Raw genomic sequence first — 97,370 nt, forward strand, 5'->3', positions numbered from 1 at the left:
TAGGGTCTTGCGAGTGCCCACACAGATTGTCTGATTAAATTGTTAAAGAGCGGGGCAACCGGAGAGGTTCTCCGTGTTGCGAGGCTGCGTATCTTACGCTGTTTGCCTCCGGAGTCAAGCGTTTATTTTTCGCCGGTCTCCGACTGGCGTCTGCGGCGTGTCTCAGCTCGGCGTCGGTCAGTGGTGGCGCATTATAGGGAGTTTTCTGAGACTGGCAATAGTTTTTTTTGAAAAAAATCACCAACCGATGGTTATTGCAGCAAATTGCACTTAAGTTGGTAGTTTTTCCAGCGTCAGGAAGCCATATTTACGTAAAACAGGTCGAAGAGCTTCACTATTAGTCTCTTTTTTTGTGCAATAGGCCAAACTATCCGCCGTTGTCAAAAACAAATCATCCCGATTTTTAATCAACCAAGCCGTTCGACGAGCAATAGCAGCCCCAGAATCAATTAATCTTGTCCCATCAGGCAAAACTTGCAAAAGCTCTTCTGCTATCAGAGGAAAATGGGTACATCCCAATATAACTGTATCCGGAGGCTCTTCCATTCTCAGCCACGGCTTCAATATTTTCACCAGCTCTTCCCTTGGGACATCCTTTCCATGTAGTTTCTGTTCAGCTAATTCCACCAACTCAGCAGACCCTATGGAATGAACCTGACACCCCGTAGCGAATCGTGTAATTAATTCTTTGGTATAGTCGCGATTTACCGTGGCGCGTGTCGCCAATAATCCCACAACACGGTTACAAGTTAATTTCGCGGCAGGTTTGATTGCAGGCACCACACCAACGACCGGAAAGGAAAAACGTTCGCGTAAAGCAGGCAAACTGACCGTACTGGCAGTATTACAAGCAATAACGACAACAGCCAAAGGATGTTTTTTCTGGATAGTATCCACAACCTTCACGACTCTTTCGATGATCACTTCAGCAGTTTTTTCGCCATAAGGGAATGCTTCATTATCGAAAGCATATATATAGTGGAGATCCGGCAATAGTTGCCAAATCTCTTGGTAAACAGATAACCCCCCCACACCGGAATCAAAAACCAGAATCGTTGGACGGGCAGTCTTATTTAAATCAGAAGTTGTAGCTACCAGTGAGATAGTACTCTCTTCCTGGAGTGCGATAGCCATACGCTGTCTCATAATTTTTATCAAACAGATTAGCTATTCTAGCACGTATTGTTAAACGATTAGTGATTGGGTAAGAAGCTGATACATCCCAAATGCTTACTCCACCCAATTTAATCGTTTTAGAGGGATAAACATTATAATCTTTATCATATCGTTGACCGATATATTGATAGGTGATCCCCCAATCAACATTGAAAGCGTCCCAATCTAGTTGGTATTTAACTTGTTGCTTAGCTCTGCGCATCAATTGCTGATTGTTGCCATCACGTGGATCGACGTACTGTAATGTCAACTGGTGCTGAAATATGCCGGTATCCATCGCCCCTGTCCATTCGGCACCTTTTATTTTAGCTTTATCTATATTCTCATTACGGTTATTCGCGAAGTTGATCAATTGTTCAATATCATTGTGATAAAGAGACAGACGCCAATTCAGTGGCCCTGTTAATCCTTCAATTCCAGCTTCCCACTGTTTGCTTGTCTCCGCTTTCAAACTTGGATTAGCTCCCCAACCATAGAGTTGTCCAAGTGTTGGAGCTTTAAATGCAGTTCCATAGGAAGCAACCACGCGATATCCATCAATGAATTCCCAGCCCGCTCCAGTTTGCCATGTTGTATTCCAATCATATTCAGAGCGATGATCTGAACGCACAGCCCCTTCTAAGGTGAAATCATGCAATTTTTGTTGTGCAGTTAAATACAATCCGGTGTTATCAATCGCTTTTTGTACTGGAATATTATTGGAGCCTGCCGCAACGGATTCTCTGTTCCAATCTATTCCACTACTGATTGCACCATGACCAACCTGCCATACGTTTCCCCATTGAGCATTATATTGTTTGAAATCACTCAAGGTTGCGTTTCCAGCATAGCGCTTATGCTTAAAATTATAATCTTTCACATAGCTATAACTGGCGATGAATTGAGAAGAGTATATGCCTTGATTAAAGTGAAGCCCGGTTTCGTAATTGCGACTAACTAGTTTTCGGGTATCCGTAAAATCCCCATCATAATTTGTTCTATTATCATATCCATAGGTACGCGCAAATCCGCTGAATTGATCATTGAATTTATGATCGATGTCCAGCCACAACGTTTTACTCATAAACCCATCGCGATCCGGCTCATTGCTCCCGCTACCCGACACGACATCAAACCCTTTAGTATAGACATAGCCCGTTGCTACGCTTAATAAGGTCTTCTCACCGATTTTTTGTTGTGTAGAACCGTTATAGTTCTGATATCCGTTAGAACCTAACCCTGCATTCAGTGTTGTTCCTTGTTGCTCCCGCTTTGTGATGATATTAACAACGCCACCAATGGCATCAGAGCCATACACCGCAGAACGGGCACCACGGATATATTCTATTCTTTGCACCATTGATACCGGGATTTGGCTAAAATCAACCGACCCCATACTTCCTGCCTGATTTAAGCGGATTCCATCTATCAACACCAAAACATGACTGGAATTTGTGCCACGAACAAATAAGGAAGCGTTCTGCCCAATACCGCCATTCTGCGCAATATCAACACTTGGCAAGCGACGCAGTACGTCAACCAAACTATTAGATTGCCAGCGGTCTATATCTTCACGGGTCACTACCGTCATTGGAGCCAAAACAGAAGAAATCGGCTGTTTAAAGCGATTTGCGGTCACTACTAACGAATCTTGATTATCAGCAACAGCAAAATAGCTCCAGCTAGAAAACACTGCTACAGATGCAGCAGATAAAAGAATATGTTTTTTATTTATCATGGGATTTGTAATGAGAGAATGGTATCTGACTATGTATATAACTATATATCTAACTATTACGCATCTAACTGTAAAATGCCATGCTACGATGAAGGCAATAACATGTCCAGAATGCCTCCCCATCAAAAAAAGAGGCGGGTAAACCAGAACACTGGACATCCTTTGCACTTCCCCTACAATGCCGCTCGGAAATTTTTCTTAACGCGACCATACGAGAATCAGATAATGCAGAATGCTTTGCCAACGGAAAATTATGAACACCAATTGATGGAGAAGGTCCATCGTCTAAAAGGAATGATGACCCCCTTTAGCGCACCTGAGCCTGAATTTTTCCGTTCTCCTTCATCACATTACAGGATGAGAGCAGAATTCCGCATTTGGCATGAAGAAGATGACCTTTACCACATTATGTTTGATCAACAGACCAAACAGCGTATCCGTGTTGATCAATTTCCAGTTGCCAATCAGCTTATCAATAGCATGATGCAGTCCATCGTTGCTGGTGTAAAAGATAACCCAGTATTGCGTCACAAACTGTTTCAGGTGGACTATCTTTCCACACGCAGTAATAAAATCATTGTATCTTTGCTTTATCACAAAAAACTGGGTGATGAATGGCGTGATCAGGCAATCGCGCTGCGTGAACAATTAACAGTGGCAGGATTTGATGTTCAACTTATTGGGCGTGCATCAAAAACTAAGATCATGCTCGACCATGACTATATAGATGAAGAGTTGTCTGTTGCAGGTAAGACCATGATTTACCGCCAAGTAGAAAACAGCTTCACACAACCGAATGCCAGCATCAATATTCATATGTTGGAATGGGCAATTGATGCCACCCAAAATACCAAGGGTGATCTGCTTGAGCTGTATTGTGGTAATGGTAATTTTTCTCTGGCACTGGCACGAAATTTTGATCGGGTACTGGCGACCGAAATCGCTAAACCTTCGGTTGCAGCCGCACAATTTAATATTGCAGCGAATCAGATTGATAATGTGCAGATTATCCGCATGTCAGCGGAAGAGTTTACACAAGCCATGAATGGAGAGCGGGAATTCAATCGACTACAAGGCATTGATTTAAAAAGTTATCACTGCGAGACCATTTTTGTTGATCCTCCTCGCAGTGGATTGGATGAAGAAACGGTCAAAATGGTTCAAGCCTATCCACGCATTCTTTATATTTCCTGCAATCCTGAAACACTCTGCCAAAATCTGGAAACACTGACGCAAACACATAACATCAGCAAATTGGCACTTTTCGATCAATTCCCTTATACCCATCATATGGAATGTGGCGTACTGCTGGAAAAAAGACTCTAATCGTCATCAAACGCCACAAAGCTGGTCTTGTGGCGTTTTTCGTTAATCCATCGAATTCAGGAAAAAATCATCAACTTTAGCTTTCTGCAATAGTCATCGCCTGCTGCTTGCGTCCTCTGACTTTTAGGTAAAGCCAAAACACCAAAACAGTACCAATAATAACAGGCAAGAAATTGGAGCCAATTTCTGGATATTCCATCCGAATAAACGCACTGTACATGAACATTCCCAGAAAGAAACATCCCGTGGCCAATTTTGGTAACCCTTCTGCCATTGGATAATTCAAATAACGTTGATGGAGACAATACACAGAGAGTACCAATGCGATAATCGGAAAAATGGAAAAAGGCACAAACGAATTAAAAAATGCTGAGAAAGTTCCGTGAGTTGCCAATCCAACGATAAGAGCCAGCAACATTGTGCTTTTATCTTGGCGGTATTGTTCCATCGTATTATTCTCCTTTCATTATTATTTAGGGGATTTTAGGGATAGTGGTTTTTTCTTGCTCACGACGATACCAATAATAAGCACCTTTGGAAATCATGCGGAGTTGTAAAACTAAACGCTCTTCGAGACGACGCCTTTTTTCCTCATCAATATCCAGTGCTTCTGCACCTGCACTGAATACAATTGTCACCATCGCCTCGGCTTGTATTTCAGTAAAATGTCGTGGCATATGACTCGCTTGTTCAAGGTAGTCTGCCAGTTCAGCAATAAAATGTTGGATTTCCCGTGCGACCGCCGCACGAAATTCAGCCGATGTGCCAGAACGTTCACGCAGCAACAGCCGGAACGCGTTGGGATTGTTGCCAATGAACTCCATAAACGTTGAAACAGAAGTGCGGATGATACTGCCACCCTTAGCGATGCGCTGACGAGCCTGGCGCATTAACTGGCGCAACATCAGGCCACTTTCATCCACCATTGTCAGCCCCAACTCATCGACATCCCGAAAATGGCGATAGAATGAAGTCGGTGCAATACCAGCCTCCCGAGCTACTTCCCGTAAACTCAGGCTTGTGAAACTGCGTTCAGCGCTAAGTTGACTGAATGCCGCTTCAATCAGAGAGCGACGAGTTTTTTCTTTCTGTTTTGCTCTAACGCCGGTTACGTTACTCACAACAATCCTGATCTATCTCGACTCTATAATGGGGCAAATATAACAGATTCTGTTGAGTTTGCTGTGATTGTTCTCTTAAAGATTTTATTCGCTATTTTCCTATTTATTTTAAACGGTGAGATAAAAAACGCATGCTCATTGGGTTATTACATCAAGTAATGTTAAGATAGAGTTGTTATTTTGTATAAAAACAGGTCTTTCCTCTATGCAATATACTCATTTTGATGCCATTGTGATTGGTTCTGGTCCCGGAGGGGAAGGAGCCGCAATGGGGTTAGTGAAACAAGGTAAAAACGTTGCTGTTATAGAACGTTATAATAATGTCGGTGGTGGATGTACCCACTGGGGTACAATCCCGTCGAAAGCGCTTCGTCATGCTGTCAGCCGTATTATCGAATTTAATCAAAATCCTCTTTACAGTGATAACTCCCGCATTCTCCGTTCCTCATTTTCTGAAATCCTGCGTCATGCTGAAGTCGTTATTAACCAGCAAACCAAAATGCGCCAAGGGTTTTATGAACGTAATCGATGCCGAATGTTTTCGGGAGAAGCCACATTCATTGATGAACATCGAGTAAGTGTCCGTTATGCCGATGGTAGTGTTGATGTCATAAGTGCGGATAAAATAATCATTGCTACTGGCTCCCGCCCTTACTCTCCTCCCGATGTCGATTTCACTCACTCCCGTATTTACAACAGCGATACCATCCTGCAACTGGATCACGAACCCCGTCACGTTATCATTTATGGTGCTGGGGTAATTGGCTGTGAATATGCTTCTATCTTCCGAGGATTAGGCGTTAAGGTGGATTTGATCAACACACGGGATCATCTTCTCTCTTTCCTTGATCAAGAAATGTCTGATGCCCTGTCTTACCATTTCTGGAATAGTGGCGTTATCATCCGTCACAACGAAGAATATGAAAAGATTGAAGGTGTTGATAATGGCGTGATTATCCATCTGAAATCCGGCAAAAAAGTCAAAGCAGACTGCCTGTTGTATGCCAATGGCCGCACAGGTAATACAGACACGTTAGGTTTAGAGAATGTCGGGTTGGAAACAGACAGTCGTGGCTTACTTAAAGTCAATCGTGTCTACCAAACCAGTAATGAAAATATCTACGCCGTGGGCGATGTGATTGGCTATCCGAGTTTAGCTTCTGCGGCTTACGATCAAGGGCGCATCGCAGCAAAAGCAATAACAACAGGCAGTGCGACTCAGCATCTGGTGGATGACATTCCAACGGGGATTTATACCATTCCTGAAATCAGCTCAATCGGCAAAACTGAGCAGCAGTTAACCTCAATGAAAGTTCCTTATGAGGTAGGCCGCGCTCAATTCAAACATCTGGCAAGAGCACAAATTGCGGGTATGAATGTTGGCAGTATAAAAATTCTGTTCCACCGTGAAACAAAACAGATTCTGGGTATCCACTGTTTTGGCGAGCGCGCCGCAGAGATCATTCATATCGGTCAGGCCATTATGGAACAGAAAGGTGAAGGCAATAATATCGAATATTTCGTTAATACTACCTTCAACTACCCAACAATGGCGGAAGCCTACCGTGTTGCGGCCCTCAATGGGTTAAATCGGTTATTTTGATATTTTCTCGCTAACTTCGAAATAGTTACCCATTTTAGCCCGAATCGCCTCTGCCAATTGCTCATAGCGACCACGCAGAGGTGAACCAGGGCGATAAATCAAGATAACAGTGCGCTTAGGTTCTGGCTCACAACATTCCAAATAACAAATACCATCACGCTTTCTCTCTTTCGGCACTGACAAATCAGGCAATAACGTTATACCACTGCCAGCAGCTACCATATTACGAAGCGTTTCCAGACTGGTTTCCCTGAAGTGGGTATCTTCTTTGGCGCCTGCCTGAAAACAGAACCCCATCGCCTGATCACGCAAACAATGCCCATCTTCCAGCATTAATAATTTTTCGCCAGATAGCTCACTCATCCTGATCTGTGTTCGATCTGCCCACTTGTGTTCTTCATATACCGCGAGTTTCATGGGTTCTTCAAACAGTGGTACTTCAATGAATGCTTCCGTTTCTTTCACCAACGCCAGAATGGCGCAATCGAGTTTCCCGCTATCGAGCTGTGCCAGCAAGTTTTGAGTTTGCGCCTCATGTAAATACATTTCTAATTTGGGGAACAATTTATGCAGTTCAGGAATGATGAGTGGCAGGAGATAAGGGCCTATTGTTGGGATAAGGCCAATATGCAGTGGCCCCGACATACTTTCGCCTTGCAGGGAGGCCATTTCCTGCAAGACCTTCACCTCTTGCAATACGGTTTTGGCCTGTTCCACCAACAACATTCCCTGTTGGGTAAATAATACCTTGCGGCTAGTACGTTCCAGCAGCATTACCCCCAACTCATCTTCCAGTTTGCGGATTTGCCCACTTAACGTCGGTTGACTAACATGACAAGCATCAGCAGCACGACGAAAATGTCGATATTCAGCAAGTGCCACAAGGTATTCCAGATCGCGGATATTCATTCCCAACCTCTGCGTTTGATATCAATGATAGTATTGATCAATAAATCATTATATCCACTAGGGGAAAAAACTATCAACCGCTTGTGATTATTGGTCTTTTTTAACTAAATAGCTTTACCTCAATCGTTGCTTCGCCTGTTCAATCGCTTGCTTCACTTGTTTCTGTGCTACTCCCCCTTTTGCCAAACGCTTATCCAGACAGGATTGCAGCGATAAAATGGCATAAACATCCGCCGAAATAACATCACTGAATTTTTGCAACTCAAGCAAAGAAAGCTCTTCCAATGCTTTACCTTTGGCAAGGGCCGCCACGACAGCTTCACCGACAATATGATGCGCTTCACGGAATGGGACACCTTTTGCCACCAAATAGTCAGCTAACTCAGTTGCATTGGCATATCCCTGTTTGGCGGCCTCCTCACAACGTGAGTGTTTCACTTGGATACCATCCAACACCAGCGACGCCATATGCAAGCAATCCAGCCATGTATCAAGCGCATCAAATAAGCCTTCCTTATCTTCCTGCATATCTTTATTGTAGGCGAGAGGAAGCCCTTTCAGCGTCATCATCATACCCGTTAATGCACCCTGAACGCGGCCACATTTACCCCGGATAAGCTCCAGAGCATCTGGGTTTTTCTTTTGTGGCATCAGAGAAGAACCAGAAGTTACCCGATCCGACAATTCAACAAACCCGGCTTCTCCGCTATTAAAGAAAATTAGATCTTCGGCGAAACGTGACAGATGGATCATGCTAATGCTCGCATCTGACAACAGTTCCAAGACATGATCGCGATCGGAAACACTGTCCAGACTATTGCGGGTCGCCGAGGCAAAGCCAAGCCATGATGCCAATTGTTCCCGGTCAATATCATAAGCCGTTCCCGCCAAAGCACCACATCCCAACGGACTGACATCCAACCGTTTCAGTGCATCTTGCAAACGGCTCTCATCACGACCAAACATTTCCGCATAGGCAAGACACCAATGAGCAAAAGTGACAGGCTGTGCCCGCTGTAAATGGGTATAACCCGGCATCACCGCATTCTGATTATTTTCGGCCGTGATTACCAACGCTTGCTGCAACTCGACAAGCGCTTGCTGGATATAAACAATCTGATCTTTGCACCACAATTTCAGGTCAGTCGCGACCTGATCATTACGGCTGCGTCCTGTATGGAGTTTTTTGCCCAAATCCCCCACTTTCGCGATAAGCTGACTTTCGACCCAACTGTGAATATCTTCCGCATCGCTTTGCAAAATGGCCTTGGGGTTGATTCGTACTTCATCCAGTAGCTCGTTCAAAGCCAGCTCCAGCTTTTGCTGCTCTCCGGAAGTTAATACTTCGACCGTAACCAATGCCTTTGACCATGCAACCGAGCCAACAATATCCTGCTCAGCCAAACGATAATCAAAACGCAGAGAATCGTTGAATTGCTTGAACCGCTGATCGGCTTCCTGACTAAAACGTCCACCCCAAAGTGCCATAATATCCTTCCTGTTTTTTCTAACCGTTTGCTCTAACTGTTTTTTCTAATTAGTACAGCTAATTGCCAGAAATTACTTTTTGCTATTCAGCGCGCGGATGCGTGAAGAAAGCGAATAGAGGCGGATAAACCCTTCCGCATGGCTGTGATCGTAAACTTCGTCCTCTCCAAAAGTCGCGAACTCTTCAGAATAGAGGCTATTGGCCGATCTTTTCTGAACCGAAGTCACCTGTCCTTTATACAATTTCAGCACCACTTCTCCACTGACATTCTCAGCCAATGTTTCTGCGGCAACCTGAATAGACTCACGCAAAGGTGCAAACCAACGGCCATCATAGACAACATAGGACATTTCCAATCCCAATTGTTGACGCCATTTGAAACTATCACGATCCAGCACCAGTTGCTCAACCCCTCTCAACGCTTCCATCATGATGGTTCCTCCCGGTGTTTCATAACAGCCACGGGATTTCATGCCTACCAAACGGTTTTCCACAATATCTATCCGACCAATCCCATGCTTCGCCCCCAGCTCATTCAGTTGGTTAAGACATTGATATGGCGAAAATACCTGACCATTCACACCAACCACTTCACCTTTTTCAACTGTCACGGTGACATATTCCGGTTCATTGGGAGCCTCTTCAGGTTCAACTGTCCATGCCCAACAATCTTTATTCGCAGCATTCCATGTGCTTTCCAAAACTCCGCCTTCGGTTGAGATATGCCATGCATTTTCGTCACGACTATAGATTTTCTCCAGCGTGGCGGTAGTAGGAATATTACGTACTTTCAAATAATCCAATAGCGCTTCACGGGAACGCAGATCCCATTCCCGCCACGGAGCAACCACTTTCAGGTGGGGTGCCAATGCAGTATAAGTACTCTCAAACCGAACCTGATCGTTACCTTTGCCAGTTGCACCGTGGGCGACAGCATCAGCACCGACTTTCAGAGCCAATTCCACCTGAGCCTTGGCAATAATTGGGCGAGCCATTGACGTACCAAGAAGATAACTGCCTTCATATAACGCCCCCGTTTTTAACACGGGATAAACATATTCTTTGATAAATTCTTCACGCAGATCGACGATATGACATTCCGAAGCACCAGAACGCAATGCTTTCTGCTCAACCCCTTCCAGATCGTCACGACTTTGCCCGACATCGGCGACAAACGCGATCACTTCACAATTACCATAATGTTCTTTCAACCACGGAATAATGGCAGATGTGTCCAAACCACCAGAATATGCCAGTACGATTTTTTTAATGCTTTTAGTCATAGAGATAACCTTTTTAATTACGCCAAAATTCGTGTGCCGACGGGGATACCATTAAATAACGCGATCAACTGATCTGCATGCCGCCAACTCGCAATATCCACTGGGCGCCCAAGGGTTTTTACCGCTTCCAATGCCGCATTTACTTTCACTATCATGCCTGCGGTAATGATGCCCTGCTCAATAAGTTGTTCGATCTTCTCCGCTGTCGCTTCTGGAATTTTCTGGCCTTTTCCATCCAGAATACCGCTGACATCAGACAACAAAACCAAATCCGCATTTAGTACCTGTGCGATAGCGGTAGCTGCTTGATCCGCATTGACATTCATCAACTCACCCTGCTCGGTGATACCAATTGAACTGATAATCGGTATATAGCCTACATCCAGCAAAATTTTCAGAAGATCAGGCTTCCCCGGTAATGCCTTTCCTGTGTGGCCAAACGTTTCATCAAGTTGAGAAACCTCAACGGCTCCACCATCACCCAAACATAGTCCAATAGCCGGCAAACGGAATTTTGTTGCCCATGCCAGTAATTTTTTGTTGGCAGTTCCTGCCAATGTTCCCGTAATGATGTCGATTTGGTCTTCTGGCGTAATCCTCAGCCCCTGTCTCTTCAAAATAGGCAATTGCAACTTTTTCATCAGCTCATCAACCAGACAGCCACCACCGTGCACAATGATCAGTGGACGTTTATGGTTTTTTCGGTATGACTGCAATGTGGTAAATAACCGTTCCAGCGCTTCTTCACTGTCTAATAACACACCACCCAACTTGATAACTAACGGTTCCATCGGATTTATCCTCTGTCGGTATTAAAATCTGTTGGCATTACAATCTATCGCTATTACGTTTTATCGGTATTACGTCCTATTGGTATTGCATTAAAGCAATGCCAGAGTTTCCTCATATCCAAAACGAATATTCATGCACTGTACGGCTTGTGCTGCTGCACCTTTCAGCAAATTATCCTCAGCACCCACGATGATCAGATGTTGTCCCTGTACAGCAAACCCAATATCACAGAATGGCGAACCTACAACGGCTTTCAAAGCAGGTACCCCTTTACTATATAAACGCACCAGCGGCTTATCATGGTAAGCCTGCTGATAAGATTCTCTAATTTGTGCTTCTGTCACACCGGGTTTCAATTTGCAGGTGATTGTGGCAAGAATACCGCGTGAAAAATTGCCCAAATGGGGAGTGAAAATCACCTCTGTGCCTAAGTGTGTGGCGATCTCAGGTTGATGGCGATGGTTAAAAATCCCATAAGGCTGCAAACTGACTTCGCAAAAGTTGTTTGTTATCGATGCCTTCCGCCCTGCACCACTCACACCACTGACGGCATTGATGACGGGCCAGTGCTCAGTATCCAGTAAATTTTGTTCAAGCAATGGCTTCAATGAAAGTTGGGAAACAGTGGGGTAACAACCGGGCACGGCAATCAGCCGTGCTTGCTTGATTTTCTCTGCCTGCCACTCTGCCAATCCATACGCCGCTTGCTCTAACCATGCAGTATTTTTATGTTCAAATCCGTAGTATTTTGCATAAAACTGTGTATTTTGTACACGATATGCACCGGATAAATCAAACACAGTACAACCCTCTGCTAAAAATATGGGGGCAATGTCGTGGCTGACTTCATGGGCAGTGGCAAGAAAAACTACATCAATATCTTTCGCTGCCTCAGTCACATCAGTCAATGGCTGTAAAGGCAAATCAACAATACCCTTATATTGAGGATGAAGTTCTGAAAAACATTTCCCCGCATCTGAACTTTCAGAAGACACCATTAAGCCGGAGAGATGAACATGGGGATGACGTTGTAGATAAGCTGCTACCTCTGCACCGGTATAACCACTGGCACCAACTATCAGCGTATTCAGCATGGGATTTATTCACCTTGTATTATTAATCCAAAGACTCTATTAACCCAAAGATACAATTGCATTTGTATGCAATTAATTTGCATGAATATTGATACTATCATGAGTAAGGGCTGTCAACAGTGAATATTAAATTACCGTCATTTATTAAATTATATCGCCAACTTATTGCCGCTCCTTCTATCAGCGCAACCGATGCTGAACTCGATCAAAGCAACGAAATTGTCATTAATTTACTGGCGGAATGGCTAAAAGAGATTGGCTTTTCCATTGAGATTCAACCCATCCCTGAAACCCGAGGAAAATTTAATCTATTGGCAACATTGGGCAGTGGTCCGGGAGGGTTATTGTTATGTGGTCATACAGATACCGTTCCTTTTGATGCAGGGCGTTGGACACAAGATCCCTTCACTCTGACCGAACGCGACGGCAAGCTATATGGACTTGGCACGGCGGATATGAAAGGCTTTTTTGCCTTTATTGTTGATGCACTACGAGATATTGATACCAGCAAACTGTCTCACCCCCTTTATATTCTGGCGACCGCTGACGAAGAAACATCAATGGCAGGAGCGCGTTACTTTGCTGCCAATACCAACATTCGGCCTGATTTCGCTATCATCGGTGAACCAACTTCATTACAACCAATCCGTGCCCATAAAGGCCACATGGCCCAAGCTATCCGCATTGAAGGAAGATCAGGGCATTCCAGTGATCCCGAGCGAGGCGTTAATGCCATTGATCTTATGCACGAATCCATTAGCCAATTGATAAAACTGCGTCATACCTTGCAGGAACGCTATCACAATCCGGCTTTCGTCATTCCTTACCCGACCATGAACTTCGGTCATATTCACGGCGGAGACGCTGCCAACCGCATTTGTGCCTGCTGCGAACTGCATATGGATATCCGCCCATTGCCAGGATTGACCTTGCAGGATTTGAACGGCTTGCTGAATGAAGCATTGGAACCCGTGAAACAACGCTGGCCGGGACGCCTGAGCGTGACAGAGCTTCATCCCCCCATTCCGGGTTATGAGTGCCCTACAGATCATAAACGGGTTGAAGTGATTGAAAAACTGTTGGGAACCAAAGCAGATACCGTCAATTACTGTACGGAAGCCCCCTTTATTCAAGAATTATGTCCGACATTAGTCTTGGGACCGGGTTCGATTGAACAGGCACATCAGCCTGATGAGTACTTGGATATGGCGTTTATTGAACCAACGAGAAAACTGATTTCTCAGATTGTTGAGCATTTTTGTTTGGATGCCGATTAAAACAAGTCAATCAGGCGTTATAACCTCGGTGAGTGCATCGGGGTTTTCTGCTATTTAGAGCTAGGCAAAATTTTTAACCTCCACTGCTTATACCCTATTCCAGTAGTATTTCTTCCTCCCTCACAAAATAATTTTTTCTCCACAATAGCGAATGCTCAAGACACGATCCCAACATGAATTTATTTCCTGATCATTCTGAATATTCCTCATTGGGAATAAGACACTTCTCGATTGACTAATAATCCCGCTTCACCCATCCTATTTGGACATCTAAACGTATAGACATATAAATACTTAAATGGCTAAACATAGACAGATATAACAAAAAATTCTGTTTTTTCACGAGGGCACAGGGTATGAGTTTTTTTCACGCAAATCAGCGAGAGGCACTAAATCAGAATTTGGCTGAACTTGATGGTCAGATACGTGTTTCCTTTGAATTCTTTCCTCCCAGCACTGCTGAGATGGAACAAACCCTGTGGAAATCCATTGATCGTTTGAGTAAATTAAAGCCTAAATTTGTTTCCGTGACTTACGGTGCCAACTCTGGCGAACGTAACCGCACTCATAGCATCATCAAGGGCATCAAAGAAAAAACCGGCTTGGATGCAGCTCCGCATCTAACGTGCATTGACGCCAGCCGTGATGAACTACTCAATATAGCCCACGACTATTGGGAAAGCGGCATTCGTCATATCGTGGCATTACGTGGCGATTTACCTAATAGCGGCTGTAAACCAGAGATGTATGGGACTGATTTAGTTGAACTCTTAAAAAAAGAAGCGGATTTTGATATCTCAGTTGCCGCTTACCCGGAAGTACATCCTGAAGCGAAAAGTGCTCAGTCTGATCTCATTAATTTGAAACGCAAAATTGATGCAGGTGCCAATCGCGCTATTACCCAATTCTTTTTTGATGTGGAAAGTTACCTGCGTTTTCGCGATCGCTGCGTCGCAACGGGGATTGATGTGGAAATTGTGCCGGGAATTTTGCCTGTCTCGAACTTCCGCCAACTGCAACGATTTGCCACGCTAACTAACGTTCGCATTCCAAGCTGGATGACCAGAATGTTTGAAGGGTTGGATAATGACCCAGAAAGCCGAAACTTAGTCGGTGCTTCCATTGCGATGGACATGGTGAAAATCCTTAGCCGTGAAGGTGTAAAAGATTTTCATTTTTATACCCTGAATCGGGCGGAATTAAGTTATGCCATTTGCCATACGTTAGGAGTTCGTCCTTGTTAACTTGCTATTAACCACTCAACGCTGAGCTGGATTAATCCTCAGCGTTGTGATTGTTTTTTGCTTATTCTTTCCTTTTGCTCCTGACGAGTTGCCAAAAACGTTTGCCATCACCAGCCTGTAATAGAGTTTTACTAAAACTAGCCAGTATTGCGTATTCTTAAATCAATCTCATGCACTAATCGCCGTTTCATGCAAATAACGCCAGCGAGGATGACCATCACTAAACGAAATGATTACCACTGACCAACGACAATGTGAGTTTCCATTTTGAGTCTGCTTTTCTCGGTAACGTAAAACAACCTCTTCCTCGTTTGATGTGATAACTTCACACTCATCAATCTCAATTTTTAACCCAGCTCGAGTACCAATATTTTGGCTAAACATCATTTTTACTTGGCTCAACGTGACACTCTGCCCCGTCATGGTGATCATAGTAAAATCTGAAGTAAAACTATTCAGTAATTTATTCAACACCGTGGAGCCTTCTTCTGTTGATTGGCAAAAACATCTTCAATCCATTGATGAAGCTCAATAACACTTTGGCGAGCCACTGATTCTCGTTTTGCTGTCATATTTCCTCCGTATTTTTTTTCAGTTGATTCAATCCGATTAATGGCAATAGGCCAAAAGTAGCAGCAAGAATAAAAGTCAGGTGATACGCATGAATGGAAATAAATTGTTGCTGCAATAAATTAAAAATCATCGTAAATAACGCTGTACCAATGCTGAATGACATTTGACGATTAAGGTTCCAAATAACACTAGCACGGGATAACTGCTCACCGGTAAAGTCCATCAATGCCGTAGTCTGTGCCGTATTCGCACCAATGCCACCACCGATCCCCATCAGCGAGTAAGCAGCGAACAAGCCAAACAAGTCATTGGTATGATTAATCGTCGCCAAAAGAGCAATACCAATAGCATGAAGTATCAATCCACACAGAAATAAACGGTAGGCTCCTATGCGGTTATACATTCGTCCACAGACCAACATGGCACCAAATGCGCCAATGGCATATAAGAGCATCAGAGAACCGGTTTTTTCCGCCGACCAACCCAATTGCTGTTGAAGATAAAAAATGTTCAGCAGGTTAACGCCTGTAAATACACCAGGGATTGCGTGATAAATCCATATCGAAAGGCGCATACGTCTATTTTTCATCACCGCCAAATCCAGAATCGCATTTTGCACATGACGGTAATGTCGTATGTAAAGTACGACAAATACCCCACCAAAGATTAACGCGATCATGGGTAGCCACTTAGATGGAGCACCCGCATATGTAGAAAGGCCAATAAGCAGGAATAACAAGGCCAAACTCACCAACAACAACCCTTTTAGATCCGGTTTTCGTGCAAAAATTTTCTCATTGTGCAACCAAATCAGCGAAAGTATCGCTGCGAGCAGACTAAAAGGAATATTGCTAAGAAATACCCATCGCCAACCATAATGATCGACAATAGCGCCCCCTAAACCAGGAGAAATTGCCGGTGCAATTAGGGCAACAGCCATCACGAGAGTGGAAATTTTTGCTCGTTCATGTTGCTTAAACAAATCAAAGGTCAACGCTTGCCCGACTGGGATCAGTAAACCACCTCCCAATCCTTGTACAAAACGCCAAGTGACCAGACTGTAGAAATGTTCCGCCACCCCCGCAAACAGAGCCGCAATAGAAAAAAGCAGCATTGAGATTGTCATAATCTGCCGCGTACCAAAACGTTCAGCCAGCCAGTTACTGACAGGTATGATCAAGGTCAAACCCAAAATATAGCTGTTTGTGATCCAAGCAACATGAGATTCAGAAACCGACATTTGATTCGCAATATCAGGCAAAGCAATAGCGGACATAAAAATATTGATACAGTCTATAAAAAAACCAAGTATAAATATCAATGCTATACGATAGCGATAAGTCATTGTTTTTCCTCCGTTGCTGAAGTTTAAGTTCTGTTGACTCATCGCGTCTATCAATCTATTTTAAACATTGAATTTAATTAAATTTAACAATTGCTATGCAACCTCACCTTAATCGAATACAAACTTTCCTCGCTGTCGTCGAATGTGGTTCTTTTACCCGAGCAGCTGAGCACCTTTTCATCAGCAAAGCTGTCGCCAGTATTCATGTGAAAACACTTGAAGAGGCATTAAATGTGCCATTATTGATACGCAACACACGTGGAATCGCATTAACAGAAGCCGGGAAAGAGTTTTACCAAGATTTCAAAGCGATATTTGATAATATTCAAAATGCCTTTGACCATGTTACCGAACGGCACCATTCGTTAGCAGGCAGATTACGTATTACTTCCACAACCGAATTTGGTGAAAAATTTCTGCTCTCTTTAATCAGTCAATTTTGTGCACTGCATCCCCAACTTGAAGTGAGCTATTTTGCTGATTCTGCTTTGAATGACTTAATTACCGAAAGAATTGATCTGGCGATCAGGCTGGGTACACTCAATGATTCCTCTCTGAAAAGCAGGCGCCTAGCCAGTTTCGACATTAAACTAGTTGCTTCACCCAGTTGGCTTAAACAAAATCCCATTACCATCCCTATCGAATTGAATAAAGTAAATTGGATTGCCAACAGTAACTTAGAACATCCCACCCATTGGGAACTCAAGCATCCAATCCATTCATCCATAAACATACGTGGCAAAGCCAAGTACATATCCAATACATCCTCTGCAATACGCTCTCTGGCAATATCTGGTCTTGGCGTCGCTGTTTTACCTGAATGGATAGTTGATAAGGATCTGGAATCAGGCAATTTAGTCACTCTATTTCCCGAATATCGATTACCAAAGCAAGATGTCACCGTCATATTTCCCAATAACACACAAATTCTACGTAAAAGCCGTGTGTTCATTGATTTCTTGCTGGAAACGCTAACAATTTAATTGATCACAAGTGTGTTAAAACGGTCATCCCTATCAGTTTTAATCCAACAAAAAGCCGAACGATTTCTCATTCGGCTTTGATTATTCAAAAAATTTAAAACTAACCCGTATTGCGCATTCCTGCCGCAACTCCCGCAATTGTCACCATCAGTGCCAACTCCACTCGGGGATCAGGCTGTTCTTGTTGGCGGGAACGCTGTAACAATTCTGCCTGTAGTACGTTCAACGGATCGGTATACACGTTACGCAATGCAATAGATTCGGCGATCCATGGTAGATCCGCCATCAGCTGCTCATCTTGTGAGATTGTCAGCACTGTTCTGATATCTTCTGCAAGCTGGTTGCGCAATTTTACTCCCAGCGGCCATAGCTTTGGTTCGACTAACCGTTGGTCGTAATATTCCGCCAGCCACAGGTCTGCTTTGGCAAACACCATTTCCAACATGGCAATACGTGTGTTGAAGAATGGCCAATCATGGCACATGTCTGTCAGAACGGATAATTTACCCGCCTCAATGACCTGTTGTAGCGCTGCGCCCGCCCCCAACCATGCCGGAAGCATCAGGCGGTTTTGCGTCCATGCAAATATCCACGGGATTGCACGCAGACTTTCAACGCCTCCCGTCGGACGGCGTTTAGCGGGACGTGAACCCAAAGGTAGTTTCGCCAATTCCTGTTCAGGTGTTGCAGCCCGAAAGTAAGGAACAAATTCCGGTTGTTCACGCACATAATCACGATACATATCGCAGGAAACCTCCGAAAGCGTATCCATGATTTGATGCCATTCCGGTTTTGGCTCCGGTGGTGGCAACAAGTTGGCTTCCAGAATCGCACTGGCATACAACGCCAAACTGCTGATTGTCACCTGTGGCAAACCAAATTTAAAGCGGATCATTTCTCCCTGCTCTGTTACGCGCAATCCCCCTTTCAGGCTACCCGGTGGCTGGGAAAGCAAGGCGGAATATGCAGGTGCACCACCACGGCCAATCGAGCCACCGCGTCCGTGGAACAGAGTCAGAGTCACTCCTTCTTGTTCACACACTTTGATCAGCGCATCCTGTGCCCGATATTGCGCCCATGATGCGGCCATCACACCAGCATCTTTAGCAGAATCGGAGTAGCCAATCATCACCATCTGTTTGTCTTTAATCAGATCGCGATACCATGTAATTCCCAGCAATTGCCGGATAACACTTTCTGCATTGTTCAGATCATCAAGAGTTTCGAATAATGGTGCGACTGGCAATGACAATGAGCATCCCGCTTCTTTCAGCAACAATTTTACCGCCAGTACATCAGAAGGGACTTTAGCCATGGAAATGACATAAGCCGCAATCGCATCTTGTGGCGATTCTGCGATGACTTTGCAAGTTTCGAAAATCTCTTGAGTGTCTGTACTCGGTTGCCAGTCACGAGGAATAAGCGGACGCTTCGAATTTAATTCACGTAGTAAGAACGCCTGTTTCTCAGTTTCAGACCAACTCGCATAATCCCCAATTTCCAGATATTGCGTCAGTTCGGCAATCGCATCAGTATGGCGGGTGCTTTCCTGACGAATATCAATACGTACTAATGAAAGACCAAAGCAGCGAATGCGGCGCAGGATATCCAATAATTGCCCATTTGCAATAATCTCCATGCCGCAGGCTTTCAGGGATTGATAACAGGCATACAGTGGTTGCCACAACTGTTCGTTATGCAGCAACAAATCCGCAGGGGGCAGGGTTTGCTCACCTTTAAGGTGTTTCTCCAGATAGTCCAGCGTGCTGCTTAATTTCGTCCGCAATTGTTTGGCAATCTCACGGTAAGGCTCTGAAACATGTTCACCTCCCGCCATTTGGCGTAGTTCAGGAGAACACTCAGACATAGAGAGTTCAGAAACCAAAACCTGAATATCTTTCAGGAACAGATCTGCCGCTTTCCAGCGACTGAGTAACAAGACATGACGGGTGATTTCGGCGGTGACGTTAGGATTTCCATCACGATCTCCCCCCATCCAAGAAGTAAAGCGAACAGGCACGGCCTCCACAGGTAAGCTGTACCCGATAGACTCTTCTAACTGTTCATTGAATTCACGCAGAAACGCCGGCACACCTTCCCACAAGCTATTTTCGACAACGGCAAATCCCCATTTTGCTTCATCTATAGGGGTTGGGCGGATTTTGCGGATTTCATCGGTATGCCATGATTGGGCAATCAACTGACGTAAGCGACGCTTGATGTTATTGAGTTCATAATCCGCTAAATCGTCATGATCAAGCTGAGCCAGACACCCATTCACTTCGACTAATTTATGAATCAGCGTACGCCGGGCAATTTCGGTCGGATGTGCCGTCAGAACCAATTCAATCGCCAGTTCATTAACAGCTTTCACCAAGTCATCATTACTGAATTGTTTTTCTTTGAGACGATTGAAGAGTTCAGCCAGCGCTACCGGATTGCTCGCTGCCTCACCGTGTGGCGAAATGCTGTGATATTGTTCTGCAACGTTCGTCAAATTTAAAAATTGGTTAAACGCGCGGGCAACTGGCAGTAGTTCATCATTGGATAAATTTTGTAATGTCGATAAAAGCTGCTGGCGATGAGCTTCATTACCTGCCCGGGATGATTTTGACAGCTTTCTTATCGTTTCAACTTTATCGAGAATATCTTCTCCCAGAGCCTCTTTAATAGTATCGCCCAGCAACTTACCGAGCATACTGACATTACTTCGCATTGCGGAATATTGTTGATTCATATGGTTCATGGCCTTGTGTTGCTGTATATCACCCATTCCGCCAGATAAATGACGCAATAGGCATGTCCCCTGCTTCTATCAAGATGTTTTATCTCTGGCGGCAGAGTCTGTTCTTTTTTATTTCTAACGCTCTATTCATATCAGAAAACAAACAATTTGGGCGGATTTTATGAAATTTAATCCATATGTGTATTTTTTATAAAATAATTTGGGTCGCTGCTTTGCTTGTACGCAATAAAAAGAATAATAAGGCGTTTTTGGTTGATTGGATGATGATACAGGCAGGGATAAGCCATCGTATCCCTGCACAAAATTCAAACATTTAATAAAGAAATCGTTAGTCTACAGCAATTGTGACAAACGATTTAAATCTGACTGGATTGCTCCCGCAGTGACATCCCGCCCGGCACCCGGGCCACGGATCACTAACGGATTGTCGCGATACCAGCGGCTTTCTATCGCAAATACATTATCCCCCGGTAACAGTGAAGCTAACGGATGGTCACTACGTACTGCTTCTACGCCAACTTTCGCCTTGCCACTGGAATCAAAACGCGCGACATACCGCAGTACCATTCCTATCTCCCGCGCTGCTTCCAACCGCTGGAGCATCTGCGAATTAATAGAAGCACTGTTTTCAAAGAACTCTTCAATAGAGCCAATTCGCGCCTCTTCTGGCACCAGTGACTCAACGCGCACGTGATCAGGCTCTATTTCGTAACCAGCTTCACGAGCCAGAATAATCAGCTTACGCATCACATCCTGACCGGAAAGATCAATTCGCGGATCAGGCTCCGTCAATCCTTGCTGCCATGCCTGTTCTACCAAGTCACTGAAAGGCACCGAACCATCAAACTGTAAGAACAACCACGATAAGGTTCCTGAGAAAATTCCGCTGATAGATAGGATAGTATCTCCGCTTTCCCGCAAATTCCTGACAGAATAGTTTATCGGCAACCCGGCCCCAACCGTGGCATTGTATAACCAATGTCGCCCCGTTTTCGCGAAGGCATCGCGGATCATGCGATAAGTGTTGCTGTCAGAAGAACCAGCGACTTTGTTAGCACTGATAACATGAAAACCATAGCTGGCAAAATCGACATACTCTTTGGCCAATTCTTCACTTGCCGTCACATCCAACACCACCAGATCATCATAAGGATGCGCCCTCATCCATAAAAACAGAGTATCTTCTTCATGTTCAGTCGATTCATCATCAAAAAATGCCAATGCCCGACTTGCGTCAATCCCCTGATAATTCAACAAACTCCGGCGACTATCCACAATTCCCGCCAGAATAAATTCAAAATCACTGCGGGCAGAAATATTCTTTTGTTCACGGGAGAACAACTCTAACCAACGTGAACCAATATTTCCTTTGCCGAACAGCACCAAACCAATCCGTTTTTCTGCCCGGAACAGGCTCTGGTGTAATCCCTGAATCAAGTGCGAAGTCTGGTTGAGGCGCAGCACGGCAACAAGACTGATGCCATCTTCCGCATGCCAGATAAATTCAACGGGCTGATCTTTGAGTTGTTGGTAGAAACGATGACTATGCAGTGGGTTTTTGCATACCCCCGCACCGACCAGAGCCACTAACGCCAAGCCTTCTCTCAGGGAGAGTCTTCCCGGTAAGGAAGCATCCTGCAATACATCAATGGCGCTATTCACAATTTCAGAGGTATAACAAAGTTGGATCAGATTGCAGTCCGCATGCAACCCTGTCGCCAACGGCCGAACTTGGGCGCGTTTCAGCAGTGAATCAATATCTTTGTAAATTTGTTTGAAATCATGAGCTGAGGAAACGTGCAATTCAATCAGGCAAACATCATCATGGCTGGTAACGATTTTGGCTCCCATCCCGGTAGCCAACACACGTTCAATACGGGTCGAACCTTGTTCTGGCTGGTAACTGCAACGCAATTGCAAGTCAATATTGCTGATGGAAACTGGCTGCAATGTTCGGGTATGGAGTACCGGTGCCGCGAGACGTGCTAACTCACTGGCCTCATCTAAGCGCAGCAACGGCAGTAAGCACGCATCTTTGACTTTGCGCGGATCTGCACTGTAAACACCCGCTACGTCACTCCAAATTGTGACTTTTTTAGCACCGGCCAATGCACCGACTTGTGTCGCCGAATAGTCACTGCCATTGCGTCCCAACAGTACAGTTTCGCCGTTTTGGTTACTGGAAATAAATCCAGTGACGACCAAACGTTTATTGGGATTTTGGATCAATAACTGACTGAGTAAGGGTTGAGATAAATTGGTATCAACCTGCGGCTGAACCACTCGTTCTGCCCGTAGAAATTGACGTGCATCCAACCATGCACTAGGGATGCCATTATGTTCAAGCACCGCCGCCATCAAGCGGGCAGACCATATTTCACCGTGACCGACAACTTCTGCATAGGTAATATCTGTAACGGGCTTATCCAACAATGCACTCAATCTTTCCAGATCAGCGATAAATTTTGCGACCAGCTCTTCTGCAACTTCTTCAGGTAATAACCCTCTGATCAACTCTTGTTGATAGCGCCGCAACGACTGTTGTATTTGATGTGCCGATATACGGTCACTCTGGCTCAATTTCAACCAATCAATGAGCTGATTAGTTGTGCTCCCTGCCGCCGATACGACCATCAGATCACCCGGCTGGCTGTAGTTCGCCATAATATCCGCAACCCTTTGATAACACTTCACATCGGCCAAACTGCTGCCGCCAAATTTATGTAATTGGCGGCCAGATTCCGCCCCCGCTGTTGCCAGTGCACTCATGATTAATGATTACCTCGTTGCCGCTGCCTGAAACGCATTATCCAGATCAGCAATTAAATCCTGACTATCTTCAATTCCGACAGAGACCCGAAGAAGTGAATCCGTAATCCCTGCCTGAGTCCTTGCTTCTGCCGATATTCCCGCGTGTGTCATTGTTGCGGTATGGGAAATCAACGATTCCACACCACCGAGAGATTCAGCCAGAGTAAATAATTTTAACGCAGATAAAAAGCGGCGCAGGGTCTGTTCATTACCATCCAACTCAAAACTCAGCATCGCCCCAAATCCCTTTTGTTGTTTAAGGGCAATGTCATGCCCTGGATGATTTTTCAATCCAGGGTAATAGAGTTTTTTTACTTGTGGCTGCTGTTGCAGGTAATCCGCAATGACAGCCGCATTATTCTGCTGGAGCAGTACTCGCGCAGATAAAGTACGAATGCCCCGCAGTAACAGATAGCTATCAAAAGCTGCCCCGGTTACACCAATATTGTTCGCCCACCATGCCAAATCTTCGACAATCGCGGGATCTTTGGCAATAATCGCACCAGCAATCAGATCGGAATGCCCATTCAAATATTTCGTGCAGGAATGAACGACTAAATCCGCACCGAGATCCAGTGGCTTTTGCAGTACAGGGCTTAAGAACGTGTTATCTACGATCGCCAAAGCCCCTGCTTCATGAACCAAGTTACAAATATATTGGATATCGACAATCCGTAACAGAGGATTACTGGGTGTTTCAATTAACACCAGTTTGGGGTTTTGTGCCAACGCCTGTTTAAGGGCATGGTCATCTGCCTGATCAACAAAAATTACATTGTACGCACCACGTTTGCTCAGGCTATCAAACAAACGATAACTGCCACCGTAGCAATCATGGGGAGCCACCAATAAATCCCCTGGCTTCAGGAAAACAGTACACAGGAGATGAATGGCTGACATACCACTGCTGGTCATAATTGCTCCCACCCCACCTTCCAACTCGGCCAAAACCTGTTGGACGACATCACGACTCGGATTGCCTCGTCTGGAATAGTCATGGCTCCTAGGCTCGTTGAAAGCAGTAAAATTGTACGTGCTGGAAAGATAGATAGGCGGAACTACACAGCCATATTGTTCATCGATATTTGAACCGCTGTTAACCGCAATTGTCGCTTGCTTGCATCCCATAACCTGTACCCGTCATCATTATTATTGGCATCACGCAAGAATAGCGATTGGAGATATGGACGTCAACACATCTAGACATCCAAAATAATTTGAGGTTTAATATCACAATTCAACGAATGCGCCTATTCTCTTATTGCTCCTGGTTATATTTTATAAATTCGTGCGACTGGAGCGATTATACCCAATAGGGAATTATGCTAGACTACCGCATTGCTAACATGAAAACAGATCAGAAACATCCCTCCGATTTCTGATTTCAATTACTTGATTTAAAAATATTTAAGGTATCTCATGGCTGAGTGGAATGGTGAGTATGTCAGCCCTTATGCTGAACATGGCAAAAAAAGTGAACAGGTCAAAAAAATTACGGTTTCAATTCCGTTAAAGGTATTGAAGATCCTGACCGATGAACGCACTCGTCGTCAGGTGAATAATTTGCGTCATGCAACAAATAGCGAATTGTTGTGTGAGGCTTTTCTACATGCGTTCACTGGACAACCCCTGCCTAATGATGATGATTTACGCAAAGAGCGTCATGATGAAATTCCAGAAGTAGCGAAAGCTATGATGCGTGAGCTGGGTATTGACCCTGAAACATGGGAATATTGATAAAACAAAAACGCCCGATGCAAAACATCGGGCGTTTTTGTTTTAACTATCCTGCCTGTATTAATCACAGACAAGAAAAAGTCATTACTTCTTAGCGCCTGGAACGCTGAAACGTTTGTTAAAGCGATCAACACGACCACCAGTCGCAACGTCACGCTGCTTACCAGTGTAGAATGGGTGACATTCACCGCACACGTCCAGGTTCAGATCGTGTTTTACAGTAGAATTGATTTTGATAACGTTACCGCAAGAACAAGATGCAGTAATTTCTTCGTATTTAGGATGGATACCTTTTCTCATGGGAAACCTCTGTTAAGGCCGTGTCGCTATCCAGCCCTGTTGCCGCCAGACACCACACGTCGTGTTGATAGAATAATTATCGGTAATTTCTATACCAAAGGCGGCGGATCATACAGAATATCGGTTTACTGCGCAATCAAATCTACTGATTTGCTATGATATCCTTAGCACCATCGCTTTTTTACACATTTGTTTATCTGGCCATTAATTATCCGGAAATCGCCTTATGATCGTTGTTCAGGTTGCGTTACCTGTCCCTCTAACCCGCTCTTTTGATTATCTATTACCCGAAGAGTTACCCTTGCCAACCGTAGGTGTCCGAGTACTCGTGCCATTCGGCAAGCGTAACGCAATAGGGGTGGTGACTGGCCTTGCAGACAGCAGCGAGTTCCCCCTTGAACAGCTCAAGTCTATTTCAGCTACCCTAGATGACCAACCGCTTTTTCCTGACGATCTCTGGCAACTGCTCCTGTGGTCAGCCAGCTATTATCATTACCCGCTGGGTGAAGTGTTGTTCCATGCCATGCCCGTCTTACTGCGACAAGGAAAACCCGCAGAATTTTCTCCACTCTGGCAATGGCAAGTCACTGAAACAGGTCGGGAGATCCCTCTCGAACAGATTAAACGTTCAGCCAAACAACAACAGGCTTTGGCTATTCTGCGCCAGAAACCCATTTATCGTCACCAAGTTTCTGAATTGGAATTAAGTGAAAGCGCCTTGCAATCATTGAAAAAAAAGGCGCTGATTGACCTGCATCCAATACAACCGGAAGCAGGAAACTGGCATGCCAATTTTGAAATCATCGGTGAACGGCTCAAACTCAATACAGAGCAGGCCGCAGCAGTGGGTGCTATCCGAGCAGAAGACCAAATTTTCTCTCCGTGGCTGCTTGCAGGGATTACGGGTTCGGGCAAAACAGAAGTCTATCTCAGTGTACTGGAGAATATTCTGACGCAGGGAAAACAGGCGCTGATTTTGGTGCCAGAAATTGGCCTGACTCCACAAACTATCCGCCGATTCCGAGAACGTTTCGACGCTCCGGTTGATGTTCTTCATTCAGCCTTGAATGACAGTGAGCGGCTATCAGTTTGGCTGCGGGCGAAACGGGGAGACAATGCCATCGTGATCGGCACACGTTCCGCTTTGTTTACTCCCTTTGCTCATCTGGGCGTCATCATTATTGATGAAGAGCATGACAGCTCTTATAAACAACAGGAAGGCTGGCGCTATCACGCCCGTGATCTGGCCGTCTTCCGCGCCAAAAAAGAGGGAGTTCCGATCATAATGGGAACGGCGACCCCCGCACTGGAAACGTTATACAATGTACAACAAGGCAAGTATCACCAACTGACATTAACCAAACGGGCAGGTCATGCTCAACCCGCAACTCAGCATTTACTCGATTTGAAAGGCTTGCCGCTGACGGTGGGATTATCACAACCACTCATTAACCGTATTGGTGAACACCTCAAGGCTGATAATCAGGTTATTCTGTTCCTAAACCGCCGAGGCTATTCCCCCGCCCTGCTCTGCCACGAATGCGGCTGGATAGCAGAATGCCAACGCTGTGACCACTATTACACCCTGCACCAGAATCATCGACATCTGCGCTGCCATCACTGTGACAGCCAGCGGCCAATTCCTCGTCAATGCCCCGAATGCGGCTCCACTAACTTAATTCCTGTCGGGTTAGGCACTGAACAACTTGAGGATGGCATCACAAAACTATTTCCCAATATTCCGGTCACTCGTATAGACCGTGATACAACCAGCCGTAAAGGTGCACTGGAGCAGCAACTGGCTGAGGTACACCAAGGCGGAGCACGCATTTTGATTGGTACTCAAATGCTGGCGAAAGGCCACCATTTCCCCGACGTCACATTAGTAGCTTTGCTTGATGTCGATGGTGCTTTGTTTTCTGCTGATTTCCGGGCAGCAGAGCGTTTCGCCCAACTCTATACCCAGGTTTCTGGCCGGGCAGGACGCGCCGGCAAACGAGGAGAAGTTGTGCTTCAAACCCACCATCCTGAGCACCCACTGTTGCAGGTATTACTGGAGAAAGGCTACGACGCTTTTGCTCAACAAGCGATGGAAGAACGACAGCAAGTGCATCTGCCGCCCTTTGCCAGCCATATCCTGCTCCGTTCAGAAGATCACGACAATCAGCAGGCACCTGCTTTTTTACAGCAGATGCGCCAACTGTTTGAACATCTGAATGTTGACCATTTATGGATCATGGGGCCGGTGCCTGCTTTACAGGCCAAACGTAGCGGCCGTTATCGTTGGCAATTGATGATTCAACACCCTTCCCGTATTTTCCTCCAGAAAATGATGGCAAGAGTTTATCTGCAAATCACCGCTCTGCCACAAGCCCGCAAAGTGAAATGGAATATTGATGTAGATCCTACCGAGGGTTGATAACAGAAAACCGTTAACCAATAACAGAAATAGAAAATTGAACATCATCGCAAAGCGACAAAATAAGACAGAACATTTTTGCAAAAATAGAGACAATTATTTCCTCAATTTGCGAAGTATCTCTAAGAAATGATTCATATCACATTTTTTATGCAAACAAAGTAACGGATTGACTTGTTAATCAGTTTAAAATGAATTTATTAGTAATACTGTAGAAAACTATTCGCCAGCGTTTCTCTCACAGAAATAGCTGGCTTTTTTAGCAGCCGGAGAGCAATCGTTTCGCTGCCTGTAGAAAGTGAGGAATGAACTGTGGAAAAAAAGAATTGCACACTGGCAACGATGAAAGATGTTGCCAAAGTGGCTGGTGTTTCTACCGCGACTGTATCAAGAACGCTAATGAATCCTGATAAGGTTTCTTCCCTCACCCGTCAAAAAGTCGAGAATGCGGTATTAGAAGTGGGCTACTATCCCCACAATCTTGCCAAAAACTTACGGCGTAATGAATCCAGAACAATCTTGGTCATCGTGCCCAATATCAGTGATCCTTTTTTTACCGAGATCATTCGTGGTATTGAAGAAACCGCTGCGGAACAGGGGTATTTGGTGCTGATTGGCGACTGTACACATCAGCAGAAACAGGAACATGCATTTATCAATCTTCTGATCACCAAACGTATTGATGGCATGGTGCTACTAGGTTCAAGTGTTCCTTTCGATGTTTCCAAAGAAGACCAAAAAAACCTGCCGCCTATGGTCATGGCCAATGAATTTTCACCTGAACTGGAATTACCAACGGTTCACATTGACAACCTAACCGCCGCTTTTAATGCTACCCATCATTTGCAAAAACTGGGACACAAACGCATTGCCTGCATTACCGGGCCGGACAACATGCCTCTATGCCATTATCGGCTCCAGGGCTACATTCAAGCATTGCGGCGCACAGGGGAAGATATACGTGACGAGTATATTGTCCGGGGAAATTTCACCCATAAAAGCGGAGCAAACTTGGCAAAAACTCTGCTGAGTTTACCAGAGCCTCCGAGCGCGATTTTCTGCCATAGCGATGTGATGGCCATTGGTGCAATGTGGCAAGCAAAAAAAATGGGATTAAAATTACCAGAAGATTTATCTGTTGTTGGCTTCGATGATCTAGACTTAGCTCAATACAGCGAACCTGCTCTTACCACAGTGGCGCAGCCTCGTTATGAGATTGGACATCATTCCATGCTTTTGCTGCTCGAACAGCTTCAGGGTCGTTTGGTTTCCAAAGGATCAAGATTATTGGATGTAGAATTGATTATACGTGCGAGTACTTGTTCGCCTAAAAGCTAGGCAAAGGATCGTAGGTTAAGTAACATTAGTTATCCCTTAATTTTCTTAATTTTAAATAACAACTCAGCGAATTAAACAGTGGCACAACGAGATTATGTGAGTCGCGGGCGTAACGATCCCCGTCGAAAAGGTACTGGTAAGAAAAAAAATCAGGCTCAAGGATTACCCAAAACTGCATTAGCTGTTGCCGTGGCCTTGTTGGTCATATTTATTGGTGGCCTTTATTTTATCGTACACAACAAAAAAGAAAGTGTACAAAACACGCCACAATCAGCTCATCAAACCAAAGGTCATGGTCTACCGCCAAAACCGGAAGAGCGCTGGAGTTACATAAAAGAGTTGGAGAATCGACCTGTTAATGGGTCTTCAATACAGGAATCCGAAGCGGCATTGAACCAACTACCGTTCAACCACTCAACCCAACTTACATCCGAGCAAAAGCAACTACTTGAACAGATGCAGACCGACATGCGCCAGCCACCTATTTCTTTGAAAGAAGTCCCTTATAACAGTGAGCCTGTTCCGCGTTCACGGGTGGTAATCAATCCACCTGCACAGGAAACCGAACAACCCACAACATCCCCGGCCGTAACACCCCGGGCATCGAATGAAGTCAGTACCCCCAAACCTGCGGAAATTGAAGCCAGATTGATGCTACAATGCGGCTCTTTCCAAACACAGGAAAAAGCTGAATCCGTCCGTGCCAGCCTTGCATTTTCCGGCATTGAAAGCCAGGTTACCACGAAAGACAATTGGCACCGTGTCGTACTTGGCCCTTATAAAAATAAGAGTGGGGCTGAAAAAATGCGTGACCGTGTTGCTAGTGCAGGTGTATCTGGCTGTATTCTCCGCCCTGCCGGGGGTTGAAAACTTAGAAAATTCCCCCATCTTAAACCCTAATAACCTATACACGGGGCTTTTTTCTGCAATGTCATTGGCAGTTGCAGAATAACAAACCAATATCCCGTGTGTACCATCTTCTATTTTGTAACCAGGGGCTAACTCGTGACTACAATCGTAAGTATTCGCCGTAATGGCCAAGTCGTCATCGGTGGTGATGGACAAGCAACAATGGGTCATACCGTTATGAAAGGCAATGTCCGCAAAGTACGCCGCCTTTATAATGACAAAGTCATCGCGGGTTTTGCCGGTGGTACTGCTGATGCTTTCACGCTATTCGAGCTTTTTGAACGGAAACTCGAAATGCATCAGGGACACCTGACCAAAGCAGCCGTTGAACTTGCCAAAGACTGGCGAACAGACCGCATGCTGCGTAAGCTAGAAGCCCTTCTTGCAGTTGCAGATGAAAATGCTTCTCTGATTATTACAGGTAACGGAGATGTGATTCAGCCAGAGAATGACCTTATCGCAATTGGTTCTGGTGGCTCATACGCACAAGCGGCTGCCCGCGCGATGCTGGAAACCACAGAACTCAGCGCCAGAGAAATCGCAGAACGCGCACTGACCATCGCTGGCGATATCTGCATTTACACCAACCATAATCATAACTTCGAAGAACTGCCTTCGAAAGCGTAAGGATAGATAGTATGTCTGAAATGACTCCTCGCGAAATTGTCAGCGAACTGGACAATCACATCATCGGGCAGGATAAAGCAAAACGTGCCGTTGCCATTGCCCTGCGTAACCGCTGGCGCCGTATGCAGTTGGATGAATCACTTCGTCAGGAAGTGACCCCGAAAAATATTTTGATGATTGGCCCAACCGGTGTCGGTAAAACCGAAATTGCCCGTCGTCTGGCAAAACTGGCCAACGCACCTTTTATCAAAGTTGAAGCGACTAAATTCACTGAAGTTGGTTATGTCGGTAAAGAAGTTGATTCCATTATCCGTGATTTGACTGATGCCGCTGTAAAAATGGTTCGTCTGCAATCCATTGAGAAAAACCGCTATCGCGCTGAAGAGTTAGCAGAAGAGCGTATTCTGGATGTATTGCTGCCACCAGCGAAAGATAACTGGGGACAAACTGAAACTCAATCAGAGCCATCTTCAACCCGTCAGACATTCCGCAAAAAACTGCGTGAAGGTCAATTAGACGATAAAGAAATTGAAATTGAAATTGCAGCCGCTCCGGTTGGCGTTGAAATCATGGCTCCTCCGGGCATGGAAGAAATGACCAATCAGTTGCAATCCATGTTCCAGAATCTGGCTGGTCAGCGTCAAAAAAATCGTAAGATGAAAATCAAAGACGCATTCAAGCTGCTGATAGAAGAAGAAGCGGCAAAACTGGTCAATCCGGAAGAACTGAAACAACAAGCGATTGATGCGGTTGAACAGCACGGTATCGTCTTTATTGATGAAATCGATAAGATCTGTAAACGCGGTCAATCTTCCGGTCCGGATGTTTCTCGTGAAGGTGTTCAGCGCGATCTGCTGCCATTGGTAGAAGGTTGTACCGTTTCCACCAAACACGGTATGGTCAAAACTGATCACATCCTGTTCATCGCCTCTGGTGCATTTCAGGTTGCCAGCCCTTCTGACTTGATCCCAGAACTTCAGGGTCGTTTGCCAATCCGCGTTGAGCTGCAAGCACTGACAACTGAAGACTTTGAACGTATTCTGACCGAACCTAATGCTTCACTGACTGAACAATACAAGGCTCTGATGGCAACTGAAGGCATGAATATTGACTTCACGGCTGACGGTATCCGCAAACTTGCAGAAGCAGCATGGCAAGTGAATGAAACTACCGAAAACATCGGTGCTCGCCGTCTGCATACTGTACTTGAGCGCATGATGGAAGATATCTCTTTCGACGCCAGTGAATGCCCAGGACAATTCGTTGAAATCAACGCTGATTACGTCAAAGAGCATCTGGATGAACTGGTTGCGAATGAAGATCTGAGCCGCTTTATTTTGTAATCGGTAAGTTGCTCAGACTCACCGGCTCTATCCACGCGGATGTGAGAAAAATACGAAAAAGTCCGAAATAGTAAGAAATGGGAGGCCAAAGCCTCCCATTTCTCTATTTTCGATGATATAAAATTTATCACACCCCAACACGTAGTGACAAAGGCAACGTAGTGATAAACAGTAACAATATGAGTTTAACAACGTCGATTAGTCAGACACAAGCGTGGCTGGAAAGCCTGCGCCCCAAAACCCTCCCTCTGGCTGTGTCTGCTGTTGTGACTGGTTCTGCCCTGGCTGTATGGACAGGCCATTTCAAATGGCCCGTGGCGTTACTGGCTTTATTAACCGCCGCGATTCTGCAAATTCTTTCCAATCTCGCCAATGATTATGGTGATGTTGCCAAAGGCAGCGATACAGAAAAACGCATTGGCCCAATGCGTGGCATGCAAAAAGATCTGATTACTGCAAAACAGATGAAAACGGCATTGACGATCACGGTACTGTTCGCTTGCCTGTCGGGAATAGCCCTCATCACTGTGGCTTGTAATAGCCCAAACGATATTATTGGTTTTCTGGTATTGGGATTGCTGGCGATCGTTGCGGCTATCACCTATACAGTAGGAACCAGACCTTATGGTTATATAGGGTTAGGTGATATTTCCGTTCTAATCTTCTTTGGCTGGCTAAGTGTTATTGGTACCTATTACCTGCAGGCCAATACCTTTTCCCTGAGCACTGTATTGCCTGCCACCGCCTGTGGTTTACTCTCCACCGCAGTTTTGAATATTAATAACTTGCGTGATATCGAAACAGATCAGCAAAATGGCAAAAACACGCTAGCGGTCAGACTGGGAGGAAAAAAGGCTCGCTATTACCATGCAGCATTGCTGATAAGTGCCATGATTTGTCTTGTTAGCTTTACGCTCCTATACCTGAACAGTGGGTTTAGTTGGTTATTTCTACTCTCGTTTCCTCTATTACTGAAACATATGTTGCAAGTACTGCGCGATCCGACACCGGAAGGGATGCGTCCCAAGCTGGTACAAATGGTTAAAGTAGCATTATTGACCAATATCCTGTTTTCCATTGGGTTAGTACTTAATTAAGCGAGTAAACATCAATTTTGTAGCTACGTTTTAAGATTGATGATTTTGCCAACACTAGCTCTAAAAGGATATACTGTCCGTTCCTTGCATAAACCAGACGTAAATCCCATGAAATATGATACTTCCGAACTTTGTGATATCTATCAAGAAGATATAAATGTGGTAGAACCACTATTCTCCAACTTTGGTGGGCGTACTTCATTTGGTGGTCAAATCATCACGGTGAAATGCTTTGAAGACAATGGCCTGCTTTATGATTTACTTGAAGAACCAGGACATGGCCGGATTTTGCTTGTTGATGGCGGTGGTTCAGTACGCAAGGCACTAATTGACGCAGAGCTGGCTCAACTTGCCGTTAATAATGAGTGGGAAGGCATTGTCGTCTATGGTGCAGTGCGTCAGGTCGATCACCTTGCTGAGCTTGATATTGGCATTCAAGCAATGGCAGCTATTCCTGCCGGCTCTAATACCGATGGAATTGGAGAAAGTGATATCAGAGTTAATTTTGGCGGTGTGACGTTCTTCTCTGGTGACTACCTCTATGCAGATAATACAGGCATGATCTTATCTGAAGTCCCGTTGGAGATTGACGAAGATATCAACGACGATGAAATTTAATACCTGAGTAAATTTGTGACAATTTCATCCACTGCCACAAGATATACCGAATTTATTTCAAGTTGCAGTATAACAACCAGAACACAAACTCTTGGTCGTATAGATAACTATATAACTAAAGGATTATGACTAAAGAGATAATGGCTAAGGAAATGTGTCCGGCGGCATGAAATATAGCAGGATATAAAAAAGGGCGGAATTATCGCCCTTTCCAGCTAACTTGTTGGAACTCTTACTGTACATCTTCCATTTTACCCAACAGAGTACGTAAGCGCTCTTGCCATGCAGATTGTTCTTGTTTGAGCTGATCGTTCTCACTGACCAACGAATCACGGCTGTCTGTCATATTTTTGACATCCTGAGATAACGCTAAGTTCTGTTCTTTTAATTCTTCAATTTCCATTTGCAGCAAAGTGATAGTATCAATCGCCTGCTGAACTTTAGATTCTAGCTTTTCAAAAACTTCAAATGACATTCTCTGGCCCCTCTTGTAAGCAATGCCTTGATTGTATTTAGCCTATTAACGCCTGTCTAGTTTCATACCTTCAATGTGCGGTATAACGAGAAAAATAGCGACTAATCCTAAATGGATACGAGATAACATTTGTACAATAAATAAATTCGCAATCAAATGCGAATTCGCTCATTTTGTTGACGCAACACGCAGATTTCAATTTCGCTATTTCTCGTTTACGCTCATTAACGATAAATTCACAGCAACCTTTCTCAGTAAAATAAGAAAGGACTAATAATTTATCCCCCTATGTACTTTCTTTATAGGATATAGCAATGAGCCAGACCACAACTCCAACATTATCAGGTCAATGCATTTCAGAATTTCTGGGTACTGCACTGCTTGTATTCTTTGGCTTAGGCTGTGTCGCCGCCGCCCGTATTTCAGGAGCACAGCTGGGCTTATGGGAAATCAGCGTCATCTGGGGCTTCGGTGTTGCACTGGCAGTTTATCTCACGGCCGGCATTTCTGGTGCGCATCTCAATCCTGCTGTGACCATCGCCCTATGCCTATTTGCCAGTTTTGACAGAAAAAAAATACTCCCTTACATCATTGCCCAAATGCTCGGCGGTTTTGTCGCTGCAAGCCTTGTCTACATGATGTATTACAACCTTTTCCTTGATTATGAGCAAGCACACAACATTATTCGCGGCTCACAGGAAAGTCTTTTCACTGCGGGTGTATTTTCTACTTATCCTGCCTCACAGATATCCGTCTTCCAGGCGTTTATTGTCGAAGTGATCATCGCGGCTGTTTTACTGTGCTTAATTCTGTCACTGACAGACGATGGAAATGGCATTCCGCGTGGCCCTTTGGCACCTTTGCTTATCGGTATTCTAATTGCTGTTATTGGTGGCTCTTTCGGCCCGTTGACCGGATTTGCCCTGAATCCTGCTCGTGATTTTGGCCCTAAATTAGTTGCTTATTTAGCCGGGTGGGGAGATATTTCCCTGACTGGTGGCCGAGATATCCCTTATTGCCTTGTTCCACTGATTGCCCCCTTCATTGGTGCGATCCTAGGCGCATTTGGTTATCGCAAGCTGATTACCCGCCATTTACCCCGTGAAGTTTAGTGCTGACTGGCTTCAAAAAGGGTAACAAATAAAAATTACAAAAATGAATGAATAAAACCAGGTTATTGTTATGACAACAGAAAATATGACTGATAAAAAATATATTGTCGCCCTAGATCAGGGGACAACTAGTTCACGAGCTGTAGTACTTGATCACGACGCGAATATTGTCTGCATCTCACAGCGTGAATTTCCACAAATTTACCCTAAGCCGGGCTGGGTAGAACACGATCCGATGGAGATTTGGGCCAGCCAAAGCTCAACTTTAGTTGAAGTTCTGGCAAAAGCGGATATCCGCTCAGATCAAATTGCCAGCATCGGCATTACCAACCAGCGTGAAACGACGATTGTCTGGGAAAAAGAGACTGGCAAACCTGTTTATAACGCCATCGTATGGCAATGTCGCCGAACAGCAGATATTTGTACCAAGCTGAAGCAAAAAGAGGGTCTGGAGGAGTACATCCGCCAGAATACAGGCTTAGTCGTCGACCCTTATTTTTCAGGAACAAAAATAAAATGGATCCTAGATAACGTAGAAGGTGTTCGTCAACGTGCGGAAAATGGCGAACTGTTATTCGGGACAGTAGATACTTGGCTGGTTTGGAAAATGACACAAGGTCGTGTGCATGTCACCGACTACACAAACGCTTCCCGTACCATGCTGTTTAACATCCACAATCTCGACTGGGATCACAAGATTCTTGATGAATTGGGTATCCCTCACATTATGTTGCCAAAAGTGGCGACCTCTTCTGAAATTTATGGTCAGACCAACATTGGTGGTAAAGGCGGTACACGTATTCCTATTGCAGGCATTGCCGGAGATCAGCAAGCAGCACTTTATGGTCAATTGTGTGTCCATCCGGGCATGGCAAAAAATACTTATGGTACCGGCTGTTTCTTATTGATGAATACAGGAACTGATGCCGTGCGTTCCAACCACGGCCTGCTGACCACAATTGCCTGTGGGCCACGAGGTGAAGTGAATTATGCTTTGGAAGGTGCTGTATTTGTTGGCGGAGCCTCTATCCAATGGTTGCGCGATGAATTAAAACTCATCGCAGATGCAGCCGATTCCGAATATTTTGCCACTAAAGTGAAAGACAGCAATGGCGTTTATGTTGTTCCTGCTTTTACCGGCCTTGGTGCACCGTATTGGGATCCTTACTCTCGTGGTGCCATTTTCGGCCTGACTCGTGGTGCAAACAGCAACCATATTATTCGCGCTACATTAGAGTCAATTGCATACCAAACTCGCGATGTACTGGATGCGATGCAGGCTGATGCAGGAACCCGCCTGCAAGCACTGCGCGTAGATGGCGGTGCGGTTGCCAATAATTTCCTGATGCAGTTCCAAGCCGACATTTTAGGCACACGCGTGGAGCGCCCTGAAGTACGTGAAAGTACCGCGTTAGGTGCTGCCTTCCTTGCAGGTCTGGCCGTTGGTTTCTGGCAAGATCTTGATGAAGTGAAAAGTAAGGCAACAATAGAAAAAGAATTCCGTCCGGGTATTGAGACAACGGAACGCAATCATAAATACAATGGCTGGAAAAAAGCGGTCGCTCGCGCTCAAGAGTGGGAAGACCGAGCCTAATCGCAAAAATTAAGCAAATAAAAACGCTGGCTTTGTGATTCTGCACTGCCAGCGCTTTTTCTTTTTTTATCATTTAACACGATTACGAAGCAGTTTGTTCCTCACGCTGGATCCGCTGGGAAATGGGTAGCCAACAAAATAAGATCAGCAACGCCATGGAAAACATCAAAATGCCAACACTAAATTGGCTATTTTGCGGCAGCATTGCCGATAACCATGTCGCCACACCTGACCCTACATTCTGGAATCCTCCCACCAAAGCACCCGCCGCACCGGCTAAATAAGGAAATGGTTCCATCGCCCCGGTCGTTGCCAATGGGAACAACATACCTGCACCAAAAAAGAAGAGAGCAGCAGGTATCAGCAGCGTCCAGATATTCATAATGCCAAACCAACTGGGCACCCACATCAGTAACCCTGCCAACAGGCAACAGATAACAGAGTGCCACATAAGCCGATAAAATACTTTACCTTCACGCCCCGCATACCATGCACCAAAGAATGCAGCAGGAATTGGCAAAATAAATAAAATACTGACCGTTAAGCTATCCAGCCCCAAAACAACCCCCATCAATACACCGCTACTGGCCTCAAAAACGGCAACACCAGCCAAGCCCCCCACCAGCATAATCAAGTAAGAGACAAAGGAGCCATGAGAAAGTAATTGATGGAAAGAGACGAGCATCGTTCTATGCTCAGTCTGAGTGGGACGAGTCTCCGACAAATACCGGAATAGGAAGAACGCGACGGTCATCCCTAATACCAGCAGGAAAAAATAGCAGGCCCGCCAGCCAAAATAATGGGCAACAAGACCACCTATCATGGGTGCCAGCAAAGGACTGACCAACACTGCCATATTCAGTACGCTATTGGCATAACGTAATGTTGTGCCAGTATATAAATCCCGGGGCATGGTACGCACCATAACCCCAGCCACTCCTGTGCCCAATCCTTGTAATGCACTGGCAATCACCAGCACCTGCAAATTGGGCGCAAACAGCGCACATATCGTCGCCACCAGAAAAATCGATATTCCCGCCAAAATCACTGGGCGACGCCCCACCTTATCAGATAGTGGCCCATAAAAAAGCTGTGAAAGCCCATAAGAAAAAAGATATGCCGCCATTACCCGCTGAATTTCACCGGCGGGTTTATTAAGACCACTCGCCATATCTGCAATAACTGGAACATAGATCGTTTGTGTCATTTGCCCGACGGCAGCCAAAGCAATTAGCATCAACAATAAATTAAAGTGTTCTATTTTTCTCATCGTATTTATATACAATTTGTTCGTTGAAAAATGATATTTGTTTAAAACAAAGCCGCTTAAATTACGCTCAACTCAATGAATCACAAACCATAAAGAACCCTTCAAGTTCTCAATTAAGAACCTGACATACTAACCTCATTAGAATTCATTCAATCAGCAAATCTATATTTTTTCCAGGCAGTATACAATTTTATATGAGCAAAAAATGACAGTGAAATTATCCATAAACGTCAACAAAAGTGTACATATCAATCCAAAGAATTGGCAAAAATACAGTCAATCGAACTGTAACACGTAATCGATAATGCTATTTCAAACAATCACGTAGAATCATCCCGAAAATCCCCAATTCACGCAGTCTTCATTCCCACTGTATATTCTCACTGTATTATGTAGAGAGGTTAATCGTAATGGCAAACTGGGTTACAGGAAAAGTTACCGACATAACCAATTGGACAGATTCACTCTTCAGTATCAAAGTTCATGCGCCGATTGAAAAATTTACCGCAGGACAATTTGCAAAACTTTCGCTGGAAATTGATGGCCAGCGTATCCAACGCGCTTACTCTTACGTCAACTCTCCCGATGACCATAATCTGGAGTTTTATTTAGTGACTGTTCCGGAAGGCAAGCTCAGCCCCCAATTGGCAGAATTAAAAACAGGGGATGAGCTATTCGTCACAGAACACGCAGCAGGTTTTTTTGTCCTTGAGGAAATCCCTGATTGCCAGACACTCTGGATGATTGCAACCGGCACAGGTATTGGGCCTTATCTTTCCATACTCCAGCAAGGCGATGATTTGGAAAGATTTGAAAATATTGTTTTGGTGCATGCAGCAAGATGGGGGCAAGATCTGAGTTATTTACCGATGATGCAGCAATTAGAGCAAAAGTTTCAAGGAAAATTGAGAATACAGACTATCGTCAGCCGAGAAAAACAACCCAATTCGCTGATAGGAAGAGTTCCCGCATTGATTGAGAGTGGCAAATTGGAATCGGCTGTTGGTTTAACGATGCTGGCAGAAAACAGCCATATTATGCTGTGTGGAAATCCCCAAATGGTCAGGGATACCCAACAACTGCTAAAAGAACAGCGCAACATGACAAAGCACCTGCGTCGTAGACCCGGGCATATGACCTGCGAACAATACTGGTAATCACTGTATCAGTCGCCACAACACCATCAATAGCCACTGCTCCCGCAATTAATTTATCCCTTTTTTTGAGTGAACTCATTGGCAGAAATATGATCAACTGTTTCTGCCATCTCACCGAAGCGGTTAGCGCCCTCGGTACCCCGGAATACGCCACAATCAAGTATCATCATGACGAAAATCAAGGTTGGAACAAAACGACCAATTCCCCATTGCCAGATTGGAACCATAACGCTCCAGTCAAGGGCCAGTAATATCCAAGCCAATACAAACAATAACACCCAGCCACTGGATTTATTTCTGTCATGCAGGCGTTTCGAAAAAATCGCCACGGTTGGATACAATAGCAAAACAACACCAATCGCCGCATAATTCATGGAAAGGATATTCATTCCATGCAGTGTCAGAAGTATAAAAATCAAGGCGAAACAGATACCGATACCGACCCAGAACTCCTTGCGTCCAATTCGGCCTTTGAATGAGAATCCCCATTGTTGTAATGTCATGTACTCTTTTCCAATTGTGGATGCTGTTTTTCCAGTATTTAACTCGGTGAGTAATAGAATGAAAACAGGCATAAATAAACTTCTGATGACAATATTAATCGCTTTTGCCATCGGTTTACCATTATCAGCCATCGCGGGTGAGCCGTCTGTCACACCAGAGATGAACTCACCATTAATGTACCTACGGCCCGATTCTCCTACTTTCGAAGAAACCATCCCCGTCTTTAGGGAAAAATACAACAAAAGATACCCTGACATTCCGCTATATGAATATAAGGTCGTCGCAAGCCGTGATATTTCTCTGCCCTTCATCCGTGCCGCCAGTAAAATCAATGACGAAATATACTCTTCAGCGATACTGGAGCGGGGTAGTGAAAAAATTAAAAGCCTGCAAGTCACTGTGCTGCCATTACAAGATGAACAAAATTTACTTCTGGCAAAACAGTATATGGCAGCTTTTATCAGCCAATTTGAACCGACCCTTTCTCATGATCAAACCAAAGCTCATCTGGAGAAATTTTTGCTGGCAGCAGAAAAACATCCTGTTTTCAGTCAAAAAATAGGAGCGGTACGTTATATCATCGTAAACAGCAGCGAAAATATAATGACCTTCGCAATTGAACCGATTAAGCTATCGCTATCTGACACATCAGTAAATGAAAATTAGTGACTCAGCGCAGAGCTATTCGCAGCGATGATCTTTATACTATCGGGATTCCGCTTAAGGGAATGACACAAGTCGTTCCGTCAAAGAGTGTTAAATCAGTTCGCAATTTGATTATTTTCTGGTTGGAGGGAAAAACATGCGACATCCATTAGTTATGGGTAACTGGAAATTAAATGGCAGTACCCACATGGTTAACGACCTGATTGAAGGCCTTCGTAAAGAACTGAGCAACGTTGACGGCTGTGGCGTCGCTATCGCACCACCAACAGTTTATGTTTCTCTGGCAAAAAATGCATTGGCAGGCAGCCGTATCGCTCTGGGTGCACAAGATGTTGGTATTAACCTTTCTGGTGCATTCACGGGTGAAACTTCCGCAGAAATGCTGAAAGACGTGGGCGCAAAATATATCATTATCGGCCACTCTGAGCGCCGGACTTACCACAAAGAAAGTGACGAATTCATTGCCAAGAAATTTGCCATTCTAAAAGAACAAGGGTTGATCCCAGTTCTGTGCATTGGTGAAACCGAGCAAGAAAATGAAGACGGTCAGACGGAAGTAGTCTGTGCACGACAAATCGATGCTGTCCTGAATACACTGGGTGCCGAAGCATTCAAAAATACCGTCATTGCCTACGAACCTGTTTGGGCAATCGGAACAGGTAAGTCAGCGACACCTGCACAAGCACAGGCTGTGCATAAATTCATCCGCGATCATATTGCGAAGCAAGATGCCGCCATCGCTGAGCAAGTGATTATTCAATACGGTGGCTCGGTTAACGCTAGCAATGCAGCAGAGCTATTCACTCAGCCGGATATCGACGGTGCGCTGGTCGGTGGTGCATCACTGAAAGCTGATGCTTTCGCCGTGATCGTGAAAGCCGCAGCAGAAGCGAAAAAAGCGTAATCGCTCATAAAGGCAAGAACAGTCAACCGCCACGGGATAAAACTCGCGGCGGTTTTTTCTGCTCTAAATTGTTTTCTGACTAACGACGAATAATTTCATCGAAGGTCCCACCCGTGGCAAAATGTTCTTTCTGCACTTTATCCCAACCACCAAATACCTCATCAATCGTAAAGAGTTTCAGATCAGGAAAAACAGTGTAGTATTTTTCTGCGATAGTTTTATCGCGGGGACGATAATAATTTTTGGCCGCAATCTCCTGTCCAACCGGAGAATAAAGATATTGCAGATATTCCGTTGCCAACTCGCGCGTTCCGCGTTTATCAACAACCTTATCGACGACGGCAACCGTTGGCTCTGCCAGAATAGAAATATTCGGTGTAACAATTTCAAACTTCCCCTTACCCAAGGCATTTATTGCCAGCAGAGCCTCGTTTTCCCACGCAATTAACACATCACCAATTCCACGCTCCACAAAAGTATTCGTTGCACCACGTGCACCAGAATCCAACACTTCGACATTTTTATAGAGTGCTTTCACGAATTCTTTCGCCTTAGCTTGGTTCTGATTGTTATGTTCCAACCCGTATCCCCAAGCAGCCAGATAGTTCCAGCGTGCCCCGCCAGAGGTTTTAGGATTAGGTGTCACAACAGAGACATCATGACGGATCAGATCAGACCAATCCTTGATCTGCTTGGGATTGCCTTTTCTCACCAAGAAAACAATGGTTGATGTATAAGGTGCCGAGTTATCCGGTAAGCGCTTAATCCACTGCTTATCAATGCGTCCATTTGCTGCAATGGCATCCACATCATACTCCAGCGCCAGTGTCACAACATCTGCCTGAAGCCCATTGATAACAGAAGTTGCCTGTTTGCTTGAGCCACCATGTGATTGGCGGATTTTGACGTTATCCCCCGTTTTGTTATACCAATATTCACTGAATGCTTGATCATACTGTTGGTACAACTCACGAGTCGGATCATAAGATACATTCAAAAGCTGGATCTCTTTTGCCCACGCACGATTTACCAACGCACTACTTACCCATATGCTACCCGCCACCGATAGCATCAGTAATATCACCGACACTATATACTTGCTCGTCATTACCCATCTCGTTCCCAACTTCATAACACCTATATTTATAACCACGGTGACATGCTCCCTAAGTTATTTATGATTTTCACCATAAAAACTGACAGAAAGCGTTATGACGCAGAAATAATTTAAAATTTCAGCTTATGCACAAGAAGAATATGAGGGGAACAAGACAGCCACAAAATGTGGCTGTCTTTGAAAAAGGATTTGCTGGATAAAAGAGGATTAGTAGAGTTTCTTCGCTGTTTCCAGCCAATCTTTCTTAAAGATACGCTGCATATTTTGCACCGCATCAATGATATCGTGATGAACAAGTTTCTCATTCTGGATACCAACACAACGGCCGCCTTGCCCTTCCAACAGTAATTGGACTGAATACGCGCCCATGCGGGAAGCGAGAATACGGTCATATGCCACTGGTGCTCCACCGCGCTGAATATGCCCCAGCACCGTTGCACGGGTTTCATGGCGAGTTTCCGCTTCAATATATTTCGCTAACTCAGCAACATCACAAACATGTTCTGTGATAGCAACAATCGCGTGACGCTTACCTTTTTGAATTCCGGCCTGAATTTCAGCCAACAATTCTTCGCGATCGAATGGCGTTTCACTCTCAGGCAGAACAATAAACTCACATCCACCCGCAATCGCTGCCGATAAAGTCAAATCTCCGCAATAACGCCCCATCACTTCAACAATGGAGATACGCTTGTGAGAAGTCGAGGTATCACGCAGACGGTCGATGGCTTCAACCACTGTTTCCAATGCCGTGAAATAACCGATGGTGTAATCCGTGCCCGCGACATCATTGTCAATTGTTCCAGGCAAACCAATACAAGGGAAGCCCACTTCAGTCAGTTTCTTTGCCCCTAAATAAGAGCCGTCGCCACCAATCACCACCAACGCATCAATCTCATTTTTACGCATGTTTTCAATGGCGATTTCCCGCACTTTATCATCCCTGAATTCAGGGAAACGGGCTGAACCTAAAAATGTACCGCCCCGATTAATCATGTCAGAAACACTAAAGCGGTCGAGTTTCTTCATGCGGTTTTCATACAACCCCAGATAGCCATCATAAATGCCGTAGACTTCTAACCCTTCGGTTAAAGCGGCACGAACAACACCACGAATAGCGGCGTTCATACCCGGCGCATCACCGCCACTCGTTAAGACTCCGATTCTTTTAATCTTGTTGATCATGATGACCTCTGACTTGTAGATATAATATTTGCCAATTGGCTGATCACTTTCCTAAAGGGAAAAAAAGACAGCGATTTAGCGAAACCTGATTGTCACTTCATTAGCTGAATTGATTCAATAGCACCTATAATACGGAAAAACACTCAGTCTGCATTAAGATTATGTCTATTTTTTGACGATCTTTTGATTATGAATAAATTCACCATCAACCCCAACGGTTTTTATGTTCCTCGGGTACAGCAGAGCAAGGATCTTGGTGAATAATAATATCGGCACCCGGGAACCTATCCCGCAATTTATTTTCAATCCCTTCGGCTAAAGCATGAGCCTTCACCAACGGCAAATTATCATCTATCTCCAAATGGAACTGAATAAAACGAGTCGGCCCGGATTGACGCGTTCGCAAATCATGCCCACCAACGATGTCAGGATAATTCTGGATAATATCAATAATCTCTTGCCGCTCGTCATCCGGTAAGGCTCGATCCAGTAGAGATTGTACGGCATCATACCCCATCCGTAACGCACTATAGAGGATATAAACGCCAATTCCCAAGGCGAATAGCGCATCTGCACGTTTAAAGCCATACAAGCTCAAAAGCAACGCCACCAAAATGGCACCATTCATCAACAAATCAGATTTATAATGCAACATATCCGCACGAATGGCCTGACTTTGAGTTTTCTTAATCACCCATCTCTGAAACGTGACCAAACAGAGTGTTGAAATGATAGCGATTATGATCACCCAGATACCTATCACCGCATGCTCCAATGGCTTGGGAGCAAATAGATTCTGAAATCCCGTCAGAAATAGAAAAATCGCTGAACCGGAAATAAACATACTTTGAGCCAGAGCAGCCAGAGACTCGGCCTTACCATGCCCAAAAGTATGTTCTTCATCAGCAGGTTGAAGTGAATAACGCACGACAAAAAAGTTGGTCAGGGAAGCAGCCAGATCGACCAGAGAATCCACCAACGCAGCCAATAAGCTCACCGACCCCGTAAACCACCACGCAAAAATTTTCACGGCCAACAGCACACTGGCCATGACCGTTGCCGCTAACGCAGCAGAGCTAACCCATCGCCCATAATTTATACTCATTGACTTACAGCCCTTTGGTTATTCAGCTTGTCTTAGGTATAAAAATAGCGCGTTAGGTGGAAAAATATAGGAGCAGCAAAGCAAAGCGAGTCAATCCTATCCAACATTCCACCATGCCCTTCAATAATTCCGCCGAAATCTTTCACTCCACTGTCTCGTTTAATTGCCGACATGCATAACCCGCCAATGAACCCCATCAGCGTGATCACCAATGACATCAGCCCCGCTTCCCACCAGGAAAATGGCGTTACCCAGAACAGAGACATTCCCAACAACACAGAGGCTAAAATTCCCCCCACAAACCCTTCCACCGTTTTATTGGGACTCAAGTTCGGTACAATCGGACGCTTACCAAATAACTTCCCGAATACGTATTGCAAAACATCTGACATTTGCACCACGATCATCAGGAACAGCAATAACTTGATGTTTTCACTCTTATACTCTGGAATATCCAACATCAACAAAGCAGGTGCATGGCTGATGGCAAACACAGTCACCAACATACCCCACTGGATTTCGGCTGCTCGCTCCAGAAAATGCGCCGTATCCCCAGCCAAAGCCATACGGGCAGGCAGAAACAGGAATACATACACTGGAATAAATACCGAGAATAACCCATACCATTGCATACCAACCAAGACATACTGTATGGGCATAAAAATAAAGAAACACCAGAATAGGGCCTCATGATCGCTGCGCCGAGTGGGTGTCAGCGTAATAAACTCACGCAAAGCAAAAAATGACATCACCGCAAACAAAACCACTGAACCAATTGGCCCAATAATGATGGCTACCACACAGATAATGCACATCATCCACCAACCACGAATTCGGGCATTTAAGTTATCGATGGTAGCGTTGCTCCTTTCCCCCGAATACCTGAAAGCTAACAAACCACCAATGACACTGGAAATAACTAATATCCCAAATATCCCACTCAGCAACAGCATCAGATCATAATCGATATTCGTCATAGCACTAACTCCTTTAATGCAGACTGGGCACGTTGCAGAAACGCCTCTTTACTTTCACCCTCTCCCAATTTATCCAGTGGCTTGCCAAATGTGACTGAACAAATAATAGGTACTAACAGTTTCTTTCCCTTCGGCAAAGCCCGATTCAAATTTTCCAGATAAACAGGTACAACCTCAGCATCGGGATATTTACAGGCCAAATGATACAAGCCACTCTTGAACGGATTAATTTGTTCACCATCCCCCCGAGTTCCCTCCGGAAAAAAAATCAGAGACTCGTTTTCCGCCAAAATCGCTTCCAAAGGCGCAATGACAGCTTCTTTAGACGTACTTTCTCCATGACGATCAATTAATACCGCACGAAATACCTTATGGACAAGATAGCGACGTAACTTGGTTTTATCCCAATAATCACGAGCAGCGACAGGATGAACCAAAGGACGTAACATAGGCGGAAGCCCGGACCAAATCACCAATCCATCAAGATGGCTGGAATGGTTAGCATAATAAATGCGGCTACAAATTGAGGGCTGACAGCCAATCCACCTCGCCTGTACACCCGTTAAAAGACGGCATAGACCTAATAGCGTTGCGCCCATACCTTTTGCCAATAGACTGACTTTATGAGGATGAGTCATGTTGGGTATCCCTATCCCTTTTCGATGGAGTAACAATAATAAGGTTTTTTAAATTAATTGCTTGAAGAATATAAGATAATCAAGATTGGTCAAGATAACAACAGAAAGAGAAAGGATACTCACCAACCATTATCGAACCCAGCTACTGCGCCTTTATCTGTATCTGGCGACGGATGAGAACGATGAAAATTAGCAATACTTCCCTTTAATATAAATTTACAGAGTGAACCGCGACCGTCCTTGAGCTCACCGCCTAATGTTTTAATTAGTGATTCAATAGCTGACCACTTAATACCAGCAGGAACAGGTGTTTAAATATTTGTTCCAACGTACGTTGCTGCCTAATTCTGAGAGCTGAAACCTGTTTGTTCATATTCCAACACGTAACTATAAATATCAAAAGTGTCCGCACTTAGAAATTTCCAAACTGCACAAAATTTATATAAATTTGATTTTTAAAGATAATTTATTTTATGACAGATAAAAAAAAGCCCCACAAGGGGGCTGAAAGACAGGGATGGTGTCTATGGCAAGGAAAACCGTTGTTATAGCTAGTGTGCATCAACGGCACTACTAGCAAAAATCAGTTTATAACTTGAGCAGTACATGTTTCATTACGTTTCTGTAATTGCTCTTTCTGCTCTGGTGTTAACAATTGGTACATCTGGTTACGAATACGTGCGATTTCTACACCCAGATCAACATTCTCTTTTGCTATTTTTTCAAGCTGCAACCTAACTGCAACCTCATCAAAATCCCTTGCGGTCAAAAGGCTGTTCAGTTTTTGGCGTTCAACTCGCACATCCAGTGATTGTTCATGCAGATGTTGTTTTTTCACTAAATCCCACATCTGCTGACGTTGCTGTTCAGTTAACGTTATTCCATCGAAAATATTACTATAGTTAAGCTCATTACTACGGTAGCAACTGAAACCCCTCTTATTACCACATGGCATACAATATAGTGAGGAACCAGCTTCAGAAACATTATCCGTATCAGCAGTTTCAGCTAAGGCGCCTGTTGTTTCGAGAACAAACATTGACGCTAAAGCCAATATTGCTATGTTACGCATTAAATTTCCTCGCTTTCTCGAATAGCGCTATTCGATTCAGTGTGGATCACTATAACCCTGCGGCTGCAAACTAGCGTCAGAGCATGTAAAAGAACGTAAAGTCATGGAATAGCGGAGTTTGTTATCGTATTTTGCTCTCGGAGGAAGAATTAATGCATAAAATCTTATTAGTTGATGATGACCGCGAACTGACATCGCTATTAAAAGAGTTGCTCGAAATGGAAGGATTCAATACCGTAATCGCCCACGATGGCGAAGAGGCATTGGAGTATATCGATTCTTCAATTGATCTGTTACTGCTGGATATCATGATGCCGCGCAAGAATGGCATTGAGACGCTCAAAGAGCTACGGCAAAATTATCAGACCCCCGTTATCATGTTAACGGCTCGTGGAAGCGATTTAGACCGTGTTTTAGGATTAGAACTGGGGGCGGATGACTATCTTCCCAAGCCTTTTAATGATCGAGAGCTGGTTGCCCGCATACGTGCGATTTTGCGCCGCTCTAACTGGAGCGAACAACAAGCTGATACAGGAACGCCTATACTTGAGGTCGACAAATTGCAGCTCAACCCTGGTCGTCAGGAAGCCAGTTTTGACGGTAAGATTTTGGATCTCACTGGAACAGAGTTCACTTTGCTTTATTTATTAGCTCAACATTTGGGCCAAGTCGTTTCCCGTGAACATTTAAGTCAGGAAGTATTAGGGAAGCGCTTAACGCCTTTTGATCGAGCCATTGATATGCATATTTCTAACCTACGCCGTAAATTACCCAATCGAACTGACGAACTTCCTTGGTTTAAAACGTTACGTGGCCGTGGATACTTAATGGTTTCAGAAAAATGATCAATAGCCTGACAGCCCGCATATTCGCAATTTTCTGGCTAACACTCGCTCTTGTCCTGATGGTGGCCTTAATGGCCCCCAAATTGGATTCACGGCAATTGACACCACTTTTGGACAATGAATATCATCAAGGAAAAAAGCTGGCAAGACAGATAGAAGAAGAGTTAACTCGTTACCCTACAAATGACCTATTCTGGTGGCTAAGACTGGATCGTGCTCTTGTCCAACTGACACCACCCGGTCAACGTTTACTCCTCGTCACCAGTGAGGGGCGCATTATTGACATTGATACCCCCGCTCGCCAGATACAAGTTGTCCGTAACTTTATCGGACAATCCGATAATTCGGATCACCCTAAAAAGAAAAAATATGGCCGATCCGAAATACTCGGCCCTTTTTCTATCCGAGATGGTGAAGATCACTATCAACTCTATCTCGTTAGGCCAGCGAGCAGCCCACAATCCGACTTTATTAACTTGATGTTTGACCGACCATTTCTATTACCTGCAGCAACCATGTTAATCAGTGCCCCCTTACTATTATGGCTGGCGTGGAGTTTGGCAAAACCAGCACGTAAATTAAAAAATGCCGCAGATGACGTCGCGAAAGGAAACTTACGGCAGCATCCTGAGCTGGAATCCGGCCCCCAAGAATTCTTGGCAACCGGTAGTAGCTTCAACCAAATGATTAGCGCACTGGAAAGGATGGTCACAGCCCAGCAACGGCTAATTTCCGATATCTCCCATGAACTACGCACTCCGCTTACCCGATTACAGTTGGCAACAGCCTTACTCCGTCGCCGTCATGGTGAAAACAAAGAACTGGAACGCATCGAAACAGAAACCCAGCGTTTGGACGGCATGATTAACGATTTATTGATACTTTCCCGCAATCAGCATAAAAACGAACTCCTGCGTGAAAATATCAAAGCCAGCGAGCTTTGGAATGACATCCTGGAAAATGCCAAATTTGAAGTCGAGCAAATAAACAAAACACTGGATATCGTTTCACCACCAGGATCTTGGGTTATTTACTGTAACCCGGCAATGCTCGGCAGCGCATTGGAAAACATCGTCCGCAACGCCCTCCGCTACTCCAGCAGCCATATCGCAGTTGCATTTAAGGCAGATAATCAAGGCGTAACGATTACCGTTGATGATGACGGCCCAGGAGTTAACCCTGAAGACCGTGAGTACATCTTCCGACCATTTTATCGGACAGATGAAGCGAGGGATCGAGCATCAGGCGGAACAGGATTGGGACTTGCGATAGTTGAAACGGCAGTAAGTCAACACCGTGGCTGGGTGAAGGCAGAAGATAGCCCTTTGGGCGGATTAAGGCTGGTAATTTGGTTGCCATTGCATGGAAGGTAGCCCCTTGAAACGTAGTTAGTTACATAATGTAACAGTTAAAGAAAAAAGGCTATTATACTTGACCTTGGGACATCGAGGGACTAATCTCGTCGCTGCTTAACACAAATCACTGCTATGTTAATTGTTGTTAAGATAAAAAATCCTTTTATCCTAGTAGGATAAGTGAAATTATTACGTATAATGGGCACTCTGGGAGCCGTAACCTAGTGCGGTAGCTTTGAGAAAAATCAATAAAATTATCAGCAAATATATTCATCCAAAATCACATTTCTCTGAGTATAAAAATCAAAAAATAGAACTTCAGGCAACAACATAACAAATCGTCAAATTGGAAATAAAAATGAAGAATCTCATAGTTGATTTAGATAGTACTTTAACGCTGGGAGATAGCAAAGACTATAAAATTGTATCACCAAGAAAAGATATAATTAATAAATTACTACAATATAAAGAAATGGGATTCAAAATTACTATATTTACAGCAAGAAATATGAGGACCTATGAGGGTAATATAGGAAAAATAAATATCCATACATTGCCCATTATAATAAAATGGCTTGATAAACACAATGTACCATATGATGAGATATTAGTCGGAAAACCATGGTGTGGTAATGATGGTTTTTATATAGATGATAAAGCAATTAGACCATCTGAGTTTTCAAGTCTTTCTTATCCTGATATTATAGAGATCCTTAACAAGGAAAAACAATGTTTTTAATCATGTCAGCGGACTATGTTGGACAGGAGTTAGAATCCGAATTTGGAAAAATACCTCCATGCTTTCTTCCATTAGGCAATAAAAGACTATATGAATATCAAGTTAAACTCATCCCCCACAATATAAAAAAAGTAATTTCAGTTCCTGAGTCTTTCGTACTTCCTGTAAGCGATGAAAAATGGTTAAAAAATAATGAAGTAGAAATAGTTAGGATAACAGATGGCCTGTCTCTAGGAGCATCTCTAATCTCCGCTATGAATTTGATTGATGATGGTTTTGAAAGCCCAATACATATCCTTTTCGGAGATACACTAATTACAAGCCTCCCTCAAGGAGAAGATATTTTTGGAGTTTCTGAAACAGTAGATAGTTATAATTGGGCTAAGATTTCTGATTTCAGTAATAACATAAATTTAACCAATGATTTGGATAATTTAGTAATTAATGGTTACTTTAATTTTAGCACTCCAAAAGATTTACTAAAATCCATTATAAAGAATAAATGGGATTTTATTAATGGTCTTATAGAGTATAACGAAAAAATAGGCTTAGAAGCTAAAAAAATTACTGCATGGCTTGACTTTGGTCATGTCAATACTTATTACCGTTCTAAGGCCAAATTTACCACTCAGCGATCTTTTAATGAACTCAGAATAACAAATGATTGGATAGAAAAAACAAGCTCTCAAAAAAATGATAAAATATTAGCAGAGGCTAAGTGGTTTGAAAATATTCCATCAGAGATTAGGCAATATACTCCACTATACCTAGGCTCCACCATAAATGAGAATATAGTGACATATAAGCTAGAATATCTATATTACTCTGCATTAAACGAGCTATTGGTATTCTCTAATATGCCTATAACAACATGGAAAAAAATCATTAAAAAATGTATAGAATTTCTAAAGAAATGTCAAAAATACCCACCTATAACTGGTGAAACTAAAAATACCCTAGATGAATTACTAATAAAAAAGACCAAAAAAAGACTATTACAATATTGTAAGGAAATAGGCATATCTACTGATAAAAAATGGGTTTTTAATAAAGATAAAAAAAGATCTATATCCGATATATTATTAACAAGCGAAAGAAATCTACCATCACCTTTTCCTCTTTCTATATTACATGGAGATTTTTGTTTTAGTAATATATTATATGATTTTAAGACCGAAAGAATAAAAACAATAGACCCACGAGGAATAACAAATAATAAAGATTTTTCTATATACGGTGATATTGCATATGACATAGCTAAGTTAAGTCATTCTATATTAGGCCTTTACGATTTTATAATAGCAGAAAAATATAGCCTATCAATAAACGAGAATGATATAGAATTCAATATTCTTGTTGAAGATAATATTGAAAAAATTCAGACAGTATTCACTGATAACATATGTAAAGAATTTAACATAAGTATAAGTAACTTATTTGCAATGCAAATACAATTATTTATTTCCATGTTACCTTTACACAAGGACGATATAAAAAGACAACAAGCATTGTTTGCCAATGCATTCAGAATAAATAATATATTAGAAGAGTTAGAAAAATGATTATTTTACCAATGGCAGGAATGAGTTCACGATTTTTTAAATCAGGTTATGAAAAACCAAAATATATGTTAGAAATTAACGGAAAAACCTTATTTGAACACTCGATAAATAGCTTTGAAAAATACTTTTCTGAAGAAAAGTTCATTTTCGTAGTAAGAGAAATTTTTGACACCAAAAATTTCATACAAAAAATTATAGATAGAATAGGAATTACTCACTACTCAATTATAGAAATAAATTTCCAAACAAGAGGTCAGGCCGAAACAGTCTATTTAGGAGTAAAAGATGAAAATAAAAGTGATGAACTTATTATATTTAATATAGATACTTTTCGCCCTCACTTTTCCAAGCCAGATTTAAATATAGAATCTGATGGATATTTAGAGGTTTTTGAAGGTGAAGGAAATAACTGGTCATTTGTAAAACCAATAAATAAAAATAACTTTATAGTAGCCGAAACAAGCGAAAAGAATCCAATATCTAATCTTTGTTGTACAGGACTATATCAATTTAAAACAATTTCGGATTTCTGTAGTGCGTACTTAGAATATGAATCATTACCCAAAGATAATTGGACAAACAATGAAATATATATAGCTCCTTTATATAACCTTTTAATTAAAAAAAACAAAAGAATAAATTATTATAAAATAAACAATAGAGATGTTATCTTTTGTGGGACCCCAGAAGAATATAATAATCTTATATTATAGTGATTAGGCTACGAAATGAAATATGATATAATATTCTCTGTTGCAGCTCATGAATCCGAAGAGTCTTTAATAGATCTAATTGAAAATGTGAGAAAATTTGTACCAAACTCTCTTATTGTGATTCATTTAAAAAAAGGATTTAAAATAAGAAAAATTAAGGAAACATATAAAAATGTATATTTTAATCCCAACACTTATGATACTGGCTATTTAGACCAAAGCCTTACTATTGCTCATTCTAGCAATATTTATTACCTTATAGAAAAAAACATTGATGCTGATTATTTTGCTATTTTAGGAAGTAATGAACTATTCGTGAGAAAAGGCCTTTATGAATACATAAAAGATAAATATTTTATTGCTTATCAAACTGATGAAAAAGACTACCATATACAAGTAGCGAAAAAGGATAAGCACTTAAACACTCTTTTAACAAAAATAGATGGAAAAATTATAAAGTCTCCTCCGGAAGGTACATTCTATAAATTTGCCATACTTAAAGAAAAATTAAGAAATCCATATATAGAGGAATATCTCAACGAATTAACTTGTTATTTTACATCTAAAAATAAAATCACATTTAGAAAAATAAGTAATAAAATAGCAAGACTAATACTACATATTACACCTAAATTGAAAATAACTATACCTTCTAACATAATAAGATTTTCATATGCAAGTGAAGAAATATTTTTCCCAACAATAATGCAATCGCCTACATCTATTAGAGACAATTCATATTGTTATATTAAATGGCATGATAATCTTAATATCGACATAGATGATATAGTGAATGTGAATAATGGTGTACACGTCGGGAAATATTCAGTAAAACGAATAGAAAGAAATATATTAGATCCAAAAAGAATTTGGATAAAAAATGAAATCAATTAACTCTAACTCAATATATCTAGTAATAGAAAAATCACTTAGATTCTTCAACGGAATAATTGCAACAGCCCTGACTGCTCGTTATCTAGGAGCAGAAAACATTGGATATTATAATTATAATATCGCAATAATTATGTTGCTCACTCCTATAGTCATGCTAGGATTCAGAGATATTTTAATCACAAAAATAAAAGAAAAACATTTTAACCATTATTACATTGTATTATCAACTCTATCATCCTTTATCGTTTCTACTTTAATTTACATAATAATAATTATGTATGAAAAAAATAGTCATGGCATTTCAATACTTGAAATCTCACCATTAAAAATTCTTGGTTTTATATTAATTCTTTTATCTTTTGAACCTAGTTTATCATTACTTATTTCACATGAAAAATCAAAATTCATACTATTAGCCGGATTGTTACAAACAATAATTTCCATTACACTAAAGGTTCTATTAGTCTATTATAAAGGGAATATAGTTCATCTTTGCATGATATATTTAATAGAAAATTTAATTTACTATTTTATATGTACAGCCTCAGCAATTTTTTTATTTAAAAATAAAAAAACAAACATTAAAATAAAAAGACTATTTAAAGCAATTCCTAAATTTTATTCTGAAATATTTTCTAGCAGTATTAATTTGATGATCTCTGGCTTTATGATTAGTGCTTATATGAGAATAGACATCTTCATGATTGAACACTACTCAAATCTTAGTTCTGTAGGGATTTATTCTACCGCAGTAAGACTAATAGAAGCCATTTATTTTATTCCATCCATGTACGTTTTGGGATCATTTCCTAATATAATAGAAAATTTAAAAAATAAAAACTTTATAGCTTGCGCAAACATATCTAAGATTTTACTTCTATCTTCTATGGTATTTATTATTTTTTATCAAGTCGTTGGAGATGATATTATTGACACTCTTTTTGGAATTAATTTTCGAGAAGCTAGCGATATATTAAAAATTTATAGTCTTGTTGTCATTATTACATTTCAGGGTTTTCTTATAGAAAAAATAATATTATTAAAGCACGGCAGCAAAGTTATATTAATAGCTGTTTTCCTAGGATTAATATTAAATATAATAATGAATATGGTATTCATCCCTATATATGGAATAAAAGGCGCAGCATATAGTACAATTGCATGCCAATCTATAAGCTATTTTGCCTATTATTTATTTAACAAAAAAACAAGAAATACTATATTTTCCATTTATCAAAATTATAGTAAATAGAGTCATAGTAAATGCAAAAATCATCAAATATTAATAGTAAATTAGTTAGCGTAATCATTACTGTTTTTAATAGTTTCAACCATCTTAGATATTGCTTAGACAGCATTATTCAACAAACACATAAAAATTTAGAGATAATAATAATTGATGATTTCTCATCAGATAACTCTCCCGAGATTATAAACGAATATGTCAAAAAAGATAGCAGAATAAAATTCATTGCTCTAGATGAAAACCGTGGCTATTTAGAAGCAACCAACATAGGATTAAAACTAGCAACAGGTGAGTTTATTACCTTTTTAGATTCAGATGATACTTGCCCATTAAACCGTATTGAGCTACAGTTATCATATTTAAATGATAACTGTTTAGACTTAGTCGGAACAAATTGTAATATTATAGATAAACATGGTAATAAAATATCCACGATTGAATACCCTAGATATAATGGCGTGAAAGGTATAAATTCAATAAGGGCCTGTGGATCTTCAGTATTATTTAAGAGAAATATTCTACACTGTGTAGGTTTATTTAACCCTCTATTTTCAAGAATCGGTTCTGAAGATTTTGAGTGGTTATTAAGATGCACAAAAAAATACAAATTTGAAAATATGAAATACGCCCTATACAATTATCGCAAACATGAAAATTCCATTACTACGGATTTAAAAAGCGAGCACTCCTTATATAGATCCATCTCTCATATTCTAGCAGAGAAATTGGTAGCCTACTTTCATAAAAATTTATCTAATAACTACTGGAAAAAAAATGAAGTTCAGGAAAAATTTGAAATAATAAAAACTGAGTTAATAGAAAAAGAAAAAAAATATCCCATTAATGTCCTTAAGCGTGAAACTGATTCTATGATATTTAATAAATTTTATTATGAAGCAATTAAGAAAAACATTCACTTCATATGGAACCACAAAAGAAAATTATCGGCCTATATTTTATTATTAAAAACAATTATTAAATCAATTATTTTGAAATTAATAAGATAAATTAATAAGTATTAGCTCGTAACATCAGTTTATTGAATCATGTATAGTGTGCCTATTTGGAGAACATTCAGATGGCAAAGATTGGTGTTGTCTGCCCATCTCGTTGTGCGGTAAAAGGGATCCACCGTAATGGGGATCATGTATTGAATAGTTAGTTATTGTGATATGCTCTAACTTTTTAGTGGTAGATCACGGCTAAAGTTGCCACTTATTGTCGTTATTGTTACACATCAGAACATGTCAAAGGACATGGAAAAGGAAATGATGGCCATCCCCGCTATCGCTGTTGCACCTGCTGTAAGGTCTCTCAGTGGGAATACACCTATCAAGCTTGCAAACCCGATGTTAAAGAGCAGATTATCAATATAGCAATGAATACACCGTCCGTGTCTTGAAAGTGGTCACAAGCACCCGTCATGACAACGCTAAAAACTTACACCCCGAAACGTGACGACGCTTCCTCTTGACGGGGATAACATTCAGCTTATCTGTGAAATGGATGAGCAAGGGTCATTTGTGGGAAACAAGAAAAATCAACGCTGGCTCTGGTATGCCTGAGAACCCCGTCTGAAACGATAGTGGCGCCTGTTTTGGGGGATCGAAGCCGGAAAACATCAGACAAACTGCTTGCCCTTTTATCGCCCTTGACTATTCGGTTTTATTGTATGGATGACTATACTGTGTATGACAGGCTCTCAGGGGAAGAACACCTGACTGGGAAGATATTCACCCAACGTTTAGAAAGCAACAACTTAACGCATCGAACCCGGATAAAAAGACTGAATCGAAAAACGGTAGGGTATTCTAAATCGGAGGAAATGCACGATAGAGTGATTGGCACTTTCATTGAGCGTGAGAACTCTTTTAGATACGCGATCTAACTATTTAATACACAACCTGATTAAAATTACTGGGTATTATCTGAACATTCAGCATTATCAATAAATTGGTGTCATGATCCATAGATTTTATCACGGATTTAATGGCTAACCTTTTTTATTTGCTGTCGTTCATTTCAGAGCAATGATGCAATGATAAGCATAACTAAGTCAATTTGGTGATTTTTCACAATGGATCAAAATCGCAAAAATTAGGCCGATATTCTTTAAAGAGATTTATAATCTTAATAAGATTATTTTTACTAAAAAATAGAGGAATCAAAATTTTTTCTTATTTATATAAAAGTATTATCCAATAAAAAATTGAAAAAAGAAAAAACCTCACCTCAAAAAATCGCAAAATTTACACTATCACGAATAAATATTTATATAAAACCTTATTCGTTTTATTCACTATACTGCAAAAGGATTTTAGATGAAATTTTTTCCTCTAATAATCAGAATAGTTTTACTATCCCCCCTGATCTACTTTTTCTACTTTCCTTTCGAATACAATTTTGACTATATAAACTACTATCCTAACTACACTAACAGCTTATTCACTTATGATTTCCTATATGAATGGACATCATATTTTTTCAAACAATATCTAAATGCTAGTTTTGAAACATTCTGGCTCTGCTTAATGATATTTCAAATTATTCTTTTATCCATTCTTTATAATAAGATAAAGCTAATTCTGTTAGCTTATCCTGGCATTATAACAATGAGCCAATTTTTCTACGGGACACAAGTAAGATACTCTATAGCAATATTAATAAGTATCATTATTTTTTTAAGATTAAAAGAATCCAAAAAAAAAATCATCTTATTTACTCTACCATCACTATTCCATTACGGAAGTCTAATTTCAATCTTAATATTATTAATAGCCAAGAAGATAAAAAACCAATGGATTATTATAAAAACACCCAAATCCATGGCCTTTTTATTTTTATCATTAATTATATCTCAAGTATTACTATACAATTTAGAAACAATTGCATCTTATACTAGATTTTATTACTATATAGGGAGTTCTAATTATTTTTCTTCAAAGTCTTTATCATCAATAATTTACATAACAATATCATTAATACTGATTATGTATTTATATTCTCATGATACAAAGTGTAGAACAATAGAAATAAAGTCAGGTATATTTTTGTTATTATTCTGTATATTAATGAATTCAATTGCAGTACTATCTGGTAGAGTTTTTTTAGTATACTTCTTGTTTGAACCAATAATAATATACCAATGCTTGAAATTTTCTAAATTTAGAATACTTTCAATATTACTTTTTTTTATATATACCACTAAAGTATTTTTCTATCTTATTAATAATCAATATCATTTCTATTCCATCATATGACTATGAAAGTATTACATCTATACAAAAAACACTTTAAAAGTGGAGACGGTATAACAACCGTAGTTAATAACATTAGTTATTATCAGAATAAGCTCATAGATGTTGATAGCTATGAGCTACCCTTTTCATCTGATGATAAGTCAGATCTATTTTCAACATACAGGATTAGGAATTTCTACGGGTTAATAAGGAGAATACTGAAAATAAATCCTGATGTGATTTTCATTCATGGGGTTTTTATTATAAAAATAATTCCATTAATATTTATATTAAAAACAATCTTGAGAAAAAAACTAATATTAGTTCCTCACTGCTCGCTACTTTATAATTCATTAGAACATAAAAAAATAAAAAAAATAATATATTTGAAATTATTTAATTTAATTTCATTATCTAAAGTTGATGCCATACAATTCCTTAATGAGTACGAAGAAAAAAATTCAATTTCACTACGTAAAAAAATGAAAACTTATATTTTACCTAATGGCATTAGTAAAGCAATTGACAAAAGTAAAGATTTTTCGCATATAAAACCTTTTTATTTAGGCAGGTGCGATATTAATCATAAAGGTATTGATATATTAATAAAGGGATTATCCAATTATATTCACATCAATAGTGATAAAGGAAATAATTTTGTTTTTAATTTATATGGCGCGTTGCCTGAGGAAGTAAAAAAAATAAATCCTATAATTGAAGATTATAACATCCTTAAAAACATAATAATTCACCCACCAGTTTTTTCAGAAAAAAAGGAAAAATCCTTCATAGAAAATAATATTTATATAATGATGTCAAGATATGAAGGCATGCCAATGTCCGTCTTGGAAGCACTATCTTTCGGATGTATATGTATACTCTCTGAAGGCACAAATATGGCAAATATAATTGAAAAACATGAGTGTGGTTTTAAAGCAAGCAATGACCTTGAGTTAAGCCTAATATTAAGTAAACTTGAGTCATTGACAACTAGTGAATTAGAAAAAATGTCTATAAATGCCAAAGAATTAATAAAAAATAATTTTCTATGGGAGAATATAGCAATTCAATCTATTAGTGAGATAAAAAATATAATATGAACATTATAACTAATGACAATAATAAAATACCATTCTCTATTCTTATGTCTTTGTATAAAAATGAAAATACAAAATACTTATATAAATGTCTAGAAAGCCTATACGAACAAAAACTACAAGCTGAAGAGATAATCATTGTCTTTGATGGTGATATAGGAATTGAACTTGAAACTATAGTTTTCGAATGGAAATCTAAGCTCCCAATAAAAATTGTCAGAATAGAAAAAAATGTGGGTTTAGGACAAGCTCTAAATTTAGGATTATTACAATGTAACAATAATATAATTGCTCGAATGGATACGGATGATATCTGCCTTCCTGATAGATTTATAAAACAGATACCATATATATATCAACATCAAGACATAGCAGTGCTTGGCTCTAATATTTTTGAATATGATGAAGAAATATCCAGTTTAATTAGTCAAAAATCAATTCCTATATCACATGAAGATATATTAAAATTCATAAAAAAAAGAAACCCTTTTAATCATATGAGTGTTGTTTTCAGAAAGAATATGATAATTAATTCAGGAAGTTATCAGCATCATAACTTAATGGAAGACTATAACCTATGGATCCGTGTCGTATCTAATGGATATAAAGTCGAAAATCTGCCAGATCGATTATTGAAAGTAAGAGCAGGTAACTCAATGATAAAGAGAAGACGAGGTCTAGACTATATTGGAAGTGAATACAAATTAGCCAAATTAAAAATTGAAAATAATATAGATAACTTAACATCAATCTATATGATATTTTTACAACGAAGTTTAATTAGAATACTTCCAATTTCATTACTATCCACTCTATATAAAACAATGCGAAAATAAGGAAATGGTTATGCTAGCAATAATCGGAGGATCTGGTTTCATCGGCACTCGCCTTTCTAATCAGTTAAGAAGAAAAAACATCCCATTTACAATAATTGACAAAACAAAAAGTGAGTCTTTTCCAGATAACTGGAAGTATGGAGACGTTACTAAATTAGAAACATTAATTAAATCCTTAAAAGAAACAAAAATAATTATCAATTTAGCGGCCGAACATAAGGATAATGTTTCTCCAATCAGTTTATATTATGATGTAAATGTTGATGGTGCCAGAAACGTTTGTATAGCAGCCGAGAAGTTAAATATAAAACATATTATTTTCACTTCATCTGTCGCAGTCTATGGCTTCGTGGAAAAGGAAACTGGTGAAGACGGTCTTTTCAACGCTTTTAACGACTATGGGAAATCAAAATTAGAAGCTGAGCATGTATACGATGCTTGGCAAACAAAAGAATCAGATAGGGCATTAGTAACTATTCGACCTACTGTTGTTTTTGGAGAAAATAATAGGGGTAATGTTTATAATCTATTCAAGCAAATAGCCTCTGGACGTTTCTTGATGATTGGTTCAGGAAATAATAAAAAATCAATGGCATATGTTGAAAATGTCGCTGCCTTTCTAAAATTTGCAACAACCTTCAATCCAGGTAGACATATTTTCAATTACGTAGATAAACCAGACTTTACTATGAATGAATTAACGAACGTTATCTGCAATTCATTAGGAAAAACAAAATCTAATATCCGAATTCCATATCCAATTGGAATTTTAGGTGGTTATTGCTTTGATATTTTATCTAAAATAACAAAAAAAGAATTTCCTATTAGTAGTATTAGAGTGAAAAAATTCTGTGCCCGCACACAATTCAAATCTGATAACATGATTCAAACGGGATTTATCCCTCCAGTCACACTCGAGCAGGGTATTGCTAATACAGTACAATCCGAGTTTAAGCATCTGTAATTTATTTGACTTCTATTTTTTTATTTTGCAACCCAAGTCAACGATCATAACTCCCTTCACAGGGAAAAGACCATGCTAAACATCGTCCTATTCGAACCAGAAATCCCGCCTAACACTGGCAACATCATCCGTCTGTGTGCCAACACAGGCTGTCAACTTCATCTCATCCAACCTTTGGGGTTCACATGGGATGATAAACGCTTGCGTCGCGCAGGGTTGGATTACCACGAGTTTGCCAACATCAAGCAACACCACGACTACAATGCATTTTTGGACAGTGAAGGACTCAGTTCAGTCAATTCACAATCCCCTACTGGGGTCCGTCTGTTTGCCTTAACCACAAAAGGCACTCCTGCACACAGTAATGTGAGTTATCGTGATGGTGATTATCTGATGTTTGGCCCTGAAACTCGGGGGTTACCGTCTTATGTATTAGATAACATGCCTGTGGAACAAAAAATCAGAATTCCTATGCTGCCGGATAGCCGTAGCATGAATCTGTCCAATTCTGTTGCTGTAGTTGTGTTTGAAGCTTGGCGGCAACTAGGTTATTCAGGCGCGTTATTGCGGGATTAAGATTAATGGGTAACATTCAGCGCCTAACCCGCGCTGAATGTCCTATCTATAAATCATAAGAAAGGAGCAGAACTTCAAATCCCATCCCCATTCTCAAATCCGTTATTTATGCCATTAAAATGCTGGTTCATATCCAACGATGGTTTATCACTTTCCGGTTTTCCGACAATCCTCGCTGGTACGCCCGCCACAGTGGTATGAGGTGGAACAGATTTTAATACAACCGACCCCGCTCCAATTTTTGCGCCACGGCCAATCTCAATATTACCCAAGATTTTGGAACCCGCGCCAATCATTACTCCTTCACGTACTTTTGGATGGCGATCTCCCTCCGCTTTACCTGTACCACCAAGCGTTACAGATTGCAGAATAGAAACGTCATTCTCAACAACTGCGGTTTCACCAATCACAATACCGGTTGCATGGTCGAGCATAATACCGCAGCCAATTTTCGCGGCAGGATGGATATCTACAGCAAAAGAAACTGAGATCTGGTTTTGCATATAAGTCGCCAATGCCTTGCGATCTTGTTTCCACAACCAATGTGCAATGCGATAGGCCTGTAAAGCATGGAAGCCCTTGAGGTAGAGCAATGGTGTCGAGTATTTGTCTACTGCTGGATCTCGTAATCGAACAGCTTTGATATCATATGCTGCCGATTCGATCATTTTGGGGTCACTACGGTAAGCGTCTTCAACAACTTCTTTGACCTCAATCGCAGGCATAATCGGTGTTGCTAGCTTATTTGCCAACATATAGCTCAGGGCACTACCCAGGTTTTCATGCTTGAGTAGTGTCGCGTGAAAAAAACTGGCTAACATGGGTTCACAGTCTGCCAGCGCCCTTGCTTCATTTTTTATATTTTTCCAGACTTCGTTCAGTTCTTCTCGCGACATAGCAGTCATTCCTATCTTACTCAAGAGTGAGAGCCTTCTCCCTCATCTCTTGTCGCCCTTCCCAATAATGCCTGAGCAGCTTCAATCACATTTTTATTGCAGTACAGTATCTGGTAAATCTGCTCTGCGATGGGTATCTCAACACCCGTTCGTTCTGCCAGCGCCCGAACTTCTTTGGTATTACGGTAGCCTTCAACAACTTGCCCAATTTCACGCTGAGCATCATCAACACTGACACCTTGCCCCAGCATCATGCCAAAACGACGATTACGAGATTGGTTATCAGTACAGGTCAAAACTAAATCACCTAATCCTGCCATTCCCATGAATGTGGAAGGATCTGCCCCCAGAGCCACCCCAAGACGACTCATCTCCGCCAACCCGCGGGTAATCAACGCCGTGCGGGCATTAGCTCCGAATCCCATACCATCAGAGATCCCTGCACCAATTGCAATAACATTTTTTATTGCTCCGCCGAGTTGTACGCCAATGAAATCTGGGTTTTTGTATACGCGGAAACTTTTACCACAATGGAAGAATTGCTGGAGTTCTTCACAAAATTCAGATGTTGTCGCAGAGACAGCAATCGCTGTTGGCAAACCAGCAGCAAGTTCTTTTGCAAATGTCGGGCCAGAGACAACTGCCAAGGGGATTTCATTACCTAATATCTCACGGGCTACATCTTGTAATAAACGTCCAGTCTCGGCTTCAAGCCCCTTGGTCGCCCAAACAATACGACTATCATGCAGTAAGTGAGGTCTTATCTGCTGTAAGACATCACCAAAAACATAGCTAGGAACCACTATCAGGATATTGCGGCTGGCTGAAATCGCTTTCTTCAGATCAGCCTCAAGCTGTAAATTATCAGGAAAAGAAACATCCGGCAAAAACGCCTGATTACAACGTGCCTGCTGTAAAGCGCGGACGTGATCAGGATTATGCCCCCAAAGCACGACGTCATGCCCATTGCGAGCCAAAGTAATGGCTAAAGCGGTGCCGTATGAACCGGCACCGATAACTGTCATAGAAGCAGTATTCATCAGGCTTCCTGTATAGCCTCGTTAGACTCTTCAGACTGCTGTTGCAGGTAGTTCATAAACAGCGCGTCAAAGTTAACCGGAGCCAGATTCAGTTGTGGGAAAGTACCACGACCTACCAAGCTGGTGATGCATTCACGAGCATATGGGAACAGAATGTTCGGGCAATATGCACCTAAGCAGTGCGCCAGTTGGGTTCCTTCGATACCATCGATAGAGAAAATACCTGCTTGCTGAACTTCACACAGAAACGCGGTTTCTTCGCCCAATGCTGCCGTAACGGTTACACGCAGAACAACTTCATAAACTCCCTGAACCAGTTCGCTGGAAGCCGTATCCAAATCTAATTTAACTTCTGGCTGCCATTCCTGCTGGAAAATCTGAGGTGCTTTCGGTGCTTCAAAAGAAACATCTTTCGTGTAGATACGCTGGATCTGGAAAGCCATTTCTGTGTTGTTTTGTTCTGACATAATCATGTTTACCTTTTTCAGACGTCCTTATTAAACCTTGTTCGTGCAGGCATATCGCCTGCACCTGAGTTCTTTATCTTTTGCCTCGGGCCAATGGCAGATTTTCGCCCGCCCACCCAGCAATCCCGTCTTTCAGGGAATAAACGGTTTCAAAACCGAAACGAACCAGATTCTCCGCTGGTGTTCTGGATTCCAATCCATTCGCTGAAACAACAATGACGGGCTGTTTTTTATGTTTTTCCAATTCACCCAGATTATTCTCTTTAATCTCAGATGGTGTCAGATTAACGGAGCCAATGATATGCCCTCTGCGGTAATCGTCACGGGAACGTAAATCCACGACGACAGCATCTTCCTTATTGATTAAATTGATGGCTTGTGCACGGGTGATATCTTTACTCTTGGAGAACACGCTTTTTGCCGTCATGACAATGACAGCCACCAGCAATGCAATCCAGACAAGACTCAATATCGTGTTCCGGCTAATAAATTGCATGATTTCTTGCAGCATGGAGGGCAACAACTCCCGTTAGTTAATAACAAATATCAAAATCTAAGGTAGCAGAGTATACCTGTGTGCTGCATCAATTACAGCCAGTTAGCGTCAACCCAATGCAGATTTTGCGGAGAGTTTCGAGAAAAATTAAAAAATACACAGAGAGTTACTTGATTGTAATGCATCATTAAAATATTTCATGTCACACTGAACAGAGACAGGCTCTTCAGCCACAAATGAACTAAATTAACTAAAACTTATGTTAAAAAAGACAAAAAACAGGCTGTTCTCTAGTCAGGAATCATTCCTCATGAAATAATCGGACGCTATATATAGCAGCAAGGTACTCAATAAGATGGCTGAGAATAAGGATCTAAAGAGCTGTAAGTATCGGCAGAAACAAGATCAGAGGCAAAAAACAAGCAGAGCTTTACTGCTCTGTACCTTGTTATTTGCCTCTCTCAGCTTAAGTACGAATACTTTCGCCAATCCTATTTCAGAGAATAAAAACCAGCTCAAAGACATTCAGCAGGATATTGCTGAAAAAGAGGAAAGTGTAAAACAGCAACAAAAACAACGCACTGATCTTCTTAATCAATTGAAGGAACAAGAAAGTACGATCTCCGAAGTAGGACGATCGTTACACGGTACGCAATCTAGTTTGAATAAACTGGAAAACGAGGTCTCATCACTGAATATAAATATAAAACGCCTGCAAACGAAACAAAAGGAACAACGCAACTTACTTGCCAACCAATTAGATGCCGCATTTCGGCAGGGGAATCACCAAGGATTAGAATTATTGCTCAATGGTCAGGAATCTCAACGCAAGGAGAGGATCCTCGCTTATTACAGTTACTTGAACCAAACGCGTCAGGAAACCATCGGCAAACTGGAAAAAACGACAGCAGAACTTAATCAACAAAAAAAACTGCAACTCGAAAAACAAAATGAGCAGAAAGCAATACTAACCAGCCAAAAACAGCAAAAACAAAAAATGGAAGTTGCCCGTACCGCTCGGCAAAAAACGTTAACAATACTGGAATCCTCATTGAAGAAGGATCAGCAAAACCTGACGGAGCTTCGACAAAATGAAAATCGCTTGAGGAACAAGATTGCCAAAGCGGAACGAGAAGCCAAAGCACGTGCTGAACGAGAAGCTCGTGAAGCGGCCCGTGTTCGCGCACAAGTTGCCGCTAAACAGAAACAAGCTCAACAAAAAGGCTCCAGTTATAAACCAACAGAAGATGAACGTGCTCTCATGGCACGAACAGGTGGGCTTGGTCGCCCTGCCGGGCAAGCAATCTGGCCGGTACGTGGTAATGTCATCCACAGTTTTGGTGAAGCGATACAAGGTGAACTGCGCTGGAAAGGGATTGTTATCGCTGCCGCAGAAGGCACGGAAGTCAGGGCCATTTCAGATGGACGCGTGTTGTTGGCAGATTGGTTGCAAGGCTATGGCCTTGTCGTCGTGGTTGAGCACGGTAAAGGGGATATGAGTATTTATGGTTACAACCAAAGCACACTGGTGAAAGTTGGGCAACAAGTCCGAGCTGGTCAACCCATCGCGCTGGTCGGCAGCAGTGGCGGTCAACAACAACCTTCACTCTATTTTGAAATTCGCCGTCAGGGACGGGCCGTTAACCCAATATCGTGGTTAGGGAAATAGGATAAAACAATAATGATGAAAGTGACGTATCCATTAATTAAGCGTGCTAATTTGTTCACTTTGTTATCTTGGATACTCTTATTCTTCACATCATTGCTGTTTACCTTAAATGCCCAAGCTGCAAGTTTAGCAATTGTTATTGATGATGTTGGTTATCGTGTTAACGAAGAAAATAAAATATTACAAATGCCCGTTGAGGTTTCTATCGCGATACTGCCCAACTCGCCACACGGCAGGATGATGGCAGAAAAGGCATATCAGCAAGGGCGGGAAATTTTGATCCACCTGCCGATGGCTCCGCTAAGCAAGCAACCGTTGGAAAAGAATACGTTGCATCTGGCCATGAGCCGGGAAGAGATCGGTCATATTATCCAAGATGCGATACAAAAAGTCCCTCACGCCGTCGGTATGAATAATCATATGGGCAGCGCAATGACTTCAAATCTCAATAGCATGGTAAAAGTGATGCAAGTGTTATCCCTGCATCACCTCTACTTTCTGGATAGTGTGACGATTGGCAATACGCAAGCCACTAAGGCCGCGCTGGGAACCCCCGTCCCCGTGATCCGCCGAAATATCTTTTTGGATAATGTTCAGACAGAATCCGAAACCCGGCATCAGCTCAACCGTGCAATCGCCCTTGCCCGCAAGCAAGGTTATGCCATAGCGATAGGGCATCCCCATCCATCAACCGTGCGTGTCCTACAACAAACTCTTTCTACATTACCCAATGATATTGAACTGGTAACTCCCAGTATGTTACTCAGCCCCGTACCAACAAACAAAAGTGATCTCCAGACTGTCCGCAAATGCAAAAAGCCTCATAAATCAGAATCTGTACCTGAAGCTCAGTTGGATTATTTCAAGATGATAGGAAGGACATTAGTGAACAATGCCATTGTGGATGCCTTAAGCCAGCACATTCAAAATATATTGGGCAAATCCGCCAAACAAACAGAACCAAACTCTTTAGATGGGACAATCGTTAATCAAGCGACAGTCAACAAAACGGCGGGAAAAATAAAATCGCAGCAAAAAAGTACCCAAAAAGGCGCCCATAAAATCACGGACGCCTGTTCTAACCCTTAGCTATTCTTTAACTATGTTCTAGCGAATTAATTTATTAAATAGTTAATTAATCAAATAGCTAATTAGTCCCAATTAAGGATAACTTTACCTGATTTCCCTGATCGCATGATATCAAAGCCTTCTTGGTAATCATCGACCGAGAATTGGTGAGTAATAATTGGAGATAAATCTAAACCAGATTGAATCAAAGCCGCCATTTTGTACCACGTTTCGAACATTTCACGCCCGTAGATACCTTTTATAAACAATCCCTTAAAGATAACTTGGTTCCAATCTATCGCCATATCTGACGGAGGAATACCCAATAGAGCAACGCGGCCACCGTGATTCATGGTATCTAGCAAAGTACGAAACGCAGGTGGCGCTCCAGACATTTCCAGACCTACATCAAAGCCTTCTGTCATGCCCAACTCTGCCATGACGTCAGTCAATTTTTCTTTACTGACATTCACTGCACGGGTAACACCCATTTTACGAGCCAGTTCAAGGCGATATTCATTCACATCCGTAATCACGACATGACGTGCGCCAACGTGCTTACATACCGCTGCAGCCATGATACCGATAGGGCCAGCACCAGATACCAGTACATCTTCCCCCACCAGATCAAAAGAGAGCACCGTGTGAACCGCATTGCCGAATGGATCGAAAATCGCGGCCAGTTCATCAGGAATATTGTCTGGAATTTTAAAAGCATTAAATGCTGGAATAACCAGGTATTCAGCGAATGCCCCCGCACGATTCACACCAACACCAGTCGTATTACGGCATAAATGAGTACGTCCAGCACGACAGTTACGGCAGTGACCACAGGTGATATGACCTTCACCTGACACGCGATCACCTATTTTAAACCCTTTGACTTCCTGACCAATTTCAACGATTTCACCGACATATTCATGTCCTACCACCATTGGAACTGGGATCGTTTTCTGAGACCAATCATCCCAATTATAGATATGAACATCCGTACCACAGATAGCAGTTTTACGGATTTTAATCATTACATCATTATGCCCAAGTTCCGGCTCAGGCACATCAGTCATCCAAATTCCTTCTTCTGACTTTAATTTCGATAATGCTTTCATAGTGATACCTTACGCAATGACCTTCAATTCCTTACCGATACGTGTAAACGCAGCCACTGCACGTTCAATTTGTTCTTCCGTATGAGCAGCCGAGATCTGAGTTCTGATACGCGCCTGCTCTTTAGGAACAACCGGATAGAAAAACCCAATCACATAGATGCCTTCTTTTAACAATTCAGACGCGAATTGTTGTGCCAATTTAGCATCACCCAACATAACAGGAATAATGGCATGATCGGCACCTGCTAAGGTGAAACCTGCAGCAGTCATTTTTTCACGGAATAAATTCGCATTTCTCCAGAGACGATCACGCAATTCATCTCCATTTTTCAGCATATCCAACACCTTAATAGATGCCGCAACAATCGAAGGAGCCAGTGAATTGGAGAACAGATAAGGACGTGAACGCTGGCGCAACCACTCAACAACTTCTTTGCGTGCAGCGGTATACCCCCCTGAAGCGCCACCCAGAGCTTTACCTAATGTGCCAGTGATAATATCGACACGCCCCATGACATCACAATATTCATGGGTACCACGACCCTGTTTGCCGACAAAGCCAACCGCGTGAGAGTCATCAACCATGACCAGCGCCCCGAACTCATCCGCCAGATCGCAGATGGATTTCAAGTCAGCAATCACGCCGTCCATTGAAAATACGCCATCCGTTGCGATAAGAATATTTTGTGCACCTTCGGTTTTCGCCTTCTCCAACTGCGTTCTTAATTCCTGCATATCATTATTGGCATAACGGTAACGCTTTGCTTTACACAAACGAATGCCATCAATGATGGAAGCATGGTTCAAGGCATCAGAAATAATCGCATCTTCTGAACCAAACAGCGTTTCAAACAGGCCACCATTTGCGTCGTAGCATGAAGAGTACAGAATGGTATCTTCCATACCCAAAAATTCAGCTATCTTATTTTCTAATTCTTTATGGGAGTCTTGTGTGCCACAAATAAAGCGAACAGAGGCCATACCAAAACCGTGGCTATCCATTCCTGCTTTTGCAGCAGCGATCAGGTCAGGGTGATTAGCCAAACCTAAGTAGTTATTGGCACAAAAATTAATGACATTGCTACCATCAGAAACAGCGATATCGGCATTCTGGGCAGAAGTGATGATACGCTCATTTTTAAACAGCCCTTCCGCATGGGCTTGTTCCAACTGCTCATTAATTTTTTGATAAAACGACGCTGACATTTTTCTCTCCTGAGTACCGAAATAAGTGAAAGGCGAAGTATATTTTACTGATAGATCCTGCTAGTGACGATACAGCGGGAAAGATAATATCAACTTTGTAAAGCGGATCACGACTCAGAGCCTATCATGTGACAAAATTTCAGGATATTCGCCTGTTTAAGCTGCTGTCGTCAGTAGGGTTAAGTGCTATTATACGCAGCAAAGATATACCCAGACGAAGGGTATATAAAGTGAACTGACTATTTAGAGGTGAGCCAAATGATTATTGTCACTGGCGGCGCAGGGTTTATTGGCAGCAATATTGTTAAGGCACTGAATGACGGGGGTTATACAGATATCCTGGTTGTTGATAACCTGAAAGATGGCACAAAATTCGCCAACTTGGTTGATTTGGATATCACCGATTACATGGATAAGGAAGATTTCATTGCCAGTATCGTTGCCGGTGATGATTTAGGTGACATTGATGCCATTTTCCATGAAGGTGCTTGCTCATCGACCACGGAATGGGATGGTAAGTATATGATGGACAATAATTACCAATACTCAAAAGATGTTCTGCATTATTGTCTTGAGCGCCAAATCCCGTTCCTTTACGCCTCTTCTGCTGCAACTTATGGTGGCCGGAGTGATAACTTCATTGAAGAGCGTCAATACGAAAAACCTCTCAATATTTATGGTTACTCCAAGTTTCTTTTTGACCAATATGTCCGCGATATTTTTCCTCATGCGGATTCCCAAATTTGTGGTTTCCGCTATTTTAATGTGTATGGGCCGCGAGAAGGGCATAAAGGCAGCATGGCGAGTGTCGCCTATCATTTAAACAATCAGATTGTTCAAGGGCAGAATCCAAAACTGTTTGCAGGCAGTGAAAATTTCCGCCGCGACTTTATTTATGTTGGTGATGTTGCCACTGTAAACCTGTGGTTTTGGAAAAACAGTGTTTCTGGCATCTTTAACTGTGGAACAGGCCACGCCGAATCTTTCCAAGCTGTTGCTGATGCTGTTACCGAGTTTCATAAAGCAAAATCCCCAGCCGTGGAGTACATCGAGTTCCCAGAAAAACTCAAAGGTCGCTATCAAAGTTTTACTCAGGCTGACCTGACAAAACTTCGTGCGGCAGGTTATAACAAGCCTTTTAAAACCGTTGCTGAAGGTGTCACTGAATATATGCAATGGCTCAATCAGGATAATTAATCGACTTCTATGAAGATATTGGTGATCGGCCCATCATGGGTGGGCGACATGATGATGTCACAAAGCCTCTATCGTACTTTGAAGGCTTTGTATCCCAATGCAGAAATTGATGTGATGGCACCAGAATGGTGCCGTCCATTATTGGCAAAAATGCCAGAGGTAAATCAAGCGCTGGCGATGCCATTAGGACATGGAGCCCTTGCACTTGGCGAACGTCGTCGACTCGGCCTTGCGCTGCGTGAGAATAAATACGATCGCGCTTATGTGCTACCCAATTCATTCAAATCTGCACTGGTGCCTTTCTTCGCCAATATCCCTATACGCACAGGTTGGCGCGGTGAAATGCGCTACGGGCTGCTGAATGATATCCGAGTATTGAATAAAAGTGCTTTTCCACTCATGGTTCAGCGCTATGTTGCTCTCGCTTATGATGCAAAGAACGTATCCAGTGCTGACGACCTGCCACAACCACTGTTATGGCCGCAGCTAACCGTCAATGACGCTGATATTGCAGAATCAACCTCCGCATTCAACATTGCCGATCATCGCCCGATTATTGGCTTCTGCCCCGGAGCCGAGTTTGGCCCAGCCAAACGCTGGCCACATTATCACTATGCCTCCCTTGCCGATCAGTTAATCACTCAAAAAAACTATCAAATTTTGCTGTTTGGCTCGGCCAAAGATCATGAAGCCGGTGAAGATATCCGTACACTTTTAAGCCCAGATGCCCGCGAAAATTGCCTCAATCTGGCAGGGAAAACTTCGCTTGAGCAGGCAATCAATATCATCGCAGCCTGTGATGCCATCGTCACAAACGATTCTGGTCTGATGCATGTCGCGGCAGCGTTGAACCGTCCTCTGGTGGCATTATATGGCCCGAGTAGCCCAGACTTTACACCGCCACTATCAAATAAGGCCGAAATGATCCGCTTGATTACCGGATACCATAAGATCAGGAAAGGTGACAGCGAGGGCGGTTACCACCAGAGTTTAATTGATATCCAGCCAGAACAGGTTTTGGCCTCACTGGAGAAACTGTTAGAGGCGGAGAGCCAAAATTAATGCGTGTTTTACTGGTAAAAACGTCTTCGATGGGCGATGTGTTACATACTCTTCCGGCTTTAACAGATGCAAAACAGCATTTTCCTGACATTCAATTTGATTGGGTAGTGGAAGAAGGTTTTGCACAAATACCCACCTGGCACAGTGCTGTCGAAAATGTTATTCCCGTTGCTATTCGTCGCTGGCGGAAAAATTGGTTCAGAAAAGATATTCGTGCAGAACGTGCACAATTTCGGCAACAATTGCAGCAACATCAATATGACGCCGTCATTGATGCTCAAGGGTTGTTAAAAAGTGCATTTTTGGTGACTCGGTTGGCACATGGCCCAAGTCATGGATATGACAGAAAAAGCATCCGCGAGCCGCTTGCAAGTTTTTTCTACAATCATTGGCATACAGTGAGCAAGCAACAACATGCAGTGGAACGGATCCGTGAACTCTTTGCGGATAGCTTGGGTTATCAAAAACCGACAGAATCCGGTGATTACGCCATCGCCTGCCATTTTCTGAATCAGCGAATTGAAAACCAAGATAACTATCTCGTTTTCCTGCACGCAACCACACGTGATGAAAAACATTGGCCAGAAAGCTATTGGCGACAGCTGATCACAGACATCCAGCCAACCGGCTTACGCATTAAACTACCTTGGGGTGCAGAACATGAATATCAGCGAGCGTTGCGGCTGACAGAAGGCTTTCCTCATGTTGAAGTTCTGCCTAAACTGACACTGGCTGAAGTTGCACAAGTTCTCGCGGGGGCAAAAGCAGTGGTTTCTGTCGATACGGGCTTAAGCCATCTTACGGCTGCGCTTGATCGACCGAATATTACTCTGTTTGGCCCGACTGATCCGGGATTGATTGGTGGATATGGAAAAGAGCAGCACTCCTTGAAGTCGACGGATAATACTATGAAAAATATAGCCCCATCGGAAGTTATGCTACTCTTGCAGGATATATTAAAAAAGCACTTTTCCTAGTGGTAATGTTTCACACCAACGATTTTTATATTCAAACGTAGGATTACCCAACGAGTAACGCATGGATTTGTCACCTTGCTGACACAGTGCTTTTGCTTCTTGGGTATTCACCCACATTAATATGCTCCCAACACTGAGATACGCATATTCGGGATCATAACCACCATTAATGGCATCAAACGAAATCCATTTTGGACTCTCCGCCCACAAAACAAAATCGTAAGCACAAGGTTTCCTATTGATTAATAACACATTACCAAATATATGCTCACGCAGATCTGTATATATTTCAAGCAAATGCTGTTTTTGTTTTTCAGAATGGCTGTAATTCCAACGTTTCTGATACAAATCAATATAGATATTCACTAATTCTTCTGCACTGAACTCACTTGATGGACGGATCTCCCCTCCAGCCCGCTTAAATTTATTGATCTCATTACTACGATTGCGCCGGGTTTTATAAGAGAAACTATCTTTGATCAGGCAGATTTTGCGTTTACTTAATCGGGAATTATAACTAGTATTAATAAAGTTATTTTTATGGATTGGAGATAGTCTCTTTGATTTTATTGGTAAAAATAACTTAGCATCAGTTGCGATAGGGAAAATGATTTCATCACAAGGTAGTGAGTATATGTCTGAGATTTTCTCTACTAATTTTTGGTTTTTGATTAAAAAACAAGCTCCCTTGATAGAATTTCCTTTCTCTTTAACATAAAAGGAAAGTTGAACATCTTCAATATGATTATTCAAAAAAGAAACAACATTGGGATGTGTTAGGATACCACCACCAAAAAGAGCATAAGCTTCTTTATATCGTTCAATATCACACTCTTTCCATCCTGAAAAAATTTTTTTTATTTTTATCATTATTAATCCCATCAAATTGCCCCCCATTCAAACTAAAATGATAAATTCTATACTCAAAGTTTATTTTTCACAAAAATAACCCAGACAGGTAAATCATTTTCAACAAAACACAAAAATAATTAACATTAAGTCTGGCTATAAAAAATTAACACTATAGTATCTTTCAAAAGATCATTATTAAATATATCAATTATTTTTACATACAATAATTACAATTGATATATTTATTTATAGTGAAAATTTATTTAATAAAACACTATGATATAGAGTTATATTTTATTTTTTTAAACGAATTAATTGCACTGCATATTGATAAATTATAAACCATAATTCCATTTTTTTTAGCCAAATATTGAGATAATTCAAAACAAGGAATTATTATGTCATTTAAATTACTATCCAGCTCAGTACTGAGAGTATCATCTTGACTTTCATAAAATCTTGGTTTATCAAAATTATTCATATCTAATCCAGCAAAATATATTTCTTTATAATTCAAAAAAAATGCTATTTGTAAAGCGGTATATGCTACTGTACACCCATCATAAAACCCTTTATTTAAGTTAAGTGAAAAAGCAAAATTATTTTTTATAATTAACTCTTTGCTTTTTATATCAAACAGTTTTTTCTTCTTTTTATAGACTGGTTGGTCAATATGTTCAATAATTACCATCTTACAATTTATTAAAACAGAAGAATTTTCAATTAATATTTCATTCAAACAGTCCATTGTTGTTAATAATGTTAATGAGTTATCATTTAAAATATCTAACACAATAGCAAATCGATTGATAATAAATGTTCTATCAATAATCACATGATATTTGAATTTTATAAACCCCGATAACTTATACGCACCATTAACCCCTAATATATCAAACAGTTTACTATCAAAAAAAACAGGATCTATGTCTAGCACAGATGGGCCTGAAGCAATTATTATTAATGGTTTGTCTAACGAAAATTCAAAATCCTCAATATCAATATGTCTTTTATTGAAAAAGACAGAGTCTATCTTTCCATTTTCGTTTCTTGTTATTTTTATATGTGGCCAGAAATTCATGTTATGTTTCATTTCATGATTACATATATTTCTATATAGCGTTTTAGTTATTTTATACTTCCAATCAACCATAAATTTAGAATAAATTTTATTTATCAAAAGCATTCTTAAACCCACTATCAGAAAAATTAATCACCTTTATAGCAATACTATATCTAATTTCCATATCCTATAAATTATATCAAAATCCCTAGTTTTTTATAATTTCCATTGATAATACTCACTCAACATCATCCCCTGCACCAATGGCTTCAAAAACTCAAACAACCCTTCTAAATCCTGATAAAGGTGTTCAATCTGCTCTTCATTCTTAAACACAGGGCTTCCACCTGGCATAAATTCTGATGAATGAAGCATAAACTCAACATAATCACTACCGCCTGCTAAGGTTTGTTGGACTACACTTTTCATTTGCTCCAAATTACCACCTTTTGGACGCAACCAATTAACCGACGGCGAACGTTGCTTGCCTCTCAAACGATCATACTGCTGCTTAACGAAATTCATAACTGGTGAATGTTTATACTGAATGCTCATTGGCACTTGCAGTAACGGAGAATCACCTTCTTTAGAGATATCCTGTAAATCCATAAAGTAAGCGTGAGCTGGAAAACGGCTGTAATCCGTTCCACCATTTCCATTAGGGTCACCCTTAGTAAAACTCCAATTAACTTTTGGAGTAACAGAACAATCTACCTGATAACCATATTCAACCAATAACTGGGCATAATATTCGTTAAATGCCCAACGACCAGCCCGATGACTCAGCATCTTTGTCTGAAACTTGTCTTCAAGAAGATTTGTCATCAAATCAACTTTTGCTTTGATTTGATCTTTCGGGTACTCAATCAAATAGGGCTTATAGTGCATGTCATCATCAGTCAGAGACACAATAGGAGGATTATTCCAAGCATGCAGGTGCATACCAATTTCACCTGTGTTCCTGGCAATAACATCTTTAGCGAATTCAATATAACTATCATCCATCGCCATTTCATAGTTGGTTAGCCAAACAGGTTTAAATCCAAAACGCTCACAAAGATCCTGAAATCTTGGTAAGTAACCCGTATTTTTTGTTGAGATCTGCTCTCGATTTTGCCATAGATCATCACCTTCAGTGTCGATCGTGATAATAAAAGCAGGTAAAGGCATCAATATACACCAAAATATGATAATAATAGTTACCACAATAGTACGCATAGCGACTACATAGCGCAATTCGAGAATCAAAAAATCCCTGATTACTGTATAAACTGAGTATACCTATTTTATTAGTACGCCTGAAATATGGCTAGGCTGTGATTCTTTCATTAAAACCACCATATCAGATTGATATTCTATAGAACTCGACACATGACAAAAAAAACCAATGAAATCAAACATATTTTGGTGATTAAATTACAGCATCATGGTGACACATTACTGATCACTCCCGTTATCAGTACGTTAAGGTATCACTACCCAGATGCAAAAATTGATGTCCTTCTTTATCAAGAAACCTCCCCCATGCTGGAAAATTCACCAGAAATTTCCAACATTTTTCTCATAGACCGACAGTGGAAAAAATTAGGAATAAAAGAACATTTATTACATGAGTGGAATTTGTTAAAAACATTACGACAACAACGCTATGATTTGGCCATCAATCTCGCTGACCAATGGCGCAGTGCCTTTATTACTCGTTTTACAGGTGCTCCAATCCGCCTCGCACTAGATTATCCTAAACGCCAAAACTGGAAGTGGCGTTTATGCCACACTAACATTACATCTACAGATAACCATGATTCTTTGCATACAGTAGAACAAAACCTTTCTATTCTTAAACCATTGCAACTAACGTCGCTCATAACTAAAGTGACAATGAACTATAGTGATAAGGATTTACTGTGGATAAAAGAAACACTTGCCGAATACACATGCTTCGACCGATACATTGTGATCCAACCTACATCTCGATGGTTTTTTAAATGTTGGAATGAAAAGAAAATGGCGGAAGTGATTACGACGCTACAGAAAAACAAATACCGAATTATCATAACTTCTGGGCCAGATAAGCGTGAACTCGAAATGGTCGATACTATCCTGTCATACTGCCCTGACCAAAAGAGTATCCTATCTCTTGCCGGACAATTAACTTTACCCAAATTAGCGGCTTTAATTGACCATGCAAAATTATTCATTGGTGTAGATTCAGTCCCAATGCACATGGCTGCTGCGTTAAAAACACCTTGTATAGCGTTATTCGGCCCATCCAAACTCACATTCTGGAAACCTTGGGAACCTATTGGTGAGGTGATCTGGGCGGGTGATTATGGCAGAATCCCATATCCAGACGATATCAAAACTCATACAGATGAACGTTATTTAGATCTGATCCCAGTAAGTGCAGTTATTTCAGCAGCCAGGAAATATATTTCATGAAACCACTACGTTTAGCTATTGTTCGCCAAAAATACCGCCTAGATGGAGGGGCAGAACGTTTCATTTCGAGAGCGCTGGAAGCTCTGGATCAGCAACAACTTGAGCTGAACGTGATTACACGATCTTGGCAGGGAGAAAGTAATACTAATTGGCATATCCACCTATGTAATCCGATTAAGTATGGAAGAATCAGTCGAGAAAGTGGTTTTGCAAAATCTGCACGCCATTTATGGCAAAAAGAACAATTTGATTTGGTCCAAAGCCACGAAAGAATCGCTGGCTGTGATATTTATAGAGCCGGAGATGGCGTTCATATAAGCTGGTTACATCAACGTGCCCGTATTTTATCAAATTGGAAAGCTAAGTGGCTATTCAATGATCGTTACCATCGTTATGTAATGAAAGCAGAGAAAGAAATGTATTCGGATCCTGCTTTAAAGCAAGTTATCTGTAACGCAGAAATGGTAAAAAAGGAAATCATTGAACAGTTTGGGGTTTCTGAAAATAAAATATCCGTTATATACAATGCCATTGATAGCAATAAATTTTTTCCTGCTGATGAGCAAACTCGCTTAGCATGGCGAAAGCAATATGAAGTTCCCCCAACAGTAAAATGTCTGATTTATGTAGGATCTGGTTTTGAACGAAAAGGCTTATCCGCTGCCATCAAAACTGTTGCAAGAACAGGGGATCATTTATTAGTCGTCGGTAAGGATAAAGAACAGAAAAAATATCAAGATATTGCGGATTCTTTAGGGTGTCGTCATCGTATCCATTTCATGGGATTACAAAAAAATACATTACCTTTTTATCAAATGTCTGATGCTTTGTTACTACCAACACTATACGATCCATTTCCTAACGTGGTTCTTGAAGCTATGGCGTGTGGCTTACCCGTAATTACGAGTACAACATGCGGAGGCGCAGAATTCATCACCGAAGGAAAAAATGGTTTCGTCTGTGATGCGCTAGACCTCAGAAAATTAGAGGAGGCAACATATAGCATCCCTGATAATATATCAGATACAAACATGTCTATCGCAGCAAGAAATCAAATAATGACAGCAACCCCTGAAAACTTATCTAAACAATTAATCCAGCTTTATCAACGGGTCTTAGCATAGTGAATGATCATATCCTTTTTATTATTGATGGGTTACCCGGCGGGGGAGCTGAAAATGTCACTCTTCGCCTTGCTACTGGTTTGCACCAATCGGGTTATCAGATTTCATTGCTTTCATTGAATACCCAATTGTCTTATACCATACCAGAAGGTATTCATTACATTGTTAGCCCTGATAATTACCAAGGTCCATTAAGAAAAATTAATGAAATCAGGCGCCGTACTAAAGCTATGGATAACGTTTTATCAACGCTTTTCCAACAAAAAGGCAAGCCTGTTCTTGTTCTTTCTAATCTTCATAAGACTGATCGTATAGTCGTTAAATCCACAGCATTGAGAGATAGCAATGTATGGCATTGTATTCACGGAATATATTCTCAGTCATACCTAAGCAATAAAAGTGGACTTTTTCATTGGATAAAAAAAGAAAAGATAAAAAATGTTTATAAAAACAGACAAATTATCTGTGTTTCTAACGCGGTTAGCCATGACCTGATTACGAATATTTCGATACAACCTAAACAGATTAAAACTATCTATAACCCATTCAATTTTGATGAACTAAAAAGCAAATCATCACAAGCCAATCCTTATCATGGCCTAAATTACTTTCTACATATCGGGCGTTTCCATGAAGTCAAACGCCAAGACAGGCTGATTGATGCCTTAGCAAAAGCAAATCTACCATGCAAACTCATTATTGTTGGTCAAGGTAACAAGGAAATCGAAAACAAGCTTAAATTGCAAATCAGTAATCTTGGCCTAAACAATGAGGTCATTTTGGCCGGGTTTCACTCAAATCCACTGCCTATTATTCGTGACGCCAGAGCTGTCATTATCAGTTCCGACAGTGAAGGACTGCCGACAGTGTTAATCGAATCATTGATTTGTCATACACCTATCGTTAGCACTGATTGCCCTGGTGGGGTAAGAGAAATAATGACAGGCAATCTCAAAAACTATCTGGCTGAACTAACAATTGATGCTTTAGCGGAAAAAATGCAACTTGTTTATGATAATCCGCCTCTCATCACCGATGAGATGTATGAAAAATTTGAGTCAAACAATATACAGAAACAATATATTGAATTAATAGAAAAATAGCGCATGGCTCCTAGTCAGGAGATTCAAGAGAACTGCATTTTACACACTTTCTTCAAGCCAATGTGGTACTATAGCCACAGTCTATGTCAGTGAATTTGATAGAATGTTGCTTCGCTTATATCAGGTACTTCTCTACCTTATCCAACCTATTATATGGTTACGCCTACTATTGCGCAGCCGTCAATCTCCTGCGTATCGCAAACGCTGGGGCGAACGCTATGGCTTTTGTGCCAAAAAAGTAGCCTCTGGTGGGATTCTACTTCATTCCGTGTCTGTCGGAGAGACATTGACAGCCATTCCGTTAGTGCGGATCTTGCGGCATCAGTATCCTCATTTACCCATTACTATAACCACGATGACACCGACTGGCTCTGAAAGAGTCCTCTCTGCGTTGGGTGCTGATGTTAACCATGTATACCTTCCCTACGACTTGCCAGGTTCAATGAACCGATTCCTTGATCACGTCAATCCAAAACTCGTGATCATAATGGAAACCGAACTGTGGCCAAATCTGATCACTCAATTGCATCAACGCGAAATCCCGCTGGTCATTGCCAACGCTAGATTATCGGCTCGCTCTGCCGCGGGATATCAGAAAATCAGCAGTTTCATCAAAATCGTTTTAAATAAGATCACATTGATTGCCGCACAAAATCAGGAAGATGGTGAACGGTTTATCGAATTGGGATTAAGACGTTCTCAGCTTGCTGTGACGGGTAGCCTTAAATTCGATATTTCCGTTACACCAGAATTGGCGGCAAGAGCAATAACCTTGCGCCGCCAATGGGCACCTCATCGCCCTGTTTGGATCGCAACCAGCACCCATGATGGTGAAGAAAGCGTTATTCTAGATACACATTGCAAGCTGCTTAAACAATTTCCTGATCTCTTGTTAATTCTGGTCCCCCGTCATCCTGAGCGTTTCGGCAAGGCCCTAGAACTAACACAAAAAGCGGGGCTAAACGCGATATTACGAAGTACTGATACGATCCCAAGCGCTAATGTACAAGTAGTTATTGGAGATACTATGGGTGAATTGATGCTCCTGTACGGTATTGCTGACATGGCGTTTGTCGGGGGAAGCCTGATAGAACGCGGTGGACATAACCCATTGGAAGCGGCAGCACACGCTATTCCCGTTATTATGGGTCCGCATACATTCAATTTTAAGGATATCTGTGCCAAGCTGGATAAAGCTGATGGGTTGATTACTGTCACCGATAGCCAATCATTAAGTTCAGCAATCAGCAGCCTGCTGACAGACGAAGACTACCGCCGCTATTACGGTCACCATGCCGCAGAAGTTCTGCACGAAAATCAAGGTGCCCTTCAGCGCTTGCTAAAATTACTGGAACCTTATCTCCCCCCACGGAGCCATTAATGAGTGAGAAGAAACGCCTATCCGTTGTGATGATTGCCAAAAATTCTGCGGACTTGATTGCAGATTGCTTGCAATCCGTCAGTTGGGCTGATGAAATCATCGTCTTGGATTCCGGCAGTACAGATGCAACCTGCCGCATAGCCAATGAAATGGGCGCAAAAGTCTACACGAATACACAGTGGCCGGGTTTCGGTCGTCAACGGCAGCTCGCACAATCCTATGCCAGTGGCGATTACGTTTTCATGATTGATACGGACGAGCGTGTCACACCTGAACTAAAATCCTCAATTGAACACGTCCTTAATAACCCTGACGACAATAAAGTCTATAGCTGTACGCGCCTCAACCTGTTTATGGGACGGTTCATGAAACACAGTGGCTGGTATCCCGATAAAGTCATCCGCCTCTATTGTCGTGAACGTTATCAATACAATGATAATCAGGTTCATGAATCCCTTGATATGCAAGGCGCGTCCATCGTGACACTAAAAGGTGACTTACGTCATTTAACCTGCCGTAATTTGATGGAGTTCCAGCAAAAGCAATTGAATTACGCGAGAGATTGGGCCAAGTATCGCCACGAACAAGGTAAAAAAGCCCATTATTTATCTATCTTCAGTCATACGTTAGGCGCATTTTTCAAAACATGGCTGCTAAGAGCGGGTTTTCTTGATGGCAAGCAAGGGTTGGTGTTAGCGATGGTGAATGCCCAATATACATTCAATAAATATGCTGCGCTTTGGGAGTTGACTCAAATGAAGAGTAAAAAACGATGAAAAGAAAAGCGATCTATCCCGGCACTTTTGACCCTATCACTTATGGTCATCTTGATATCGTGACCCGTGCTGCAAATATGTTTGACCAGGTTTTACTGGCTATCGCCAATAGTGACAGAAAAAATCCCATGTTCAGTTTGGAAGAGCGTGTCTCAATGGCAAAAGCGGTTACTGCTCATCTGGAAAATGTCACTGTGATCGGATTTAGTGAGCTGATGGTCAGTTTTGCCCAAAAACAGCAGGCTAGCATCCTAATACGCGGAGTACGCTCTGTTTCAGATTTTGAATATGAATGCCAACTTGCCAACATGAACCGACATTTTATGCCAGAACTGGAAAGTGTGTTTTTATTACCTTCTCAGGGTATGTCTTTCGTATCATCATCCTTGATCAAAGATGTTGCTCGTCATGACGGAGATATTTCATCATTCGTGTCCGATCCAGTTGTACGGGCCATGCTACAGAAATTAGGCAAGTAATATCAGCACGCAGGGGGCCATTCTTCTCCGCCCCCAAATGCACTTAATGCTGGCACTGACGACAAAAAAATGTACTGCGTTGTCCTAATTTTACACTCTCAATTTTTTCACCGCATATTGAGCAACATTCGCCTTTCTTTCCATAGACAAACAACTCTTGGGCAAAATATCCCGGTTTACCATCAGATTGCAGAAAATCTTTCAGTGTCGTTCCACCTTGTTCGATAGAGCGACGTAAGATCTGTTTGATGGTATCCGCTAATAAATGAGCTTCTTGTTCTGTCAATGAATGCACAGGGCGTTCGGGTAATATATGCGCAACGAATAACGCTTCGTTAGCATAGATATTCCCAACACCAACAACAACTTTGTTATCCATCAACCAAGGTTTAATGGCAGTTTTTTTATTGCGGGAAAGCGTGTAAAGGTATTTACCATCAAACAAGTCAGAAAGTGGCTCAGGACCTAAATGAGCCAGCACAGAGCACTCATCAAGAGTGTCACTCCATAACCATGCACCAAAACGCCGGGGATCGGTATAGCGGAGAATTTTACCATCAGCCATAATCAAATCGACATGATCATGCTTTTCTGGAGGAAGCTCCTCCAACAAGATACGTAAGCTACCAGACATACCCAGATGAATAATAATCCAACCGTCGGCTAGCTCAAGCAGCAAATACTTTGCTCTTCGCTGAACACTAATCACCCGACAATCTGATAATTGCATGATTTTCCCAGAAACAGGCCAACGCAAACGCGAATTTCTGACTTCGGCATATTGGATCACATTCCCCACCAAATGGGGTTCAATACCCCGACGACTGGTTTCCACCTCTGGTAGCTCTGGCATACCGACTCCTTGAATAAATTATCTGCAATAATTGCTTTTCAGCAGATTACAATACCGTTTTAATGTATTATTTGCAGCCAGATTCGGTTGGGATAGTTGAGAAAATAGATTAATCACTATGTTTGATATAAAAAATAGATTTAATATAAGTAACGACAATAAATCATTATGGAACTTATCCATTGTTGGACTATACATTATCCTGGTTTATCTACCTGATATTACTAGATACAAAAATCTTGTTATGATCCTAATATGTATAACTGCACTGTATTATCTGATAAAGGATTTTCGCCAAGTAGTCCATTCACTACGTAATCACCTCTTTTTATCCATTTTACTGTTTGTCTTGACCATATTCTATTCTGTTGGCATCTCCATTGACCCGGCTTTAAGTCTCAAAGAGATGAACAAACCGATTTTAAATGGGCTGCTGCTATTCAGTTTCACCCTTCCGATTGTACTCTACCAAGAAAGCAAACAACATATTGCGAAGATGATCCTAATTGCATTTATTATCGGCATAGTTGTCATTGCGCTGACAGATATTGCGAAATATATCATCAAATACCATGCAATCGGTGAAATGCCATTTACAAATTACAATCATCGTGAATTTTCCTACGGATTTATTTTCTATTTCCCAGTAATACTATGCAGTTGGGCGTTATGGAAAAAACACTCTCTGCTTAGCTGGTCACTACTGGTAATTACCTCAGCCATTAGTCTGTTTTTACTGCTTGGAACACTTTCCCGGGGTGCTTGGGTTGCTATTGTAGTAGCTACTGTATTGATCATTTTGATTAACAGAGAGTGGAAACTCACTGTTGCCGCTGCTATATGCTTGGGATTATTAGCCGGGGCCACCCACTGGTCCGCAACATCTAACCCCACCACCCGATTACTGCTCCATAAGCTGACCCAAACAGACAGTAGTTACCGCTATAGTAACGGCACACAAGGTTCTGCTTGGTCGCTAATCATGGAAAATCCTATCAAAGGCTACGGTTTTGGCAATAAAGTTTATCATCAAGTCTATAATAGCCGTGTAGCCGATTACCCTGACTGGACATTTAGGACTTCGATTGGCCCACATAATGTCTTTCTATCATTTTGGTTCTCGGCCGGCATCGTTGGCTTGATAACCACATTATTAATGACATTTTCAGCACTCTTTACTGGCAGCCAAATTATCCGCCAGCATAATGATATCATCCGACAAGCAGGGATTATCCTTCTGGCAGCGTTTATTAGTTTGTTTGTCGTCAGAGGAGCTTTTGAAAATGCTTATATCAATGAAATAGGTATCTTATTTGGCTTGATGATTGCGCTATATAAGAAATAACAAGGCGACCGGAAAGGAAATATACCACCAGCCCATACATAATAAATGTCATGGGCTGGCTTTATCCCTCATCAGTCATCAATTAGATGATGCTTGAGATAATGTTTCCTCAATTACGCGTGTAATCAATTTTGCACGTTGATCCCAGTTAAAACGCTCCGAAACCAGTCGCTGAGAGTGTTCGACTTTCGCCATTGTTTCAACCGGATTGCTAATAAACCATCGGATTTGCTCAGCAAAACTCTCTGCATTTTCACTGTCAGCAAAATTTACCGCGCTTTCATCAACAGCATCACGAATGGAAGGAAAATCAGAAATAACAACAGGCTTGCCCATTGCCATATATTCAAAAAGCTTGAGAGGAGATGTATAACGACTGCCGATACTGGTTTTCGTCAATGGCAGAACGCAGATATCATTATCAGCAATAACCTGAAAACGTTTTTTAGGGGAAATAAAACCAAGGAAATTGACTTTATCACTTACGCCAATTTGCTCGGCTGTTTTTAGTAATCGTTCAATCTGCTCAGGCGTACCACCGACAATATTCAATACTGCATTATCAAGGTAAGACATAGCCTTCATAACAGTAGGGATGCCTTTCCAACGATGTAAACTGCCCAAATAAAGTATCTGAGTTAGAGCTCCACTTTTGTGTTCCATGCCAGCAAGCATTAATTTTGTGGATTCAACAGCAAGTATATCAACACCATCAGGAGCCACTACGATTGGGGTTTGGACACCATATTCTTTACCAATATCTTCACGTAACAATGAAGTCAGAACAAAAACAACCTTAGAACAACTATAGACCTGCTGTTCAATCTTTCTCAATTTCTGGTATTTACGTTGATTTTTACTCCCGACTAAATCATGGGCTTCTTTAAAAGACTGAGCAAATACCTCATGGCTTTCAAAAAAGTGGGGGATATCTGGATGCTTACACAGCAGATAATTCGCCATTTTAATATTACGGGTAAAAATGGCATCAACCTGATGTTCTTTAAGCCAGCGAGAAACCTGAAAATAAAACAATTTCTGAGTATTCAGTGGGAAATACCACTTTCTACGTATATTTTGTAAGGTAATTAACTCGGCAGAAGGAGGCAATGGCCTGCCAATAATATCTTCAACTTGGCTGTGACCTTTTGGAGTAATCAAACAGACATGGTGCCCCTGACGGGCAAAAGCATCCACATTCTGCAAAATCTGCAGTGAAGCAACTCGATAATCAGGAACAGGATAAGGATCTATATACGCGATTTTCATTATTTTCTGATAGCGCCCAATAAACGATTTGCAGAATGTTCCCATGTATACATCGCTTCTATCCTCTGACGAGCATATTTACCCATATCTTTTCCTCTATCAGGTAAAGACAGGAAGTGGTTAACTGCAGCAGCTATGGCCTCCGCATCACCGGGGGATACTAGAATACCTGCATGGTTTTCATTGCCAACTACCTCAGGAATGCCTCCGATGTAACTGGCAATAACTGGACGCCCACACGCCATTGCTTCCGCAATCGTGATACCAAATGCTTCATCACCAATACTCGGGAACATACCAGCATCCCCCGCAGCATAAAATTCAGGTAATTGATCATGACCAACTGGCGGGTGAAAAATGACAGATTTTTCTAATTTCAATGCTGAAACCTGCTTTTTAAGCGATTTCAGACCTTCACCCTCACCAATAATCAATAAGTTTACATCCTTATCCCGCAATAAGGCCATTGCATCAATGGCGATTTTCATGCCTTTCCAACCGACCAAGCGGCCTGCAAACGTTAACAGAAACGTTTCTTCATTGATTCCTAATCGAGTTCGAATATCAGAATCAGCAGGCTTAAACTTATCGATATCTACACCATTATAAATGACATTAGGGAATTGCTTGAAGTGATGCTGGATCTGCCAGGCATTGAAATAGCTGCATGCAACCCATGCAGATATTTTCTGACCCAATATTCGATCGCCTTTAAAAAAACTTGTACCACCACTCATATAGCAAAACTGGGTATGGGAAGTTTCAGGCATCATTCTGGGCCAAAAAAAATCAAAGGGTTTTGTCAAAATAACCCAATCAAAATTTTCAGCAATAACGGCTTCACGGGCATGACGGGCAAAAGAATATCTTTCAACAATACGTTGAAAACGACGGCCAATATTGATGACTCGCTCTCTGGGAGTAAACGGGAAGGTATGAACATGAATATTTCTCTCTCCCAATGCAGGTCTGACATCTCCCGTTCCACCGAAAATATGGATTTCATGTCCCGCATCTGTCAAAGCTTTGGCCAACTCCCAAACAGCCGTTTGAATGCCGCCGTAAGACATGGTAACGGTAACATCGATAAATCCTATTTTCATTTTATTCATTACCCCTCTCTTCACTTTTAAGCAAGTTTTGAACTGCATGCCAAACCTGCTCAACCGATATCTCTGACATTGTATCTTGACGGGTTGCCTGTCGATAATCTACTGGATGTTCAATTACCGTCAATTTTAAATGCTGCTGAGGGGCAAGAAAACGGCCAGGATGAAAACTGTGATACAGCGCAACCATGGGGATGCCTAATGCCCCCGCTAGATGAGTAGTTCCGGTATCAACTCCAACGTATAAATTTAGTTGACTCATTACTGCCGCATTTTCTCGCATCGTCGTCTTACCAGCCAACGATGAGCACCTGTTTGTTCCCAGTTTCTCAGATAGCATTTGCGCACTATTTTCACCATCTTTACTGCCCAACAACAGAATATGCGCATGTGGATAATCACGATAAATACGTTGAGCTAATTCGTAAAAATGTTCTACAGGCCAATCACGGTAAGCTTTTGCGGGGAAACTCTGTAACTGAAAACCTATGGATAATCGCTGTTCCAAGCCCTGTTGACGAAAGAAATCTCTGGCATATTTCTCTTCACTCTGGCTCACGCAATATTGTAAACGCCAATCATTCACATCAATCCCAAGCGCATTAATCAACAGCGCCCTTTCCTGCTGCGCTTGCATCAGTTCCCGTGGTTTCTCCACAGTATACTCATTTGATTTTTCGCCAGTGTTATCCGAGAAATAAACCGTTAGCTTTGCTTTACGTTTGGCATACTGTAATAGCGATTTATCATGGCCATATACTAATGCCAAATCATAATGCCGACGAGAAAACCAACCGCTCCACTTGGCCTTTCCTTTTGAAAAACCCCTTAAATCATTAATTAAACCAATGTTTTCAAGGATTTCTTTTGTTCTTTTATGTACAAATACATCAATATTTGCTTCTGGCCATTTTTTCTTCAAAGCACGAATAACAGGTGTTACCAGCAAGGTATCACCAAAACGGGCAATATTAATGACCAAAATATTTTTGGGATGCATAATGATGAATACTACACTATCAATTCAGCAATTGGACTTCAGGCACTATACATCAAAGCCATACAATGTTCTATTAATCGATAAGACTTCTTTATAACCCTAAAAATGAAGTTTTTGCATTTCAATAAATCATTGATAACCTAACCACCCACTCATATTAAAGATAATTAAGTCAAAATAAGCAAAATATCATCGCTTGCTTTCCATACTGCGATAAAAAATAGACTCCATTTTTTCTAACATATTATTCATGCCAAATAAGTGAGTAGCCCGTTTCAATGAAACGTCTCCCATATACAAGCGCAATTCAGTATCTTTTATTAACAAATCTAATTTCTCTGTTAGCTGCTCAACACTTTTAGGTTCAATAATATATCCCGTCTCTCCATCAACTACAGCCTCTGTAATCGCCCCCACAGACGTAGAGACTACCGGCAATCCACATGCCATCGCCTGCATAATACCTTGTGGTACACCTTCATTACCAAACGAAGGCAGAGCAAAGATATCCATCGCATTCAAGCAATCAGGTACATCCTGACGGTTACCAAGAAAAACAACGCTCTCAGTCAGTCCTTCACGCTGAACTCGTGGTTCTAGGTTTTTTCTTTGGGGACCATCACCCACAAACAGCAATTGCCAGTCAGGATAACGCTGGTGAAGGATTTTCCAACTATCAAGTAAGTAACGATGCCCTTTCCAGGTTCTCATCGTCGCAACAATACCAAGCGTCGGTTTATCTTTGATACCAATGCGTTGACGGTTTTGTTGCTTGTTTTCAGGACAAAAGCGAGTCAAATCAATCCCTGTCGGGACAGAAGTCATATGAGAAAGTGGATAATCATTATACGTATGCAGATATTGGCGTAGTTTTTCACCTGTTGTCACAATATGTTGGCAGGCATTCAAATAAAGCCAACGAGTCGCTACAGATTTTGAAACATGAGTAGAAACATGACGGGTTCGGACTATCGGGGGCATACCTTTTAATGTGGCACATGCCGCAGCGACCAACCAGGAATCAGTGGAACTATGGGTATTGATCACATCAAACTGACGGCCTTCTTTCTTTAGCCAGTGACGCATTGCCCGCAAGCAAGGCAAGCGTTTTTTTTCAATCGGAAGCGCAACGACAGGCACACCATAGTGATGGGCTTCACGATGAAGAGTAGACGTTGGGCAGCAAACGATAACCACGTGATGACCACGTTGCATCATGCCCTGAGATTCCGTCAGAATGCGAATCTCCTGCCCTCCCCAACCACACGATGATTCTGTGTGTAAGATATTCAAGGTCTTTTTAGTCATTTTTCAGCGTCACACCTAGACAGTTAGCCATTAAAAAAGCGTTAGTATAACTGAACAGGATATGACATCCACGCATAACCTGATGTTAAACCCATCTGCTGAAACATTATCTACAGATATAAAAAAACCCAGCATAATGCTGGGTTTTTTTAATCCACTAAAATTATTTAATTTTAGCTTCTTTGTACATAACATACTGACGAACAACTGGATCGAATTTTTTCATTTCCAGTTTTTCAGGCATAGTACGCTTGTTCTTCGTAGTGGTATAGAAGTGACCTGTACCAGCAGAAGAGACCAGCTTAATTTTATCGCGAATACCTTTAGCCATTTTTCAGCTCCTTAGTACTTCTCACCGCGGGCACGCAGTTCAGCCAGAACTGTATCGATACCCTTTTTGTCAATCACACGCATACCTTTAGCAGATACACGCAGAGTTACAAAGCGTTTCTCAGACTCAACCCAGAAACGATGAGAGTGCAGGTTAGGCAGAAAACGACGCTTGGTCGCATTTAATGCGTGGGAACGGTTGTTACCACTCACCGGACGCTTGCCAGTAACTTGGCAGACTCGGGACATGTCTATTCTCCAAAAATCAAATAAGCTCGAGCTTTGTATTGAGTGTGGCCGCCTCGTCAGGCTTAGGAGCCCATCTCAGCATATTTTCGTTACTGAAAACACGTCTTTACTAAAAAGACCGTCACTGAAAAGACTAGCATTCTCCCAGTAAAAAAACTTACTGAGATAGGCTCTTCTCGCCAAACCCAAGATCCTCAAAGGTGGCGTAGTATACGCCCTCATTCGCCGATGCTCAAGTCCCGAACAACTAAGATCTGACCGGATCGAAAAAAAATTGTTTTAAATCCAACCCCTTTCCATAAATGAAACACAATATTGTTTTCCAATAACAATATGATCCAAAACTTTAACGCCAATCAAATCACACGCCTCAATAATTTTTTCTGTCACCAATTTATCTGCCAAACTGGGTTCTGGATTGCCGGAAGGGTGATTGTGAGCAAGAATAATCGATGCCGCATTAACTTTAACTGCCTGTTTCACAATTTCACGTGGATGAATTTCAACTTTGTTTATCGTTCCTTTAAACATTTCATCATGGCAAATAACCTTATTTTGGTTCGTCAAAAACAGAACCACAAAGACTTCCCGATCTTGCCAAGACAATAAATCCTGCAAATAACGCTGCGTCATCGTCGGGCTACTCATCACATCTTCATTGACAAATTGGCTGGAGAAAAAACGTTTTGCTAATTCAGACACGGCCTGCAATTGAACATATTTACACAGCCCCATCCCCTTATGTGAACAAAAATCGGCATAATCAGCGGATAAGAGATGATAAAGTGAGCCAAACGATTTCAACAAATGATCTGCCATTTGCACAACAGGAACACCTCTGGCTCCTGTACGTAAAAAAATGGCCAACAGTTCAGCATCCGTCAGGGAAACCGCACCATAAGCCAGTAGCTTCTCCCGGGGAGCAAGATTTGAATGCAATTCATCGCTTCTTTCTATTACTGTGACATCCATAACACATCCTCCCCTCAATATCCTTCTTCCTAGAACCGCCATCCATGGCTATGAAATCCATCAATCTGATATTTACTCACTCAATATCCCATGATGAAAAAATCATCTCTAGTCCCATTTTCATGGCTTGCGTAAAGCTTCGCAAACTTGTCATTTTTGGTTACCTAAATAGGGTGGATCCTCAACTCAATATTTTCTTATGGTAGAATCTTAAGGAATTGCAACTTACATCTGGACAATCAAAATGACAGGATTTTCCGGCACACAACGTTCTGGTGAACAACTTTCTGTTGATCAACTCTCGGGTAAACAAATCGTCCTCGGTATCAGCGGGGGGATTGCTGCTTACAAAACTCCTGAGCTAGTACGCCGTTTACGGGATCGCGGTGCTCAGGTACGCGTCGTTATGACCCCCGCAGCAGAAGCCTTTATTACCCCCCTGACATTACAGGCTGTATCAGGCTATCCCGTCTCCGATGATCTTCTTGACCCCGCAGCAGAAGCCGCCATGGGGCATATTGAGCTGGCAAAATGGGCTGATTTGATTATTCTCGCCCCTGCCACCGCAGACTTGCTGGCTCGCTTAACCGTCGGTATGGCAAATGATTTAGTCACTACGATATGCTTGGCTACGTCTGCTCCCATTGCTGTTGCTCCCGCAATGAATCAGCAAATGTACCGCGCACAGGCAACCCAACATAATCTGAGTGTACTTAAAGAGCGTGGTGTGCTGATTTGGGGCCCAGATGAAGGTAGTCAGGCATGTGGTGATGTCGGGCCGGGAAGAATGCTGGAGTCGATGGCGATTGTCGAACTGGCAACGCAACATTTCAGCACTGATGAAGATTTTACTAATCTGCACATTACCATTACTGCCGGGCCAACCCGTGAAGCCTTAGATCCCGTTCGTTTCATCAGCAATCACAGCTCTGGTAAAATGGGTTTTTCCATCGCACAGGCGGCGGCAGAACGCGGTGCTGAGGTGACATTAATTACCGGCCCCGTTAATTTACCAACGCCACAAGGCGTTAAACGCATTGATGTCAACAGCGCACTGGAAATGCATGAACAGGTTCAAGAAACGGCAATTTCACAGGATATTTTCATCGGTTGTGCTGCCGTATCTGATTACCGTTTCAAGCAAATAGCAACTGAGAAAATCAAAAAGCAGGGCGATGAAATCACACTAACGCTAGTGAAAAACCCTGACATTGTAGCAAGTGTTGCCGCAATGGAAAAAAATCGTCCATTTGTCGTTGGATTTGCAGCCGAAACCCAGAATGTGGAAGAATACGCGCTCGGAAAACTCAAGCAGAAGCACCTAGACTTGATTTGCGCAAATGATGTATCCCTAGCCGGACACGGCTTCAACAGTGATACCAATGCATTACATCTATTCTGGCATGATGGCAGTGTTCATTTACCCCACTGTGGTAAATTACAACTTAGCCACCGCTTATTAGACGAGATACTCAAACGCTATGATGAAAAAAATCGACGTTAAAATCCTTGATCCCCGCATCGGACAAGAATTTCCTTTACCAACTTATGCTACACCTGGCTCTGCGGGTTTAGATTTACGTGCTTGTCTGGATAATGCAGTGGAGCTGGCCCCGGGTCAGACTGAGCTTCTGCCTACTGGGATAGCTATCCATATCGCAGATGAACAATTGGCGGCGGTCATTCTTCCTCGCTCTGGCCTGGGCCACAAACACGGTGTGGTTCTGGGGAATCTGGTGGGGCTTATCGACTCCGATTATCAGGGGCAACTGATGGTTTCTGTTTGGAACCGTAGTGATAAAACATTCACTATTGAGCCGGGGGAGCGTATTGCACAAATGGTTTTTGTGCCCGTTGTACAGACTGAATTTAATTTGGTTGAAGACTTTGAAACCAGCGAACGCGGCAGCGGTGGTTTTGGCCACTCCGGTCGTCAATAACTTGCTATAAAGCCTGATACCGTCAACCGATTTTCATATTTTTTGCTCACAATGTTTTTGCCTATCGTATTGCTGACAGAAACATTGTTTTTGTCAGCAATAACGTTGTGGCAAAAATAGCTGGATTTGTTTTGCTGTTTTAGCAGGGGTCATATCAGACATGGCAGAAAAAGAACGTATAAAAAAGAAAAACAGGCGTGAGGAAATCTTGCAGGTACTGGCACACATGCTTGAATCCAGTGATGGCAGCCAACGAATTACCACTGCGAAACTCGCCGCAAACGTTGGCGTTTCTGAAGCAGCACTTTACCGTCATTTCCCAAGCAAAACCCGGATGTTTGACAGTTTGATTGAGTTTATTGAAGACTCCTTACTTTCACGCATCAATCTGATCCAGCAAGATGAAAAAGACACCATCACACGCATTCGGTTAATTCTCATTCTGCTTTTAGGATTTGCGGAGAAAAACCCCGGATTAACCCGTATCATGACGGGGCATGCTCTGATGTTCGAACAAGACAGATTACAAAATCGCATCAACCAACTATTTGAGCGAATAGAAGTACAACTTCGTCAAATTTTAAAAGAGAAAAAAATCCGTGATGGGCAAGGCTTCAAGTATGACGAAACCGTTTTAGCATCACAATTGCTTGCATTTTGTGAAGGAATGCTCTCTCGTTTTGTTCGCTCTGAATTTCGTTATCGTCCGACGACAGAATTTGAAGTACGCTGGCCATTAATATTAACCCAGTTACAATAGATTATTTACTGCACTGTAGTCAGTTCCAATCTTGCATTCAGTGAATGATAACGTGCGGTTTTTTTGTTGAGTTGTGTTAATATGTTCCAGCTACTTGAGTTCTCTATACCCGATTAATTTCGAGTTCTCTTGAAAGATGGAAGGAATATGGGGTAACTCAATAATGGCATCATATGCAGGATGCCATTTCTACTACTCACCCCGCCCACTTTTGGGCGAGGGATTTTTTTCGCTTAGCTATTATTATAATACGAACGATTATTATCTTACGAACAATGCTTATCTTACAAACGATCAGCGTTTATCGACCATCAGATACCATATTCTTTACGATAGTTTTCCACAGATTCCAGATGGGATTGCATTTCTGGATTTTCACGCAAATAGCTCACTAAATCACTCAAAGTAATGATGGAATAAACTTGGCAATGATAATCACGTTCAACTTCCTGAATAGCTGAAAGCGCCTCCTGGCCACGCTCCTGACGATCCAGACACAAGATCACACCAGACAGTGTTGCGCCATGTTGCTTAATGATTTCCATTGATTCACGGATCGCTGTACCTGCCGTAATGACATCATCCACAACCACAACATCGCCTTGCAGCGGACTACCAACCAACGACCCACCTTCACCATGATCTTTGGCTTCCTTGCGGTTAAAGCAATAAGGCATATCAATATCATGATGTTCCGCCAAGGCCACTGCTGTCGTGGTTGCAATCGGGATACCTTTATAAGCTGGTCCAAACAGCAAATCACATTTAATTCCGCTATCCAGCAGAGCTGCCGCGTAGAAACGACCAACCAATGCCAAGTCACGTCCGGTATTAAACAGACCCGCATTGAAAAAATACGGGCTTTTGCGACCAGATTTCAGCGTAAACTCGCCAAATTTCAGCACTTGTTTCTTCAGTGCCAGATCAATAAATTCGCGCTGATAGGCTTTCATTGGAGTTTCTCCTCTTTGATTTATTACTCAATTACAAATATTGCAGACATAAAAAAGGCGACTCTTCAGCCGCCTGATTAACTTATTATTTTAATGGATCTTGTTTTAGTGCATCTCGCTGCGCTTCAAAAATAGTTTCCAATCCCTCTTTTGCCAAAGAGAGCAGAGAGAGCAATTCCTCATGACTGAACGGTTCACCTTCTGCCGTGCCTTGAACTTCAATCATCCGGCCGTCATCCATCATAACGATGTTCATATCAGTTTCAGCCGCAGAGTCTTCAACATACTCCAGATCACAGAGGCCTTCACCCTCAACGATGCCAACAGACACTGCCGCAACCATTGCTTTCAGTGGCGTTTCTTTCAATTTGCCATCAGCAACCAGCTTATTCAGCGCATCCACCAGCGCCACACAGGCACCAGAAATAGCGGCGGTGCGAGTACCTCCATCCGCTTGGATCACATCGCAGTCCAACGTAATCGTGAATTCACCCAGTTTTTTCAAATCCACAGCAGCACGCAATGAACGAGCAATCAGGCGTTGGATTTCCATCGTACGGCCAGTTTGTTTGCCTCTAGCCGCTTCACGTGCATTACGGCTATTCGTCGCCCGTGGTAACATACCGTATTCAGCAGTGATCCAGCCCTGTCCCTGACCTTTCAGGAAACGTGGAATTCCTTCTTCAACGGAGGCATTACATAACACTTTGGTATCCCCGAATTCAACCAGAACCGAACCTTCTGCATGTTTCGTGTAATGACGGGTTATCGTAATAGGACGCACCTGCCCTGCCGCTCTTCCCGCTGGACGCTTTCCTACTAGGCTCATAGTGTTCTCTCCGCTGTTAAAACTTTATTGGGGGCGTATTATACGGCCTAACGTGGCGAATGCCTATCCTGCAACTGCATGGAGCGCTATAATCCGCCCATCATTTTATAAATTAGGAACGAGTTATGATCCGTAGCATGACCGCTTTTGCGCGGCGAGATATCAAGGGAGATTGGGGAAACGCTGCATGGGAACTGCGCTCCGTCAATCAACGTTACTTGGAAACCTATATTCGCCTGCCAGAGCAATTCAGAAGTCTTGAGCCAGTCATCCGTGAACGCATCCGTACCCGCCTGACGCGCGGAAAAGTAGAATGTAACCTGCGTTTTGAGCTGGATGCCCGCGCTCAAGGTTCCTTGATGCTGAATGAGAATCTGGCAAAGCAACTGATTGAAGCAGCAAACTGGGTTAAACTGCAAAGCGGCGAAGGTGAGATTAATCCAGCGGATATCCTGCGCTGGCCGGGCGTGATGTCTGCTGAAGAGCAAGATCTGGATGCTATCAGCACTCAGCTACTGACGGAGTTGGATCTGGCATTAGATGCTTTTATCCAGAGCCGTGAAACAGAAGGACAGGCACTTAAGGCACTTATCGAACAGCGTTTAGATGCAGTCACCGTAGAAATCGTTAAAGTCCGTGAGCAAATGCCTGCAATCCTGCAATGGCAGCGCGAGCGTTTACAAACAAAACTGGAAGACGCTCAGATTCAGCTGGAAAATAACCGCCTTGAGCAAGAGTTGATATTACTGGCACAACGCATCGACGTGGCAGAAGAACTGGATCGTCTGGATGCTCATATTAAAGAGACCCGTAATATCCTGAAGAAAAAAGAAGCCGTCGGCCGCCGACTGGATTTTATGATGCAGGAATTTAACCGCGAATCGAATACGTTAGCGTCAAAATCAATTAATTCGGATGTGACAAATTCTGCAATTGAGTTGAAAGTGCTGATTGAGCAAATGCGCGAGCAGATTCAAAATATTGAGTAACGTTTCATAGCATATCAGAACAAATCATAAAGCCAGTATATACTTTGTTATATCTGGCTTTTTTACTATCAGAGCATTGCAGAGCGAATCACAGTAGCGCATGATTAGCGTGTACCCCTAGGTGTACCCCTAACGATCACAGAACCTATTTAGGGGTACACGGCTATTTTTTATTGAAGATTGCACAATGCCTAAAATCACAGATAAAGAGATCAGGGCATGGATAAAATCCGGCGAAAGGTTCGAAGGGAAAGCGGACGGCAACGGGCTGTATCTATGCTATCGAGAAACCTATAAGCACCCTATATGGCGTTTTAGATATAAGTTCGCAGGAAAGCCCAGAGTGATGATACTAGGCTCATACATTGACCTATCACTATCAAAAGCAAGAGAACTAACCAGAGAGCTATCAGCCCGTGTTGCTTTGGGCTATGACGTTGCCGGAGAGAAACAGGAACGCAAGGCCGAAGCACTGGCAAAGATTGAGACAGAAAAAGCAGCCATAAAGGTATCAGACCTAGCGGCTGAATATTTTGAACGCCAGATACTCCCACGCTGGAAACACCCTGACATACTCCGCGGAAGAATAGACAAAGACATTAATCCTCGCATTGGTCATATGAAGCTGACGGCATAAATAGCCATTACCGCTATCGTATTCACCACCAGCAGGACGCACAGAAAGTTGTCAGCCTTATTAATAACCGCGCTAAAGCTGGTGGATATGAGGGCATATCTGAATCACAAGTTGAATTAATTTTGTCGCTGTACCCTACCGAATAACGGAGTAATAAACATGACAAAAAAAATGGCCTTAATCGGTCAGGGACTCACTCACTCTGAAAACAGTCAAGAACCTATTTTGAATATCGACTCAGCGGATATCTCATTTATTAAATTTGAGGGTGTACAGGTTCGAATTTTCAAAAATAACAATGAGCCGTGGTTTATTGCTGCGGACGTGTGTAAGGCTTTGGGGATCACGAACCCAAGTAAAGCTCTAAAGGCTTTAGATTTGGATGAAAAAAATACTGTAACTTTAAGTTATGGTATTCAGGGAAATCCAAAACGAGCTGGCATTTCAGAGTCTGGTTTTTACAAACTAATCACTCGTAGCCGCAAGGCCACCAAGCAAGGAACGTTTGCCCACAGATTCGCTAATTGGGTATCCAGATTATTAACGTCAGACATAAACACCTCACTTTATTATTCGTTAAAGGTCATTTCATCCTGCTGTTAACTCACCAGAAACCTTACTGAGGTCAAATCTTCATCTCAATCGGATTACTACTATAGCAAGGCTTATAATTTGAAAGGTGATAGGTGATAGGTGATTTAGTG

Annotated in this window: 91 protein-coding genes and 3 pseudogenes; 50 read left to right on the forward strand and 44 right to left on the reverse strand. The window is 42.0% G+C overall.

Translation table 11 applies throughout. The annotated features are described in order from the left end of the window. Positions 1-270 precede the first annotated feature (270 nt). The gene (murI, locus tag Xhom_RS03110; protein WP_069317343.1) at positions 271-1,134 is read right to left on the reverse strand and encodes a glutamate racemase; all 864 of its coding nucleotides are present in this window, start codon (positions 1,132-1,134) and stop codon (positions 271-273) included. Next, positions 1,079-2,893 carry a TonB-dependent vitamin B12 receptor BtuB gene (gene btuB / locus Xhom_RS03115; protein WP_069317344.1) on the reverse strand — a complete coding sequence of 605 codons (1,815 nt, stop codon included), beginning with the start codon at positions 2,891-2,893 and terminating at the stop codon, positions 1,079-1,081. The genes murI and btuB overlap by 56 nt, the downstream gene beginning before the upstream one ends. Before the next feature lie 225 nt (positions 2,894-3,118). On the opposite strand from btuB, the gene trmA reads away from it, so the two are divergent. Then, a complete protein-coding gene (gene trmA, locus Xhom_RS03120; RefSeq protein ID WP_069317345.1) occupies positions 3,119-4,219 on the forward strand; it encodes a tRNA (uridine(54)-C5)-methyltransferase TrmA in 1,101 nt (366 codons plus the stop codon). A gap of 76 nt (positions 4,220-4,295) precedes the next feature. Here the strand turns inward: trmA and Xhom_RS03125 are convergent, their stop codons facing one another. Together Xhom_RS03125 and fabR are read right to left on the reverse strand one after the other, a co-directional pair. Further along, the gene (locus Xhom_RS03125; protein ID WP_069317346.1) at positions 4,296-4,667 is read right to left on the reverse strand and encodes a YijD family membrane protein; all 372 of its coding nucleotides are present in this window, start codon (positions 4,665-4,667) and stop codon (positions 4,296-4,298) included. Positions 4,668-4,692: 25 nt separating this feature from the next. Further along, a complete protein-coding gene (gene fabR, locus Xhom_RS03130) occupies positions 4,693-5,340 on the reverse strand; it encodes an HTH-type transcriptional repressor FabR (RefSeq protein ID WP_069317347.1) in 648 nt (215 codons plus the stop codon). Positions 5,341-5,545: 205 nt separating this feature from the next. Here fabR and sthA point away from each other — a divergent pair, with 205 nt between their 5' ends. Next, entirely contained in the window at positions 5,546-6,943 is a 1,398-nt protein-coding gene (gene sthA / locus Xhom_RS03135) for a Si-specific NAD(P)(+) transhydrogenase (RefSeq protein ID WP_069317348.1), read from the forward strand. Here sthA and oxyR read toward each other — a convergent pair. From oxyR to argC, 5 genes are all read right to left on the reverse strand, one after another. Next, positions 6,935-7,852 (reverse strand): DNA-binding transcriptional regulator OxyR, encoded by a 918-nt coding sequence (gene oxyR / locus Xhom_RS03140; protein WP_099139644.1) that lies wholly within the window; start codon positions 7,850-7,852, stop codon positions 6,935-6,937. The genes sthA and oxyR overlap by 9 nt on opposite strands. 114 nt (positions 7,853-7,966) lie before the next feature. Beyond that, positions 7,967-9,340 (reverse strand): argininosuccinate lyase, encoded by a 1,374-nt coding sequence (argH, locus tag Xhom_RS03145; protein ID WP_069317350.1) that lies wholly within the window; start codon positions 9,338-9,340, stop codon positions 7,967-7,969. A 72-nt stretch (positions 9,341-9,412) separates the two neighbouring features. Further along, positions 9,413-10,624, reverse strand: a complete 1,212-nt coding sequence (locus Xhom_RS03150) for an argininosuccinate synthase (RefSeq protein WP_069317351.1) — start codon at positions 10,622-10,624, stop codon at positions 9,413-9,415. 17 nt (positions 10,625-10,641) lie between these two features. Continuing rightward, complete coding sequence (argB, locus tag Xhom_RS03155) at positions 10,642-11,415, reverse strand: acetylglutamate kinase (RefSeq protein ID WP_069317352.1); 774 nt, start codon at positions 11,413-11,415, stop codon at positions 10,642-10,644. Between the two features lie 90 nt (positions 11,416-11,505). Further along, on the reverse strand, positions 11,506-12,510 hold the full coding sequence (argC, locus tag Xhom_RS03160) for an N-acetyl-gamma-glutamyl-phosphate reductase (protein ID WP_069317353.1): 1,005 nt from the start codon (positions 12,508-12,510) through the stop codon (positions 11,506-11,508). A 119-nt stretch (positions 12,511-12,629) separates the two neighbouring features. Between argC and argE the strand changes: the two genes are divergently transcribed. Both argE and metF read left to right on the forward strand, forming a co-directional pair. Further along, positions 12,630-13,787, forward strand: a complete 1,158-nt coding sequence (gene argE / locus Xhom_RS03165) for an acetylornithine deacetylase (RefSeq protein WP_069317354.1) — start codon at positions 12,630-12,632, stop codon at positions 13,785-13,787. A 356-nt stretch (positions 13,788-14,143) separates the two neighbouring features. Then, positions 14,144-15,031 (forward strand): methylenetetrahydrofolate reductase, encoded by an 888-nt coding sequence (gene metF / locus Xhom_RS03170; protein WP_069317355.1) that lies wholly within the window; start codon positions 14,144-14,146, stop codon positions 15,029-15,031. Between the two features lie 168 nt (positions 15,032-15,199). Here metF and Xhom_RS03175 read toward each other — a convergent pair whose 3' ends face one another. Beyond that, positions 15,200-15,505 (reverse strand): hypothetical protein, encoded by a 306-nt coding sequence (locus tag Xhom_RS03175; RefSeq protein ID WP_084023181.1) that lies wholly within the window; start codon positions 15,503-15,505, stop codon positions 15,200-15,202. 94 nt (positions 15,506-15,599) lie between these two features. Beyond that, complete coding sequence (locus Xhom_RS03180; protein WP_069317356.1) at positions 15,600-16,949, reverse strand: MFS transporter; 1,350 nt, start codon at positions 16,947-16,949, stop codon at positions 15,600-15,602. 95 nt (positions 16,950-17,044) lie between these two features. On the opposite strand from Xhom_RS03180, the gene Xhom_RS03185 reads away from it, so the two are divergent. Then, entirely contained in the window at positions 17,045-17,932 is an 888-nt protein-coding gene (locus tag Xhom_RS03185) for a LysR family transcriptional regulator (RefSeq protein ID WP_069317357.1), read from the forward strand. 100 nt (positions 17,933-18,032) lie between these two features. On the opposite strand, the gene ppc is transcribed toward Xhom_RS03185, so the two are convergent. The 3 genes from ppc to metB all read right to left on the reverse strand — a co-directional run bounded on the left by ppc (position 18,033) and on the right by metB (position 24,617). Further along, positions 18,033-20,669, reverse strand: coding sequence for a phosphoenolpyruvate carboxylase (ppc, locus tag Xhom_RS03190; RefSeq protein ID WP_069318516.1), 2,637 nt, complete (start codon positions 20,667-20,669; stop codon positions 18,033-18,035). Positions 20,670-21,011: 342 nt separating this feature from the next. Continuing rightward, complete coding sequence (locus Xhom_RS03195) at positions 21,012-23,447, reverse strand: bifunctional aspartate kinase/homoserine dehydrogenase II (RefSeq protein ID WP_069317358.1); 2,436 nt, start codon at positions 23,445-23,447, stop codon at positions 21,012-21,014. A 9-nt stretch (positions 23,448-23,456) separates the two neighbouring features. Continuing rightward, positions 23,457-24,617, reverse strand: coding sequence for a cystathionine gamma-synthase (gene metB / locus Xhom_RS03200; protein WP_069317359.1), 1,161 nt, complete (start codon positions 24,615-24,617; stop codon positions 23,457-23,459). 291 nt (positions 24,618-24,908) lie between these two features. Here metB and metJ point away from each other — a divergent pair, with 291 nt between their 5' ends. Then, positions 24,909-25,226, forward strand: coding sequence for a met regulon transcriptional regulator MetJ (metJ, locus tag Xhom_RS03205; protein ID WP_069317360.1), 318 nt, complete (start codon positions 24,909-24,911; stop codon positions 25,224-25,226). 84 nt (positions 25,227-25,310) lie between these two features. On the opposite strand, the gene rpmE is transcribed toward metJ, so the two are convergent. Beyond that, positions 25,311-25,526: a 50S ribosomal protein L31 gene (gene rpmE / locus Xhom_RS03210; RefSeq protein WP_069317361.1), complete on the reverse strand. Its 216-nt coding sequence runs from the start codon at positions 25,524-25,526 to the stop codon at positions 25,311-25,313. 226 nt (positions 25,527-25,752) lie between these two features. Here rpmE and priA point away from each other — a divergent pair, with 226 nt between their 5' ends. From priA to rraA, 7 genes are all read left to right on the forward strand, one after another. Continuing rightward, positions 25,753-27,945 carry a primosomal protein N' gene (priA, locus tag Xhom_RS03215; RefSeq protein WP_069317362.1) on the forward strand — a complete coding sequence of 731 codons (2,193 nt, stop codon included), beginning with the start codon at positions 25,753-25,755 and terminating at the stop codon, positions 27,943-27,945. 312 nt (positions 27,946-28,257) lie between these two features. Beyond that, the gene (gene cytR, locus Xhom_RS03220; protein ID WP_071933886.1) at positions 28,258-29,283 is read left to right on the forward strand and encodes a DNA-binding transcriptional regulator CytR; all 1,026 of its coding nucleotides are present in this window, start codon (positions 28,258-28,260) and stop codon (positions 29,281-29,283) included. 78 nt (positions 29,284-29,361) lie between these two features. Next, positions 29,362-30,150, forward strand: a complete 789-nt coding sequence (gene ftsN / locus Xhom_RS03225) for a cell division protein FtsN (RefSeq protein WP_069317363.1) — start codon at positions 29,362-29,364, stop codon at positions 30,148-30,150. Positions 30,151-30,288: 138 nt separating this feature from the next. After that, entirely contained in the window at positions 30,289-30,819 is a 531-nt protein-coding gene (hslV, locus tag Xhom_RS03230) for an ATP-dependent protease subunit HslV (RefSeq protein WP_069317364.1), read from the forward strand. Positions 30,820-30,830: 11 nt separating this feature from the next. After that, positions 30,831-32,162, forward strand: a complete 1,332-nt coding sequence (gene hslU / locus Xhom_RS03235) for an HslU--HslV peptidase ATPase subunit (RefSeq protein WP_069317365.1) — start codon at positions 30,831-30,833, stop codon at positions 32,160-32,162. Positions 32,163-32,341: 179 nt separating this feature from the next. Continuing rightward, the gene (locus Xhom_RS03240) at positions 32,342-33,259 is read left to right on the forward strand and encodes a 1,4-dihydroxy-2-naphthoate polyprenyltransferase (RefSeq protein ID WP_069317366.1); all 918 of its coding nucleotides are present in this window, start codon (positions 32,342-32,344) and stop codon (positions 33,257-33,259) included. 108 nt (positions 33,260-33,367) lie between these two features. Further along, entirely contained in the window at positions 33,368-33,877 is a 510-nt protein-coding gene (rraA, locus tag Xhom_RS03245; protein ID WP_069317367.1) for a ribonuclease E activity regulator RraA, read from the forward strand. Positions 33,878-34,109: 232 nt separating this feature from the next. On the opposite strand, the gene zapB is transcribed toward rraA, so the two are convergent. Next, positions 34,110-34,352: a cell division protein ZapB gene (gene zapB, locus Xhom_RS03250; protein WP_069317368.1), complete on the reverse strand. Its 243-nt coding sequence runs from the start codon at positions 34,350-34,352 to the stop codon at positions 34,110-34,112. Between the two features lie 314 nt (positions 34,353-34,666). Between zapB and Xhom_RS03255 the strand changes: the two genes are divergently transcribed. Further along, positions 34,667-35,464 carry an MIP/aquaporin family protein gene (locus tag Xhom_RS03255; RefSeq protein WP_069317369.1) on the forward strand — a complete coding sequence of 266 codons (798 nt, stop codon included), beginning with the start codon at positions 34,667-34,669 and terminating at the stop codon, positions 35,462-35,464. Between the two features lie 70 nt (positions 35,465-35,534). After that, positions 35,535-37,058, forward strand: a complete 1,524-nt coding sequence (glpK, locus tag Xhom_RS03260) for a glycerol kinase GlpK (RefSeq protein WP_069317370.1) — start codon at positions 35,535-35,537, stop codon at positions 37,056-37,058. A gap of 82 nt (positions 37,059-37,140) precedes the next feature. Here the strand turns inward: glpK and emrD are convergent, their stop codons facing one another. Further along, positions 37,141-38,328 carry a multidrug efflux MFS transporter EmrD gene (gene emrD, locus Xhom_RS03265; RefSeq protein WP_069317371.1) on the reverse strand — a complete coding sequence of 396 codons (1,188 nt, stop codon included), beginning with the start codon at positions 38,326-38,328 and terminating at the stop codon, positions 37,141-37,143. A 410-nt stretch (positions 38,329-38,738) separates the two neighbouring features. Here emrD and fpr point away from each other — a divergent pair, with 410 nt between their 5' ends. Beyond that, positions 38,739-39,485, forward strand: a complete 747-nt coding sequence (gene fpr, locus Xhom_RS03270; RefSeq protein WP_069317372.1) for a ferredoxin--NADP(+) reductase — start codon at positions 38,739-38,741, stop codon at positions 39,483-39,485. Positions 39,486-39,538: 53 nt separating this feature from the next. On the opposite strand, the gene Xhom_RS03275 is transcribed toward fpr, so the two are convergent. Beyond that, complete coding sequence (locus Xhom_RS03275; RefSeq protein ID WP_069318518.1) at positions 39,539-39,988, reverse strand: DUF805 domain-containing protein; 450 nt, start codon at positions 39,986-39,988, stop codon at positions 39,539-39,541. A gap of 58 nt (positions 39,989-40,046) precedes the next feature. On the opposite strand from Xhom_RS03275, the gene Xhom_RS03280 reads away from it, so the two are divergent. Beyond that, positions 40,047-40,655 carry a DUF1454 family protein gene (locus Xhom_RS03280; protein WP_069317373.1) on the forward strand — a complete coding sequence of 203 codons (609 nt, stop codon included), beginning with the start codon at positions 40,047-40,049 and terminating at the stop codon, positions 40,653-40,655. 136 nt (positions 40,656-40,791) lie between these two features. Then, the gene (gene tpiA, locus Xhom_RS03285) at positions 40,792-41,559 is read left to right on the forward strand and encodes a triose-phosphate isomerase (protein ID WP_069317374.1); all 768 of its coding nucleotides are present in this window, start codon (positions 40,792-40,794) and stop codon (positions 41,557-41,559) included. Positions 41,560-41,638: 79 nt separating this feature from the next. On the opposite strand, the gene Xhom_RS03290 is transcribed toward tpiA, so the two are convergent. The 7 genes and pseudogenes from Xhom_RS03290 to Xhom_RS03320 all read right to left on the reverse strand — a co-directional run bounded on the left by Xhom_RS03290 (position 41,639) and on the right by Xhom_RS03320 (position 47,653). Further along, positions 41,639-42,631, reverse strand: a complete 993-nt coding sequence (locus Xhom_RS03290) for a sulfate ABC transporter substrate-binding protein (protein WP_232326376.1) — start codon at positions 42,629-42,631, stop codon at positions 41,639-41,641. 252 nt (positions 42,632-42,883) lie between these two features. Then, entirely contained in the window at positions 42,884-43,861 is a 978-nt protein-coding gene (pfkA, locus tag Xhom_RS03295; protein WP_069317376.1) for a 6-phosphofructokinase, read from the reverse strand. 205 nt (positions 43,862-44,066) lie between these two features. Further along, a complete protein-coding gene (fieF, locus tag Xhom_RS03300) occupies positions 44,067-44,966 on the reverse strand; it encodes a CDF family cation-efflux transporter FieF (RefSeq protein ID WP_069317377.1) in 900 nt (299 codons plus the stop codon). 32 nt (positions 44,967-44,998) lie between these two features. Further along, positions 44,999-45,943, reverse strand: a complete 945-nt coding sequence (locus tag Xhom_RS03305; RefSeq protein ID WP_069317378.1) for a phosphatidate cytidylyltransferase — start codon at positions 45,941-45,943, stop codon at positions 44,999-45,001. Next, positions 45,940-46,581, reverse strand: a complete 642-nt coding sequence (locus Xhom_RS03310; RefSeq protein WP_069317379.1) for a lysophospholipid acyltransferase family protein — start codon at positions 46,579-46,581, stop codon at positions 45,940-45,942. Before Xhom_RS03310 ends, Xhom_RS03305 begins: the two co-directional genes overlap by 4 nt. Before the next feature lie 119 nt (positions 46,582-46,700). Beyond that, positions 46,701-46,954, reverse strand: a pseudogene (locus Xhom_RS36315) (type II toxin-antitoxin system HicA family toxin). Between the two features lie 210 nt (positions 46,955-47,164). Beyond that, positions 47,165-47,653 carry a Spy/CpxP family protein refolding chaperone gene (locus Xhom_RS03320; protein WP_069317380.1) on the reverse strand — a complete coding sequence of 163 codons (489 nt, stop codon included), beginning with the start codon at positions 47,651-47,653 and terminating at the stop codon, positions 47,165-47,167. A 152-nt stretch (positions 47,654-47,805) separates the two neighbouring features. On the opposite strand from Xhom_RS03320, the gene cpxR reads away from it, so the two are divergent. From cpxR to trmL, 14 genes and pseudogenes are all read left to right on the forward strand, one after another. Further along, on the forward strand, positions 47,806-48,498 hold the full coding sequence (cpxR, locus tag Xhom_RS03325) for an envelope stress response regulator transcription factor CpxR (RefSeq protein WP_069317381.1): 693 nt from the start codon (positions 47,806-47,808) through the stop codon (positions 48,496-48,498). After that, complete coding sequence (cpxA, locus tag Xhom_RS03330; RefSeq protein ID WP_069317382.1) at positions 48,495-49,871, forward strand: envelope stress sensor histidine kinase CpxA; 1,377 nt, start codon at positions 48,495-48,497, stop codon at positions 49,869-49,871. The genes cpxR and cpxA overlap by 4 nt, the downstream gene beginning before the upstream one ends. 340 nt (positions 49,872-50,211) lie before the next feature. Next, positions 50,212-50,592 carry an HAD-IIIC family phosphatase gene (locus Xhom_RS03335; RefSeq protein WP_069317383.1) on the forward strand — a complete coding sequence of 127 codons (381 nt, stop codon included), beginning with the start codon at positions 50,212-50,214 and terminating at the stop codon, positions 50,590-50,592. Beyond that, a complete protein-coding gene (locus Xhom_RS03340) occupies positions 50,583-52,154 on the forward strand; it encodes an aminoglycoside phosphotransferase family protein (protein ID WP_069317384.1) in 1,572 nt (523 codons plus the stop codon). The genes Xhom_RS03335 and Xhom_RS03340 overlap by 10 nt, the downstream gene beginning before the upstream one ends. Beyond that, the gene (locus tag Xhom_RS03345; protein WP_069317385.1) at positions 52,151-52,867 is read left to right on the forward strand and encodes a glycosyltransferase family 2 protein; all 717 of its coding nucleotides are present in this window, start codon (positions 52,151-52,153) and stop codon (positions 52,865-52,867) included. Before Xhom_RS03340 ends, Xhom_RS03345 begins: the two co-directional genes overlap by 4 nt. 15 nt (positions 52,868-52,882) lie before the next feature. Then, entirely contained in the window at positions 52,883-53,761 is an 879-nt protein-coding gene (locus tag Xhom_RS03350; RefSeq protein ID WP_069317386.1) for a hypothetical protein, read from the forward strand. Further along, on the forward strand, positions 53,748-55,013 hold the full coding sequence (locus Xhom_RS03355) for an oligosaccharide flippase family protein (RefSeq protein ID WP_069317387.1): 1,266 nt from the start codon (positions 53,748-53,750) through the stop codon (positions 55,011-55,013). Before Xhom_RS03350 ends, Xhom_RS03355 begins: the two co-directional genes overlap by 14 nt. 11 nt (positions 55,014-55,024) lie before the next feature. After that, positions 55,025-56,014: a glycosyltransferase family 2 protein gene (locus tag Xhom_RS03360; RefSeq protein WP_069317388.1), complete on the forward strand. Its 990-nt coding sequence runs from the start codon at positions 55,025-55,027 to the stop codon at positions 56,012-56,014. Between the two features lie 188 nt (positions 56,015-56,202). Further along, positions 56,203-56,895 (forward strand): annotated as a pseudogene (locus Xhom_RS48810) (IS1 family transposase). Positions 56,896-57,328: 433 nt separating this feature from the next. After that, complete coding sequence (locus Xhom_RS45655) at positions 57,329-58,267, forward strand: EpsG family protein (RefSeq protein WP_069317389.1); 939 nt, start codon at positions 57,329-57,331, stop codon at positions 58,265-58,267. Between the two features lie 2 nt (positions 58,268-58,269). Beyond that, positions 58,270-59,346: a glycosyltransferase gene (locus Xhom_RS03375; protein WP_069317390.1), complete on the forward strand. Its 1,077-nt coding sequence runs from the start codon at positions 58,270-58,272 to the stop codon at positions 59,344-59,346. After that, positions 59,343-60,179 (forward strand): glycosyltransferase, encoded by an 837-nt coding sequence (locus Xhom_RS03380; protein WP_069317391.1) that lies wholly within the window; start codon positions 59,343-59,345, stop codon positions 60,177-60,179. Before Xhom_RS03375 ends, Xhom_RS03380 begins: the two co-directional genes overlap by 4 nt. A 10-nt stretch (positions 60,180-60,189) precedes the next feature. Next, positions 60,190-61,143, forward strand: a complete 954-nt coding sequence (locus tag Xhom_RS03385) for an NAD-dependent epimerase/dehydratase family protein (protein WP_069317392.1) — start codon at positions 60,190-60,192, stop codon at positions 61,141-61,143. A gap of 72 nt (positions 61,144-61,215) precedes the next feature. Next, positions 61,216-61,719, forward strand: a complete 504-nt coding sequence (gene trmL / locus Xhom_RS03390) for a tRNA (uridine(34)/cytosine(34)/5-carboxymethylaminomethyluridine(34)-2'-O)-methyltransferase TrmL (protein WP_069317393.1) — start codon at positions 61,216-61,218, stop codon at positions 61,717-61,719. 74 nt (positions 61,720-61,793) lie between these two features. Here trmL and cysE read toward each other — a convergent pair whose 3' ends face one another. The 4 genes from cysE to Xhom_RS03410 form a co-directional block, all read right to left on the reverse strand. Continuing rightward, positions 61,794-62,615 carry a serine O-acetyltransferase gene (gene cysE / locus Xhom_RS03395; protein WP_069317394.1) on the reverse strand — a complete coding sequence of 274 codons (822 nt, stop codon included), beginning with the start codon at positions 62,613-62,615 and terminating at the stop codon, positions 61,794-61,796. A gap of 20 nt (positions 62,616-62,635) precedes the next feature. After that, positions 62,636-63,655 (reverse strand): NAD(P)H-dependent glycerol-3-phosphate dehydrogenase, encoded by a 1,020-nt coding sequence (gpsA, locus tag Xhom_RS03400; RefSeq protein WP_069317395.1) that lies wholly within the window; start codon positions 63,653-63,655, stop codon positions 62,636-62,638. Then, positions 63,655-64,122: a protein-export chaperone SecB gene (gene secB / locus Xhom_RS03405; protein ID WP_069317396.1), complete on the reverse strand. Its 468-nt coding sequence runs from the start codon at positions 64,120-64,122 to the stop codon at positions 63,655-63,657. Before secB ends, gpsA begins: the two co-directional genes overlap by 1 nt. A gap of 73 nt (positions 64,123-64,195) precedes the next feature. After that, on the reverse strand, positions 64,196-64,633 hold the full coding sequence (locus Xhom_RS03410; protein WP_069317397.1) for a rhodanese-like domain-containing protein: 438 nt from the start codon (positions 64,631-64,633) through the stop codon (positions 64,196-64,198). A 340-nt stretch (positions 64,634-64,973) separates the two neighbouring features. On the opposite strand from Xhom_RS03410, the gene envC reads away from it, so the two are divergent. Continuing rightward, the gene (envC, locus tag Xhom_RS03415) at positions 64,974-66,287 is read left to right on the forward strand and encodes a murein hydrolase activator EnvC (RefSeq protein ID WP_069317398.1); all 1,314 of its coding nucleotides are present in this window, start codon (positions 64,974-64,976) and stop codon (positions 66,285-66,287) included. Positions 66,288-66,299: 12 nt separating this feature from the next. Then, positions 66,300-67,376, forward strand: coding sequence for a divergent polysaccharide deacetylase family protein (locus Xhom_RS03420; protein WP_069317399.1), 1,077 nt, complete (start codon positions 66,300-66,302; stop codon positions 67,374-67,376). Positions 67,377-67,438: 62 nt separating this feature from the next. On the opposite strand, the gene tdh is transcribed toward Xhom_RS03420, so the two are convergent. Next, on the reverse strand, positions 67,439-68,464 hold the full coding sequence (tdh, locus tag Xhom_RS03425) for an L-threonine 3-dehydrogenase (protein ID WP_069317400.1): 1,026 nt from the start codon (positions 68,462-68,464) through the stop codon (positions 67,439-67,441). 9 nt (positions 68,465-68,473) lie between these two features. Then, the gene (kbl, locus tag Xhom_RS03430; RefSeq protein ID WP_069317401.1) at positions 68,474-69,670 is read right to left on the reverse strand and encodes a glycine C-acetyltransferase; all 1,197 of its coding nucleotides are present in this window, start codon (positions 69,668-69,670) and stop codon (positions 68,474-68,476) included. A 258-nt stretch (positions 69,671-69,928) separates the two neighbouring features. Between kbl and rfaD the strand changes: the two genes are divergently transcribed. From rfaD to rfaC, 3 genes are read left to right on the forward strand one after another with little or no spacing between them, the layout of a single operon-like run. After that, positions 69,929-70,867: an ADP-glyceromanno-heptose 6-epimerase gene (gene rfaD / locus Xhom_RS03435; RefSeq protein WP_069317402.1), complete on the forward strand. Its 939-nt coding sequence runs from the start codon at positions 69,929-69,931 to the stop codon at positions 70,865-70,867. A 9-nt stretch (positions 70,868-70,876) separates the two neighbouring features. Further along, positions 70,877-71,929 carry an ADP-heptose--LPS heptosyltransferase RfaF gene (rfaF, locus tag Xhom_RS03440; protein ID WP_069317403.1) on the forward strand — a complete coding sequence of 351 codons (1,053 nt, stop codon included), beginning with the start codon at positions 70,877-70,879 and terminating at the stop codon, positions 71,927-71,929. Continuing rightward, the gene (gene rfaC / locus Xhom_RS03445) at positions 71,929-72,906 is read left to right on the forward strand and encodes a lipopolysaccharide heptosyltransferase RfaC (RefSeq protein ID WP_069317404.1); all 978 of its coding nucleotides are present in this window, start codon (positions 71,929-71,931) and stop codon (positions 72,904-72,906) included. The genes rfaF and rfaC overlap by 1 nt, the downstream gene beginning before the upstream one ends. Here rfaC and Xhom_RS03450 read toward each other — a convergent pair. The 3 genes from Xhom_RS03450 to Xhom_RS03460 form a co-directional block, all read right to left on the reverse strand. Then, on the reverse strand, positions 72,886-73,776 hold the full coding sequence (locus tag Xhom_RS03450) for a GNAT family N-acetyltransferase (protein ID WP_069317405.1): 891 nt from the start codon (positions 73,774-73,776) through the stop codon (positions 72,886-72,888). The two genes, rfaC and Xhom_RS03450, sit on opposite strands and share 21 nt — an antisense overlap. Before the next feature lie 256 nt (positions 73,777-74,032). Next, positions 74,033-74,944, reverse strand: coding sequence for a hypothetical protein (locus Xhom_RS03455; RefSeq protein ID WP_084023185.1), 912 nt, complete (start codon positions 74,942-74,944; stop codon positions 74,033-74,035). Positions 74,945-75,037: 93 nt separating this feature from the next. Beyond that, complete coding sequence (locus tag Xhom_RS03460; RefSeq protein ID WP_069317406.1) at positions 75,038-75,991, reverse strand: polysaccharide deacetylase family protein; 954 nt, start codon at positions 75,989-75,991, stop codon at positions 75,038-75,040. Positions 75,992-76,192: 201 nt separating this feature from the next. On the opposite strand from Xhom_RS03460, the gene rfaQ reads away from it, so the two are divergent. From rfaQ to coaD, 6 genes are all read left to right on the forward strand, one after another. Continuing rightward, a complete protein-coding gene (rfaQ, locus tag Xhom_RS03465) occupies positions 76,193-77,260 on the forward strand; it encodes a putative lipopolysaccharide heptosyltransferase III (RefSeq protein ID WP_069317407.1) in 1,068 nt (355 codons plus the stop codon). Next, complete coding sequence (locus tag Xhom_RS03470; RefSeq protein ID WP_069317408.1) at positions 77,257-78,384, forward strand: glycosyltransferase family 4 protein; 1,128 nt, start codon at positions 77,257-77,259, stop codon at positions 78,382-78,384. Before rfaQ ends, Xhom_RS03470 begins: the two co-directional genes overlap by 4 nt. After that, positions 78,384-79,487 carry a glycosyltransferase gene (locus Xhom_RS03475; RefSeq protein ID WP_069317409.1) on the forward strand — a complete coding sequence of 368 codons (1,104 nt, stop codon included), beginning with the start codon at positions 78,384-78,386 and terminating at the stop codon, positions 79,485-79,487. Before Xhom_RS03470 ends, Xhom_RS03475 begins: the two co-directional genes overlap by 1 nt. Positions 79,488-79,590: 103 nt before the next feature. Continuing rightward, positions 79,591-80,868, forward strand: coding sequence for a lipid IV(A) 3-deoxy-D-manno-octulosonic acid transferase (waaA, locus tag Xhom_RS03480; RefSeq protein WP_069317410.1), 1,278 nt, complete (start codon positions 79,591-79,593; stop codon positions 80,866-80,868). Further along, positions 80,868-81,644 (forward strand): glycosyltransferase family 2 protein, encoded by a 777-nt coding sequence (locus Xhom_RS03485; RefSeq protein WP_069317411.1) that lies wholly within the window; start codon positions 80,868-80,870, stop codon positions 81,642-81,644. Before waaA ends, Xhom_RS03485 begins: the two co-directional genes overlap by 1 nt. Continuing rightward, positions 81,641-82,123 carry a pantetheine-phosphate adenylyltransferase gene (gene coaD, locus Xhom_RS03490; RefSeq protein ID WP_069317412.1) on the forward strand — a complete coding sequence of 161 codons (483 nt, stop codon included), beginning with the start codon at positions 81,641-81,643 and terminating at the stop codon, positions 82,121-82,123. Before Xhom_RS03485 ends, coaD begins: the two co-directional genes overlap by 4 nt. A gap of 43 nt (positions 82,124-82,166) precedes the next feature. On the opposite strand, the gene mutM is transcribed toward coaD, so the two are convergent. Next, positions 82,167-82,976 carry a bifunctional DNA-formamidopyrimidine glycosylase/DNA-(apurinic or apyrimidinic site) lyase gene (gene mutM / locus Xhom_RS03495; protein ID WP_069317413.1) on the reverse strand — a complete coding sequence of 270 codons (810 nt, stop codon included), beginning with the start codon at positions 82,974-82,976 and terminating at the stop codon, positions 82,167-82,169. Between the two features lie 118 nt (positions 82,977-83,094). Between mutM and rfaL the strand changes: the two genes are divergently transcribed. After that, entirely contained in the window at positions 83,095-84,321 is a 1,227-nt protein-coding gene (rfaL, locus tag Xhom_RS03500) for an O-antigen ligase RfaL (protein ID WP_069317414.1), read from the forward strand. A 78-nt stretch (positions 84,322-84,399) separates the two neighbouring features. Here rfaL and Xhom_RS03505 read toward each other — a convergent pair whose 3' ends face one another. From Xhom_RS03505 to radC, 7 genes are all read right to left on the reverse strand, one after another. After that, positions 84,400-85,590, reverse strand: a complete 1,191-nt coding sequence (locus Xhom_RS03505) for a glycosyltransferase family 4 protein (protein ID WP_069317415.1) — start codon at positions 85,588-85,590, stop codon at positions 84,400-84,402. Further along, positions 85,590-86,693, reverse strand: coding sequence for a glycosyltransferase family 4 protein (locus Xhom_RS03510; protein WP_069318520.1), 1,104 nt, complete (start codon positions 86,691-86,693; stop codon positions 85,590-85,592). The genes Xhom_RS03505 and Xhom_RS03510 overlap by 1 nt, the downstream gene beginning before the upstream one ends. 1 nt (position 86,694) lies before the next feature. Further along, entirely contained in the window at positions 86,695-87,699 is a 1,005-nt protein-coding gene (locus Xhom_RS03515; RefSeq protein WP_069317416.1) for a glycosyltransferase family 9 protein, read from the reverse strand. Between the two features lie 189 nt (positions 87,700-87,888). Next, positions 87,889-89,007 (reverse strand): glycosyltransferase family 4 protein, encoded by a 1,119-nt coding sequence (locus Xhom_RS03520; RefSeq protein ID WP_069317417.1) that lies wholly within the window; start codon positions 89,005-89,007, stop codon positions 87,889-87,891. 163 nt (positions 89,008-89,170) lie between these two features. Next, positions 89,171-89,338, reverse strand: coding sequence for a 50S ribosomal protein L33 (rpmG, locus tag Xhom_RS03525; RefSeq protein ID WP_054479979.1), 168 nt, complete (start codon positions 89,336-89,338; stop codon positions 89,171-89,173). Positions 89,339-89,349: 11 nt separating this feature from the next. Next, entirely contained in the window at positions 89,350-89,586 is a 237-nt protein-coding gene (rpmB, locus tag Xhom_RS03530; protein ID WP_038239873.1) for a 50S ribosomal protein L28, read from the reverse strand. Positions 89,587-89,865: 279 nt separating this feature from the next. Then, on the reverse strand, positions 89,866-90,558 hold the full coding sequence (radC, locus tag Xhom_RS03540) for a RadC family protein (protein WP_069317418.1): 693 nt from the start codon (positions 90,556-90,558) through the stop codon (positions 89,866-89,868). A gap of 244 nt (positions 90,559-90,802) precedes the next feature. Here radC and coaBC point away from each other — a divergent pair, with 244 nt between their 5' ends. The 3 genes from coaBC to slmA all read left to right on the forward strand — a co-directional run bounded on the left by coaBC (position 90,803) and on the right by slmA (position 93,258). Beyond that, positions 90,803-92,062, forward strand: coding sequence for a bifunctional phosphopantothenoylcysteine decarboxylase/phosphopantothenate--cysteine ligase CoaBC (coaBC, locus tag Xhom_RS03545; protein WP_069317419.1), 1,260 nt, complete (start codon positions 90,803-90,805; stop codon positions 92,060-92,062). After that, positions 92,040-92,498, forward strand: a complete 459-nt coding sequence (dut, locus tag Xhom_RS03550) for a dUTP diphosphatase (RefSeq protein ID WP_069317420.1) — start codon at positions 92,040-92,042, stop codon at positions 92,496-92,498. The genes coaBC and dut overlap by 23 nt, the downstream gene beginning before the upstream one ends. Before the next feature lie 160 nt (positions 92,499-92,658). Next, a complete protein-coding gene (gene slmA / locus Xhom_RS03555) occupies positions 92,659-93,258 on the forward strand; it encodes a nucleoid occlusion factor SlmA (protein WP_069317421.1) in 600 nt (199 codons plus the stop codon). Between the two features lie 311 nt (positions 93,259-93,569). Here slmA and pyrE read toward each other — a convergent pair whose 3' ends face one another. Next, positions 93,570-94,211: an orotate phosphoribosyltransferase gene (pyrE, locus tag Xhom_RS03560; protein ID WP_069317422.1), complete on the reverse strand. Its 642-nt coding sequence runs from the start codon at positions 94,209-94,211 to the stop codon at positions 93,570-93,572. Positions 94,212-94,296: 85 nt separating this feature from the next. Beyond that, positions 94,297-95,040, reverse strand: a complete 744-nt coding sequence (gene rph, locus Xhom_RS03565) for a ribonuclease PH (protein ID WP_069317423.1) — start codon at positions 95,038-95,040, stop codon at positions 94,297-94,299. A 125-nt stretch (positions 95,041-95,165) separates the two neighbouring features. Here rph and Xhom_RS03570 point away from each other — a divergent pair, with 125 nt between their 5' ends. The 3 genes and pseudogenes from Xhom_RS03570 (at position 95,166) to Xhom_RS03580 (ending at position 97,269) form a co-directional block, all read left to right on the forward strand. Further along, the gene (locus Xhom_RS03570; protein WP_069317424.1) at positions 95,166-96,029 is read left to right on the forward strand and encodes a YicC/YloC family endoribonuclease; all 864 of its coding nucleotides are present in this window, start codon (positions 95,166-95,168) and stop codon (positions 96,027-96,029) included. A gap of 187 nt (positions 96,030-96,216) precedes the next feature. Then, a pseudogene (locus Xhom_RS03575) lies at positions 96,217-96,657 on the forward strand (Arm DNA-binding domain-containing protein); the annotation flags it as partial. A gap of 168 nt (positions 96,658-96,825) precedes the next feature. Beyond that, positions 96,826-97,269 (forward strand): BRO-N domain-containing protein, encoded by a 444-nt coding sequence (locus tag Xhom_RS03580; RefSeq protein ID WP_084023187.1) that lies wholly within the window; start codon positions 96,826-96,828, stop codon positions 97,267-97,269. Positions 97,270-97,370 lie beyond the last annotated feature (101 nt).

The sequence above is a fragment of the Xenorhabdus hominickii genome (genome assembly GCF_002632725.1).
In the GTDB taxonomy this organism is placed as follows: domain Bacteria; phylum Pseudomonadota; class Gammaproteobacteria; order Enterobacterales; family Enterobacteriaceae; genus Xenorhabdus; species Xenorhabdus hominickii.

Coding starts and splice junctions, on each gene's coding strand:
- murI (WP_069317343.1), bottom strand. CDS start 1,134: ATGGCTATCGCACTCCAGGAAGAGAGTACTATCTCACTGGTAGCTACA.
- btuB (WP_069317344.1), bottom strand. CDS start 2,893: ATGATAAATAAAAAACATATTCTTTTATCTGCTGCATCTGTAGCAGTG.
- trmA (WP_069317345.1), top strand. CDS start 3,119: ATGCAGAATGCTTTGCCAACGGAAAATTATGAACACCAATTGATGGAG.
- Xhom_RS03125 (WP_069317346.1), bottom strand. CDS start 4,667: ATGGAACAATACCGCCAAGATAAAAGCACAATGTTGCTGGCTCTTATC.
- sthA (WP_069317348.1), top strand. CDS start 5,546: ATGCAATATACTCATTTTGATGCCATTGTGATTGGTTCTGGTCCCGGA.
- oxyR (WP_099139644.1), bottom strand. CDS start 7,852: ATGAATATCCGCGATCTGGAATACCTTGTGGCACTTGCTGAATATCGA.
- argH (WP_069317350.1), bottom strand. CDS start 9,340: ATGGCACTTTGGGGTGGACGTTTTAGTCAGGAAGCCGATCAGCGGTTC.
- Xhom_RS03150 (WP_069317351.1), bottom strand. CDS start 10,624: ATGACTAAAAGCATTAAAAAAATCGTACTGGCATATTCTGGTGGTTTG.
- argB (WP_069317352.1), bottom strand. CDS start 11,415: ATGGAACCGTTAGTTATCAAGTTGGGTGGTGTGTTATTAGACAGTGAA.
- argC (WP_069317353.1), bottom strand. CDS start 12,510: ATGCTGAATACGCTGATAGTTGGTGCCAGTGGTTATACCGGTGCAGAG.
- metF (WP_069317355.1), top strand. CDS start 14,144: ATGAGTTTTTTTCACGCAAATCAGCGAGAGGCACTAAATCAGAATTTG.
- Xhom_RS03180 (WP_069317356.1), bottom strand. CDS start 16,949: ATGACTTATCGCTATCGTATAGCATTGATATTTATACTTGGTTTTTTT.
- Xhom_RS03185 (WP_069317357.1), top strand. CDS start 17,045: ATGCAACCTCACCTTAATCGAATACAAACTTTCCTCGCTGTCGTCGAA.
- ppc (WP_069318516.1), bottom strand. CDS start 20,669: ATGAATCAACAATATTCCGCAATGCGAAGTAATGTCAGTATGCTCGGT.
- Xhom_RS03195 (WP_069317358.1), bottom strand. CDS start 23,447: ATGAGTGCACTGGCAACAGCGGGGGCGGAATCTGGCCGCCAATTACAT.
- metB (WP_069317359.1), bottom strand. CDS start 24,617: ATGGGATGCAAGCAAGCGACAATTGCGGTTAACAGCGGTTCAAATATC.
- metJ (WP_069317360.1), top strand. CDS start 24,909: ATGGCTGAGTGGAATGGTGAGTATGTCAGCCCTTATGCTGAACATGGC.
- rpmE (WP_069317361.1), bottom strand. CDS start 25,526: ATGAGAAAAGGTATCCATCCTAAATACGAAGAAATTACTGCATCTTGT.
- priA (WP_069317362.1), top strand. CDS start 25,753: ATGATCGTTGTTCAGGTTGCGTTACCTGTCCCTCTAACCCGCTCTTTT.
- hslU (WP_069317365.1), top strand. CDS start 30,831: ATGTCTGAAATGACTCCTCGCGAAATTGTCAGCGAACTGGACAATCAC.
- Xhom_RS03240 (WP_069317366.1), top strand. CDS start 32,342: ATGAGTTTAACAACGTCGATTAGTCAGACACAAGCGTGGCTGGAAAGC.
- rraA (WP_069317367.1), top strand. CDS start 33,368: ATGAAATATGATACTTCCGAACTTTGTGATATCTATCAAGAAGATATA.
- zapB (WP_069317368.1), bottom strand. CDS start 34,352: ATGTCATTTGAAGTTTTTGAAAAGCTAGAATCTAAAGTTCAGCAGGCG.
- Xhom_RS03255 (WP_069317369.1), top strand. CDS start 34,667: ATGAGCCAGACCACAACTCCAACATTATCAGGTCAATGCATTTCAGAA.
- glpK (WP_069317370.1), top strand. CDS start 35,535: ATGACAACAGAAAATATGACTGATAAAAAATATATTGTCGCCCTAGAT.
- emrD (WP_069317371.1), bottom strand. CDS start 38,328: ATGAGAAAAATAGAACACTTTAATTTATTGTTGATGCTAATTGCTTTG.
- fpr (WP_069317372.1), top strand. CDS start 38,739: ATGGCAAACTGGGTTACAGGAAAAGTTACCGACATAACCAATTGGACA.
- Xhom_RS03275 (WP_069318518.1), bottom strand. CDS start 39,988: ATGACATTACAACAATGGGGATTCTCATTCAAAGGCCGAATTGGACGC.
- Xhom_RS03280 (WP_069317373.1), top strand. CDS start 40,047: ATGAAAACAGGCATAAATAAACTTCTGATGACAATATTAATCGCTTTT.
- tpiA (WP_069317374.1), top strand. CDS start 40,792: ATGCGACATCCATTAGTTATGGGTAACTGGAAATTAAATGGCAGTACC.
- Xhom_RS03290 (WP_232326376.1), bottom strand. CDS start 42,631: ATGCTATCGGTGGCGGGTAGCATATGGGTAAGTAGTGCGTTGGTAAAT.
- pfkA (WP_069317376.1), bottom strand. CDS start 43,861: ATGATCAACAAGATTAAAAGAATCGGAGTCTTAACGAGTGGCGGTGAT.
- fieF (WP_069317377.1), bottom strand. CDS start 44,966: ATGAGTATAAATTATGGGCGATGGGTTAGCTCTGCTGCGTTAGCGGCA.
- Xhom_RS03305 (WP_069317378.1), bottom strand. CDS start 45,943: ATGACGAATATCGATTATGATCTGATGCTGTTGCTGAGTGGGATATTT.
- Xhom_RS03310 (WP_069317379.1), bottom strand. CDS start 46,581: ATGACTCATCCTCATAAAGTCAGTCTATTGGCAAAAGGTATGGGCGCA.
- Xhom_RS03320 (WP_069317380.1), bottom strand. CDS start 47,653: ATGCGTAACATAGCAATATTGGCTTTAGCGTCAATGTTTGTTCTCGAA.
- cpxR (WP_069317381.1), top strand. CDS start 47,806: ATGCATAAAATCTTATTAGTTGATGATGACCGCGAACTGACATCGCTA.
- cpxA (WP_069317382.1), top strand. CDS start 48,495: ATGATCAATAGCCTGACAGCCCGCATATTCGCAATTTTCTGGCTAACA.
- Xhom_RS03335 (WP_069317383.1), top strand. CDS start 50,212: ATGAAGAATCTCATAGTTGATTTAGATAGTACTTTAACGCTGGGAGAT.
- Xhom_RS03340 (WP_069317384.1), top strand. CDS start 50,583: ATGTTTTTAATCATGTCAGCGGACTATGTTGGACAGGAGTTAGAATCC.
- Xhom_RS03345 (WP_069317385.1), top strand. CDS start 52,151: ATGATTATTTTACCAATGGCAGGAATGAGTTCACGATTTTTTAAATCA.
- Xhom_RS03350 (WP_069317386.1), top strand. CDS start 52,883: ATGAAATATGATATAATATTCTCTGTTGCAGCTCATGAATCCGAAGAG.
- Xhom_RS03355 (WP_069317387.1), top strand. CDS start 53,748: ATGAAATCAATTAACTCTAACTCAATATATCTAGTAATAGAAAAATCA.
- Xhom_RS03360 (WP_069317388.1), top strand. CDS start 55,025: ATGCAAAAATCATCAAATATTAATAGTAAATTAGTTAGCGTAATCATT.
- Xhom_RS45655 (WP_069317389.1), top strand. CDS start 57,329: ATGAAATTTTTTCCTCTAATAATCAGAATAGTTTTACTATCCCCCCTG.
- Xhom_RS03375 (WP_069317390.1), top strand. CDS start 58,270: ATGAAAGTATTACATCTATACAAAAAACACTTTAAAAGTGGAGACGGT.
- Xhom_RS03380 (WP_069317391.1), top strand. CDS start 59,343: ATGAACATTATAACTAATGACAATAATAAAATACCATTCTCTATTCTT.
- Xhom_RS03385 (WP_069317392.1), top strand. CDS start 60,190: ATGCTAGCAATAATCGGAGGATCTGGTTTCATCGGCACTCGCCTTTCT.
- trmL (WP_069317393.1), top strand. CDS start 61,216: ATGCTAAACATCGTCCTATTCGAACCAGAAATCCCGCCTAACACTGGC.
- cysE (WP_069317394.1), bottom strand. CDS start 62,615: ATGTCGCGAGAAGAACTGAACGAAGTCTGGAAAAATATAAAAAATGAA.
- gpsA (WP_069317395.1), bottom strand. CDS start 63,655: ATGAATACTGCTTCTATGACAGTTATCGGTGCCGGTTCATACGGCACC.
- secB (WP_069317396.1), bottom strand. CDS start 64,122: ATGTCAGAACAAAACAACACAGAAATGGCTTTCCAGATCCAGCGTATC.
- Xhom_RS03410 (WP_069317397.1), bottom strand. CDS start 64,633: ATGCTGCAAGAAATCATGCAATTTATTAGCCGGAACACGATATTGAGT.
- envC (WP_069317398.1), top strand. CDS start 64,974: ATGGCTGAGAATAAGGATCTAAAGAGCTGTAAGTATCGGCAGAAACAA.
- Xhom_RS03420 (WP_069317399.1), top strand. CDS start 66,300: ATGATGAAAGTGACGTATCCATTAATTAAGCGTGCTAATTTGTTCACT.
- tdh (WP_069317400.1), bottom strand. CDS start 68,464: ATGAAAGCATTATCGAAATTAAAGTCAGAAGAAGGAATTTGGATGACT.
- kbl (WP_069317401.1), bottom strand. CDS start 69,670: ATGTCAGCGTCGTTTTATCAAAAAATTAATGAGCAGTTGGAACAAGCC.
- rfaD (WP_069317402.1), top strand. CDS start 69,929: ATGATTATTGTCACTGGCGGCGCAGGGTTTATTGGCAGCAATATTGTT.
- rfaF (WP_069317403.1), top strand. CDS start 70,877: ATGAAGATATTGGTGATCGGCCCATCATGGGTGGGCGACATGATGATG.
- rfaC (WP_069317404.1), top strand. CDS start 71,929: ATGCGTGTTTTACTGGTAAAAACGTCTTCGATGGGCGATGTGTTACAT.
- Xhom_RS03450 (WP_069317405.1), bottom strand. CDS start 73,776: ATGATAAAAATAAAAAAAATTTTTTCAGGATGGAAAGAGTGTGATATT.
- Xhom_RS03455 (WP_084023185.1), bottom strand. CDS start 74,944: ATGCTTTTGATAAATAAAATTTATTCTAAATTTATGGTTGATTGGAAG.
- Xhom_RS03460 (WP_069317406.1), bottom strand. CDS start 75,991: ATGCCTTTACCTGCTTTTATTATCACGATCGACACTGAAGGTGATGAT.
- rfaQ (WP_069317407.1), top strand. CDS start 76,193: ATGACAAAAAAAACCAATGAAATCAAACATATTTTGGTGATTAAATTA.
- Xhom_RS03470 (WP_069317408.1), top strand. CDS start 77,257: ATGAAACCACTACGTTTAGCTATTGTTCGCCAAAAATACCGCCTAGAT.
- waaA (WP_069317410.1), top strand. CDS start 79,591: ATGTTGCTTCGCTTATATCAGGTACTTCTCTACCTTATCCAACCTATT.
- Xhom_RS03485 (WP_069317411.1), top strand. CDS start 80,868: ATGAGTGAGAAGAAACGCCTATCCGTTGTGATGATTGCCAAAAATTCT.
- coaD (WP_069317412.1), top strand. CDS start 81,641: ATGAAAAGAAAAGCGATCTATCCCGGCACTTTTGACCCTATCACTTAT.
- mutM (WP_069317413.1), bottom strand. CDS start 82,976: ATGCCAGAGCTACCAGAGGTGGAAACCAGTCGTCGGGGTATTGAACCC.
- rfaL (WP_069317414.1), top strand. CDS start 83,095: ATGTTTGATATAAAAAATAGATTTAATATAAGTAACGACAATAAATCA.
- Xhom_RS03505 (WP_069317415.1), bottom strand. CDS start 85,590: ATGAAAATCGCGTATATAGATCCTTATCCTGTTCCTGATTATCGAGTT.
- Xhom_RS03510 (WP_069318520.1), bottom strand. CDS start 86,693: ATGAAAATAGGATTTATCGATGTTACCGTTACCATGTCTTACGGCGGC.
- Xhom_RS03515 (WP_069317416.1), bottom strand. CDS start 87,699: ATGCATCCCAAAAATATTTTGGTCATTAATATTGCCCGTTTTGGTGAT.
- Xhom_RS03520 (WP_069317417.1), bottom strand. CDS start 89,007: ATGACTAAAAAGACCTTGAATATCTTACACACAGAATCATCGTGTGGT.
- rpmG (WP_054479979.1), bottom strand. CDS start 89,338: ATGGCTAAAGGTATTCGCGATAAAATTAAGCTGGTCTCTTCTGCTGGT.
- rpmB (WP_038239873.1), bottom strand. CDS start 89,586: ATGTCCCGAGTCTGCCAAGTTACTGGCAAGCGTCCGGTGAGTGGTAAC.
- radC (WP_069317418.1), bottom strand. CDS start 90,558: ATGGATGTCACAGTAATAGAAAGAAGCGATGAATTGCATTCAAATCTT.
- coaBC (WP_069317419.1), top strand. CDS start 90,803: ATGACAGGATTTTCCGGCACACAACGTTCTGGTGAACAACTTTCTGTT.
- dut (WP_069317420.1), top strand. CDS start 92,040: ATGATGAAAAAAATCGACGTTAAAATCCTTGATCCCCGCATCGGACAA.
- slmA (WP_069317421.1), top strand. CDS start 92,659: ATGGCAGAAAAAGAACGTATAAAAAAGAAAAACAGGCGTGAGGAAATC.
- pyrE (WP_069317422.1), bottom strand. CDS start 94,211: ATGAAAGCCTATCAGCGCGAATTTATTGATCTGGCACTGAAGAAACAA.
- rph (WP_069317423.1), bottom strand. CDS start 95,040: ATGAGCCTAGTAGGAAAGCGTCCAGCGGGAAGAGCGGCAGGGCAGGTG.
- Xhom_RS03570 (WP_069317424.1), top strand. CDS start 95,166: ATGATCCGTAGCATGACCGCTTTTGCGCGGCGAGATATCAAGGGAGAT.
- Xhom_RS03580 (WP_084023187.1), top strand. CDS start 96,826: ATGACAAAAAAAATGGCCTTAATCGGTCAGGGACTCACTCACTCTGAA.